The sequence below is a fragment of the Haloarcula sp. H-GB4 genome (assembly GCF_030848575.1).
In the GTDB taxonomy this organism is placed as follows: Archaea; Halobacteriota; Halobacteria; order Halobacteriales; family Haloarculaceae; genus Haloarcula.
This window is the reverse complement of the sequence record NZ_JAVDDX010000001.1, coordinates 1,060,440-1,169,647: the sequence shown is the minus strand read 5'-3', so window position 1 is coordinate 1,169,647 and position 109,208 is coordinate 1,060,440. Positions and strand designations below refer to the sequence as shown.

Here is a 109,208-nt window from a genome sequence, read left to right as displayed (position 1 = left end):
CGTCCGGTTCGAGGGGACAGAGGAGGAGCTAGTCGAGGAGGCGGCGGCGTGGTTCAGCGAACGCGTCGAGTCACCGACGGCAGAGTGACTACCGGTAGAGGTGGTTCAGCCAGAGAAACGTAAGCAGTAGGCCACCGAGCGTGATGGCCGCGCCGGACGCGTTGATAATCCCTGTCTGAACGCCGCTCTGGAGTACGACTGACATAGCTGTGCGTTCTGCGTGGGGTGGCTTGAAAGGCACGCTCCCGGGCCTCTTTTGCCGCGGGGTCGCGTAGCGACGGCGAATGCGACGAATTGGTGTCGTGGTCAACCCCATCGCCGGCATGGGCGGCCGCGTCGGCCTCAAGGGCACTGACGGGAAAGTCGGGGAGGCGCGCCGCCGCGGCGCGGAGCAACGCGCACCGGACCGCGCACGGACGGCGCTTGCATCACTCGCCGAAGTCGGGACGGACGTGGAACTGCTCACGTACGGCGACCCGATGGGGGACGGTATCGCTCGTGAGGCAGAGTTCGATCCGACGGTCGTTGGCACTCCGGGGAGTACTGACGAAACGACGAGCAAGGATACCCAAGATGCGGTTCGAGCGTTCGTTGAGGCGGATGTGGACGTGATCCTGTTTGTCGGTGGCGACGGCACGGCTGTCGACGTCGCAACGACGCTTGATGACCTGGACGCAGCTATCCCGATTCTGGGCGTCCCAGCCGGGGTCAAAGTGTATTCCTCCGTGTTTGGTGTGTCGCCGCGTGCGGCCGGGCGCATCGTCGCCCGCTTCTCTGAGACAGAGCGCGCGGAGGTGAACGATATCGACGAGGACGCGTTTAGAGGTGGGGAAGTAGTCACCGAACTCCGAGCCGTCGCGGAGGTCCCCGTAGCTGACCAGCGCCAGTCGGCCAAGCAACTGGGCGGCGGCAGTGTCGAATCGCTTGCCGAAAGCGTCGCCAATGCCGCTGACCCAGATGTTACCTACGTCCTTGGGCCAGGGAGTACCGTCGGCGCTATCAAAGAAGAACTGGGGTTCGACGGAACGACGCTTGGCGTGGACGTGTGGCGTGACGGGGAGGTGCTTGCCCGCGACGCCGCCGAGGCAGATATCCTCGACGCCCTCGGCGACCGGAACGTCATCGTCGTCTCGCCGATCGGCGGACAGGGGTTCGTGTTCGGTCGGGGGAACCAGCAGCTATCGCCGGCGGTCATCAGACAGTGTGACCTCGAAGTGGTCGCCTCACGGCGGAAACTGGACGGCGTTGGCACGTTGCGTGTCGACACAGGCGATCCGGAACTGGACGAGAAGCTTCGCGGCTGGTTGCGAGTCCGTGTCGGGCGGCACGAACGCAGACTTGTCGAGGTCGTCTGAAGCTTCTCCAGCCGAGCGAAATGAACCATGATATATCGGCTGCGGTATTTTATCATGTATAGTCAAGATTAAGGTATCTCACGCCCCACAAAGGACATATGGAAACCCGGAAAGTCCAGCGATTGGGGCCGTCGACGCTCGCGATGACGTTGCCGGCGGAGTGGGCCAGTGAGCACGACGTTGAGAAAGGCGACGAGGTGTCGCTACGAATGGGCGGCAAAGGCACGCTGACAGTCATGCCCGAGTCCGTCCAGACCGAGGAATCAGAAGCTATCATCCACGCGGAGAATCTCGACGCCGATTCCGTCGAACGGGCTATCGTCGCCCAGTACGTGCTCGGCCGGCGCGTCATCCACGTCGAAGCCCCAGAGGGCGAGACACTGGAATCCTCGCACATCAACGCCGTCTACAACGCCGAAACCCAGTTGATGGGCCTCGGCGTCATCGAGGAGACGCCCGACCGGATCGCGATTCGCTGCTCCGTCGACCCGGAGGACTTCACGCTTAACAACCTCCTCGAACGGCTGGAATCCACTGGCTCGACGATGCGAAATGAAGCGGTGAAATCTCTCGCCCACGGCAATCCCGACCTCGCCCAGCGGGCGCTCAACCGCGAGCGACAGGCCAACAAGATATTCGTCCTCCTACTCCGCCTCATCTTCACGGCCTACCAGAACCCTAATCTCGCGCGAGCTATCGGCCTCAACGACGGCTTCCCGCTCATCGGTTATCGATCGATTGCGAAGAACCTCGAACTGACGGCGGACAACGCCGAGGATATCGCCGAGATCGCGCTTGAGACCGACGACCACTCCCTCAACGTCGACAGTTCGACCATGCGTCGCATCCGTGAGTTCACCGATCAGGTCAACGACATTACCGAACTGGCGGTTCAGGCGGCCGTCGACCGCAACTACGACACCGCGATTCAGGTCCGAGAGCTGTACAAGGACATCGGCGACAAGGAACACGAGATCCTCGATGACCTGCCGGAGATGGACAACGAAGCGCTGCTAGAAGTGCGTGAAGTGCTTGTCAGCCTCCAGCAGACGGCTGAGTTTGCTGTCCGGAGCGCCGAGATCGCGACGAACCTCGCACTCAACGAAGAGTCCGAGCACACAACAATCGAGTAAGGCGGCTACCGCGGCCCGCGGTTGCGGTTTGCAGCAACAGTCCTGTTTTCGGACTCCACCATCTAATTTAGCAGGTTCACTGCCACGACAAACTGCGGTGAAAAACACTTGTGCCTTTCAGTGGGCATTGTGAACGGTCCAGTATGAAGCGGCCTGTCGGTCCACCGACACCCATTCATATCACTGTCAAAGAGACCATCGCGGCGCTTGAGGACTGTCACCCCACGCAACTCGGGAGCCTTGACATGGTTATCGACGGTGAGCGACTGGACGCAGTATCGGATATCCCACCGGGAGAGTTGCCGATGCTGTTCCAGTACTGCGGCTACACGATAACGATCGATGGCACGGGGACGCTCTATGTCGAGAACTGAGGGAGCGGATTACTAGTACTGACTACCCGAGGAGGCCGCCATCGTCTGTTTCGGTTTCAGTCGGCGTGGCCGTCTCCGTTGGGGTCGCTGTGGGTTTCTCGGTCGTCGTTTCAGTCGTGGCCTCCGTGTCCGTCTCTCCGCCGTCAAACAGGCCGTCATCCGTCTCTGAGTCCTCTTCGCCCAGTAGTCCGCCGTCTGTTTCGGTTTCCGTGGGTGTCGGCGTCGGGGTTGCAGTCATGCTGTCGCCTGTCGAACTATCGGACCCATCGCTGGGGCTGCCAGCAGTCCCATCGCCGGTCGGGTACTGCGTCTTGGTGCCGAAGATATCTGTCTCTATCTCCTGCTGGTAGTCGATGGAGTCCAGATCGACTCTGAACTGCTCGCCGCCGCCCTCAAGCACGAGGTAGAAATCGATGTAGAGATCCGTCTGCTGATTTCGCTGGAGATGGGTCACCCACCAGCGGTCAAGGTTCTCGTTCTGGATAGCGGTGTTCGCTTCGAGTGTCGTCTTCTCGCCTGGCCTGAGGACGTAGCCTCGATTCGTTTCGCCTTCGCCGACGGTCACGTCGTTCATCCGGATGGTGTAGCCGACTTTGGTGATTGTGTAGGGGTACGGCTTTGGGTTGTACACGTCGAAGGCGAGGTTCAGCGGCGTCTCGGACTGTGTGAGATTCGTCTGGTCCCACGCGCCGCGGGTCTCGTTGATGTAGAGGACGGGGTCCGAGACGAGCGGCTGGTCTGCCTCGACGGGCCGCGTCTCGGTGGAGTTGAACTGGCTGAGGAGGGCCGTCTCGATAGTTCGTTCTTGGCTAAACGACACTGACCGACCGCCGAGCGTCGAGGACGTGATGGTTGCGTCGATGCCCACTGTCGTCGTCTCGCCATTGTTGATGTGGGTGACCCACCACGGCGGAATACGGTCGTTTTGCATCTCGGTGGTGAACTGCAACGTCGAGTTGCCGGTACCGAGACCGACGCCCTGCCTGTCGCCCCGTGCCATCTCTACGCCGTTCATTGAGATAGTGTAATTGAGTCCGACGCCGCCCAGCTGGACGCCGACAGGGTTCGGATTAGTCACAGTCAGGTTCGTTCCCACCGTGGTCGTCTGGTTCGAGACATCCGAGAAGTGATTATCAACGGACGCGACGCTTGGCGTCCCCAGTACACCGAGCGCGACGCTGCCTCCTGCGACAGCGCCGATCGCGACGAGTAGCACACCAACTTGTTTCAACCGGCCCATGGTTGCTCTCCCATCTTCGACGGGTCGGTATATGTCCTGTGGCCCGAGCCCGAATGAACTAAGTGGGCAACACCGAAAGCGTGGTACATGAGTTCCAAGGCGTCCAAAAGCGACATGGGGATGGGCCTGGCCCTGCTGTTCGGGCTCGTCTCGGTCGGCGCGGCCCTGTTTACAGCAACCAACAGCTATAATTACGCGATTCTGCACGCACAGGAGCTTGAAACGGGGAACCTGCTCGTGACATCTGGCGGCGCGTTCGGGCTCGCGATGCTGGCCGCGGCCGTGGCCATCGTGGCGATTCACGCCTACGACGCCTGAGACTGGTATCAGCCACGAGACTGTGAAGGGAACCGTTAAAAACGCTGAGACCGTATCTTTAGTATGGCCGATTACAGCGAGGAAGACCGACGCATTCTCGAATATCTCCGGGACAGCGTCTCGCGTGGGGAGAGCTACTTCCGCGCGAAGAACATCGCTGAGCAGCTCGGCCTCTCGTCGAAGCAAGTGGGCGCGCGGCTCCCACGCTTAGCTGAGGAGGCCGACGAAGTCGAAATCGAGAAGTGGGGTCGAGCACGGTCGACAACGTGGCGCGTCACACCGACCGGATAGCCCCCGTCGGGTTTTACGCACTGTTACAATCGGTGGATTCATCGGCCAGTAGTCCTCAGTACCTTCCATGACTGTCCGGGTCGAACGAACGATGACTGTGCCGGCCACACCGGAACGTGTCTGGGAATTCATCACCGACCCGGATAAACGGGCCCGGCCGATCAGCGTCGTCACTGACTGGAAAGTCATCGACGACACACACGCGAACTGGTCGATCGAGCTCCCGATTCCGGTGGTCAGCCAGACGATGACGGTGAAAACCGAGGATGTCGAGCAGCGCCGTCCGGAGTATGCCCGCTTCATCGGTCGCTCAAAAGTGATGACCGTCCAGGGCGAACACGAACTCGAAGAGACGGCCGACGGCGGCACGAAACTGACCAACCGGTTCATCGTCGACGGCAAACTCCCGGGGGTTGAGCGCTTCTTCAAGCGGAACCTCGACGACGAGATGCAGAACCTCGAACAGGCTCTGCGTGACGACCTCGAAGTCGAAGCATGAGGCTCACGCTTGCCCAGATAGACGTGTCGTCGGGCTCGGTTGCCGAGAACGTCGGCCGCGCGACGACCGCCATCAGGGACGCGGCCGCAGACGGCGCGGACCTCGTTGTACTCCCAGAACTGTTCAACGTCGGCTACTTCGCTTTTGATCGCTACGCTCGGGACGCGGAGGGGCTGGACGGCGAGACGCTCAGCCAGATTCGAAGCGTCGCCGCGAACAACGAGGTGGCGGTGCTGGCCGGGAGCGTCGTTGAGGATTTATCGACGAGCGCCGACAGTGGGTTCGACGTGCCCGCAGATGAGGGGCTGGCGAACACCGCTGTGTTCTTCGACCGCGACGGGGAGCGACGGGCAGTGTACCGAAAGCACCACCTGTTTGGCTACGACTCCGCGGAATCCCAGTTGCTGGAGCCGGGTGAGACGGTTCCGACCGTCGACTTCGAGGGATTCACTGTGGGGGTCACGACCTGCTATGACCTCCGGTTCCCGGAACTGTACCGTCACCTCGTGGACGAAGGTGTGACGCTGACGCTCGTGCCCAGTGCGTGGCCGTATCCGCGCGTCGAGCACTGGAAACTGTTCGGTCGTGCCCGCGCCGTCGAGAACCAACTGTACGTCGCCGCGGTGAACGGCGTCGGACAGTTCGAGGACGCGGAACTGCTGGGTCGGTCGACGGTGTACGACCCGTGGGGGACGACGCTCGCCAGCGCCGACGACCACCCGGCGCTGGTGACCGCGACCCTCGACCCTACGCGCGTCGAACAGATCCGCGATGAGTTCCCGGCGCTTGCTGACCGCCGGACGGACTGGCCGTAACTGCAGTCGCTATTTGACAAAAAGCGGTTTTTGAGCGTTCGCTGTCGTTATACTGCTCTCAGAACGAGTACGTGCCGTATGGCTTCTCGAGTCAGGGTCCTCGCTGTTGTCGGTCTCCTCCTCCTTGCCGGCTGTACCGGCATGGGTGGGAGCGGCGATGCGGGCGAGGCACAGGGCGGCGGTGACGGCGCACAGATGTCCAGCGGCGACGGCGGGTCGAGCCAACCCGAAGCGGCTGATTCGGGCGCAAATGTGGGTGATAGCGAGAACATCCAGGCCGGCGACGCGGCGGCTGACCGGGCCATCATCCGCAACGGGCGGATGGTGGTCGAAGTGGAGAACTACTCCACGACAGCCGACGCAATCGCCGCCCGCGCTCGCACGTCCGGCGGATATGTTAGCGACTCGAACCGCGAACTCCACCGTGACGACGGCGAGACGTGGTACACCGGCTACATCGTCGTCAGAGTGCCAAGCGAGGAGTACGAACCGACGCAGTCGATGGTGGCCGAGCAGGGGACGGTCCGCTCCGAGGAGACAACGACAAAAGACGTGACCGACAAGCTCGTCGACCTCGAAGCACGGCTGACTAACCTCCGGGAGCGCCGCGACCGCCTGCGGACCTTCTACGAACAGGCCAACAGCACGGAGGAACTGCTCCGTATCGAGGAACAACTGTCGTCGGTCCAGAGCGATATCGAACGCCTCGAAGCACAGAAGCGCTCGCTCGAACAGCGGGTCGCCTATTCGACGCTGCGTGTCGAGATTCATGAACCGGCCCCGGAGCCGTCGGCTCAGCAAGTGCCGTACCACGAGCGGTCGCTTGTCGCTGCGTTCCTCTCGTCAGTGACCGACGTGTACGTGTTCACCCGTGGGCTGCTGGTGACCGTCGCGAGCCTCGCGCCGTGGCTTGTCGTCCTCGCCGTCCCAGTTGTCGGCGGCCGCCGACTCCTCCGCCGTCGGTCGCTCCCGCTGCTGGGCCGACGTGGCACGTCTGAATCAGCCACAGAAGACGGTGACGGCGGCGGTGACGGCCCTCAGAAGGAACCCACCGACGAACCGAATTCGTCGTCGTCCGATGGCGACACGTAGGCGGGCCTGACACCGGGCCTTTTTTGCGTGTGCACTCGCTACGAGTATCTGCCGGCAAGGCGCTTTTCACGTCGATGCCGGCGCTAACGCCCGTCTCGCTGCTCGGCCACTCGGCGTCGCTCGTCCGCCAAGGCTGTCCGGACAGCCTTTTCACTCCTCTCCCGGAGTCGACCCTTTCGCCTCTCCTCGCCTTTCGGATACTATCGACAGAATGCTCTCGCTCAGCAGATAGTACAACCAAGATGGATACCCTACGTCCACCGAGCTACCGCGTGCGCTCCCGCTCCAGCGCCTCGCCGAAGTGTTCTGGCGTGATCTCCACTTCCTCAGCGTTCTCGGTGGCTTCTTCAGGTCCGTAGGCGGACGCGACCTCCCGGATAGCCAGCATCGATGCTTCGCGGACGACGGCCTCCAGTTCTGCGCCCGAGAAGCCGTCGGTCTCTTCAGCAAGGTCCTCGATATCGGTGTCAGCAGCGAGCGGCTTCCCGGCGGTGTGGACGGAAAGAATCTCTTCGCGGGCGTCACGGTCGGGGTTCGGGACCTCGACGTGCTGTTCGAGGCGACCCGGTCGCAGTAGCGCATCGTCAATCATGTCCCGGCGGTTGGTCGCGGCCAAGACGACCAGATTGGGGTTCTCGGTGATGCCGTCCAGTTCGGCGAGTAGCTGGGAGACGACGCGCTCGGTGACCTCGTTGCCCTGACCGCGGTGGCTGGCGATGGCGTCGATCTCGTCGAGGAAGATGATGCTCGGTGCGGTCTGGCGGGCACGCTCGAACAGTTCCCGGACCGCTTCCTCGCTCTCGCCGACGTAGCGGTCCATGATTTCGGGGCCCGCGACGTGGATGAAGTTCACGTCGCTCTCACCGGCGACGGCCCGAGCGAGCAAGGTTTTGCCGGTTCCCGGAGGGCCATAGAGTAGAATACCGCTCGGCGGGTCGGTGTTCGTTGCGGTGAACAGTTCACCGTACGACAGCGGCCATTCGATGGTCTCAGTCAGCGTCTGCTTGACCTCGGCCAGCCCGCCCACGTCGTCGAAGGTCGCCGTTGGCGACTCGGCGACGTACTCCCGCATCGCGCTGGGGTCGACAGTGGCAAGCGCGGTTTCGAAGTCGTCCTGATGGACATCGCCGTTGTCGCGGTCGGCCCGGAGTGCGGCCATCGCGGCCTCGGTGGTCAGCGACGCGAGGTCAGCCCCGACGAAGCCGTGAGTCTGGGCGGCGATGCGGTCAAGATCCACGTCGTCGTGCAGCGGCATGTCCCGCGTGTGGACATCCATAATCTCGCGGCGGCCGTGCTCACCGGGAACGCCGATTTCGATTTCGCGGTCGAAGCGGCCGCCACGGCGCAGTGCCGGGTCGATGGCGTCGACGCGGTTCGTCGCCCCGATGACGACGACGCGACCTCGGTCTTCGAGGCCGTCCATCAGCGTGAGCAACTGGGCGACAACGCGGTTCTCCATGTCCGCGTCCTCGTCCCGAGAGCCAGCGATGGAGTCGATTTCGTCGACGAAGAGGATGGCCGGCGCGTTCGCCTCGGCTTTCTCGAAGGCCTCCCGGAGTCGTTCCTCGCTTTCGCCCTTATACTTCGAGACGATTTCGGGGCCGGAGATGGTGTCGAAGTAGGCGTCGACTTCGTTGGCGACGGCACGGGCGATGAGGGTTTTCCCTGTCCCGGGCGGGCCGTGGAGCAACACGCCGCTCGGTGGGTCGATACCCAGACGGCGGAACTCTTCGGGCTCCGAGAGAGGCATCTCGATCATCTCGCGGATACGGTCCAGTTCCTCGTCGAGGCCGCCGATGTCCTCGTAGCTCACCCCGGACTCCGTTTCGGCGGTCGGCGTGTTCGCTGTTGTTCCCTCCTCGGGTGACGACTGGCCCGCATCGCTGCCGCCGTCGAGCCCTGGCAGCACGGTCACCGCCGTCGCGTCGGTAACCCGGACTGGCCCCGACGGAGACGTTTTGCGGACGAGGAAGGTCCCCAATCCATCGATGTGGGTCCGCTCGTCAGCCTGAATAATTTGGTCGACGAGACGCTTCCGGACCAGACTCTCGTAGTCCTCGCTGCCCGGCATCGGTTCGACCGGCTGGACGGCAATTTCGGTAGCCTCTGAGACCGACCCGCTTGTCACTGTGACCGTGTCACCGATGTTGACACCGGCGTTCGCCCGGGTGTCCGAATCGATACGGACGAACGAGCCGTCGTCGTCAGCCGGCCAGACCTTCACGACAGTCATGTCATCCCCGTCGATGATGACGGGCGACCCGCTCAACACGCCCAGCTCAGTCCGTGCGGACTCCGGCAGTCGTGCGATACCGCGCCCGGCGTCGCGCTTGTTCGCACCCTCAACGGTGAGTTCGACACCGGCCTCAGTGGACCCGCTCATGCCGCCTTCTTGCAATCCGACTCCCTTGAGGGTTCCCGTTGTGTTGCGGGAAAATAATATACGGGCGGCAATTCGAGTCTCTGATATGGTTGTCCAAACCGAGAGAGACGAGGTCACGTGGTACAAGTGCGAGACGTGTGGCCTGATGTTCGACGACCAGAGCGACGCGCGCCAGCACGAGGAGAACTGCGACGACGAAGACCCGTCCTACATCCAGTAACGGTCCTCGCCCCGCAGTCGCGCCTGCCCCACTGCAGGGCTCACCCCTCGACGATTTCGAAGCTCCGCTCGCCGAGTTCGTCCTCCTCGAAGACGAACACCCGGCCGTTCGTCACGTCGTAGTCCACCTCAACTGCCGTCCGCATCTGATTGTCCCGGACCGTGACGCCCGGGAACAGTTCGTCCTCCTCGCCGTCGTCGAGGATGACCCGCCCGACGCCTGTCTCTTCGAGAATATCGTCATGTGTCCGGAGGTCGTTGACGTACACGAGGATACCTGATGTCTCCGTTTTGTCGGTTATCAGGACGTGTGTGTCTTTGCCCGGCGAAGTCTGGATACTCCCTTCGACCGCCGTTGGGACGCCGTGATAGAACGCCTGGCGGCCGTCGAGGTACTCCACGACGACGCCGTCCTCGGTCAACTCGACCGAGACGGTGTCCGGTGCGATGTCCGACCGGTTGCTCATACCAACTGTTCCGGCGGCGCGCTCAAAAGTGACGCGTTGTCAGTCTCAGCCGAGCGGACATTGTGCAACCCCATCGGACGGGGTGCGAAAGGGACTAGTGACTCCCCTGTCTCCGTCTCAACATGACGAAGACCCTCGTCGTCGGACTCGACGGCGCGAGCTGGGAACTGCTCGACCCGTGGATCGAGGCCGGCGAGCTCCCGAACCTGGCCGCGCTGCGGGACACCGGCACCTGGGCGGGGACGCAGAGCTGTCTGCCGCCAGTCACGTTCCCGAACTGGAAGTGTTACTCCTCGGGTAAGGACCCCGGCGGGTTCGGCGTCTTCTGGTTCGAGAACGTCGACCTCGCCGCGGGCGAGATCAACGTGATGAACGGCGGCGACTACCACACCGCCGAGCTGTGGGACTACCTCAACGACGATGGGCAGTCGGCCGGCGTCGTCAACATGCCGACGATGTACCCCCCGCGGGACATCGACGACCTCGTGGTTGCCGGCGGCCCAGACGCCGTTGAGGGGGAGTACCGCTCGATCAGTTCCGGCTACACCTCGCCGCCGGGACTGGCCGAGGAGCTAGAGTCCCGCTTCGATTACAGCGTCCACCCGGATCCGCTGCTGTCCTCGAATGACGAACGCGGCGCGGAGGTCGAGGCCATTCTGGACCTGCTAGAGAAGCGCTTCGAGGTGGCGACGACACTCATGGACGAGCGGGACCTCGATTTCGTCCACGTCACGCTGTTCTATCTCAACGTCCTGCATCACTTCTTCTGGGACGACGAGCCCAGTCTGCGCGCGTGGAAACTGGTCGACGAGTGGGTCGGTCGGCTCGACGACCGCGAGGACCTGAACCTCGTCCTGATGTCCGACCACGGCTGTGACGCGACCCAGACGGAGTTCTACATCAACGAATGGCTGGCCGAGAACGGCTATCAGGTCCGGGATACGAGCGTCGACGCCGTCCTCACACGAATCGGACTCGACCGTGAGAACCTGCTTGCGGTCGCAAAGCGGGCCGGACTGGTGGACACGCTTGCCCGCGTCGTCCCCGAGTCCATCCAGCAACTCGTCCCGCAGCGCGACGGCGTCAAACGGGACCGGAAGCTCGAAGCCGTCGACTTAGAGCAGACAAAGGTCGTCGCCAGCGGGCAGGGACCGGTGTACATCAACCCTCGCTTCGACGTGGAATTGGTCCGCGAGTCGCTGATGGCCGACCTCCGCGAGGTTGAAGACGAGCACGGGTCGCTGTTCACTGACGTGTACAGGGGCGAAGACGTGTACAACGGCCCCTACGTTGACGCGGGCCCCGACGTGGTCGTCGACCAGCGCCCGGGCGTCCACGTCAACGACGGCATCGGCGGCGGGACCATCCAGAGCGGCCCCGACCGCTGGGCGGCCGAGAATACACCCTATGGAATCTTCGCCGCCAGCGGCCCGGACTTCGAGCCACAGGGCGAACTCGACAGAATCAGCATCCTCGATATCGCGCCGACGGTGCTGGCCGCCCATGGCTGTGCTATCCCAACTGATATGCGCGGCGAAGTGCTCCCGGTGTTCTCTGAGGACCCCGCCGTCGGCGAGCGTGAACCGCTCGGTATCGATGACGCTCTCGGAAGCGATGAGGGCGACGCCGTCGAAGACCGCCTGAAACAACTGGGATACATGGAGTAGCCATCTCCGTGAGAGCGACTGGCGGTGAATGAGTGAACCCAATGGGATAAGTAGCCGCTCCCGATACACTCCGGTATGGTTAGCATCGATCTGAACAACAGCCAGCGAACGATGCTTACGACGCTGGTAAACAGGTATCAACAGACCGGTGAGGCAGTTACCGGCGAGACAATCGCGGAGGAGATCGACCGGAATCCAGGAACGGTACGGAACCAGATGCAGAGTCTGACCTCGCTGGGACTTGTCGAAGGAATTCCCGGCCCAACGGGTGGGTACAAGCCGACATCTGAGGCGTTCGACGCAATCGACCGCCAGCAGATAGACGAGGCCGAGAGCGTCGTCGTTGCCCACGACTACGATCGGGTCGACGTCACCGTCGAGGAAATCAACTTCACCAACGTTCACGACCCTGAGAAGTGTCGCGCCCGGTTCCACCTCCAGAGTTCGGTGCAGGGCTTCAGCGAGGGACAGGCCGTCATTCTCGGCCCGACGCCGATCTCGAAGCTCGTCGTCGCCGGGACGGTTGTCGCTGTCGACGAATCGAACAGCGAAATCCTCCTCGATGTCGCGAAAATAGAAGGACCTGTAGAAGAACCGGAGAAATAACCGTTCCGTGCGGCCACGGGGCGTGCTGTAGCGATTTCAGGGATCGACGCGGTCGATCCACAGCGTCGGCGTCTCTATCTCGTCTTCAGTTGGTAGTGTGTCCGGAGAGTCCCAGACACGCCCGGCCGCGGCAACGCCGCGGGCGTCTGCGACCGTGTCGAAGAACGCTTTCCCGCGTTCGTACTGTTGCCGTTTCATCCCGAGTCCGAGCAGTCGGCGCATGAGCGACGCGATGGGGCCACGTCCCTGTCGGCGCTCGTCGACTTTCCGCCGCAGGTCGTCGTACTCGTCATCGAAGGCACGGTCCATCAGCAGCTCCGCGTACCCCTCGACGGCGGTCATCGTCGTATCGAGTTCGCCAAGTGTTGTCCGGTCGATGTTGCCGTCGGTGAGGTTGTCGATGGCGTCCTCCATCGCCGTTTCGAGGTGGTCAGACAGCCACGGGGCCGCACCGAACTCTGCCGCGTGCGTGACTTCGTGGAAGGCGATCCAGCGGCGGAAGCGGTCCCGCTCGACGTTCAGCTGGCTGGCGACCCGGTTGATGTTGGGGCGCACGAAGTACAGCGCGTGGGCGTCGTTGTCCGCGAGCAAGACGGGGTCGTACTGGCCCAGAACGTTGTTCCCGAGAAACGACAGCGCAACGGCCATCGACCCGGTGTTGACGACGCGGGCGATGCCGGGCATATACTCGGCCTGCTGTTCTATCGGCTCCATCACACGGCTGAACGTGGCGACGTTGGCGTCGATCCAGTGATGTCGGTTCTGGATTTCGACGGTTTCGGGCAAATCAAAGGCGAGTTCGCCGACCTCCCGGACGCGATCTCGTGCGTCCCGAACGTCGGTCGCGTAGCCGTCGCGTTCGGGCGTCTCGACGGTGAGGTCTCCCGTGTCCGTGGCGCCCTTCGCGGCGTCTGCGACAGCACTCCAGTCGATGGGGCCGTCGCCGGTCGCGCCGGCGACAGCCTGAACGCTGTGGTATAATCCCATACGTCTGAAATGTGGCGGGAGAAAATAGGCCTTCTCCCTGTGAAAACGACTCCCCGCATCCGGTTCGGAAGCAGGACCTATCCGCTACAGGTCGACATCGCTGTCGTCAGCGCCTTCGGACCCACCGAAGTACAGGCGTAGAACGAGCGCGACAACTGTGACGACACCGAGCACCGCGAGCACGAGGCGACCGACGCTGAGGTCACCGCCGTCTTCTGCGTCTGTTTCGTCGCTCGATTCGTCTGTCCGGGACCGCGACCACCGCGATTTGCGCTCCGATTCGTCGTCATCGTCGGCAGCGCTGAACGGGGCGTTCGCAGTGAACTCCGCGCCGTCGAGATGCAGTTCGAGGAGGGTGAATTCTGCCATAGTGACAGTTCAGCGCCGCGACTCTTAGCCGTGGCGGTACCATGGCCACGCTGAGATGTCCCAGACCGTATGCCCTCCGTTGTTTTCATGACCACGGGGCAATTATCTCGTGTATGGACACACGACGACGAGAGTTCCTTGAATCGCTGCTGACAACGCCCGGCCCGTCTGGATACGAGGCCGACAGCCAGCGCGTGTGGCTCGACTACGTCAGCGAGTTCGCCGACGAGGTCCGAACGGACGACTACGGGAACGCTGTCGCAAAGGTCGAGGGCGGCGACACGACTGTTGCACTCGCCGGCCACGGCGACGAAATTGGATTCATCGTTCGGGACTTCACGGACGACGGGTTCATCAAACTGGGCCGTATCGGCGGCTCTGACAAGACCGTCTCGCGCGGACAACACGTCACCATTCACACGGCCGACGGTCCCGTCTCGGGTGTCGTGGGACAGACCGCGATTCACCTCCGGGACTCGGACGACGACTCCGTGCCGGAGATCGCTGAACAGCACGTCGACGTCGGGGCTGAGGACGGCGACGAGGTAGAATCGCTTGTCGACCGCGGCGACCCGGTGACGTTCGTCCAGACGCTGAGTGAACTGGAGAACGGCCGCCTCGCTGCACGGGCGATGGACAACCGTATCGGCATCTGGGCGGCCGCAGAGGGCCTCCGCCGCGCGGCAGAGTCAGACGCGGACGCGACGGTGTACGCTGTCTCGACAGTGCAGGAAGAGGTCGGCGTGCAAGGTGCGAAGATGGTTGGGTTCGACCTCGCGCCGGATGTCGCCATCGCGGCGGACGTAACACACGCAACGGACTCACCGGGCTCGCCTGGCAAAGCCGCGACGGGTGTGGAACTCGGCGGGGGACCGGTCGTTGCTCGCGGGAGCGCGAACCATCCGGTCGCTGTCGACGCCCTTCGCGAGACGAGCGACGCCGAGGACATCGACATTCAGTTGCAGGCGACCGGTATCCGGACCGGGACCGACGCGGACGCCTTCTACACTTCCCGCGGTGGGATTCCATCGGTCAACGTCGGCCTCCCGAACCGCTACATGCACACGCCGGTCGAAGTTATCGACCCGGACGATCTCGACGCGCTCGCGGACCTACTAGCTGGCTTCGCCGTCCGAGCGGCCGAGCGAGCGCCGTTTAGCGTCGACGTGTAAGATAGCGGAACGGTCTTGCGCGCCATCAGACAAACGGTACGTTTAAGCGGCCATCACTATCCAAACCGTACATGAGTGGACGACCGCTGGATGTACTCGAAGCGTCCCTCGGTGAGACAGTCACCGTACAGCTGAAGGGTGGCGAGCTGTTCGAGGGGGAACTCACCGGCTACGACCAACACATGAACCTCGTCGTTGAGGATGAAGACACAACGATTATACGCGGCGATAACGTCGTCTCAATTACTCCATGACTGGCGCAGGAACTCCGAGTCAGGGCAAGAAAAACACCACGACGCACACGAAGTGCCGACGGTGTGGTGAAAAGTCGTATCACACGAAAAAGAAGGTCTGCTCGTCGTGCGGTTTCGGCAAGTCGGCCAAGCGGCGTGACTACGAGTGGCAGTCGAAAGCAGGCGAATAACACACTCAACACAAATGCACGAGAAGTGCGGCGTTGTTGGCATCTCTTTGGAGGACCGTGACGCCGCCCGACCGCTTTACTACTCCTTGTACGCGCTCCAGCATCGCGGCCAGGAATCAGCGGGTATCGTCACCCACGACGGGTTCCAGCAGTACAGCCACGTCGAAATGGGACTCGTCGGTGACGCATTCGACCCCGGCGATCTGGAGGCGCTCAACGGCTCCAACGGTATCGGTCACGTCCGATACCCGACGGCCGGAAGCGTCAACGCCTGCTGTGCCCAGCCGTTCTCCGTCTCGTTCAAGTCGGGGTCGCTGGGACTGTCCCACAACGGGAACCTCGTCAACGCTGACGAAATCGGCGACGAACTGGCCGACCTTGGTCACGCCTTCACGTCCGACGGCGACACCGAGGTCATCGCCCACGACCTTGCGCGTAATCTTCTCGAGGAGGATCTGGTTCGGGCTGTCAAGCGGACGATGAACCGCATCCACGGGTCGTACTCTCTGACCATCATGCACGACGAGACAGTCCTCGGCGTGCGCGACCCGCAAGGGAACCGACCGCTGTGTATCGGCGAACTCGAGGACGGCTACGTCCTTGCTTCCGAATCAGCAGCTATCGACACGCTTGACGGCGAGCTGATCCGTGACGTCAAGCCCGGTGAACTCGTCGTCCTGCACGCCGACGGAACCGGCTACGATACCTATCAGCTCGTCGAACCAGAGAACACGGCCAATTGTTTCTTCGAGCACGTCTACTTCGCGCGACCGGACTCGACCATCGACGAAAATCTCGTCTACGAGGTCCGGCGCGAGCTTGGTCGGAAACTCTGGGAGGAGTCCGGCGTCGAATCAGACGTGGTGTTGCCGGTGCCAGACTCCGGGCGTGCGTTCGCCTCCGGGTACGCCGAGGCCGCACAGGACGACGGCTCGGACATCGAGTTCGCTGAAGGGCTGATGAAAAATCGCTACGTCGGCCGCACGTTCATCATGCCGACCCAAGACGAACGCGAGCGGGCCGTTCGGCTGAAGCTCAACCCCATCAAGTCAACAATCGAGGGCAAAAGCGTCACCATCATCGACGACTCTATCGTCCGCGGGACCACCTCGACGCAGCTGATCAAGTTGCTGAAAGACGCCGGTGCCGAGGAGGTCCACGTCCGCATCGGCGCACCGCCAATTGTTGCCCCGTGTTACATGGGAATCGACATGGCCTCCCGCGATGAACTCATCGCCGGGAACCAGTCTGTCGACGAGATCCGCGAGGAAATCGAGGCGGACTCGCTATCGTACCTCTCTATCGACGCCATCGCGGAGACGCTGGACAAGAGCCGGACTGACCTCTGTCTCGGCTGTGTCACCGGCGAGTATCCTTACGATATCGAGGGCGAGGCGACGGACCGTGACGTTGCCCGCCCGGATATCGGGACGCAGTCGAGGCCGGCTGACGACTAGCGTCGTCGGTGCTGCACAGCACTACATTTTTGCCCAGTCCGAGCGAGGCATCGTCCATGCCAGGACCGTCCTTCCTCGCGACCGACCGAACCGCCCTCCGGTCCCCGGAACGAGACGATCTCGACTGGATACAGCACGTCTTTCACGAGGAGCAGGTCTGGGGGCTGGGGACATATGCCCGCCCGCCGACTACCGACCAGATGGAGACCTATTACGAGGAGACTCTGTCCGACGAAGACTCGGTCCATCTACTGATCTGTATCGACCCGGCTGGGAATCCCGGTCCAGTCGAGGACCGGACCGAGCCGGTCGGACTCGTCGCCATGACGGACCACGACACGGAGCGGGGCACAGCCGAACTGGCCTACTGGCTCGACCCGGACGCCTGGGGCGAGGGGTACGCCACTGAGGCGGCGGGCAGGCTGGTCCAGTATGGCTTCGACCAGCGGGCGCTCCGGAAGTGGTCGGCAAAGATTGTGGGCGGAAACGACCGCTCTGTCGCGGTGATCGAACGGCTGGGATTCACGAAGGAACACACCGGGCGGAGTGGTTTCTCGACGGCGGGTGGCGCGATATGTTGTGGTTCGGCCTGCTTCGAGCGGATCGCGAGTAAGCTTACCAGACCAGATACAGCATCGCGTACACGATGATTCCCATCGAGAAGGAGATCAGCCACAGGCTTGCGGCCATTTTCCCGGCACGCGGGTGGTTCGTTGACGGCAGTTCTGAAACGGGGTACGTGTAGGCCAAGAGCAAGACGTAGTACACCGCTGGGATGGCGATGATGGCAAGCAGGATGTGGACGGCGAGAAACGGCAGGTAGAAGTAGGTCTCGACGACTGACGGGCCGGTGAAGTCCGTCGGTCCTTCGAGCGTTATCCGATAGAGGTACAGCACGAGAAACAGGGCGAACAGGCCAAACGAGGAGAGCATCAGCTTCCGGTGTCGGGCGACGTTGCCGCGGCGTATCGCTCGGATACCGCCAACGATTGTTCCGATAGCGAGGGCGCTGACCACGGCGTTGGCGTGGGGGATCGCCCCGAGAATGCTCGCGGGCGCAGCGGGGAGAGCCGACTGGGGAATCGCCCCGAGCACAGCCCCGAACACGAGCGCGAGCGACACGATCGTCAATAGGCCAGTGAGTGCTGGCACGCGATACCGAGCCTGAAGATCCATACCATAACTCCGGACTGGACCCAAAATACGGTTTCGAGTCACGTACGGCGAGACGGGGTAGCTACGTAGTTTTCGCTGACGGCTGCTCGACGCCGGTAACGTGCAGACGGACCTGTCCAGTCGGTTCGTTGGAAAGGGCGATTTCCCATCCGTGGCCGTGGGCGATTTCCCGGATCACGGCGAGGTGGAGCCCGACCCCTTCGTCACTGGTGGCGTAGTAGAGTTCAAACGGTCCCTCATTACCCGCCTCCAGCGGGGGGCCGTCGTGCTCGAGGGCGAACCCAGTGGCCGTGTCTGTGATTGTTATCTTCCCGGTATCGCCCTGCTCCGTGGCAAGCCGGAAGAAGTTTTCCGCAAGCTGACGCAGTCGGTTGCTATCGGCCAGTATCGTCTCGGTACAGTCGATTTCGATGGTCGACCCAGCGGTGTCGACCGTCGTCCAGGCGTCCGCCATCACGTTGGAGAGCGTGACTGGCTCGACGGTGTACTGTCGACTGCCCTGTCGGGCGATTTCCATGAGGTCATCGATAAGAAACGAAATACGGGTGTGGCTTCGCTGGATAGCATCAAACTCCTCGGCGGCGTGTTCAGCGGCTAGCAGTTCGACCCGCCCCATCGCTGCCTGAAGGGGATTCCGGAGTTCGTGTGAGATGATCCGTGCGAGCTCTCGGAGTCGCTCTTTCTGTCGTTCCAGTTCCGTCGTCCGCTGCTGGAGCGCGTCTTTCGTCTGGCTTGCATCGATAGCCAGCGCGATATTGTGGCCGACCTCCCGGAACGTATCTTGTTCTTCTGTGTCGAAGATATCGACACGGTCGGCGTATACTCCGAGGACGCCGTACGACACCCCATCGTACACCAGTGGGACAGCGAGAACTCGGGCACAGTCCGTCTCCAGTGCGTCCGCGTCATCCGCGAACGTTGCTGGGTCAATGTCTGCAACGACCAGTCGGTCTTCCGACTCGGCGCGGCGCAATGGCTCCGGCGCGGTGATAGAAACACGGTCACGCTGTGACCCCAGCGCTCGAACGACCGGCCTGTCGTGCTGACAGGTCACCGTACAGGCCTCGCTGTATCTGGCTGTGCCCGCCAGAACCGCCGTGACGTCGTGTTCGATATCCATCCGCGACTGTGAGCGGACGAGCGCCTGATTGACCAGCCGGACGGCCTCATTGAGCTGTTTTCGCTTATTCGCCCGCTGACGGGCCGGACTGGACGCGACGGCCGCGTCGACTTGCGCCAGAAGCCGCTGGTTGGCGTCGCCCACTGTGCCCGGAACGTAGCCAAACACGTCGCGGCTGTAGGCTTCACGGGCGATGTCCCCGTTTGTCACCTCAGCAAAGAGGACGACTGGGAGTTCGGGATGGCTTTCCCGCAGTCGGTCGATAACCGTCAGCCCACCGAGATACTGTGTTCCGTCCGGATTCGTGACTTCGCAGTTCGTGACGACGCAGTCAGTGTCGTAGTCGCCAAGCGCACACTCAAGATCACGAACACCGTCGAACTCGTGGACGGTGAGACCACTGTCCCGGAGCATCGAAATCGCGGCCCTGTCCTGGCTCGGACTACGGACGAACAGGACGGTGGGCTGTGACTTCATCACCTTTTCGAGGAGACACACGCATAAAGAAGTTACACCACGACCATATCTATTGATGACAGTTCCCTGTCTCAGCGACGGTAGCGCCCAATTCAGGGGACGATTTATACACGTGGCAGTGTATCCTCTGATGATGGCACAACCGGGGCTGGAAATCCATCGGACCCAGTCGGCAGTCATCGATGCAATACAATCGCTTATCGACAGTGCCGAGGGGAGCCTCACGATTGCGGTCCCGAAATTGTCTCTCTCAGAGTTTGTGCCGCAACTCAGCGCCGCTATCAAGCGGGATGTGCTGGTGTTGCTACTGGTCCATGGCGATGAGACAGGACCGACGCCCGCATACGAGGATATCGCAACGGCGGTCAGGACAATCGAGAGCGGCATCACCCCACTGCTCGTCACCGCCGATACCCAGCGTGGACTCACTGGTCATTCCGATATGCTGACTGATTCGATAGCAGACTATCAGGCGACTGAATTCGACAACAGGAATCTCGCACACGACGAATTCACGATGTTTCTCGGTAGTCACTGGCTGATGGGGACGGAACGCTATGTCGCCGACGTATGTGCGTTCCCGCGGACCTTTTCCGCGTTTCAGTTCGCAGTGCTCATGGCGGCGCTGGCGCTACGGGCAGGAACACCGATCACTGCCCGCGCTCGGGTACTCTCGACTCCGGACCGTACTGAAACGACGATATCTGGACCGGTGATAAACGCCCGGCAGAGTCTCGTCTATCCCGCATCGAGCAAGAACCCGGCTGAACGGTCACTCACCATCGAGACCGACGATGGACCAGTCACTGTCGGCGGGTCCGGTGCGACCAAGGAAGCCTACGAATGTCGCGAAATCACGCTTGACAGGGCTGACGATCAATAACGCAGCAGGAAACGTGCCTACAGTGCGGAAAAATCAGCGGTGGTGTGCCGACCGTCGCTACTGGAAGGTTCGGCTGGCCGTGCTTTCGTCGGTGACGCCGGGTTCTGCCCGGTCGAAGCGCTGTTCGATCTCGTCGTAGCGCTCGCGGGTCTCCTCGGTGACGCTGGGGCCGACTTCGGAGAGCGCATGCTCGAAGTGGTCCATCGTCACGCGGACGTTGCTGACACTGTCGCCGATCTCCTCGGGGTCCACGCTGTTGATGAACTCCCGGGTCGCGGCCATCGATGCCTCGCGGGCGACCGCTTCGATGTCTGCGCCGACGTAGCCGTCCGTTCGGCTGGCCAGTTCGTCGAGGTCGACGCCGTCTGCCAGCGGCTTGCTACGGGTGTGGACCTGGAAGATGGCGCGCCGGGCTTCCTCGTCCGGGACGGGCACGTGAACGTGCCTGTCGAGCCGCCCGGGGCGCAGGAGTGCATCGTCGATGAGGTCCGGCCGGTTCGTGGTCGCGACGACCACGACGTTCTCCATCTCCTCGATGCCGTCCAGTTCCGTCAGGAGCTGGGAGACGACGCGTTCGCCGACGCCGGAGTCGGTCGTGCCGCCGCCACGTTCGCCAGCAATGGAGTCGATCTCGTCGAAGAACACCACAGTCGGGGCGTTCTCGCGGGCCTTACTGAACACTTCGCGGACGCCCTTCTCGGACTCGCCCACGAACTTGTTCAGGAGTTCCGGTCCCTTCACAGAGATAAAGTTGGACTGGGCCTCGTTGGCGACGGCCTTCGCCAGCAGCGTCTTCCCAGTGCCGGGTGGGCCGTACATCAGCACGCCCTTTGCGGCTTCGAGGTCCATCGACTCGAATACGTCTTCGTACTCTAGGGGCCACTGGATGGTCTCCCGGAGCCGTTCCTTGGTGCCTTCGAGTCCGCCGACAGAGTCCCAGGTGACATCCGGGACTTCGACGAAGACCTCCCGGAGCGCGGAGGGCTCGATGCCCTTCATCGCCTCGCGGAAGTCCTTGTCGCTGATTTCCAGGCGTTCAAGCACCTCGGCGTCGATCTCGTCGGATTCGAGGTCGAGTTCGGGGCGGATACGGCGGAGTGCGTTCATCGCCCCTTCTTTCGTGAGAGAGGCGAGGTCAGCGCCGACGAAGCCGTGGGTGTTCTCGGCGTAGTTCTCGATGTTGATCGCCTCGGAGAGGGGCATCCCGCGGGTGTGGACCTGCAGGATCTCCTTGCGGCCCTCCTTGTCTGGGACACCGATCTCGATCTCGCGGTCAAAGCGGCCACCACGGCGCAGCGCCGGGTCGATGGCGTCGACGCGGTTCGTCGCGCCGATGACGATGACCTGCCCACGCTCTTCAAGCCCGTCCATCAGGCTGAGCAGCTGGGCGACGACGCGGCGTTCCACGTCGCCCTGCGTCTCGCCGCGCTTCGGGGCGATAGAGTCAATTTCGTCAATGAAGACGATCGCGGGGGAGTTCTCCGACGCCTCGTCGAAGACTTCGCGGAGTTGCTCCTCGCTTTCGCCGTAGTACTTCGACATGATCTCCGGCCCGGAGATCGTGGTGAAGTACGCGTCGATCTCGTTGGCGACGGCCTTCGCCATCAGTGTCTTGCCAGTGCCGGGCGGGCCGTGCAGGAGAACGCCTTTCGGCGGCTCGATACCGAGCTGCTGGAACAGTTCGGGGTGGCGCATCGGCAGCTCGATCATCTCACGGACCTGTTCAAGCTCGCGGTCGAGGCCGCCGATGTCCTCGTAGGTCACGTCAGGCGTGTCGCGAGCTTCGGGTGCGCCCTCGCCGCTGTGGACCTGTTCGGCGGGCATCTCGCTGACCTGGATGTCTGTGGAGTCAGTCACGACGACCGTGCCGGAGGGTTCTGTCTCGGCGATCTTCAGCGGAATCTTCTGGCCGGACATCGAGGAAAGCGGTCCGAGGCCGAAGCTCACCGGAACTGTCTGCCCTTGCGTGACGGCCTGGCCGCTGAGGTTGTTGCGAATCATCGGCCCGACGTTGCCCCGAACCCGGAGGTTCTGGGGCAGCGCGACGGTGACCGAGGTCGCGGGGTTGACATCGGCCTTTTCGATATTGACCGGGTCATCGATACCGACGTTGGCCTCCTGTCGAAGTTGCCCGTCGATACGAACGATGCCTTTCCCCTCGTCTTCGGGGTAACCGGGCCAGACCCGGGCGACTGCGCGGCTGTCCTGTTTCCCTTCGAGAACGATGTAGTCGCCGTTCTCGAGTTCGAGTTCGTCCATCGCGGCGCGGTCGATAGCCGCGAGGCCTCGGCCGGCGTCTTTCTGTTTGAGTGGTTTAACAGTGAGTCTCATCAGTAATCTCCCTCGCTCTCTGACAGTTCGATAGTGAGAACCCCGTGGTTGATAAACGCTCGTGCGTCGCCAGCGGGGATTTCTTGTTCGTACTGGTGGCCGTCAGCGACGACGATGACGGTCCCGTCGACCACATCGACACTCGCATCGGCGGCAGGTCCCACGTCCGCCGCGAACACGACACTGTCGTCGTACTCGAATCGGCGGAGGGGCGTCTCGTCGAACAACTGCTGTTCTGAAGTCATGCTAACTCAAAGTAAGCGATACAAGTATATAAACCCATCGCCAAAATACGCCATACGGCGGAAAAATAAGTGGAGTTGCTTGAATGCGGTTCACACTCTCTTTGAGCGCGCCAACGTTTTATCCACACCGCTTCCGAACGGTGTCGCATGGAACGGGTCAGTCACAACGGGCGAGTCACAGCGTACAGACAGACGCAGTCTACTGCCACCGGACCAACAGCGCTGTATGTCCACGGCAGCGGGGCGACACACCGCGTGTGGGGCCGCCAGTACGCCCCGTCCGGACCGACCCATCCTGCCGTCGCGCTGGACTTGTCAGGCCATGGAGACTCCGATGACGTCGATAGCGAGGCCGGCACCACGACACTCGACGCCTACGCGGACGATGTGGTCGCTGTGGGGCGGGAGACAGATGCGGACGTGCTGATCGGTAATTCACTGGGCGGGGCCGTTGCCCAGTGGGTCGTACTTGAGCGAGACTGGATGCCCGAAGCGGTGGTTCTACTTGGAACTGGCCCTGAACTCCCGGTGTTCGAAGGACTGCAGGAGTGGCTTGCAACCGACTGGGACCGTGCTGTCGAGTTCTTACACGAACGGGACCGCCTGTTCCACGACACGGATCACGAGGCCCTCGCCCGCTCCCGCGAGCAGATGGCGGCGGTCGGGCAGGCCGTGACCCGGCGCGATTTCATGACCTGTCACGAGTTCGATGTGCGCGACAGACTCGGCGAGATTGATGTCCCTGTGCTGGCCATCTGTGGCGAGCACGACAAACTGACCCCGCGTGCGTATCACGAGACGCTGGCCCGTGAGACACCTCACGGGGAGGTATCGTTTGTCCCCGATGCCGCCCACTTAGCGATGGTCGAACAAGCTGAGGCGTTCAATGACAGTATGGCGTCGTTTATCGAGGATGCGGTCTGAGTGATTCGGCGTCTACTGAATCGGCGCTGTTGAGATTCACACCTGCTGACAGCGTACAAGAGCCAGAAAGGCAATCCGTTGGCTGTCTACCGTCTGTGACTACTTCTGAGGTGGGCGCACAGAGAATGTGTTTGCCACCCGATTGTCCCTTGCATATTTCAGGGTACCAATGACAGGTGCCGGCAATAGCAGGCATCACGGCTGCGGCTGTGCTGCTGAAGCAGGTGGCAGGCGAATCGTGATGACCGAGCCCCGTGGCGTATTCTCGGTAAACGTGATCGCTCCCCCGGAGTTGGTGATCGTCCAGTAGGCGATCCAGAGACCCAGTCCACTGCTGTGCTTGAGTGCCGTTTCTGTCCCCGTTTCGATCACCTCCTGTTCCCGGTCAGGGAGCCCAGGACCGTTGTCGGCAATCTCGATTATGACGTCCCCGTGTCCATCAGTGTCCCTCCTAACCGTCACCGCTACCTCCGGGACCGCCTGATCATTGTGTTCGGCCGCGTTTTCCAGAACGTTTCGCAGCGCGGAGTCAACCAAATCAATAGCGGACACCGCCGCCGTTTCGGGTCGCTCGACGTGAAATTCCGCGTCTGGATACGTTTGTTCGAGGTCAGCAACTACGTCTGCAATGACAGCACTGATATCAACAGTCGTCGTTTCGGCTGTCCCGTTCCCGACAAACCGTTCAAGATCGCGGGCCTTCTCGCTTAATGTAATAATGTCCTCGCCTTTCCGTTTGATTCGCTTCACTTGTGGCTGGTCTTGCTGTGACATGAGAAGGTTCTCAGCGGTCCCCAGAATAACCTGCATATCGTTACGGATGTCGTGACGAAGGACACGGTTGACGACCTCCAGTCGCTGGCGCTGGCGATCAATGCGCTGTTCGCGCTCTTTGCGCTCGGTTACGTCAGTGAGTGTGAGTAGCTGTCCGGTGACTGTACCGTAGCCACGGTATAGCGGCGTCAACCGGACTTCGTATGCTCGGTCTTCGCCATCTACAGAGATGGTAAGTTCGGCTCGGTCCGGGGGGTCGTCGGTTGGTGCGTCACGGAGAGCTGCCAGACTGGGGAGCAAATCCTTGAGAGGTTGGCCAATACATTCCGAGCGTGAGGCGCTCATAATGTCTTTTGCCTGTGGATTGAGATCGACTATGGTCCCCTGTTCGTCGACGACGATGACGGCCTCCGCCATTGAGGCGACGATCTCATCTCGGGCAATCTCTCGGGCTGCAGGAATGACTTGCAGCAATTGCCGGCGAAAAATAGCACCCCCCAGAAGGACCCCACTGAATACGAATCCTATCTTGGTCAGGTCAAACACGCTTGAAACGCCAGTCAGATAGAGAATGTTCCCCGTCCACGGGAGGAGTGCTGCTAAGCTGAGTCCGATGGCCTGGCTACGGTAGACACGTCCTGAGAACAGCGCCAACTTCAACATGAGACCGGTCCCGACAGCCATCACGACATACGCGTAGGCGGTCCATACCCAGAACGCGGGCCCTCGCTCTGTCGCCAGAACGACAAGTGATCCCTGAAACGTCAGCTCCATCGAGGACCAGAACAGCCCGTGGTATTGGTTCGTCCATGCGAGCAGAACCATCAGGGCAGGCCCAAGGAGTATGCCTCCCAGTACCTTGCGAGTCGGAAGGCGGGTCTGGCCCGTGTACTGGATGGCAAACAGGAGCCACACGACAGGAACGACGCCAATTGCCGGATACATGAGCTTGAGTGCAAGGCGCTTGGTTGCAAGGTCAGTCGACCCGAGTTCAATCAGAGAGATTACTGACCACCATGCGATTGCAAGCATCAAAAAAGCGAGCGAGCGAGAACCCGTGCACTCGCGGTAATGCACGCCAACGCCAGCGATGAGAAGCGAAACTACAGCGGATAGAAGCGGGATATACAGGTACCAAGAGAACTGGAAGTCCATTCCTACTGTTGAGCTCCGTACTCCACGTGTATGCGGTTAACAGACTTTAAACCACCAGACATAGTGCGGAAGATGGTGGTGTGGCGAGTATGACGGAAAACGAACGGCTTCTGTTGCAGGTAGCTCAGTCTCCGAGATAGAACCACGGGCTGAGCGCGAAAAACAGCAAAGCGATGACAAGCATCACTCGCGGTCCAGCACGGAATAACGCCGTTGGCGCGACGACGGCGACCGCTTGCACAACACCCATCGGAATGGCGTGTTTCGGCCCCGGCTTGGGGTAGTCGAAGGGTGCAATCATCGCCAGCGAGAGGGCGAGCGCGCCGACACTCAAGACGAGCGGATTCGTGATGCCGCTCAAATACGCCGTTGCGATGATGATACTCCCGAGCGTGTTCGGCATTCCCGGCCGCTCGTCAGGTGCATCGAAATACGTCGAGTAGAACGCTGTTCTGACGATGGAGCACACGACGTACGCAGAGGCGAGCAACGCGAGGCCGACGAACACGGCAGGATGGGCGGATTCGATACCGCCGTACGCCTCTGTCAACAGTACGTACAGGAAGAGGCTCGGTGTCGCGCCAAAGGAGACCACGTCAGTCACAGAGTCAAGCAGCGGGCCGACCGCCGAGCTATCGCCGTTCCGGGCGACGATTCCGTCGATAGCGTCGGCGATAACCGCCAGCAGAATGAGCCGAGCGGCCAGATGCGGGTCAGTGAAGGCGATGGCTCCGGCAACGAACCCGACGACGGCGTTGAACAACGTCACCGTGTCGGCGACACTGAGTCGTCGGCGTACCTCGAAGCCCATGCTTCCCCGGTTGGCCACGGCGTATATGAAGGACTCGAAAGCGAACGGTCCGCAGTGCCGACCGGCGGTCCATCACTCGTCCGGGAGGTCGTGGCCGATGCGAAGACGAGCAGCGGTGGCGAGCGTCCCGACGACGAGGACGACCAGTTCCCAGCCGCTCCGGGCGATTGGGAACACGCGGTCGACGGCCTCAGGTTCCGACTGGCCTGGATTGGGGTCGATGCCGGTACTCATTTGCACCTCGTTGGAGTTACCCATCGACTGCGTGGTCGAGCCGCCGCTTGCCCCGCCCGTACCAGTGCCGCCGGACGTCTGAGCGGGCGGCTCAGGCAGCTCGATGAACGTCTGGACAATCCCACGCTGGCTCGACAGCTCTAGGTGGCCGTTGAGCTGATAGAACTGGTCGTACAGTGGCCAGAAGAGGTTCGCACCGCCCGTAATCAGGTCCAGCAGGACGTGCCCTACCACATACACCACGACACAGAACCAGCTGACTCGAACACCGTACGCCCCCCAGCGGCCCTTGATATACGATTCCTCACGCACGTACAGGTCGACTCCAATGAGGAGCGCCAGCACTGCCGGGATGACGAGATTCGTCGTCGCAGCCCGGTGGCCGGCCTGCCAGTAGAGGCCGAGGAACGCGTCTACATCGGGGAACGTGACGACGAGTATCGACAGGAGCAGCGACCGCTTATCGAAGGCAGCACCCAGCAGCGTTGCAGCGAGTAACCCAACAAAAGCGTAGTGAACCACCAGCGAAGGCATATAGCTATCACTACCACCACAGAAATGAGCGTTGTGGTGGGCTCTATCAGAATTAGAAACTACCCCACCTGATTAATATGGCCACAGTAAATACATTGTTAGTGGGGAATCGGTGGGGTGGAGCGGCACCCACTATCACTTCTGTAGACAGGCTCGACACGTCGGGTTACAACAGCGAAAACGAGAACTGCTCAGTCTGCCGTGATTTCTTGCTGCGTCGTGGCCGCCTCGTCCTTCATTGGGGCGACGAGCCTGTAGACCCCGTACAGGGCCAGGACCAAGAGGCCGGCCAAGACCAGCCCGGTCCGGAGCGTCGGATCGATCATCGGGGTCGCGATGATCTCGCCCGCGTCGTTCGTCAGCGGTGCCGCGCTGTAGGGCTTACCCGCCAGTATCTCCACGATGCCGAGGACGACGACGCCCAGCAGCATCAGTCCGCCGCTGAGTGCCATCGCCGCTTTGTCGATGACGGTGGTGTGTTGTTGCATTGGTGGTCACTTCCTTAACCGAGCAGGTACCTGAGTTTCGGGTGTCGTTTGACCAGTTTGGTCTTCTCGATGATCGCGTCGAGGCCGTAGTAGCGACCGGTGGCCAGCACGATCATCGTCACGAACAGTAGTATGCCCATGAAGTCGCTGTTGACCAGCCCATGGCCGAACTCCGCGTTGCCGATCCAGAACAGGGACATGAAGAAGACCCCGAACACGGAGGCGAGTCGGACCAGTGCGCCGACCATCAGTCCGAGCCCGATGAGCGTCTCTCCGAGCGGGACCATCGCCTGAATGAGCCAGCCCAGGTGTTCGCCCATCAGCACGGGGATCGGACCGAGTGCCGTGCCAGTCATCTGCTTGAGATACATCGGCCCGTAGCTGTAGGCCAGTCCGTCTTCGATGAGCTTCGTTACGCCTGAGTGGAAGAACCACCAGCCGGTTACGACACGCAGGAACGCTAGCCAGTACGCGGTCCAAGCCCCGCCGAGCTCGAGTTCGAAGTCGTCTGCCAGGGGGTTCGCCGCTTGATAGGACATCTGTGTCACCTCACATATGGAGTTCCGCACCGCGGTGACATATAAGGGAGAGGGTGTTCCCACAGAGTGAAAACCCATCTCAGCGGCTGAGAAGGCACATTTCAGTGGCTGCGTGTCTCGGACCCTGTTCGGCTGTGGGTTTTTAGGAGCTTTCGCCGGGATGAGAGCCACCCACGGGCCACCGTGAGGTTCAAACCCTCCATGCAACTACGGTACGACACCAATGGTACTCGAACTGACGGGCGAACACACCACAGCACGGGTGATGGTCGACGACGAATCGCTCGTCGAGAGCGGGTGTCGGGAGCAGATCGAGACACTCATCGACCATCCGGCGTTCACCGAGCCGGTCCGAATCATGCCTGACACGCACTGGGGGGCTGGTGCTCCCATCGGCTTCACGATGCCGCTGAGCGAGCGCGTTGTACCGAACATCGTTGGCGTCGACGTGGGGTGTGGGATGGCCGCGACGAACCTCGGGCCGGAACTCCCGCTGGAGGACGCCGAGCGCGAGCGCCGCGTCCGCGAGGCGGTCCCGATGGGGCGGAATGTCCACGACTACGACGATGCGGTCCACTTCGTCGAGGAGTTCCCGTTTGAGCGGGCGAACCGCATCTTTGAGCAGTTCGACGCGGCCTACGCCGAGCGGTTCGGCGAGCACATCGACCCCGTCGAGTTCGAATTCGACGGCTACGGTGAGGACTACTTCGAGTCGTTGTGTGACCGCGTGCTGGCGGATCAGCGCCAGGGGATGGGGTACATCATCAAGAGCGCGGGGACGCTGGGCGGCGGGAACCACTTCGTCGAGTTCGGCCAGGCCCGTGAGTCGGATGACTACTGGCTGGTCATCCACAGCGGGTCCCGCTACCTCGGGAAGTCTGTCGCCGAGTACTGGCAGTCGACGGCGACGGACCGCCGAACAATCGGCGAGATCCGCGACCAGATTCCCGAGGAGTACGTCGAGTACCTGAAGTTCAACCCTGATACAGTCGAATCCCGCGACCTCTACGCCTGGGTCACTGGCGGCATGGGCGAGTCCTATATCCGGAAGGACCGCCTCCGCCGCGAACTGGACGGCAAGGAAATCGAGAACGCCTTCGACGCGCTGGGACAGGTACAGGATGCCATCCACAGCAGCGACGACGAGGACCGCAACACGGACCTTGACTGGCTTGAAGGCCGCGAGGCCCACGGCTACCTCGTCGACATGCTGTTCGCCCAGCAGTACGCCCGCTGGAACCGCGAACTGATGAGCGACGCCGTCTGTGACGCGCTGGGAGTCGACCCTGTTGACCGCTTCCAGTCGATTCACAACTACATCGACTTCCGCGACCTGACCATCCGCAAGGGGGCAACCCCCGCCCGCGACGGACAGCGGTTGCTGGTTCCGTTCAACATGGCTGACGGGTCGATTATCGCACGCGGGAAGGGCAACGACGAGTACCACCAGACAGCACCACACGGCGCGGGCCGCGTGATGAGTCGCCGGCGGGCTCACAGCGAGGTCGATATGGACGAGTTCGCCGAAGCGATGGACGGCATCTACTCGGAGTCCGTCATCGAAGGTGTCCGGGACGAAGCGCCGATGGCGTACAAGGACGCCGATGCGATTCTCTCGGCCATCCAGCCGACGGCCGAGGTCGTCGAGTACGTCGACGCCGTCCATAACCTGAAGGCAACCGAGTGAGCAAACCTGTTGGTCTGGCAGAAAGTGATTAGAACACGAAGGCCCTGTCTCCTGTATGACCATTCTTGTGGCTATCGCCAACGATTCGGTCTCTCCAGCAGTCATTGACACGGCGGTTCGACTCGCTGACGGGCTTGAGGAGGAACTGTACGTCGTCCACCTCGTCGACGAGAACACCGCTGATGGCACAGCCATGCAACTCCGGGACGAGATGCGTGACCGGTTCCGCGACGCCACCGTCGTGGCGACGGTCGCTATCGAACACGTCGGCCGCTCTGCGATGCGCTCGGGCACGCGGATCGGCAACGAACTGCTCGAACTCGCGGCTGACGTGGATGTCCATCACATCGTCATGGGCCACGAGCCGAAGGGGCTGGCCGGCAGACTTCGGGAGGGCGACGCCGCAGTCGCCGTCATCGACGCCGCCGACGTACCTGTTACTATTGTCCCAGAAAGTCCCGCCGACGTGTGACTGCCGTACGGCGTATCACAACCCCAGTTCCCGGCCGAGCACCATTCGCTGTATCTCGCTTGTTCCCTCGCCGATTTCCATGAGCTTCGCGTCCCGGTAGAACCGTTGTGGGGCAAAATCCGTCGTGTATCCGTAGCCCCCAAGCACCTGAACGGCGTCTTCAGCGACCTCGCGACAGATTTCGCTGGCGTCGAGCTTCGCCAGTGACGAGAGCCGGGTCACGTCCTCCCCTTGGTCGTACATTGTCGCCGCCTTGTGAGTCAGCAGGCGGGCGCGCTCGACCTTACGGTCCATCTCGACGACCTTGTCCCGGACGGCGTCGAACTTTGAGATGGGACGGTCGAACTGCTCGCGCTCGGTGGCGTAAGACTTCGCGGCCTCGAACGCCCCCTGTGCGAGCCCAGTCGAAAGTGCGGCGATTGAGATGCGTCCACCGTTGAGCGTCTTCAGGGTCTGTTCCCAGCCGTCACCTTCCTCGCCAAGCAGTCGGTCCGTGGGAATCCGGCAGTCGTCGAACTGGAGTTCACAGGTCGGCGAAGCGTTCAGCCCCATCTTCTCCCACTCGGTCGTCACCTCCCAGCCGTCGTCCTCCGGGGCGACGATGAACGTCGAGATACCGTCGTAGCCGGCCTCGGGATCAGTGACAGCCTTGACCAGCACTGACCCGGCGACAGACGCGTTCGTGATGAACTGTTTGGTGCCATTGATCACATACTCGTCGCCGTCCCGCTCGGCCACGGTGTCCATGTCGCTGGCGTCGCTCCCGCTGCCCGGCTCTGTGAGCGCCCAGCCGCCGAGTTGCTCGCCGGAGGCGAGCGGTGTGAGCCAGCGCTCTTTCTGGGCGTCCGTGCCGAACAGCTCTATCGGCTTACTCCCGAGCGAGGTATGGGCCACGTACGAGAGGCCGATGCTTCCGGAAACGCGACCGAGTTCCTCGGCGACGAGCGCGTACATCAGCGTATCGCCGCCCAGCCCGCCCCACTCCTCGCTGATCGGCACCCCCATCACGTCCAGTTCGCCGAGTGCCTCGAATATCTCTGCTGGAAACCGGTGCTCGTCCTCGATGTCCTGCGCTATCGGCTGGATCTCGTTTTCACAGAACTTGCGGACCGAATCCCGTATCATCCGGTGTTCGCTGGGAACGTCGAACTCCATACCGGGCCTATGTATTGTGTTATTAAATACCACACGGGGACAGACACAAGCCATTTGACCGCCCACGGCGTTCCCTATAGGGAATGGCGTTCCGGCGACTCCTCCGTGGGACGGTCCCTTGGGAGCAACTCGAAGGCGTGGTACGGGCTGTAATAGAGCGGTACGACGAGCCCGCGGCCCACGTGGCGTTTCTGGAGGCAGACAACTGGCTCTCGACCCCGCTGGTCGTCAACGACCAGTGGTTCGTGAAAGTCATCACGGGGCAGAACTCGCTGGTCCACACGCTGCTGACTGCTGGCCGCAACATCGGCGCGTTCTCGTCGGGCACCGAGGGCTTTTTCGAGCACTTCGGGACGCCTTACGAGATGGCGGAACACGAACTAGCGGCGACTCAGCGGATGCGGGAGATAGGGGTTAACGCTCCCGAACCCATCGAGGCTTTCGAGTACGACGGGATGGGGGTACTGGTGCTGGAGTATATCCCCGACTTCGAGCCGCTGGATGCCCCCCCGCCAGAAACCGTCGAGCGACACAGCCCAACAGTGTTTGACTTCCTCCACCGGATGCACAAGGACGGTCTAGCCCACGGCGATTTCCGCTGTGAGAACGTGCTCGTGGCCCATGACGACCTGTACTTCATCGACGCCACGAGCGTCCGCGAGGCAGCTATCAGGGACGCTCGCGCTTATGACGTGGCCTGTGCGCTGGGCGCACTGGAGCCGCTTATCGGTGCACCGGCCGCCGTCTCCGCCGCCGCACTCCACTACGATACGTCTGAGTTGCTGGCCGCGGAGGAGTTCCTCGATTTCGTCAATATCCGCCCGGACCACGACTTCGCCGCCGCCGAAATCCGTGGCGCCGTAGAAAAACACGCGTAGGCCGACCCGGAACGACCTCAGTCCGCCGGCGCTGCTCCGACCGCTCGGCTTCTAGCAACAACGCCGATGCCGACGAGCACGATGGCCCCGCCAGCAACGGTCGCCGGACCGGGTATCTCCGCAAGCAACAGCAGCGCCAGCAGCGCGCTCCCGACTGGTTCACCCAGCAGCGAGACGCTAACCATACTGGATTCGACGTGTGCCAGCGCCCAGTTGAGGACGGTGTGGCCGAACACGCCGGGGCCAACAGCCATCGCGAAAAACAATGCCCATTCCTGCGGCGGGTAGCCGGTCACAGGGTGGCCCGACGCGACGACGAAGCCGAGGAGGCATATCGCGGCGACGCCGTAGACGACGGTTACGTAGGGAATGAGCGGAAACCGCTGGCGGAGCGACCGCCCGGCGAGCACGTAGCCGGCAGCCATGACGCCGCCGATAAGAGCTAGTGCGTTGCCGTACAGCGGACGCGGGCCGATGGTTCCGCTCCCGAGGAGTTCGCCGACGGACATCACGATGATACCACCGATAGCGACCAGAATACCAGCCGTCGTGCCGCGCGTGACGCGCTCGTCCAGCAGCGCCCACGCGCCGACGGCGACGAACAGCGGCTGGCACTGGACCAGCGTGACCGACGCCGCGACGCTCGTCCACGCTAGGCTCTCGAACCACGCGGCGAAGTGAACTGCGAGCGCGACGCCAGTCGCCGCCGCCGCCAGTACGTCCCGTCGAGAGAGGCGCCCGAACGCCGACCGGTGCCGACCTAGCGCCAGCGGCGCTAGCAGTACGGTCGTCAACAGGACACGATAGAACGCTGCCACCGACGCCGCGGCATCGCTCCAGCGGACGAGAATCGCGCTCGTACTGACTGCGAGGACAGCGACGACCAGCCCGATTCGCGGGTCGATTCGCGGCTCGGTCACATCCATTCTGCTCCGTTGTGGCGCGGAGACAGCACAGCCCCATCAGTTCCCGCGACGACACGTCTACTCATCCCGTGGCAGTATCCGGTATAGGGATAAAGAAACACCGGATACCATAGTCGGGGCCGTGCCGTCGCGGGCAGGCCATGTTACCCTTCGAGTAGTTCCTTCGTCTGCTGATGGCGATACCGGAACATCGGTTCCATTCCGAGACAGCCGAAGGGACCGAGCGCCTGGCCGAGCGGTCCGCCGGGCAGTTCGAACTCGACGTGGTCATGGACGAGCGTTTCTCTGTCACTCAATGCACGGAAGGTGTGTGTATGTTCCCAGTGGGGAAACGGCCCTTCCGCCATCACGTCGCGGAACATCGCTTCGTCCTCGCCTTCTTCGCGGGCAACGATGTTCGAGACCCACTGCTGGCGCGGCGGCACGCTAAAGGGCTTGATCGAGGATTCGACGACCGACCCGGCGGTCAGTTCGTCGGGGTTCCGCTCACCATCTGGTCCCCGCTCTTCCTCGATGCGGATGTTCATCCAGTCGGGGGTCAGCGCGACCAGCCCGTCGCCTGTCGCGTGGAATTTCCAGACTTCTGCTAGCGGGGCTTCGACGCGAACCTGCCGCTCGTAAACGTCCATACACATAGTAGGGGAAGCGCCGGCAAAACACCCGCGGTAGCCGCGACTGATTCCGGAACGAGATCAGGGCCAGATGCCGCCTTCCTCGGCCGCAGCGACGACACGCTGGATGGCGACGACGTACATTGCCGTCCGGAAGTTCGGCGCGCCGGTCTCCTCGTAGGTCTCGACGAGGTCGTCAAACGCGTTCGTGATGATGGTCTCCAGTTCGTCGTTGACCCGCTCTTCGGACCAGTAGAACCGCTGGCGGTTCTGGACCCACTCGAAATACGACACCGTGACACCGCCGGCGTTGGCGAGGATGTCAGGGAACACAGCCACGTCGCGCTCCGTGAGCACGTCGTCTGCGTTCGGTGTCAGCGGACCGTTCGCCGCTTCCACGACGATGTCAGCCTGTACATCCCGAGCGAGGTCGCCGTCGATGGCATTTTCGAGCGCCGCCGGAACGAGCAGGTCCACGTCCATCGTCAGCAGCTCTTCGTTCGTCAACTCCTCCGTCGCCCCCTCGTAGCCGGCCAACGACCCAGTCTCACTCTTGAACGCCTTTGCGTCGCGTGCGTCCAGCCCGTCGGGGTTGTAGACGGCACCCGAGGAGTCCGATACGGCGACGATGTTCGCGCCCAAGTCCTCAATGAGTTTCGCTGCCACGGAGCCAGCGTTCCCGTAGCCCTGCACGGCCACCGTCGCATCCGTCATGTCCTTCCCGAGATAGTCGAACGCTTCGCGTGCGGTGAGCATCACGGAGCGCCCGGTCGCTTCGACGCGGCCCGCACTGCCACCCGACTCCGGAGCCTTGCCGGTGATGACGCCGGGCTCAGTGGTGTTTTCCAGCGTCTCGTAAGTGTCTTTGATCCAGTTCATCTCCCGCTGGCCGGTGTTGACATCGGGCGCAGGGATGTCCCGGTCCTCGCCGATGATTAGCCGGAGTTCTTCCGCGAACGATCGCGTTATTCGCTCGATTTCGCTGGCCGAGTACTGGCGCGGGTCGATCTCGATACCGCCTTTGCCGCCGCCGTAGGGGATGTTTACCGCAGCGCACTTGTACACCATCCAGCCAGACAGCGCCTTGACCTCGTCGCGTGTGACCTGTGGATGATAGCGGATCCCGCCCTTGTACGGCCCCCTGTCACCGTTGAACTGTGACCGGTAGGCACGAAACACTTCGACGGAGCCGTCGTCCATCTCCACGGAGAGGTTCGTCTCCAGTACTCGCTCGGGGTGTTTCAGCCGTTCGAGCACGTCGGTCGAATATTCGAGATAGTCCGACGCGTCGTCGATCTGCTCCTGTAAACTCTCAAACGGGTTTACCTCAGGCGACATACGGGCAATATCTCAGACTGTGGGGAAAAGGGTACCGCCGTCCATGGGATTTTCCAGATGACGACTACCCACAACGGAATTATCGGTCAGGCGGAATGTCTGCGCCTGAATCGTCCATGACGACACGATACATGCAGGATAGTGGTCCAGCGAGCGAACGGGTAAAGCCCGGGACAGCGCAATCCCAGGGCGGCTACAGGCTAATCAAGAGGGCCGCGTTGATCACGACGGCCGCCACCCACGGGAGCGCCAGCCCGAGCGGCACAACGACGCCACGTTGGTCGCTCAGTAGCTGGCGGGTCAGCCCTGCCAGCCCGAGAACGCCGATCTTCGTCAGGCCGAGAACAGCAATTCCAAACGTCTCTATCGCGGCCCGCATCACGGGGTTTCCCTCGTGTAGGCCGTGCTGGAGGCCGACGTGTGTCAACCACACGTCGACGATGAGCGTCACGGCGACGACCAGCCATAGTTCTCGCTCGACGGCTGCGAGTTCGTCGAGCAGGGCGCTACACCACCCGTCAATGGTCCCTATCGGGACCGTTCGGTCTGTTGTGAACACGTCACCCTCCGCAACCACGCCCCCACGTGGTCTGTTATCCCGTTTTCACCCACCGTATTAAATACACACTGTTTACTACTGAAACTGAGGGAGTAGGGAGTACATACTCCGGGGAAACACGATGCCAACGGGTTGACTATCAACGGCGCGTTCAATGCTCCGGTGCGTGTGATGTAGTCGCTACCGCGCACGCGATTATCACGTCTCATAATGGTGGCGCACCATTGATATCGGGTGCCGGACTACTCATGCACTATGAGTGCCACCGGTCACGCCCGAGAGACGCCGCCGTCGGCCGGGCGTCGTCGCTGGTGGCTCCCGCTTCTCGCCGCACTCCTTTTGCTCCCGCTGCTTATTGCAGTCGCTTCCGGCACGGCCGCGGCCGAAGACACCGAGCCGCCGGAGTGGGGCAATGCGACGCGGGGTAACGCCACGACTATCGAGGTGTCCCTGTACGACGACGGCGGATCGCTTGACACGGGTACGATTCAGGCAGCGGATTTCGAGCTAACTGCGGGCCGAGTGGAGAACGTCTCAGTTGCATCGATCAACGCTTCCGGAGCAAACAGGACCGGAGTACGCGTCTCGCTGCTGCTGGACAAAAAGCTGGACACAGATAACGTCACCGTCAGTCTCAGTGACACCGGGAGTATCACAGATCAAGCGGGGAACGAACTGCCCCGGGAGTCAGTTACTGCCACCCGGATGGACTCCGTCGTTCCGAAGTATCAGTCGTTCGAGGTCAGCCGTATCAATAGCTCCACCGCCCGCATCTCTGTCGGGATTCACGAACCGATACAGCAGCTCCGAGTCTCTGTCGGTGGCCCGTCGATAGACACACTCAACATCTCGGGGTTCACCGAGCGCACTAGTAACTCGATCACGTATACACGAACGTACACGTTCCCGGAGGAAGGCGAGTACTCGCTGCTGCTGATGTCGGTGACCGATAAGAACGGAAACGGGAACTCCTTTAGCCGACAGCAGACGTTCGTCTATGACGACTCCGCACCGAACGTCACCGTCACCGGACCAGAGAACACGACGGTCGGTGAGTCGGTGACCTTCTCGGCGGCGGAGACAACAGACGACCAGGGCGTCGAGTCGGTCCGGTGGCAGGTGGGGAGCAACACGATTCTGACCGGCGAGAACATTACCGTGGCCTTCGCCTCACCCGGCAGCCACGAAGTCACGATGACGGCCGCTGATTCACTCGGAAACACGGCGACAGTAACCAGAATTGTTTCTGTGATGGGCAATGGAACCAATGGGAACATAACCGTACGGCAGTTGAACGCAACGACAGCGAGCGTGTCGGTGAACGGGACTGGCCAGACACAGCGAATTCAGCCCCCGCAGGGGGCACTCGTTACCGGTCAGAACGGCACGCTGGAGCGGCTTGCCGTGTCGTTTCCGCGTAACGAATCCACGACACTCACCATCAATTCCCGTCGGCCCGGACCGGCGTTCGCTGCTGCAACTGGTCACACCGGCGTCAGCCAGTTCGACGTTGACCATGGCTCCGCCCAGGCTAAGGACGCGACGGTTACATTTACTGTGGACCGTGACGCGCTGGCGGCGGTCGGTGCAGAACCCGATGCCGTGGCACTGTACCGGAACAACGACGGGTGGACGCCGCTGGCGACTGACATCGCCGGCCGGAGCGAGTCACACATCGTCTATCGGGCTGACTCTCCGGGGCTCTCGACGTTTGTCGTCGGCGTCGATCAGACGATAGTGACAGACATGGATGCAGAGGCGGCGACAACCGACTCGGAAACATCGCCGTTCGAACCAGAAACGACCGAGCCACCGATAGAAGACCCCGGGCAGCCGGATATCGTGGTCACGAATACCACGGCTGCTCCATCGACGCTCGGCCCTGGCGACCCGACCGTTATCACTGTCGAGTTGGAAAACCGAGGCACTGCGAGCGGCGACCACAACGTGATCGTTGCGCTCAACACCTCGATACTGACAACACGGACGGTCACCGTCCCTGCTGGCGAGATGCGAACGACGGAGTTCGCCCGCTCCGTTCCGGAAAACAGGACCGGCGAGCTGACGGTCGACGGGCAGCGCGTCGGGAACGTGACTGGTGATAGCGGTGGCCTCCCGATTCCAGCGCTCCCCTCGATCGGCGTTCCGAACCCGCTCTCGCTGTGGCCTGACGGCATCGTCGGAACCGTTCTCGGCGGGCTCTTGGGCGTCGCTGTCGGGCTGTACGGCGTTCTCAAAGCGCTGGCGATCTATCTCGGCTACTGAATGACAAAGTCGGGCGTATCAGTCGATGCTCGCTTCGAGTCGGTCGATCAGGTCGTCGTTCCCGAGATACAGCGGCGTCCGCTCGTGTAGTTCGCCGGGTTCTATCTCAAGCAGTGACTGGTCGCCGTCGGAGGACCGACCGCCGGCCGACTCAAGGATGTAGGCCATCGGATGTCCCTCGAACTGGACCCGAAGTTTCCCCTTGGGGTGTGACTCTAGTGCGGGGTACGAGAAGATGCCACCGTAGGTGAGTACCTGATTGATGTCCGCGACCATTGCCCCGCCGTAGCGGAGTTTCAGTTCGTGACGGACTTCCTCGGCATAGGATTCGAACTCGTCGGTCCAGGAGTCGACGCCGCCGCCGAACCCGAACACTGTGGGGTCTTCAGGGACCGTCACCTCGTCGTCGACGACCCGCTTGTCGCCGTCTTCGAGGATATACTCACGGACGCTGCCGTTCCGGGCAACGACCATCGAGGTGATCGGGCCGTAGATGACGAACCCGGCGGCGAGGAGATTGGTACCGACAGTCGGCGGCTGCTCGCTGTACACGCCGAAAATTGTCCCCATCCCGCTGTTGGGTTCGAGGTTGCTCGACCCGTCGAGGGGGTCCATCGCGACGTGGAGACGGCCGTCTGTGGTTTTCACCTCTGCACGTTCTTCGCTGGCGTAGGAGGCAACGCCGTCGATGCCCAGCACCCGCTGTTCGAACAGTTCGTCGGCGCGCAGGTCAGCCGCGAGCTGGTCGTCGCCGGTGGGGTTGACGGAGTTGCTCTGGCCACGGTAATCGGCAACAGCGCGGCGGACGTCCGGTGTCGTCGCGACGATGGTGTCGATGACTTCCGTGACTGTCTGCTCGGCTTCGGTGGTCGAGATGTCGAGTGACTTACTCATTTGTCAGATGTAGGGGCAGAGACTGGCCATTCAGTGACCAGTCGAATCTTTCTCCGAGCCTGCTGCCCGCAGGGTTTCTCATCATCAGTTGGTTCTCCGGCACACCATAAGTATCTTTTTGCTGACATTTACTACATTTCGAGTGAATATTCAGCCGCGGGGCAGTGCTTGCCGCTAAGCCTGTGACAGATTCTCTCGGTAGAATTTCAGCCCCGTGATGCTCCGATACCGTCGGCAGACTTACACAACCACCCGACGAAGACGCGGGTATGCATCTCGAAACAGTCGACACCGTTGGCGTCGTCGGGGCTGGAACGATGGGTAATGGCATCGCCCAGGTCGCAGCGACGGCCGGCTACGATGTCGTCATGCGTGATGTGACGGAAGAACTGGTTGCCGCCGGGTTCGAGGAGATTCAGTCGAGCTTTGAAACACTCGTTGCGCGCGACACAGTGACAGAACAGGAGGCGGAAGCGGCAACAGCCCGTATCACCGGAACCACCGAGATGAACGACCTTGCGGATGCCGACCTCGTTGTCGAGGCCGTAACAGAAAACATGGACATCAAGCAGTCTGTGTTCGAGGACCTCGACGCAGTCTGCGGGCCGGACACGGTGCTAGCCAGCAACACGAGCACCCTCTCGATTACGACAATCGCTAGTGTCACTGAGCGACCGGAACAGGTCCTCGGACTGCACTTCATGAACCCCGTACCGGTCATGAAAGGCGTCGAACTCGTCGTCGGTGAGAAAACCAGCGACGGGACAGTGACGCTGGGCCGGGAGTTCGCCCACGACATCGGCAAAGAGACGTGGGAGGCCGACGACAAGCCCGGCTTCGTCGTGAACCGTGTCTTGATGCCCTGGATCAACGAAGGCATTCGTGCGTACGACGAGGGTGTCGCCGACAAGGCTGACATCGACCGCGGGCTGACCCTCGGGACGAACGTCCCGATGGGGCCACTCGAACTGGCCGACCACATCGGCCTTGATGTGGTTCTCGACGCCTCTGAAACGCTGTATGAAGAGCTGGGTGACCGCTACAAGCCCGCATACCTTCTCAAACGGAAAGTCGCGGCCGGCGACCTCGGGAAAAAATCCGGGCAGGGCTTCTACGACTACGACTGACAGAGCGGCGGTGACGAACGCCGACAGTAGCGGGCCGAGTACGATACCCGGCAACGGGCCGCGCGTTGGCCAACAGTAAAGACCCAACCCGCGTTAGGATTTATCATGGACTTTAGCCCCACACAGGAACAACGCCAGATACAGGACATGGTCTCGGAGTTCGTCGACGACGAAGTCAAGCCGCGAGCAGCGGAGATTGACGAAACTGACGAATTCCCGTGGGACCTTGTCGACGAAATGGCCGAGCTCGGCCTGATGGGAATGCCGATTCCGGAGCAGTACGGCGGGGCCGAACTGGACTATCACAGCTACGCCATGGCCCTCGAAGAGATTTCGCGGGGAAGCGGCGGACTCGGCACAATCGTCGCCGCACACATCTCGCTGGCCTGTAACATGATCTACGAGTTCGGCAACGAGGCCCAGAAAGAGACCTACCTTACGCCGCTGGCAGCGGGTGAGGAAATCGGCGCGTTCGCCCTCTCCGAAGCGGGCGCGGGCAGTGACGTGCCAGCGATGGACACCACCGCCGAACCGGTCGACGGCGGTGACGCCTATTTGGTCAACGGCGGCAAGCTCTGGATTTCCAACGGGTCCGTCGCCGACACTGTCGTCCTGTTCGCGAAGACCGACCCTGAGGCCGGCAACAAGGGCATCTCCTCGTTCATCGTCCGCCCCGAGGAGGACGACGGCTTCATCGTTGAAGGGACCGAGCACAAACTCGGCGACAAGGGCTGTCCAACCGCCGAACTCCGGTTCGACGAGATGCGCATCCCTGCCGACCGTATGCTCGGTGAGGAGGGCCGTGGGTTCGTCCACGCGCTCAAAACGCTCAACGGCGGACGCATCACTATCGCGGCCCGCGGTGTCGGCATCGCCCAAGCCGCGCTGGACGAGGCACTGAAATACGCCCAGGACCGCGAGCAGTTCGACCAGCCAATTAGCGATTTCCAGGCTATCCAGCACAAACTCGCCGACATGGACACGAAGACGCAGGCGGCCCGCCTACTGATGCACCAGGCCGCCGATAAGAAGATGGCCGGCGAGTCGTTCGTCAAGGAGGCCGCACAGGCCAAACTGTACGCCTCAGAGGTGTCCCGAGAAGTGGCGAACGAGGGCATTCAGGTCCACGGCGGCTACGGCTACACGAAGGACTTCCCGGCTGAGCGATTCTACCGCGACGCCAAACTCAACGAGATTTACGAAGGCACCAGCGAGGTCCTTCGGAATACGATTGCCAGCGAGCTTCTCGATTAGGGAAGCGAGAGGAGTCCTTCGACGACGACCGCACGCGTGAAGTAGAATGATTTTCCGTCGGCACGGTACCGGTTCGCGCTGATGGTTCCCAGCGCGAGGAGCACGGCCACGCCGACTGTTGCGGCGGGCATGCCGACAACTGCTGACGGCTGGATAGCTGTGCGTGCGAAGACATACGTTGCGACGCTGGCGAGCGCCGCAAACGGGAGGGCGTCCAGGCCTGCCAGGAGGAGCGAGCGGGACAGGGACATACCTGTGTTCTGTGGGACCGCTCACAAAAGAATATCCCATCAATCAGTGCCGGCGAAACGAAATTCGGCAGGAGCCGTCGAGCAGCAGCGTCAGCCGTCCTCGCCAAGCGCCTCCCGCATCCATTTGAACTGGGCTCGAAGCCGTCGCTCGCCGGCGCCGGTCAGGGAGTACTTGTCGGCGATGCCGTCCTCACGGTGTTCGACGAACCCAGCCGACTCCAGCGCATCAAGCGCGCCGTAGAAACTCTTCGGTTCGATCCGCGTGTCGTACCGGCGTTCGAGCCGCGTCTTTAGCCGCTGGCCGGAGAGTTCCCCGTCTTCGGCGGCGGCCAGCAGAACACACATATCACGTCGGCGACCACTCTGGAGCCACTTCGCCATGGGCGTTCGTGGCGGTCCGTCCGCTTCGCGTTTATGATTTCGATCGGACCGTCAGGTTCGCATTCCCTCGGTTCATAGTCCCGCCGATGACCGATTCCGAACTCCCCGTCGAGGCGTCGGCCGACGGTATCACGGCCACCTACCGAGAGACCGACGAGGAACGGCTACTGATATTCGAGAGTAACGGCGGGAGCGCCGCGGTCGCACAGAATATCGAGGGGTACGCAATGCTGAAGGTCCGACCGACAGCTGACGGCGACGAACTGGAACGATACTACGGCTTCGATATGGCACTCGATCACGCGGCAGAACTGCTTGGCGTGTCCCCGAACACGCTTCCAGTCCCCGACCCGGCCGCCGACATGGGGATGTAACACCGCGTCACGGTGACTGCTCGTTCGACTTGTGATGTGACATAGGGCGGGTTCGCACTGTGTTGACTATCCGACTCGCCCACTGGTAAGTAGGTGATGACCGATCGATTCATCAGAGGATGTTATCGGAGTCAGTCAGCACGTATTCTGTAAAAATAGCAGTATTTGTGATATGTCCTATAGGTTAGGAGTACGGTGAGAACTGATCTCATAAGAGCGCTCTGAATACATCATACAAATATTATAAACTTGCTTTAATAATCACTGCTACCCCTCACTCGCATGGTCGATTTCACTCGACGGCAGGTACTTTCACAGTCGGTGGCTGCTGCACTTGGGGCCAGCGTCATCGGCGTGGCAAGTGGGGAAGAGGTCGAAGAGACAGACACACCCGGGGCACCGAGTGTTGCCGGTAGTCTCAAACGGTTCTCGACGACGGCGTTCGGCGCGGAGGTGACGGGACCGTTCGTCTTTGAGGACGGGTCACTGCTGTACAGCCTCCAGCACCCGGAGGGAGAAAACCCCGAACCGTTCGGACGGGCCGCGGTGGGCTATTTCAGCGGCTTCCAGTTCGAGTTCGACGGGAGTAACGACGATTTCTCCGAGGTGGGGATTCCGGACACCGAGGAGAAACAGCGTCAGGTCCGGTCCGAAGCTGGTAACTACGAGGTCCTTATTCAGGGCCGCGAAGAGATTCAGGGCGGCGAGGAACGCCTCGGTGTCCCACAGACACCTGACGGTGTCGACCTTACTGCGCTCAATGGAAGCAGTGGTGGCTATGGGCAAAATCCAGACTGCAACCAGTTCGTCGCAACAGACGACGAGGGCACTGAAGGGTATCTATTCACAAACTGGGAGAACTACCCGGGGTGCATCTCGCGGGTCCCGATAAGCCGGGACGAGAGCGGCGAGTGGAGTGCCGACGTCGGTTCGGACATGACGCTCAACGTCGTCAATACCGAGGCGTTCCGCAATCTTGGCGGGACGTGGGTCAACTGCTATGGTGACCTCAGCCCGTGGGAAACGATGATCTCGGCCGAGGAGAACTACAGCCACCCGCGCGTCTCATATACGTACACAGTGGGCGACATCGTGGAGTCTGGAACCGGTGTCGGCAAAATCGGTGGCTGTCAGTTCTGGAACCGTCCGAACCCGTCGGAAATCGGGGAGGCACTGGGTGACTACGTTGAGGCCGGTGACATTGCGGAGGAGTTCACCATTCAGGGCTACTGGTCCCAGGCCGGTGTCGAGAAGGCGGCGTACTACCTCGGTGCGGACACGGTCGACCAGACCGAGGACGGGAACGATATGACGCTCATCGATGACGTCTACCCGAACCCGTACCGCTACGGGTACTTCGTCGACATCCGGGAACCGGCTGCCGAAACGCCGAGTCCGATGAAGTACTATGTCATGGGTCGGGCCGCCTGGGAAGCACCTGATATTCAGGGCGACCAGAAGACGGTCTACGGCTGTTCGGACGGCGATAGCAAGGGTATCTACAAGTTCGTCGCCGACGAGCCAATTCCGGAGTACGACAACACCGACGACATCGCAGGCACGCTGTACGCGCCACAGATTACCAACGACGCGGCCAACGCCGCCGAATCCGACGGGCGGAACTCCCCGGCACAGACACCACTTGAGATCGAATGGATGAAGCTCGGTCACGCCACGAACGGCGAGGCTGCTGAGTGGATCGCGGAGTACGACGACGTCACGCAGGCCGACTACATCACGGAGCACACCGAATACAGTGTGGACGAAATCGGAACGGATGTCTCGGTGTCGGACGCAGTCAGGGAAGCCGACCTTACAGTCCTCCAGAGCGCAAGCGGCAATCAGAGTTACATCACGAACGAGGAAATCGTCGAGTGGGCCGAACAGTACGAAGCAAACGGCCCGGACGGCGTCGACGAGGAACTCCGTCGCGTCCCGTTCCTTGAGACCCGCGCAGCCGCCAAGGAAATCGGTGCGTCCATCGAGTTCAACAAGGCCGAGGGCGTCGACACCGTGGATGACTCCCAGCCCGGCGACTTCATCTACTTCGGCATCTCGGAGTTCAACGACGCACTCGCAGACGACGAAGGCGATATCCAACTCGACCGCGTCGACGGCGGCGTCGTCTACCGCGGTGTGCTGGAAGCGGACTACAACGTTTCGAGGCTCGAACCAGTCATCACCGGCCCCGACTTCACCGATTCGCCGGAAGACGCAAACGACGCGCTCCGGAACGTCGACAACGTCTATACGATGCGCGATGGTCGCGTTCTCTGCTGTGAGGACGGCTTCGGTGGCCCTGCGCGCTCGTACCCGAACGACGGTCTCTATGTCTACCAGCCCACCGTCACAGTCAGCGCCAATTCCGCCGCGGTCGGAAGTGGATCGACGGGCAGCGTCTCGCTGACCGCCTCATCGCTCCCTGCTGGCTTCTCCGGCGCTCGACTCACCGTCAGCGTCTCCAACCCCGAGATCGCGTCTATCACCGGTGTCTCCTTCCCCGACGCGCTCGGTCTCACCGAGAGTTCGATCAGCGACGACGGCTCGTCGGCGACAATCCGTGTTGCCGATGTCAATACGAACGTCCAGTCCGGCGCGATGGACGCGTCACTCGCAACGCTCGATGTCCGCGCTAACGGCGGCGGCACGACCGACCTGACTGTCTCCATCGAACAAATGGACGACGAGAACGGGAACGCCATCGAGGCAGAAGCCCGAAACGGTATCGTTGTGGGTGGCCCGCAGACGGTCGTCGGTGACACCGCGCCGACCGATCCCGACGGCGACGGTCATTTCGAGGACCTCAACGGCAACGGCCGTCTCGACTACGAGGACGTACAGGTGTTGTTCTCGAACATGGACTCCGACAGCGTCCAGCTGAACACCGGCGCGTATGACTTCAACGAGAACGGTAAACTCGACTTCGCGGACGTGACGGCACTCTACGAAGAAGTCAACTGACGACCCCGACCGAGTACCTCTCATCTTTCCATACAGGAACACAATGACAGACGACACTCACCTTTCGATACGCGGCTACGTCCGAAGCGCTCGCCTCCCCCTCGCGCTCGTCGCACTCATCCTCCTCGCGGGGACAGTCCCCGCGCTCGCTGCAGGGCAGAGCACGCCAGCAATCAACATCGAGACCAGCTCCGTCGCTGCTGGTGAAACGATGGCTGTGCCGGTCATCCTCACCAGCGCACCGGACGGACTGGCCGGCTACCAACTCGAACTCGTCGTCGATGACCCCGCTGTCGCCCGATTCGAGAACGCGAGCTACCCCGACCGCCTCGGCCTCACGACTGACCCTGTCATTAGTTCAGACGGCGGGACAGTCACGCTCGAGGCGGCCGACCTTGACGGACAGATCGAACCTGGAGCGAGCGATGTGACGCTCGCGACGGTCCAGCTTGCCGGCGTCGATGGCGGCGAGACAGAGGTGACCGTCGCGTCGAGCCAGGTCGACGCGGACGGCGGCGGAGTGGTCGAGCCTGCGACCGAGTCGACAGCGGTCGCGGTTTCGGCGAGTGCGACGACGGAGACAGTAGCCGCCGCGACCGAAGCATCTTCACCTGCCAGCGAGTCCGTCGCCGAGTCAGCGGGCACCGAGGCCGCCGCAGATACCTCAGATGACGAGGCCGCGGATGGTGACGACCAGTCGACGACCGGCGCGAACGGGTCACTCCCGATAGCGCTGGCCATTGCCGCACTCGCCGCGGTGGCAGCATTCGCAGCCAGAACGAGCCGACAATCATAACACCAGCCCAACTATCCATGCCACAATCAGACACCACTGCTGTACCGATGGACTGTTCGACCTATCGTGAGTACATCCTCGACATACGCATCACCGAACGACCGACAGACGAGGGCGACACACGCTACCGATTCGAGGCCCCAGACCACGAGGGCATCGAGTTCGATGACCCCGAGATGGCGACACTATACGCTGATGTGTACTTCGACGTGAACGGCTTCCAAGAAGCTGGGACCGGCGAGCGCGGTGTCCCGCCGACGGTCATCCAAGCGGGCCGCGATACGCTTGTCGCCTACTTCCTCACACAGGACGGCGTCGATGTCCACTGGGCCGCGTCGTTCTACGGTGAGAAACCAGAGAAAATCGAACGGTACGTCTCACGCGTCCGCAAGCGGTCGAAGAAAATCCGCGAGGGGGCGAAGGAACAGGGTCACGCCTGAATCGCCATTTCAGCGTCTCCAGCAGTTTCTACGGCAAAACTCACATCGGACGACGCGACTGCATACGCATTCGGTGCGCTGCCAGAACGGAACAGCGACCGCATCGAACCGACACTGTGCACGGGTAGATTCGCCGGAAACGGCGCTACTGGAACGCGAGGCTTTTTCATATCGGGGGTGTGAGCGTCACTTAATGGTCGGTGATCAGTGATGTCGGTTCGCGTCGACTGGCGACAGAGTGTCGCTCTGACCGGCACTGTAAGCAAGTATCTCGCCGTCGCAATGCTGGTCCCGCTTGGGATCGGGTTGCTGTACGGAGAAGATACTGTTGTCTTCCTGATCTCTATCGCAATCGCCATCACGCTGGGCGTAGCGCTGGAGCAGGTCAGCGACAGTCACGAACTCGGGCCACGCGAAGCGCTGCTGTTCGTCGGGCTCTCGTGGGGGGCTGTCGCAGTTATCGGTGCAGTCCCTTACGTTATCGCCGGGTACGGGACCGAATCAGCGCTCGGTGAGCCTGTGAACGCACTGTTCGAGTCGATGTCCGGGTTTACGACCACTGGCGCGACCGTCACCAATGAAATATCGTTTGCTCGCCACTCCCACGCGCTGCTGATGTGGCGACAGCTCACCCAGTGGCTCGGCGGGATGGGTATTATTGTTCTGATGGTCGCCATTCTTCCAGAGGCAGCCGTCAACGGGGCACAGTTGATCGAATCGGAGGCACCAGGCCCCGAACTGCAGAAACTGACGCCGAAGATAGCCGAGACTGCCCGACTCCTCTGGCTGTTCTATCTGGGCTTTACCGTGCTGTATATCCTCATTCTGCTTGGCCTCCATTACACAGGCTATGCACCGAATATGGACGCCTACAACGCCGTTGCCCACGCGTTCACGACCCTGCCGACCGGCGGCTTCTCCCCACAGGCTGAGAGCATCGCCTACTTCTCACCGGCCGTCCAGTGGGCCGTCATTCCGTTCATGCTCATCGCCGGGATGAACTTCGCGCTGTTTTACCTCCTGTTGCAGGACGAGTACGCCGCCTTCCTCCAGGACCGTGAACTGCAGGCGTACCTCGGTGCAAACGCCGGCGTGGCCGTCATCCTCTGGGGTCTGCTCTTTACCGGGTCCGCGCCGCCGCTTGAACTCGGAGGCATTACACAGGGGGCACTGGAGAACTCGCTCCGGCAAGCCACGTTTCAGGTCGCCTCGTTGCTGAACTCGACCGGGTACGCGACGAGCGACTTCGCCCAGTGGGGCAACACCGCACAGGGAGTCCTGTTGTTCGCGATGTTCATCGGCGGCTCCGCGGGGTCAACCGGTGGCGGCGTCAAAATCGTCCGATGGCTCGTCGTGCTCAAGAGCATCCGACGCCAACTGTTCACGACAGCCCATCCCAGCGCCGTCAAACCAGTTCGGCTCGGCGGGCAGGTCATTGACGAGGACGTTATCAACGCGATATACGGGTTCACGCTGCTGTACCTGCTCACGTTCGGTATCGCGACGGTGTTTCTCCTCCTCGATGCCGGCCGTGTCGGGCTTGAGCTGACTGTCTTCGAAGCCATCAGCGCAAGCTTGGCGACCATCGGGAACATCGGTCCCGGGTTCGGGTTTCTGGGGCCGTTCGGGACCTATGAACTCTTCCCGGAGACCAGCAAACTGCTGATGATCTTCTTGATGTGGATCGGCCGATTAGAGATCATTCCAGTGTTCGTGATATTTACCGGAGCGTTCTGGAACGAGTGAGTCCGGGAGACTCGTTCCGTCGCTATCTGTAGCTGCCAGTTCAGTTATGTATCTCCCACATGGAGATGTCAGTATGTCCAGTCCTAAAACGAACCGACACTAACTGAGGGGGTCCCGGATAAAGTGACAGCGGAACTGCCACAGTTGACGCCTGATGAACTCCACAATACGGTCATCCATGCGCAGGAGCTGTTGCAATTCCACGATGAGACAGCCTCATCGGTGGAGCCGGACCCCAATGAGGAAATCCTTCGCGCGACCAAACGCGACGGCTACACCGAGGTAGTGAAGTGGACTACTGTGCTGAAGAATGAGATGACTGCCCACACGGACCGTATCTCTACCACGTCAAAGAGGAGACTAGACCCGAAGGTGGCACGAAAGTCCGCTGGATGTTTCTTGGCGAAGTGTACCCTGACGAAGAGTGAGAGGTGGACTAAAGGGACGTTTGACGGCTTACGGGTCTAGCCCGTACAGTCCGGCGCGGATGAACACGAGTATCGGGATAATCTCCAGCCGGCCGACCCACATGTTCAACACGAACATCCCCTCCGCGAGTGGGGACATCGACGGCCCGGTGATGCCCGAGGAAAGGCCGACGTTCCCTTGCGCGCTGGCGACTTCAAACAGGGCATCGGCGTAGCCGAACCCCGGTCCCGCGACGTTGGTGAGGACGACGCTGCTGGTGACGAGAATGATGAGCCACAGCAGTGTCACGATGGCCGCTTCGCTGAACTCCCGCTCCATCGATTCACGGTCCAGCGTCCGGTCGCCGATGCGGGCCGTAATCACCGCGTTTGTCGGGAGGAACACCCGCGAGAACTGCCAGATGATGCCGCGAACGATGGTGTACCCCCGGATGATTTTGATGCCCCCGACAGTGGACCCCGCGGCGCCGCCAAGTACCATCGCGCCGGCCACAAGCACCTTGCCGCCGGCGAGCCAGCGACCGATCGGTGCCGACTGGAAGCCAGTACAGCTGAGTGCGCTGACCCACTGGAACGTCGAGTCCCGGACCGCATCGATCTGTGCGGCGTCAAGCATCGGTACCGAAAAGGGCAGGAACGACTGGGTGGCAAACGCCTCAGTCGTCGCGGGAACGGACCACGCATTTTGTACTGAGAGGCCGAAGACGCCGAGCGCGAGCAGAATGAACAGCCAGCGGGTCTGCAGGTCCGATACTAGTTCGCGAATCTGCCTGTCGTGCAGGACAACATAATGGACCGGGAACGCAATCGCACCGAGAATCATAATCGGCAACAGCACGGTCTCGACGAGCGGCGAGTTATACGTCGCAATCGAGTTGTCCGTGACCGAGAACCCACCGGTCGTGAGCCCAGTCATGGCGTGATTGAGCGCCTGCCAAGCGGCCTCCCACAGCGGCAGCGACTCCGCGTACTCGCTGTCGCTGGCGAGGATAGCACCGAACAGCAGCGCGAACGAGAGAACCGTGTAGCCGGCGACGAGTTTCCAGACCGTTCGGACGGTGGAGACGACGCTCGGGTGGATCTTCTCCTCGCGGGCCTCACTCTGGTAGAGCGCGTAACTGCCGCTGCCAGGCCGTGACAGGATAGACACGGTCAGGACAATGACGCCGACGCCGCCGACGTACTGGATGAACGACCGCCACCACTGGACTGCGCGCGGGAGCGAGGGCTCGTGAATCGCCATCGTCAGGCCGCTCCCGGTCCACCCGCTCATGCTCTCGAAGAAGGCATGGAGCGGGTTCCGGAAGTACGCCAGGCTGGAGAGCGTCGTCGTTCCGCCGACTTTGATCGGCTCCCACGTACTCGTGTCCGTCCCGACCGGAACGAACGTATCCATGACCGCAGGGGGCGTGAACCACGCGGTCAACAGGAACGGCAACGAGCCGAACGTAGCAACCAGCAGCCACCCGCCGGCGGCGATGACCATGCCGTGTTTCATCTCTGGGGCCGGGGCATCGGTGAACCCGCGGTTTGCGATGCCGCCGACAGCGGCTGTTATCCCAGCCGCAGTAAAGAACCCGAACGCGGCGTAGAACTCCCGAAAGCCCAGCGCAATCACGGCCGTAATCGTCATCAGCCCGGCCTCCATCAGCAGGAGGGACCCGATATCGCGGGCGATTGTTTTCAGGTCCGTCGGGAACAGCCCGCTGTTCCGTCGCGGCATATCAGTTGTGGTCCTCGGAGTGACCGAAGATATCGGTCACCTCCGGCGTCGCACCCTCTCCCGAGTAGACCGTGAGGAGGTCGTCTGCCTCGATACGCGTATCGCCGCGGGGCGTTATTGGGTCACCATCGCCATTACGCTCGATAGCTACGATAAGCGTCTGGCCGCCGATGAGGCTCTCCGAATTGGCTTCCTGTAGCGTCTTGCCAGCAATCGGAGCACCTGGCGTGACCGTTATCTCGAATACTTCCGCGTGATCGCCAATGCGCATGAAGTCAACGATAGACGGCCGCTTGACGGCCCGATAGAGATACTCGGCGATGAGCCGCTGTGGGTTCTGCATCGTGTTGACGCCGATCTGGCGGAACACGTTCATGTGCTCAGGATTGTGGACGACTGAGACGATGTCCGGCACTTCCAGTTCCTGTGCCAGCAGACAGACCATGATGTTGGTCGCGTCCTGATCGGTTGTCGAGATGAGCGCGTCAGCACGGTCCGCCCCGGCGTCCTCCAGCGTGTCCTTTGACGTCGCATCGTCGTGAATGACGAGACAGTCGTACTGTCTCGACGCACGTTCCGCCCGCTCCTTGTCGCGTTCGATGACGACGACCTCGTTCCCCCCCGCTGTCGCAATCTCAAGCAACGGCGACCCGATATCGCCGGCACCGACGATGACAATATACATTTTTGCCAGTGTACTGAACCGATAGTTGAAAGCTTACCGTTCCCAGTCGCAACGAGCCCATTGCGGTCGTTCGGGGCCGTGCCGCTCCCAAACCACTATACTGTCTCCGATTGAACTCCACGGTATGGCAACTCTCACCGAACAGTTTGAGCATCCGGCGTGGCTGACAGCCGCCGGGACGCTGGCTGGCTACGGCATCATTCTCCTATTCATGTTCCTGTTGCTGTTTATTCTGCCGTATCTCCTGTTCCCAGCCTGAGACGGGGTACTGCAGTCGGACGCCGGTGTATCGAATAACTAGACAGAACCACGTCGGCCGCTGCGGTCAATATGGCCGCTACAGGGGTATCGCAGTTAGTAAATAGGTCCGTGCGGGAGTACACGTCGATGGAAGGGAAGGCAGCAGCGCCCGCAGCAGGGACGGTCCTTAACGCGCTTGCGACCGGCCGCGGCGCGGCGTTTGCTATCGACGAGTACACGACAGCGACCGTCACGCTCTCGACCGAGACCGATGGCGTCACCGGCGAGGTGGACGGTGCGCCGGACGCCGACACGCGGCTTATCGAACGCTGTGTCGAGTACGTCATCGACGCCCACGGCGGCCCACAGAACGTGGGTGTCCCGGCGGTCTCCGGCGGGACCGTCCGCACCGAAAGTGAGGTCCCGATGGCGTCGGGGCTCAAAAGCTCCAGTGCGGCCGCAAACGCGACCGTCATGGCGACGCTCGACGCGCTCGACGCGACCGAGCGGATGAGCCGCGAGGACATGGCCCGTCTCGGCGTCATGGCCGCACGCGACGTGGGCGTCACCGTCACCGGGGCTTTCGACGACGCGTCGGCGTCGATGCTCGGCGGCGTCACCGTCACCGACAACGAGGACGACGCGCTCCTGACCCGCGAGGAAATCGACTGGGACGTGCTCGTCTGGACGCCGCCGGAACAGTCCTTTAGTGCTGACGCGGATGTCGAGCGGTGCCGGCAAATCGCGCCGATGGCCCGCCTCGTCGAGGACCTCGCGCTTGATGGTGACTACCAGCGGGCGATGACCGTCAACGGTCTCGCGTTCTCGGCCGCGCTGGATTTCGAGACGGACCCGGTTCTCGACGCGCTCCAGCACGTTGAGGGCGTCTCTCTGTCTGGGACGGGGCCGTCATTTACTGCCGTCGGCGAGCGGGCGGCACTCGAAGCCGTCCGAGACGCCTGGGACAAGCGACCCGGAGAGACATGGCTGACGACGACACAAACAGAGGGGACACACATAGTATGACCACGAATCCAAACCCAGAGGACATGTCGCTGGACGAACTGCGCGACGAAATCCGGACGATCGACCGTGAAATCGTTGAGAAGATCGCTCAGCGAACCTACGTTGCCGACACCATCGCACAGGTCAAAGACGAGAAAGGGCTGCCGACGACCGACGAGCAACAGGAGCAGGCCGTCATGGACCGTGCTGGCGACAATGCGGAGCAGTTCGACGTCGACGAAAACCTCGTGAAAGCGATCTTCCGGCTCCTGATCGAACTGAACAAGGTCGAACAGCGAGAGAACAGGTAGCAAGAATCTGTTGTGATGGAGTCGGTCTAGTCCGAGAGTTAGTTTCACCGTTCTGTCCACCGCTTCCAGCGTCCCGTTAGTACTCCCAGAGGCGGTTGATCCGTGAGTCGATATCGGGATGGGCTGCCCGGAGCGCGTCGATATCGGTTTCACCGTGGACATTGATGACGTGGACTTCACCCCGTCGGCCGCCGTACACGTCCTGAAAGTCGTAGACGACGCCGACCACGTCGACAGCGTCGGGAACGTCGTCACTGTTTCGAAGAAACTCGACTTGCCTGTCGACGTTGTACTCGACGAGTCGGTTGATGGCCGCCGCTCGCTCAATATCCTCGGGGAGATGTTCCAGCGCAGGCTCGAGATGGGGCTTGAGAACACTGAGACAGTGGTCAATGCCGGCCGGCTCATCAAGGCCGTCCGTCAGGTCGTCATAGGTCGCCGTCACCGCTCCACAGCCGGTGTGGCCGACGACGACAGCCGTTTCGGTCATCGTGTGCTCGATAGGGTACAACACGTCACCAGATACCGCCTCGCCGGAGGCGGTCCGCTGGATGACTCGGTTCCCGATGTTGCTACAAGTAAAGAGATGCCCCGGCTCGCTGTTGCCCCACATATGGTCCTGAAGTACCCGCGAGTCGGAGCAACAGACCGTGACAGCATCTGGAGTTTGTGAGTTCTGAACACTGTCGAACCGGTCCCGGAACTCCGCCGCGTGGTCGGCGTTTCCGACAAGTAAATCACGTAATAACTGACTCATGCGTGGGCAGATAGCCGCCATGCAGTAAACTCATTGGACTTGGGCAGTGTTGGCGTCCCCAACTTGGCACTGATTACATGAATCCGTGCTTCCGGAATGCCTTGGCTTCGCTGAGATCGGGTTTTTGAAGACAGATCTGTATTATTTAGCTGTACTACTATGTAAAATCCGGCTGAAAGATTGGTCTGGAAGGGTAACAGTATGGGGTCGGAGGGATTTGAACCCCCGATCGGCTGATATCTCCGTCCTGCGCCTCGGAACTCCAGAGGGTCATCGTCGCGAACCGGTGATCAGCCGGCCGCTCAGTATATCAGCCCTTGGAGTGTCGTCCCAGGCGCGTGGCCTCTGGAGTCAGCCGCCTTCCCGGACTAGGCCACGACCCCGCACTCCGGCGTAAGCCGACTCGCATTAAAGGGATTTCGATTGGCAGACGGCGCTTAGTCGCGGTCGGTGTCCGACCAGTCGCATTCCTGGCACTTGTACCCAGTAACAAATTCCAGTGCAGAAGGCATGTACCCCACGGAGATGACGTTTTCGCCACACTCCGGGCAGTCGTCATCGGCGTCTTCGATCGGCTCTGCGTCCATGACACCCTCTCCTTCGATGAGTTCGGCCAGGCTCTCGGGGGTCTGCATCCGACCCTGGACCACGCGATTGTCGCTCATACCGGACAGCCGAGCCTGAGAGGCCTAAAAGTTCTCCCTCGTCACAGCCACGGGGCGCGCTCTTGATCCGGCTCGTACTCGACTGCGGCCCCTTCGTCGGTCTGTTCGTCGGCGGCGACGCCTTGGGACGCGCCGCCGTCAGCGAAGGCGGCAGTGAGGTCCACGGCGTCGGGTCGGTATTCCGTGTGACGCGTGCGGGCGTTCTCCGGGTCGAATGACAGCAGCGCCGTGACAGCAAGCACGGCTAGCGCCACTGGCGCGTCGGTCGGCATCACGCCGAGGACCGAGAGAGCGAGGACGCCGAGCGCGACAGCGCTACCGAAGCGGAAGCGGTCGATGTCGACGGCGTTACGCAGCCACGGGCTCGCCAGTGCGACGGCGAGGGCGAAGCCGATACCGACGCCCGTGGTGGCGGCCGCGCGGAGCAAGACACCGGGTTCGATAGCGGTGACCAGCTTTGCACCGGCGGGGTCGAGGCTCGCCAGCAGGCCGAGGACGACGATGATGGCCGGCCGCGGCAGGTACTCACCGATTCGGGCGCTCGCGGTCTGTGCGGCGATTGCGAGGATGACGAGGCCGGCGAAGCGTTCGAGGGTCCCCAGTTTGACGATCCCCGCAATCGTCGGCGCAAGGGCTGCTTCGGTGAGCGCAATCGGCATCAACACGGCTCCGATGATGAGGACAGAGCGCGCTTGCTGCCGGGGACCGCCTTCGAGTTCGGCTAACACGACAGCAACGGTGGCTGACCCACCGAAGACGAGCAAGCCCACTTCGAGGACGCCCATCCAGGTTGAAAGTGCCCCCGCGAGGACGAGTACCGGGAAGATGCCGTCGACGAGCGGAAGGCCCATCACGGTCGCTAAGAGCCGACCACCGCGGCCGACCTGCTGCTCGATGTCGAGTGCAATCGGGTGTCTGGAGCTACTCATGTCGTGTTACGGTCGAGCATAACCCAACTCTCGTTGGGAGGTTCTCACTCGGTCCTGACGAACACGACAGAGTTGCCAGAATTTCTTACCGAACCACGTGAACGTTGTGTTGCCCGACGCTGTGGACGTCATCTGGCGGGCAGTACCGTTCCGTGCGGGTTCGGTGAGTCGCATGTTTTTAATTATCCTTCATTCGCACATAACCGTTGCGTGAGAACTGCGCACATACGCCACCGCTTTTCCGGAATGCCCCGATGTTTGTGGACGAATGTCTCACCTTCGGGACCAGGGCGTGACAAATGAGAGATCGATGGCGGATTTCTGGAAGGGGCTGCCGGAGACACGTGTGGCATCGAACCCCACGTAGCGCCGAGTCTCGCAACGTTTTTGCCGGGCCGTCGTGGACGATTTACATGGCGAACGATTCCGAGCCTTTCTCAGAGAAGCTCCGAGTGCCGGAGGCGCTGACGTTCGACGACGTACTCCTCAGACCCAAGGAGTCCCGCGTCGAACCAGACGAAGCAGATACCACAACGCGGGTCTCGAAGTCGGTCGAACTGACCGTCCCTGTTGTCTCCGCGGCGATGGACACCGTCACCGAGAGCGATATGGCGATCGCGATGGCACGCCAGGGCGGTATCGGCGTCCTCCATCGTAACATGAACGCCGATCAGATGGCGACCGAGATCGAGCGGGTCAAACGCGCCGACGAACTCATTATCCGGGATGTCGTGACGGCCAGCCCGAACCAGACCGTCCGCGAGGTCGACGATATGATGGAACACGAGGGCGTTTCCGGCGCGCCGGTCGTCGACGACGACAGTGGCGAAGTGCTGGGCATCATCTCCGGGACGGACATCCGCCCGTATCTGGAGGTCGGTGAGGACGACGCCGTCACGGATGCGATGACCGACGAAGTCGTCACCGCACCCGAGAACGTGACCCCCCGCGAAGCGCTAGAACTGATGTACGACCACAAAATCGAGCGCGTCCCTATTGTCGACGACGAGAACCGACTCGTCGGGCTGGTCACGATGCAGGGCATCCTCCAGCGTCGCGAGTACGACCAGGCCGCCCGCGCGGACGACGGCTCGCTCCGCTGTGGTGCCGCCGTCGGCCCCTTCGAGATGGACCGAGCACAGGTCGCCGACGAGGCCGGCGCTGACATCCTGTTCATCGACTGTGCGCACGCCCACAACGCGAACGTCATCGAGAGCGCTCGCGAGATCAAGGCCGAAGTAGACGCCGATGTGGTTGTCGGTAACATCGGGACCCGGGAAGCCGCTGAAGCCGTCGTTGACTTCGCCGACGGTGTTAAGGTGGGTATCGGCCCCGGTTCTATCTGTACGACTCGTGTGGTCACCGGTTCGGGGATGCCACAGATCACCGCCGTTGCGCAGGTCGCCGACGTGGCGAGCCAGCACGACGTGCCGGTCATCGCCGACGGCGGCATCCGGTACTCCGGCGACGCTATCAAGGCCATCGCCGCCGGTGCGGACGCGGTGATGCTCGGTTCGTACTTCGCCGGAACCGATGAGGCCCCAGGCCGCGTCATCACGATGAACGGCAAGAAGTACAAGCAGTACCGCGGGATGGGTAGCGTCGGTGCGATGAACGAGGGCGGCGGCGAGCGCTACCTCAAGGACGACGAGGAGGGCGAGGAGTTCGTCCCTGAAGGCGTCGAGGCCGCGACGCCGTACAAGGGCTCGCTGGCCTCCGAACTCCACCAGCTCGTCGGCGGGATGCAGTCCGGAATGGGCTATGTCGGAGCCGAAACGATTCCCGAGTTCAAGCAGCGCGCCGAGTTTGTGCGTGTCTCCGCCGCGGGACAGCAAGAGAGCCACCCCCACGACGTGATGATTACGGACGAAGCGCCCAACTACAGCCCCGACAGCTAAACGCTGCCGACCGAAGGAACGCAAAAAAGCCGAAGCTGATTATAAGTCGGTTTCGCAGGCCGGACTACACGCTTCTTTCTGTGCCGCATTCGCGTCGGGATACGCTTTGAACGACGCACCACAGCTCGAACACTCGAACGTGCCGAAGTCTGACATAGCGGCCCAGTGTACTCGCGCCGCGGAAAAAATTATTTCGGGATCTTCGGTCAGTCGTAGTAGTCTTCGTCCAGCGGTAGTTCCGTTCCGGACGACGTGACTTTGTCGACGGTCGACTCCAGACGAAGTGTCTCACTGCACTCGGGGCAGATGACCGCCACGTCGACCTGTAGAGATTCATCGGCGTCGTAGATTCCCAGAACCTCCGCATCAGAGGCGTACAGATACTCCGCCGACAGTTCGTGCTCGTGATCACGAGCGTAGTCGTACGTCATACGTGCCCGCTTCACCCGCATCTGTGTTGATGGTTTCGGCGATTCTCAGTGACAGCACATACAGGGGACCCGCTCGAAACCGCGGGCATGAACCACTTGGAAGTCGATGTCGGCACCTGGGATGCGTTCCGAGACGCAGCAACGGCCGTTCGAAAAGCAGTGTTCGTTGAGGAACAGGGCGTCTCCGAGGATGAGGAACTCGATGGAAACGACTCGGACGCCGTTCAGTTTCTGGCCCGTGACGACGAGTATCCCGTTGGGACTGCTCGGCTCCGGTTCCCCAAGCCCACGGTCGGCAAGGTTGAGCGAGTCGCGGTCCGTGAGTCCTACCGAGGGGATGGTGTCGGCGCAGCGCTGATGCGGGCCGTCGAAGATGCCGCTCGTGACGATGGCGCAACTGAACTCAAACTCCACGCACAGACTCACGTCGAGCCGTTTTACCAGCACCTCGGCTATGAGACGGTCAGCGACGTATTCGAGGAAGCCGGCATCCCACACGTCAAGATGCGAAAACAGCTGGACGGCTGAACGGGGTGTCCAGTGACTTACGGGCCGAGTGCGCCATGAGAGAAGAATATGGTATCGCTGGGGATCAGTCGTAGCTGTCTCGTGATCTCGGCTGTCGAAGCACAAACATGTTTCCCTGCTTCCGCTGTTTTCGGAGTATGGCGCGACGAGCCGAGTGGATCGCAACGGCGAAGACAGTCGCCGGTATCGCGTACGAGAGCGATATCAGGTACATCGCCACATCGCTGGCGTACTACGCGTTCATCTCGCTCATGCCGGTGCTGTTGCTCGTGTTCATCATCTTCGGCCGGCAACTGGCTGGCGTGGTTTCAGTCACGGGAGCGCAGTTCCTCACTCCCGATACACAGCAACTGTTATACGAGGGATTGACGGCGGCGACGGGCCGGACAACAGCGACAGTCCTCTCCGTGGTCGTGCTGGCATGGAGCGGTGCCAATGTTGCGGTCGGCTTCCTGACCGTTGTCGAGCGGATCGAGCCGGTGGCGGAGCAGCCACTCTCAAAGCAGGTGTCCGACGCTGTAGTTGTCCTCGGGACGCTTACTGCTGCAGTTCTCGTAATCCTCGTCCAGAGCGTGTTTCTGGCTCTCTTTGCCACCGGTCTGCTGCGCGTGCTCGTCGGATTCGCTGTTCTGTTCGTCGCTCTGACTGTGACGCTGCTGCCCCTGTATTTTGTCCCGTCACGTGTCGCCGGCTCGCTTACCGCATCGCTCCCGGGCGCGATAACGACCGCACTGGGCTGGACTGTCCTCCATGCGGCGATCCAGTTCTTTGCTGCCAACGCCGGACAGTACGCCATCTACGGCGTTCTCAGTGGACTCATACTCATCCTCACAAGCACGTATGTGGCCGCGATTGTCCTGATGCTCGGTGTCGTTGTCAACGCAGTACTCGCCACTGATGCTGGCGACCTGTATGTCTAAGTGGCTAAGTCTAGTCTGTGACCGTGGCTTCATCCATCATTCAAACCTCTTCTCATCGAAGTCGCACCGCTCACGGTTTTCGTTTGCGGCGCAAGAATACGGGCCGGAAGGGATTTGAACCCTCGACCGACGGCTTAAGAGGCCGTCGCTCTGCCAGACTGAGCTACCGGCCCAGTGCATTCAATTCTCTGGACGGCCCGGTAAAATAGGTTTTCATTCGGACGCCTTGTGTCGGTCGGTCCCACGTTTCTTGCACACAACAGTCGACTAGCGGCGATTGACTATCATAGGAGTCAGGCGGGGCTCGACTGTATCCGTGCTGGACGACGTTTGAGGGCCTCTCGGACCGGTTCTTCAGGAGGCCGTTCCCAGTTGTTGGAGAAATAGCTGGCATTAAAGAGGCTTGACGCCAAGCGATACAGACACTAATGAGTACAGCCAGCGGCATCACGATGGCCTCTATGTCGACCTACGCCATCCTCGGGTGTGGGAGTGTTGGCCACGCCGTGGCGGAAGAACTCGTCGGGGAGGGGAAAGACGTCCTCATCCTTGACGCGGACGAGGGGCGAGTGGAGGCGCTCCGCGATCAGGACCTCAACGCACAGCAGGCGGACATCTGCGAAACCGACGTCGCCCAGACGGTGGCCGACCGCGACGTGGTTCTCATCATGTCTCCGGATGTGAACGCCAACGCCGAAGCGGTGCAGAACATCCGTGAGTCCGGCGGGGAGCAGTTCATCGTCGCTCGCGCCGACGACCCGGTGTCCGCCGACGACCTCACCGAACTCGGTGCGGACGTGGTCATCAATCCCTCTGCGGTCATCGCGGACTCGGCGCTTCGAGCACTGGAAACGGGTGAACTGGAGTACAAGGCTTCCCAGCTTGGGGATGTCATCGATGGGACCGAGGACCGCATGGCGATACTCATCCACCGGTCGCCGGACCCGGACTCCATCGCCTCGGCGGCGGCGCTGCGGGCCATCGCCGCGAGCCGCGACGTGGACGCCGACATTATCTACGAGGGCGAGATCGGGCATCAGGAAAACCGTGCGTTCGTCAATCTCCTCGGCATCGAACTGACCTCGAACGAGGATGTCGACCTCGATGAGTACGATACGTTCGCGCTAGTGGACGTTGCCAAGGGTGGCGAACCGGCTATTGAGTCGGTCGATATCGTTGTCGACCACTACGAACACGAGCATGAACTGGAACACGACGCCGCTTTCTCCGATATCCGGCCGAACATCTCGGCCACGTCGACGATTCTGACGAAGTACATTCAGGAACTGGATCTCAACCTCGACCAGAGCGTCGCCACGGCGCTGCTGTACGGCATTCGCGCCGAGACGCTGGACTTCAAACGGGATACGACACCGGCGGACCTGACCGCTGCGGCGTATCTGTATCCATTCGCCGACCACGACACGCTCGAACAGGTCGAATCGCCGTCGATGAGTCCGGAAACGCTTGACGTGCTCGCTGAAGCGATCCGGAACCGCGAGGTCCAGGGGAGCCACCTCGTCTCCAACGCCGGGTTCATCCGGGATCGCGACGCGCTAGCGCAGGCAGCCCAGCACCTCCTCAATCTGGAAGGCATCACGACCACAGCGGTATTCGCTATCGCCGATGACACTATCTATCTCGCCGCCCGGTCCAAGGACATCCGGATGAACATCGGCAAGGTGCTGTCGGACGCGTTCGGCGAGATGGGCGAGACAGCGGGCCACTCCACCGATGCCAGCGTCGAGATACCGCTTGGTATCTTCACCGGCCTCGATACGAGCGACGACAACAGAGATACACTGCTGGAACTCACTGAAGAAGCGGTCAAGCGGAAACTGTTCGAAGCGATGGGCGTCGACAGTTCCAGCAGCGAGAGTTCGAACGGTAACTAGGCGGGGACTTCTTCTTCTTCGTCGCCGGCCTCGGGCTGGCGAAGCCGTTCGACGATATCGCTGACGATGACGACATCGCCGACAGCCTGAACCCACCGGTACGGGATGATGACGCCTCGCGATGCGTTCACTTCTTCGTCAAACAGTTCTGTGTTAAGCTGGTGGAGTGCCAGCCCTGTCACTTCCTTGCGGTCGAGTTCCAGCCGAAGGTCTTCGACTTCGCCGACGAACACGCCGTTTTTCGAATACACCTCACGACCCACGAGGGCTGTAATCTCCTGTGGCAGATTCTCCATTCCCATACGACGGTGGTCGGTCGGACGGCTTATAAAGCTTCTTTGCGACTGAAACGTCTGCGGTGCAGGGACTCAATACCACACAGCACTCCCGGAAACCGAGCGCCGAGCTGATTCCGTCTCGCCGGTAGCACTGCCGCCACACAGGTACCAGACGCCTGTTCGGGCCGCGGGACTTTTATCCCACTTTCCCGTTCGCTCGGTATGCTCTCCGCTGGTGATCCCGCCCCGGATTTCGACCTGCAAGGGACCGCGGACGGCGGTACTGGTGCCTATCGGCTGTCGGCTGCGACGAACCGCGCGCCGGTGGTCGTGGCGTTCGTTCCCGGCGACGACCCCGAGTCGCGGACTGTCCTCAATGCGCTAGCCGACGCAGACTGGGCGAGCGTATCAGATGCCGTGGCTGTCTTTGGCGTTCTCCCAACAAATATCGGCAACTGCCGGTCGCTCGCAGCGGCGCTGTCGCTTCCATACCCGTTGCTGGCCGACACCCACGGCGTCGCGACGCAGTTCGGCATCAGAAAACAGGATGAGAGTATCCAACAAGCGGCGTTCGTCGTCGACCAGCGATGTCGTGTTCAGGTGGCAACTGTGTTCGACGACACCGACGGGACCATGCCGGCCCTCGACACGGTTCTGCGTGGCCTTGCCGAGTTGTAGCTACTCACCGTGGTCCAGTTCGCCCTCTAACAGACCGTAGATGTACACGTCTTCGTAGCGACCATCGCGGAACCAGTGGTCCCGCAGCGTCCCCTCTCGCTGGAACCCCGTCTTTTCGAGCACGCGCTGGGAGCCTTCGTTGCCGGCGAAGACCTTCGCGTACACACGATGGAACCGGCGCTCCTGAAAGGTGTACTCGGTGAGCGTCCGGGCGGCGTCGGTCGCGTAGCCGTTGCCCCATGCGTCCGGTGTGAGCCAGTAGCCGAGTTCGGCCATCCCTATCCGGTCCGTGACGTCGTTCAGCCCGATGATGCCGACTGCTTCGCCGTCGACACAGACGAGCAGATGCACGTCACCGGTCTCGCCGCTGGCGACGGACTCGACCCACTCACGCTCAGCCTGTTCGGAGATCGGCTCTGTGGCCGAGAGCCCGTGTCTGACATCCGGGTTGTTGATCGTCTCTTGCAGGAACTCGACGTCTTCGACTTCGACCGTTCGGAGCGTTACCGTCTCGCCCCGGAGGAATGCTGGTCCGGGCATACACAAGCCGACGAGGGGGTACTGAAAGAAGCTTCGGAAGGTGTGTGAAAGAGATTCATGGATTCCACTCGTCAGCCAGCAGGCCGTACTCCAGTAGATCGACGTACTCGCCGTCAACGAAGGCGTGGTCCCGGCGTCGCCCCTCCTGCTGGAATCCGACTTTTTCCAGCACACGTGCGGAGGCCGGGTTGGTGGCGTAGCAGTCCGCGCCGAGTTTGTTCAGTCGCAGTTCCTGAAACGCATACCGTGCGAGACAAGCCACAGCATCGGTCGCGTAGCCGTTGCCCCAGTGATCCGGGCATATCGAGTACCCGAGCACACCAAATCCCCACGGGTGGTGGTCTTCGTGGAGCATACACGTCCCGACCGGCTCATCGTCCACACAGACGACAAAGTGCGTGTCGGCATCGCGGTTATCAAGGTCTTCGGCGGCAGGCTCGGAAAGTGGCTCGTTGAAGCCGATATTATGCCGGACTTGTGGCTCGTTTAATAGCTGCTGTAGCAGGTCGCTATCGGTTGCTTGCTGCGGGTGGAGCGTCACCCGCTCGCCGTGGATGAACACTGGTCCTGGCACGCATGAAATAACCCATAGTTGACACAAGGGTGTTGCCATAGGTTGTGTAGTGGTAACATGTAATCAGCAGGCAGTGGAGAACGACACGCCAAAGGGAACACAGTACTGCCGTGAGATATGGGAACGCCGCTGGAGTCACGCAAGGAACAGGCAACGGAGGTCGTCGACCGACTGCACGAGGAATACCCCGATTCGGCGATTTCACTGAACTACAGCAGCCGTCTGGAACTGCTGATTGCCGTCGTCCTCTCCGCACAGTGTACTGACGAACGAGTCAACGAGGTCACAGCAGACCTGTTCGAGAAGTACCAGAGTGCTGAGGACTATGCTGCGGCCTCCGAGGAGCAACTCGCCGAGGACATCTACGGCATCACGTTCCACAACAACAAGGGCGGCTATCTTCAGGGAATCGGTGAAATCCTGGCCGAAGAACACGACGGCGAGGTCCCTGATACGATGTCCGCTCTCACTGATCTCCCAGGTGTCGGCCGTAAGACGGCGAACGTTGTCCTCCAGCATGGCCACGATGTCGTCGAGGGCATCGTCGTCGACACGCACGTCCAGCGGCTCTCGCGGCGGCTGGGGCTCACCGAAGAAGAGCGCCCGGAAGCTATCGAGCAGGACCTGCTCGACGTGGTGCCCGAAACCGAGTGGCAACAATTTACGCACCTGCTCATCGACCACGGGCGAGCCGTGTGTGGTGCGCGCTCGGCCGACTGTGAGGCGTGCGTGCTCGCGGACATCTGTCCCTCGGAAAAGGGCGACAGCGAGGGCGACCTCGCCAGCGGCGAGGCGTGGTAGCCTCGCGCTGGGCGACTTAGTTTTCGTCGTCACTGAGGCGCGCAGTGAGCACTGGCACGTCGGACGTGCGAACGACCTTTTCGGCGACGCTACCGAGCAGATACCGTTCAATACCCGTCCGACCGTGGGTGCCCATGACGATGAGGTCGATATCGTTCTCGTCGGCATAGTCGAGGATTGCCCTGTGCGGCGGACCGCGTTCGATGGCGGTGACGGTATCGACTGTGTCGACTTCGTCCGCCGCCGCCTCGACAATGGCCTGTGACCGATCCTGCAGTGACGAGTCGATGTTATGCTTTTCGCCGACCATGCCCGGCTCCGACTCGTCGTGTTCCTCAGCAATCATGCCGGTCGTCGCGCCCTCCGGGCCCGCGGAGGTCATTCCGATGTGCGGCGACGACGTATCGAGCACGGTCATGATGTGTAACGTCGCGTCGTGCGTTTCGGCAAGATTGCGTGCATGTTCCAGCGCGGCTGCTGCTCCGTCACTACCGTCGGTTGGAAAGAGGATGTGTTCATACATTGGAACCACAGCTAGCGATGGACATGCAAGGCTAATGAAACATATAGTCCATTCGCAGAAGCCGAGAATCAGACCGGCTGTCAGCGACACTCACGCCACATACCGGAGGGCGTACCGAGCGATACCGACCAGATACGCCAGCAGCCAGAAGATTACGTAGCCGAACACCCCGATACGGAGCCGAGAACGCCAGTGGCTGAACGTCTCGTCGCCGATTTCGTCCAGTAATAGGTCTTCATCATACTCGTTGTAGAGGTCGTGTTTCCGCTTCGCGCGGAAGATACGGACAATACCCGTCCCGCCGAAGGCAAGCAGCGCGTATGCCTGCAGACCGAGCATCGCGTGGACAGCGGATAGGCCTCCAAGTTGGTCCGGGAGCCGTGGGATCATCCAAAACACCATCGGAACGGTGGTCAGCACCAGCCCCGTCGTGACGAACTTCAGGTGATGCACAAGCACGTCCCAGGTGACCGGCTCCGTCTCGATGATGTAGTACGCGCCATACAGGAAACAGGGGAGGCTGAGACTCACCGACAGTAACACGACTGTGGCCACGAGGCCGTCCGACACCATGGGCCGACCTAGGGACAGTGCTCGCTAAAGACTGCCGGATGCAGAAGGTCAGAACTTGTAAGCCATCGCGGTCCGTACACCCGAGCAATGGCCGACCCGGACTCGACGTCTCCAACGGAGGACGAGCGCGGGAATACCCCTGCGGACGCGGTAACTGCCGAAACCGAGCCCGGTGAACACGGGGCTGAAGGCGACGGCGGTGAGACGGGCGAAGACGGCGAGTCGGGCGAGGAACTCGACACGGAGGCACTCCGGAAACAGGTTGAAGAGAAGTACGACTTCGACAACTTCGGCCCGGCAGACATGGCCGAGATGACTGCTGAAGAGTGGGACGTTGCCTTCGATGAGGAGTCCTGGATCATCGGCGACGAACTCCTCGACCGGGTCACGCGGGACCTGCGAAACCGCGTCGCAAGCCGTGACGTGTTCGCCCGTATCGAACACCATCAGGATCCGCCGCGGGTGCTTGCGTACTCCGACGAAGGCTACGCTGTCGTCTATCCCGATGGAAGCCTCGAAGGTGAGGGGACCGTCATGCGCGACGTGAAGCCCACGGTCGCATTGTGTTCGATGGATTCCTATGACGTGCCCGAGAGTGTCCCCGACAGGCCCCTCCCCAAGCCGGAGGAGGTCCCCGAAGGTGGCGGCGAACTCGGGAACTGGATGTTACAGGCGATTGCCGGGGCACAGTTCCTTGCCGGGATTGCCCTGCTGGGAGGTGCAGCACTGGCGACCGCTGGCGTCATCGGCAACAGGGGGACCAGCATCGCGCTGCTAGTCGTGGCTGGCGTTGCCTTCATCGGCGTGTCGCTCGTCCTCTTTTTCACCGTCGCAAACGCGAGGCTCTCGGACACGTTCCGCTCTGAGGAGTACCGAGACAGACTGCGGGCCATCGGACTCGAGGACGGCGAACGACCGGAGTTCGTTCCGGAGCTGAGCCCGCAGAATTCGGGGTCTGAAGAAGGGGCTGGCGAAACTGACGAAGCCGGGTAATGACGGTTCCTGCGGGTGGTATTCGGTGGGTTTATACAAACTCAGTCCTGATTCCACAGTGTATATGAACAGACGGGAGTTCGTCCGGACAGCAGGGGGGGCCGCCGGTGCCGCGGCGACCCTCAGTGCCACCGGCGCAGCCGCCGCACAGGAGGAAGGCGGTGGCGGTGGCGAAACCGTCCCGGACTACGGCGGTTTCCTGGACCAGGTCGGGAACTTCGACGGGTCGACCGTTGACGCGACCGGACAGGATACAGTAACTGTCGAGGTCGGCGTGCAGGCCAACGGCGGCGCGTACGGGTTCGGTCCGCCAGCCGTCCACGTGGACAACGGCGCGACTGTCCAGTGGGAATGGACAGGCAACGGTGGCGGGCACAACGTCGTCTCGGACGGCGATGGTCCGCTGGACTCCGGCAGTACGGCCTCCAGTGCCGGCGTCAACTACGAACACACCTTCGAAGAGGACGGCATTTACCCGTACCTCTGTGTCCCCCACGAGGGACTCAACATGAAGGGGGCTATCGTTGTCGGTGAGGAGTATGCGACACAGACAATCGGTGGTGGCGGCCCCGTCGAGGTCGCCCCCCACGAGGCCGGCGTCCCCATACAGCCACACTACGTCGGGTTCGGTGCTGGACTTGCAGTCATCATCCCACTGATTTACACGTTCTTCCAGCTGAAGTACGGCGAGTCGCCCCACACTAGCGGAGGGAACAACTGATGGCATCCGAAGGCTCCACCTACGGCGATATTCACCGATACGAACCGCCACGCGAGAGCACAGCAGCGGCTGTCGGCATCGTGCTCCTGACCATTATTCAGGTTGGCCTGGTCGGGCTCTTCACCTACGGCATGATTGCCGGGTGGGCGTCCGGCATCGGCGCGTCGCTGACGGTCCGACTCATCGAGGCAAATATGTTCCTCGGTGGCGTGCTGACGGCAATTTTCATCGATCTCTCGTTCATCATGCTGCTGTACCGCAAGGAGTTCCTCCCTGACGTGATGATCGTCAAGAAACGCCGTCGTAAGTGGGAGGACCTCTACATCCGTCAGGAAGACGTCGACGGCACGACGGTGGCGGACGGCGACGAGCTTGCAGAGACGTTCAAACGCGCAGTGTACCCATACTACAAGAAATAACATGCCACTTGATGAAGACAAATACCCGGCCGAAACAGGCCGTCGTCGCTTTGTAAAGGGCGTCGTCGGAAGCGCTGCACTCTCGGGCGTTGGCGTCGGTGGCGCGGCAGCCGTCGACGCGACGACAGACTCCGCCGGCGAAGGCGGCGGGACAACCCCGTTCGTCGCCGTCGAGAACACCGGTGGACCGGCCCCGCGGGGGATGCCGATCATCCCAATCGAAATCGACGGTGGCGAGATCAGTGGGCTTTGGCCAGAGTACGACGAGAACGCCGGTGCGGCCGTTGCACCGGACTTCGGCGGGAGCGGTATCGACTACTCCTCGCAGTGGTTCCAGTACTGTGGTATCCAGAGCACTGCCGCTATCTACCCCCAGTCTGACCGGAACAGCACGTTTCTCAACGACACCGGGACCTTCTCTTGGCAGGGAGAGTACGAGTCCGGCAAACCACTCACGGTCGATATGTTCGAGGACTACCAGGACTGGGGCAACGGAATCGGCGACCCCGGCGTCGGGAAGCCTGCGAGCGTCGTCTGGCGGACCAACAGCGACGGAAAGAACGGCGCTCCGGTGCAAATAATCCGGTCAGCCGAGGTCGAGAAGATGGCCAACGGCGAGGGCAAGTACGCGGACCTTCCCGGAAGCGTCCAGTCATTCGTCTCCGAGGCAACTGACCAAGGCTTTATTGCCTGGCTGAACAAATGCACGCACTTCTGCTGTGTACCCGGGTTCAAAACGCAGACCGGGAGCGCTAACTTCGGCGCGGCCAACAATATCTATTGTCAGTGCCACCAGTCCGTGTATGACCCGTTCAGCCCCGTGCAAGCGACGTTCGTGGCGCTGCCACGCCCACCACAGACGGAGTAACCAATGAGTCTCGAACGCAAAGACGAACACGATCACAAAGGCTGGATGGAATCGCGCGAGTTGACGCCGATCGAATCGGTGTACCTGACCGTGCTTGTCTGGCTCGACCGACGGCTGCGCGTCGTTGACTACCTAGAGATCCTCGAAGATCTCTACTACAAGGTCAACATGCAAATGCCGAAGAGCCACACGGAACAGTACAACCTCGACAACAAATTCTGGTACTGGTACCCACTGTACGCACTCGGGTCGTTCTCAACAGTTGCGTACATCGTTGCCGCGATATCAGGCGCGCTGCTGGGCTTCTACTATGCTCCAGCCGCCGCGGCTGCCGACGGGTCGCCGACGGTTGCGTACGACTCAGTGATGCTCATCATGGGCCAGCTCAACCTCGGCTACTTCCTGCGTTCGGTTCACCGCTGGGCCGCGCAGATTATGGTCGCCGCGGTGTTCCTCCACATGCTCCGTGTGTACTTCACCGGGGCATACAAGGAACCGCGCGAGCTGAACTGGCTCATCGGCATCGTCCTGATTTCGCTAACCCTGGTGTTCGGATACACCGGCTATCTGCTGCCGTGGAGCCAGCTCTCGTTCTGGGCCGGCCAGATCGGAGTCGAGATGTCCCTCTCAATCCCGCTCATCGGTGAGTGGGTTGCACAGCTGATGTTCGGCGGGTTCACGCTCTCGCAGGCCACGCTACAACGGATGTACATCCTGCACGTGTTCTTCCTGCCGTTCATCACGACTGCCATCATCGCGGTCCACATCGGCATCGTCTGGATGCAGGGGATCGCTGAACCACACTAATACTATGAGCGACAACGACACAGACGACGTTCGCACGGACGGTTCCGGCACCGGTATCGTCTCGCCGGACGATGAGACCCCAGCGTGGTCCGAACGCAAAGAGCGGACCCAGGGGCTCTCCCGGCTGACGTACGAGTACTTCGAGCGGGCGCGCCGCGAGGACCAGGACCTTCGCCAGCAGTCGGACTACGTCGAGCGTGACGTGCTCGCGTTCCCGGCCTGGCCCCACGAGATGATGCGCAACATCGCGCTGACGTCTTTCTTCGTGGGCATGATCCTGTTCGTCTCGGCGACGCTGCCCCCGGAGATGCCGAATCCGGCCAACTCCAGCGTGACGCCAGCGATTATCCTGCCGGACTGGTATCTCTACTGGTCTTTCGGCCTGCTCAAGCTTGGCCCGCTGAACCCCGATCTGAGCATCCTCGGCGGCTCAAAGCTCATGGCCGACCGAACCTACGGTGTGCTGGCAAACGTCGTGGTCGTCGGCTTCGTCGCCATCGTCCCCTTCCTGAACAAGGGGTCGGCCCGCCGACCAGTCGAGCAGCCGTTCTGGGCTGCGGTCGGGATGTCCGGCGTCATCTTCAGCCTAACCATTGCCGCACTGTCCATCAAGAACCTCGCCCCGATAGCACCACATCTGCTGTTCGACCTGACGTTCCTCGTCCCCATCGTCAGCGCGACGATCACCTACGCAGTGCTCAAGACGATGCGCGAGGGCTACATGTTCGACCTCAACCGTCGGTACTACCGGCTACGACCGCCGAAGTAACCCCGGTCGGTCGGTTCCTCCGTCATTTCTTTTCACCCACAGCTCGTTTCCACCGCAAGCATTGCGGCCCCGTCTCGCCGCAGTAAAGTGGCTCCCGTCCTTACTAGTACCGATGACAGAGGACCAGTCAGCGGGGACTGAAGACGGTTCAGAGCGGCGGGACGTTGTGGTGCCGCTTCGTGTGTACAAAGCCGTGACAGTGTTTTCAACGCTGTTTGCGATCGTCAGTGTCGTCGCCGGATTCATCCTCGTCGACGTGGCAACACAGCGGGCGTCAGCGCCTGCCTCGGAGATCGATGTTCCGGTCGGCATCGCCGGAATCGCGTGTATCCTCGCTGGCACAGTCGTCTATGCGTTTTCGACACGGTTCCGTACCGAGGAAATGGGAAAGTCTAAAGACGACGCTACCTAACGTTCGGATAATGGCTGACGAGTTCATGAAGGGGTTCGCGTGCCTCATGGTCGGCGGACTGGGTTGGATGACCGTCAAGGGCTGGTACAACACGCCGAGTTTCGAAGGGGCACAGCTCATCGGCGAACTTACCATCGAAGAACCGACCACGTTCGACCAGATTGCCCTGTTCATGGGCGACGCGCTCTTCTGGTTCGCAGTGCTGGGCGCGCTGACCTTCTGGGTCGTGCTTCCACTGATCAGTGAATTCCAGACGTACCTGAACGAGCGGTCGGCGTAACAGTACGCAGTAGCTTTTTTCGGGACCGACGCCCCCCTCAGTTTGCAGTCCGATTGACCGGTGGGCTGTCTTCGTCACGTACCTGAATCCCGCGGGAACGAAGCGCCGCGGCGAACTTTGTCGGTGACACCCCGCTGTACGTCGCCGCTTCTTCTAGTGTGAGTGTTTCCCCGCGGTACAGTGTCAGCGCCGTAGTGAGGGACCTGTGTGACATTTTCGTCTACATAGACACAACTACATCGATAGTATTAAACAATTTCGCCTGATTCTAGGCCATTCTGTCGGCCAGAACACTCAAAATTAAGTAAACATGCACTTATTTACTACTTGAATGTACATTCGCAAAGTAATTGGTGTGATGTGATTGCCGGCCGCATACGCGGGGCTATCGATAGGCACGGCTAGCAAAGTACAGGTGCTTGATGACGGCAAAACGGGGGCGGTGTTCAGACGATGGAGCTCCAGGGACCCTTGATGACCCAGAACAAGCTCTGGTAGCCCGCGTACATGAACATCACGAGAGCAGCGACGATGGCCCCTTTCGGCCGTTCCAGCGGGATGTCACGGCGGGCTTCGACTTTTCGGGACTCGAACTCGAAGAAGTCAGTGATGACCGCACCGAGTACGAGCACGGACAAGACCATCCCGCCATGGTGGTGGAGCGTCATGTAGAAAAACGACAGCACGACCAGTGCGATGTTGGTGAACGTGTGTGCCGGGTGGCGGCTGATCGCGTCCGCGCCATCGTTTTCGTACTGTTTGACGTGGCTTCTATGGGCGAGTTGCCGCGTGAGGAAGTTTACAATTACCACTCCGAAGATGATGTACTCGATGAGGAACGAACCGCCGACTGTGGGGTTCCCCAGAATGGTATCCAGTGGCCCAAAGAGCGTTACGGATGGCTGCATATGCAAAGCTCTGTCCACCGTCCATTAGTGTCTTTCCAATCTCACTCGAATCTGGACCGGCTTTCGTCGACAACAGCGGTCCGGACGGGCGACCCGACCGAGATTGTGATACGCTCCTGATAGCTGACGGGGCGGGATATGCGGTCATCGACGAGCAACTCGACAGTCGCCTCGTCGCGCTCAATCGAAGCACTGAGTCCGTCGACAGGCAACACCCAGTGATCCGGGTCGGTTGCAAACGGTGCGATCGGTGCCACCACTGCCTGGTCCGACGGTGCCAGAATCGGACCGCCGACGCGGTGGGCATAGCCCGGTGAGCCGGCAGCCGTCGCGATTACGACACCGTCGGCCCGGAACTGTCCGATGCGGTCGGCTGTCGACGCGATAGTGAACTCAGAGATGCGAGCGGCGTCGGCGGTGACGAGAGTCACGTCCCAGAATGCCTGTTCGACCGTCCCGTCAGGCATTGTCACGTGGAGAACTGGATGCGTCTCAATCCGGGCATCAGCAAGTCCCGACACAGCGGCGACGGCGTCGTCGCGTGGCACTGACCGGACGCCGCGACCCGCTGCGACCGGTAACACGAGCGGGTCACCCTCGGCCCGTGCCACGGCAGCGACGGCGTCCTCACCAGCAGCGACGACTCGGTCGGTCTTCGGAACAGCGCCATCACGACCCCGTTCAACAGCCACGCCGGCGTCTCGAAGCACATCTGCCAGGGCGTCGTCACCGACTACACCAACGGGGGTTTCCATCATCTGAAACTCCGGGCCGGCGGAAAAAAACCTGCCGCACTTCGTGCAGCCGCGTCAAATATCGAGGCGACGGCGCGCGTATTCGACGAGAATCGGCATGTCAGAGAGGTGGGTTAGCTTCGCGATCGCCCGACGGTCGCCGCCGTTGATCTGCCTGAGGGTGTCCTGTCCGGTACTCCGGAGGTCATCCATCAGCTGGTCATACCGTTCGTTCGGGGCGAGATACAGCAGTTCCGTCATCATCAGGCGCGCGTTGTGTTTCGGGGCCACCTCGCTGTGCCAGAGCTGGTCGTAGACGGAGAGGTTCTCCGCCGACGTGTCGGGTTCGTCTGGCTTGAGCGCTGAGTCAGCCGTCGCGGCGGCAGCGCGGGCCGACTTCATCCCTTTGTGGATTCCCTCGCCCCATAGCGGGTCAACAGTCGGGACAGTGTCGCCGATAGCCATGAAGTTGTCCGTGCTCATCGAATCGGGTGGCTGGATGTGGGCCGACCCGCGGTGAGCTTGCGTGCCCTCGATCCGCTCGGCGTCGTCGAACCGGGGGTCCGAATCGAGCCAGTACTCCAGATAGTCGTCGATCCCCATCCCGTCTTTCGCGTACTTCTGGTGGGAGCCGTTCTGGATGTAACAAAGGCCCACTTTCGCCGTGTCTTCACCAGTGTGGAAAATCCAAGAGTAGCCACCTGGAGCGAGGTCGTGATCCAGACGGAGCATCATCGCGTCACGGAGGTCGGCGTAGTCGTCGTGGTCGACTTCGACGCCCTCAAACTCGTATTCGACGCCGATAGCCTGATGATTCCGCTGGAGGTTACACACGTCTAGTTCCTTCGCCAGCGGCGCGGCAGGGCCAGTGGCGTCGATGACGATGTCCGCGTACACCTCTTCGTCGCCGTCGTAGCGGACACCGACGATTTCCCCGTTCTCCATGATGGGGGCCGAAACGCGGGAGTCAAAGCGGTAGGTCGCGCCCTTGTCCCGCCCCTCCGAGACAAGCCACTGTTTGAACTCCGCGAACTCAAGAACGGCTCCGGTCTGGTTGCGGACGTAGTGGTCGTTAGGGGACTCAAGGACGACGTTGTCCGTGTAGTTCATTACCACGTCATCGGGAATCGCAAAGCCCGTCATCGCTGACATGAACGTCCCGGCGGTGGACTTGTTGCTCTGACGCGGGAACCCGTCTTCGGACTCGGTCTCGAGAACGAGCACCTCGTAGTTTCGCTCCGCTAGATCACGGGCACACTGCGCCCCAGCAGGCCCGGCTCCGGCTATTACCACGTCAAAGCGCTCGCGCATGGTTGTGGGTATTCCCTGTCGGTAATCAGTCTTTCCGAATACACCGAGGGCAGTCTCGAAAGGGTAAAGACGGCCCCACTACCATGACGGGAACACCCGGGGCGACATACAATGGTTCTCAAGACAGGCGCGGGCGTGCTCGCTGACAGGCGGCGACTGCCAACGGCGCTACGGGCGGTGCTGGGATACTATGCGGACACCGGCGTGTTCGACGCCGGCAGTCTCTCGCTGAAATCTGAGATCGACGACCGCACCGAGGCGATGGTCGACGACGTAACCGACCGCATCGAGGACGCCCTCGAAGACGAGTTCGGCTGGCCGGTCGAGTTCTCCTACGACACGAAGCTTATCCTGCCAGCACAGCTGACGCTGGGCTACATCTACCGCAATGCCCGTCAGCAGGCACCCGGCGATCCTGTCATCGATGCTATCGCCGACGGCGTGCCGACCGTCGACGAGACGGCGCTGGAACAGGGGCCAGCACAGGACCTTGCGCCCCGCGAGATGGTCGTCCGCGCGGAGCAGATGACTCGCCTCTCCATCGAGGCACTCATCGATGGCGACATGCGCGACGCGATCAACGACGACGAGTTCGAGGATTTCGAGGTTGACTTTGACGCGAGTGAAGCCGACCGCCGCCGCGTCGCCGAGGTCGCCCAGTCCGCGCTACAGTCCCACCTCGACGGCCTGTTGGAAGATATGCCGCCTGTTGTCGAGAACGCGTACCAGTGGGCCGTCGACTACAGCGAAGCGCACCAGAACCGCGACGACTACTTCCGGGAGCTGATGACTGCAGCCGAGGACGGTGATGCCGATGCCCTGACTGATATCCGCGAAGCATACAAATTTGCTGAGTACGACGAGGAGCCAGCGACCCTCACCGAGACAGAGAAGGGACTCCCCTACAGCAAGACCCAGTACGCTCGCGTGGGCGTCCTCTACGACGGGATGCTTGACCTCTATCGGCTCGCCGGCCTCGATATCGACGATGAGTTCGCGAAGGCCATCGTCCTCGCCATCATCGGCGCGCAGGTGTGGCTCGACGACGTGGACGACTACGACGACGACCGCGCTGAGGGGCAACTGACGCCTGTCACCGCCGAGTACCTGCTCGCGCCCGACGACGAAGCCGCCTATCGACGCGTCGTCGATGTGACCGAACAGTACCTTGATCTCGCGAAGTCGTATGCGACGGCCGCCGACTCGCCGCTGACCGGCGTCGCTGTCGAGTACATCTACCGCTCCGGCGACCCGGATGTCCTGCCTGGCAAGCCTGAGTAGGCACACGGGCGACATCGACACCAAGCACCAGAGTTTATATCCCGCCGCCCGCACCGAGATTTGAATGCTCCATTCGTGGGTGGGTAGGGTCGTCGCTATCTGTGGACTGCTGGCTGTGCTGTTTGCACTCATGGTCGGACTGGGGGCGACCACGCCCACTCCGGCACTGGGTGACTACCCCGATGGAAATGCGATGGCCCAGCATCCCGACACTCACGTTGGCGAATCTGTTCAGGTGACTGGCGCGGTGACTGGGACCGAGCCGGTCGAGATCGCCGTCGAGTACGAGTACGCTGCCAATGGTGAGTACCACAGCGGCACGCTCACGGTTACGGTCCAGAACATCGACAGAGCTGTCGCCGAAGGCGAATCGCTGCAGGTGTACGGGACGCTCGGCTCAGACCGGACCATCACCGCGGAGAACAGCGTGAGCGTGCCCGCGACAAATTACACTGCGATGTACCTCGTCTCTGCCATCGCCGGCCTGTGGACCCTCGGACGGCTAGTCTGTGGCTGGCGGCTGAACTGGCAAACGGGGGCACTGTGCCGGCGTGAGGAACCACTCCGGCCGATACAGACGCTCCGCACACGGGTGCAGGAGGTGCGTACCTGATGCCGGACCTGCTTTCGCACGCTTTCATCGCGTTCACCATCTGTACCCTCCTGTCGCTACGGTACGACTGGCTCACTGGGGAGTATGTCACTGTGGGTATGGCGGGCGCGTTCATTCCGGATATGGCGAAGATCATGATTCTTGTAGATGCTGCGGCCGTCGAGGCGGTGCTGGACACCCCGTTTGACTGGATGGGCGTCCACACGCTCGGTGGCGCGTTCGTCGCCGTCCTCGTAGGGGTAGTGGTCGTGAACCGCGCCGACCGACGGCGCGTGTTCGGTCTGCTGTCGCTCGGAGCGGCCAGTCACCTGTTTGCCGATTCGCTTCTGCTGAAGGCCTCTGGGCGGTCGTACGAAGTGCTGTGGCCCCTGACACAGTACCACCCGCCCACGCCGGGGCTCTATCTGAGTACGGACATCTGGCTCACCGGCGTCACTGGGGCTGTCGCGGTGGCAGCGTGGCTGTTCGCGGCCCGCTCGTGACTATACGGATCGGTCCACTTGCCAGTCCTGTGGCCATACTTCCCGGGATGACAACTGTATTAGTATTATATTCCTAACTAGTTTGTATGGCACTCAGTGCCCGGAACAATCTCAACAGAACGATTCGTTCAGTAACGATGGATGAAGTAATGGCTGAGGTTGTCATCGAACTGGACGGTGGCGAGACAGTCACGTCGACGATTACACGGGGGTCAGCCGACCGGCTCAACCTCGCCGAAGGCGACGAGGTGTCGGCGGTAATCAAGGCCAGCGAAGTGATGGTCAACAAGGACTGAAAACGGCGTCGGCGACGCGCTCGACCCGCTTACCGCTTCCCAAGCGCCGTCTCGAACACGCGCTGTGCTCGCTCGTAGGCGGCGTTCCGGTCGACGATTGGGTGGTAGTAGTCCGGGGCCAGTTCCTTGCGTTCGCCGTCTGAGAGCGTCGGCCAGTCGACGATCTTGTCCGCCGGAACGTCACGAAGTTCCGGCACGTACTCCGTAACGTAGTCCGCCCCACTGTCGTACTTGCTCATCTGTGCGACTGGGTCGAAGATCCGCACGTCCACTGAGTCTGTCCCGGTCGAGGCCGTCCATTGCCAGCTGGCGGCGTTGTTAGCTGGGTCGTGGTCGATCAGTCGCTTCCGGAAATGCCGCGCCCCCTCGCGCCAGTCGACGAGGAGATGCTTCGTGAGGAAGGACGCAACGTTCTGGCGCGGCCGGTTGTGGATGTATCCCTCCTGTTCGAGCTGGCGCATACCGGCGTCAACGAGCGGATACCCCGTCTCGCCGCGCTTCCAGGCCTCGAAGTTGTCTTCGTCGTTTTCCCACTGAATGTGGTTTGGGAACGACTTGTAGTTCTCCGACAGCAGTGTCGGGTTGTGGTACAGCAGGTGGTAGCTCTGTTCGCGCCACGAAAGCTCGTAGCGGTACTTCTGGATGTTCCGCTGGGCGTCGCCGGTGGCTTCGGTATGTCGGTCGGACGCATCGCGCCACATCTCGCGGATGCCGATCATCCCCGCCGCGAGGTACGGGGACATCCGTGAGATGGCGCTGGTCGGCCGCTCGACGGCGGCCCGCATATCATCCCGGGTGTCGTTGTACGTCTCGATGCCGCCGGTGAGGAAGTCGTCGTACCGCTGCCGTGCGCCCTCGTAGCCGGGCGTGGGTAAGTCGATATCTGTCTCAATGGTCGGCGCTGTCGTCGGGTCCGACACGTCGACGAGTGAATCCGAGTCCGGACTGCCGACCGGCGGTAGCTTGTGGTGAGCCTGCCAGTCGTCATAGAAGCAGCTGTGGTTCTCGTACTGACTATCGAGCCCTGCCGGGTCAACGAGCACGAGGTCAGTCAGCGATTTCGTCGGGAGCGCTTTGTCGACCCGCCGCTGGCGGTTCCGCCGCACGGGCCGGTAATGCTTGTTGTAGTACACCCGGTCGGCGTCGTACTCCTCGACGACGTCTGAGAGCACCTCAACGGCGCTCCCCTTCCTGACGAGCAGGTCCCCGCCGTGGTCCCGATACGCCTGTTTCAGCGCTCGGACACCGGCCAGCAGGAATGCTCGTTGCCGCTTCCCAACGTTTGCCAGCAGGTCCGTGTCGAGAACGTACACCGACAGTACTTCGTCGTCTGCGGCGGCAGCAGTCAGCCCCCGGTTGTCCGGTATCCGAAGGTCCCGCTGGTGCCAGAAAACATGCATACTATCTGTTAGGGATACCGGCATATGGGTCCAAACCCGATTCTATTGTGTGTGCGAACGAGAGTCACGATACCGGGCGCTTTGTCTCCCACATATTGCCAACCTACCGCGGCGAAGGTTTGCGAACAAGATAGCAGTACTGTGTGAAACTGAAAAACGTCTCTCCGGCGACCTCCTGCTCCCGTAGGTCGTCCGCCCAGGCCTGTGCCGCCATCCGCCCGATGGCTCCATGGCCAGCTGCATAGTCCTCGATGAACTGCATGAGATGATACGCGAACGTCCCCGCTTCGAGCCGACTGTTGACGATGGTGTTCGGTTCGACCCGGTCGACTGTCAGCCCAGCCTCACGGAGAACCGGGGCCAGACGGGAGCCGAGCCGTGGCTGCGGGCAGTGGTCGTCAAACGCCTTGAGGACGCGGGCCATTCGCTCGGGATCTGGACTGCGCCAGACAAGCGACGAAAAGTCCGCGTCACAGACGACAGCGGACCCGCCGGGTCGCAGGACACGGGCCAGTTCTGCAACTGCCGACGCAGGTGTTTCGAGGTACTCGAACACCTGCACCGCAACGGCCGCGTCGACCGATTCGTCAGCCACTGGAAGGTTGCCAGCGCCTCCCAGTGACACGGTCACCTGCGGGAGCGGGGCACAGCGTTCCCGGGCGAGTTCAAGCATCGACTTGCTCCGGTCGATACCGTGGACGTGTCCCGCATTGCCGACCGCCCAGCCGATCTCCGCCGGCTCGAAGCCCGGTCCACAGCCAATAGAAAGAACGGTGTCGCCTGGGTCAGGTGCGAGCAGGTCCCGGACTCGCTCCCGACGCGCCGCTGCGGCCGGTGTTCTGTATATCGCTTCCTCCTGCCGGGCTTCCGCCTCGTCGTAGTTGAGCGTGTCACCCATCTTCGTACAGTCCTCAGTCAGCTGTCATAAATAAAACCATTCAGCAGAGTTACATTCGCCACAACTCGCTGCCGGGATTCATTACTAAAAACGGCCCGTCCGGGCAGTCAATAGAAGCGCAGGTAGTATACGGCGACCGCAGGCCGCCGTTTCACCGGAATCGAGGCTGCAGCCTCGATTCCGGCCTTTTTACCGTAGATTTTTGCGCCGAGTGGTGCGCGAAGCGTACCCGAGGCGCAAAAAGGTACTTAGTAGAACTCGCGGACGAGGTCCATCGCGCCCTCGGGCGCGCCGTCCGGAATCTCGGCCATCGAGCCCTCGACGCCCTCACGCTCCTCGAAGGGAACGGAGTCCTCGTCCTGATATAGGACGCCCATGTACTCTTTCTCGCTTTCGAGGATCTTGTCCTTGGCCTGGTCGCGGTCCGACGGGTCGTGGTCGGACTCGTCGAGGTCCACGATGGCATCGCGGAAGTAATCGTAGGTGTCCACGTCGTTGAACGTCACACACGGCGAGTAGACGTTCACGAAGCCGAAGCCGTCGTGTTCGACGGCCTTCTGGACGATTTCGGCGTGTCGCTGTGCGTTCGAGGAGAACGACTGCGCGATGAACGTCGCACCGGAGGCCAGCGCCAGCGCCTTCGGATTGACCGGCGGCTGGTTCGGCCCGTCAGGCGAGGTCGAGGTTTCGAAGTCCTCGCGCGAGGTCGGCGAGGCCTGCCCCTTCGTCAGCCCGTAAATACGGTTGTCCATCACGACGTAGCTCATGTCGACGTTGCGTCGCACTGCGTGGATGAAGTGGCCGGCACCGATGGAGTACCCGTCACCGTCACCGCCCGAGACCATCACTTCGAGGTCCGGGTTGGCCATCTTCACGCCGATGCCCACCGGCAGGGCGCGGCCGTGGACGCCGTGGAGCGCGTAGCTGTGCATGTACGTCCCGATCTTACCGGAACAGCCGATACCGGCGACGATGAAGGTATTGTCGGGGTCGTTGCCCGTCTCTGCCAGTGCCTTCATCATGCCGTTCATCGTCCCGAAGTCACCGCAGCCGGGACACCAGGTCGGTTGCTTGTCGGATTTGAAGTCTGTGAAGCGAACGTCGGAGCTCATTGTGTTGCCTCCCGAGGTGTGGCAAGCGTTTGCTTGATCTCGGTTGCCAGTTCGTCTGCTTTGAACCGCACGCCGTTGTACTTGTTGATGCGCTGTACCCGTTCGAGGACGTCGTGTTCGATGACGTCCGCGAACTGGCCGGTGGCGTTACACTCGACGACGATGACGTCTTCTGCGGCTTCGATCTCTTCGGAGAGGTCCGGACGCGGGAAGATGTACGGCACCGAGAGGAACCGAACGTCGTAGCCGTCCTCTTCCAGCAGCGTCAGCCCCTCGCGCAGGGCGCCTTCGTTGGAGCCCCAGGAGATGACGAGCGTGTCGGCGTCGGGGTCGCCGAATTCGCGGTAGTCGAAGTCCTCCTGCTCGCGGGCGGTCTCGACTTTCCGCTGGCGCTTGTCGACCTGCTCGATACGCACGTCCGTGTCCTCGGTCCGGCGACCGAGTTCGTCGTGTTCGAGGCCGGTCGTCATGTGCGCGCCGTCGGTCGTGCCGGGGAACGCACGCGGTGAGACGCCGTCTGCGGCCGCGAAGTGGGCCTGGAAGCGGCCCTTCTCGTCCAGCCAGGCGTCAATCTCGTTCTCGTCGACGACTTTCCCGCGGTCGATTTCGACCTCATCCATATCGAAGGTCTCGGGCGAGAAGGTCTGTTCCGTCACGGCCATTGCGAGGTCCGAGACGAGGAAGACCGGCGTCTGGTACTTTTCGGCGAGGTTGAACGCCTCGACAGTCTTCCAGAAACACTCCGAGACGGTCGTCGGGGCGACGACGAACCGCGGAATCTCGCCGTGGCCGCCGTACAGCGTCATGTTGAGGTCGCCCTGCTCCTGTTTGGTCGGCATCCCGGTCGACGGACCGGAGCGCATCACGTCACAGATGACCAGCGGCGTCTCGCTGGTGGCGACAAGCCCGAACGTCTCGGTCATCAGGTCGATACCCGGACCGGATGTGGCGGTCATGGCTCGGGCCCCCGCGCGCGCCGCACCGAGAGCCATGTTGATGGCCGACAGTTCGTCCTCGGCCTGGACGACCTTCCCGCCGAACTGATCGACGCGGCCGGTCATGTACTCCATCACGTCCGTCGCCGGTGTGATGGGGTAGCCGGCGTAGAAGCGACAGCCGGCGGCGATAGCGCCCATGCCGATGGCCTCGTCGCCGTTGAGGAGCACGTAGTCCTCGTCCGTGGTCTCCATGTTGTAGTCGAACTCGCCGAACTCCTCTTGGACGTAGTGCTGCCCCTTCCGGGCGGCTTCCTTGTTGTTCTCGACGATGGCCTCGCCCTTGTCGCCGAAGCGCTTTTCGAGGCTTTCGTCGAGATTCTCGATTGGGAAGCCGGTGACCTCACACGCCGCACCGAGGGCGACGACGTTAAGCATGATGGCCCCACCCGCGTCCTCTGCGAGCCGTTTCAGCGGTACTTCGAGTGCCGTCGCGTCGCCGGGAACTTCCACGTCCTGCATCGTCGAGCGCTCGCCGTCGTAGATGATGACGGAATCCTCGTGGAGTTCGTCCTCGTTCTCGTGGATGGTGCGCTCTGTGAGTGCGATCAGGATGTCGAGGCGGTCGACGACACTCTCGACGCGGTCGACTGACGTCCGTACCTTGTAGGCAGTGTACCCGCCACGGATGCGGGAGGCGAAGTCCTTTGAGGTGAAAACGTGTCGACCAGCCCGAGAGAGTGCCTGCGCGAAAATCTTCCCGGTGGAGTCGATTCCATCGCCGGCTTCGCCGCCGATGGCCCAGTTCAGGTCCTCTGGCATTATATCCCTCGGGTAGCCAGCGTGGTAGGAAAAGCCTTCCGTAACCGCCCGCGCGCGCACTACTCGTCTTCGAGTGAATACCGGGGTAGTTTCGAGTGAAAAGCGGCATAATCACCCGTATGTTAGAAAATAGCGGCAATAAGATCTGCCGGACGGGAAACTCCGCGACCGTAACCCCCTTGCCCAGTCACGGCAACTCTCAGGTATGGATGAACAAGTCCTCGACGTGGTTGCCGTCCGAGATGTCGGGCCGGACACCGTGGCGATCGACTTCGAGACACCGGACACCTTCGACGCACAGCCCGGTCAGTTTGTCAAGCTGACGCTGGGCGTCGACGGGGAGGATATCTCGCGGTTCTACACAATCTCCTCGCCGACGGTCGATGAAGCGTTGGAGATTACCGTCGGTATCGACCCCGACGGCGAGCTAGCCCCCCAGCTCGGCGCGCTCGAAGCGGGCGACGGTGTCCGCATCGCCGGGCCGTTCGGGTCGGATTATTACGAAGGCGAAAGTCGCGCTGTCGTCCTCGCCGGTGGTCCCGGTGTCGGTCCAGCCGTGGGTATCGCCGAGCGCGCGCTGGACGACGGCAACGAGGCCGCAGTCGTGTATCAGGACGATGCACCGGTCCACGAGGAGCGGCTGGACGCGCTCGCCGATGCCGGGGCGCTCGTCGCGGTCATCGGCAGCGAGGAGTCCCTGACCGAGCCAGTCGCCGACGCCGTCGAGGACGGCGGGCAGGTGTTCATTTACGGCTTCGCGGACTTCCTCGACGCCGCCACGGAAGCGCTGGAAGCTGCTGGGGTCAACACTGACGACGCGAAGGTCGAAAACTTCGGATAGGTCAGTCGAGTGCCGTTCGGGCGCTGTCTTATCGGCTGGCTCCCTACGATAGACCGCTAGTAGCGGTATTATTGCTCCTCACCGGCGTCCGACGCTCGAACGGTCATCACCGGGACCGGCGAGGTTCGGACCAGTTTTTCGGCAACGCTGCCCAGTAGGTAGCGGTCGATGCCGGTGCGGCCGTGAGTTCCGATGACGACGAGGTCGGCATCAGCTTCCTCAATAGCGTCGAGGATGGCCCGATACGGGACGCCCTGTGTGATTGCTGTCTCAACGGTTTCGACTCCCAGCTTCGAGAGTCGGTCAGATGCATCCTCGACAGCATCCGTCGCGACCGACTCCAGTTCGTCAACGATAACGCTTGACCCGACATCGACACCGAGCGACCGCGTGTCCACGACCGAAACGAGACGAACAGTGGCATCGGTTGCGCTTGCGAGTGTGCCCGTCGGTTCGATAGCTGCCTCCGCGCCGCTACTGCCATCAGTTGGGAGCAGAATGTCGTCGAATGAGACGGTTCCCGGCTCCGCGTCGGCTTTGACAGAAAGGACTGGCACGTCGGCGAGGCGGACGACCTTTTCCGTAACGCTACCGAGGAGGAACCGCCGGACGCCGGTTCGGCCGTGCGTTCCCATGACAATGAGATCGATACCGGTCTCGTCGGCGTAGTCGAGAATCGCGTCATGAACGACTCCTTCGCGGACGGCGGGGGTAACAGACAGATCCTCGGTGTCGACGTGGTCGGCCTGGGACTCGATGAAGGCTTCCGCCGGGGAGTCGCCGTCGTAGTCCCAGTCGTCCGTCGGTCCGTGCTCATCAACGACAGAGAGGACGTGGACAGTGGCGTCGTGAGTGCTTGCAAGCGTCGCGGCGGCCTCAAACGCGCGCTCGGAACCGGGACTTCCGTCGGTCGGCACGAGGATACTATCGAACATCGGTTGGTGTCGCTGTTCACCGCCGCCGGTGATAAAGTATCGTGGCGGATGGAGGAACTGGCCGGGAGACGGCGACGGTGGTGCCACAAGAACAGAACAAAGCCTATAACAATCGGATGCCAACTTCTCCCATGCGCGAGGCAAGTCGGACGACGCGCCAGCGCATCGCTGACCAACTACGCGACGAAGCGATGGCCGCCGGGACAATCGCGAACGAGTTCGAAATACAGACCAGCGACGCGCTCACGCACGTAGAGCATATCTCGAAATCTCTGGAATCGACCGACGAACAGCTCCTCGTTGCTCCACCCGAGTGCGAGGAGTGCGGCTTCACGGACTTTGATGACCTGACGAACCGACCGAGTCGATGCCCAGAGTGCAAATGCGAGGCCGTCTCGGAGCCGGCGTACCGGATCAGCTGACAGGAGAACGACTCCCAGCGGCATCGGTTCTGTGCGCTCAGTTCCCGGAGAAGCCGATGCGACCGCGCGACGAGAGGTCGTGGTCGCCGGACGGCCCCTGATTTTCGAACTCATAGCGCTCGTCGGTCAGGTAGACGTCACCGTCCTCGGTAGTGATAGCGACTTCCTCCAGCACCGCCCCCTCGCAGGGGCCGTAGTTACACAGCCCCGAATCGGATTCGAACGTCGCCCCGTGTTTCTCACACACGAGTTGCCCATTGCGAACCGTCGCCCCACTGCCTTTGTCCAGTCGGACATCTGTCCAGTGTGGACAGTAGTTCTCGAACGCGACGACCGCGTCGGACAACTCGACAATAATCGCTTCCTTCGTGTCGAACCCGTCGCGAACAGTGAACAGAAACGTTCCGTCATCAGGTACCTCTTCCAGCGCGACGATACGGCTGTCCTCGTCCATACTACACACAGGTAAGGAAGTAAGGCGTTTCAAACCGCCGGTCCCGGCCCTATTCTCGTATCGAAGGGACGACGCTAGGACCGAGTCGGCCTCAGTAGTGTCGCTCCTCGATTCGCTCGTCGAACAGCCGCTGGAGGAGCTTTGTCATCGGTCCGCTTCCCACGGAGATGCCGTCGACGGTCGCAATGGGGCGGATCTCCCACGTCGAGTTCGTGAGAAACGCCTCATCGGCGTCGCGCAGGGCATCGAGCGAGTAGTGGCCGGTTTCGACGGGGAAATCCTCGCCTCGGGCGATGTCCATCACCACGTCGCGGGTAACGCCCGGTAGCAGGTCGAGGTCCGTACTCGGTGTCCGGAGACCGTTGTCCGTGACGAAAAAGAGGTTGCTCGTCGCTCCTTCGGCCAGATTCCCATCCGTGTCCCGGATGAGACACTCGTCGGCTGGTTCGCCGCCGGCGGCGGCTTTCCGGAGTTCCAGCCGCCCGAGAATCCCGTTGAGATAGTTGTGCGTCTTCGCGTCCGCCGGGACGGCCTCGCTGGGAATCCGCCGGGTCCTGATCGTCTGGACCGACGCCGGTTCGTCCCAGACACGCTCGCCGTCAAGGCCGCCCCGTGGCAGTCCCTTACAAATGACGACGACTGTGGGGTCAACGTCGCTCCCTGGCGTCAGCTTTCCGGGCTGGACGCCCCGCGTGACAGATAGCCGGACGTACGCCTCCTCCAGATCGTTAGCCGTGAGCGTCTCGTCAACGCGCTCCCGGAGGTCACCGGGCACGGCGTCGGCGAAGCCCAGCGTCTCGGCCGTCCGCCGGAGGCGGTCGCGGTGGGCGTCCCACCGGAACGGCTCGCCGCCGTAGGCCCGAAGCGTCTCGAACGCCGCGTCGCCGTACATGAACCCGCGGTCGCGCACCGATACCGTCGCCTCGTCCTCGGGGACGAGCGTTCCGTTTACGTGGTATTGCATAGCAGGCAGAAGTTCTCGATCATGGTCTTTCCGTGGTCGGTCAGGATGCTTTCGGGATGGAACTGGACGCCGATATGCGGGCGGTCGTTGTGGCGGACGCCCATGACGACCTGCGACTCGTCAGTGCCGTCGGCAGTGGCAGCGTCGGCTGACTCCGGTACCGTAGCGGCTCCAGCGTCCTCGTCACTGACGGTGTACGCTGTCTCGGTCAGCACGTCGGGGAGGTGCTCGCGGTCGACCGCCAGCGAGTGGTAGCGACCGACGTCGAACGAGTCCGGAATATCTTCGAACACACCAGTACCGTCGTGGGTAACCGACGAAGATTTGCCGTGGACGACCGCCTCGGCGTGGCCGACTGGTGCACCATTGGCCGCACACAGCGCCTGGTGGCCGAGACAGACTCCCAGCGTCGGGTACTCCAACTCTTCGAATGTCGGCATCGAGACGCCCGCCTCCTCGGGCGTCCCCGGCCCCGGCGAGACGACGATGCCGTCGGGGTCCATCTCCTGGATACCTTCGACATCAATGGCGTCGTTGCGCCGGACGATGACATCGTCCTCAGTCCCGCCGAGGCGGAGGACCACCTCGCCGACGTACTGGACGAGGTTGTACGCGAAGGAATCGTAGTTGTCGATGACCAGCACGGTCGGAGCCAGCGAGTCCGCCGGGCCACTCCCATCGCCGGTGTTGCCGGCATGGGGACCACTCATTGCTGTTCCTCCATCGCTAGGTCGACGCGCCGCCCCAGCGCCTCGTCAACGGCGTTGACGAGCGCGCGGCCCTTGTCCAGCGTCTCCTGATACTCGCTGTCGGGGTCCGAATCGTGGACCACGCCGGCACCGACGCGGAGGTGGTACTCCTCAGCGTACCGAACCAGCGTTCTGATAACGATGTTCAGCGTCGCCCGGCCGTCGAAGCCGAACAGGCCGATAGAGCCGGTGTACGGTCCCCGTCGCGTGGCCTCGACCTCGTCGATAATCTCCATCGTCCGGGGTTTGGGCGCACCCGTGATGGTGCCGCCGGGGAACACCGCGGCAATGGCGTCCTGCAGCGACGCGCCGTCACGGAGTCGGCCTTCGACGACAGAAACGAGGTGCATCACCTCTGAGTAGCGGTCGACGCGGCGGTAGTCCGACACCTCGACGCTCCCGAATTTGCTCACTTTCCCGAGGTCGTTGCGTTCCAGGTCGACGAGCATCGCGTGCTCGGCCCGTTCCTTCTCGTCGTCGAGCAGGTCCCCCTCCAGTCGGTCGTCGGCCTCAGGCGTCTCGCCACGCGGCCTGGTACCGGCGATGGGTTCGGTCTCGATCCGGTCGCCGTCACGGTGCAAGAGGAGTTCTGGACTGGCACTGACGAGGTCGACGCCGGGGAACTCAAGCAGTGCGGAGTACGGTGCAGGGTTCACAGTTCGAAGTGCGTCGAAGGCCTCGACCGGGTGGACTGCGGCGGGTGCGCGGAGGCGTTGTGAGACGTTCGCCTGGAACGTGTCGCCCTCGCGGATGGACTGCTTGACTGTTTGGACCCGATTAGCAAACGACTCGCGCGTGCAGTCACTCTCGAAGGTCGCTTCGTCGGCCTCAACCGGCGGGTCCTCGACGGCAGGGTCGCCCTGCACGGCCGCCCGTGCGAGGTCAAGGGCATGTTGCTTGCCGAACTCGTAGGCTAGTTCGGGTGTCTCGAAATCACCGACCCGCGGACAGGCTGTCACGCGCAGCGTCACCGACTCACCGCGGGGTTCCTCCCAGGCGGCGAAGCGGTCGTATCGAGCTATCTGTAAGTTCGGGAGCGCACGGTCGGCGTCGGCACTGTCGGGCAGGGACTCCAGTTCCCGTGCCACGTCGTATGAGAGCCACCCGACGGCCCCGCAGGGATACGGTATGTCGCAGTCACCGCGAACCAGCTGTTCGCCGTCGAGAAACTCAGTCAGTGCGGCGAGGGTGTCACCCGCTCTCGGGTCGACTTCGCGGAAGTCCGCCGGAGCGGTCCCGAAGTAGCCCCACCCAGACTGGCCGCCGGTGGTCGCCAGATACACGCCGCCGGTCTCATCGCGCGCCCGGCGGTAGGCGAGAAACGGGTCATCAACGTCCACTCGAACCTCGACAGGGACGCGCGCCTCTGCGGGCGCGTCGGCTGCGAGGTCGGTGAACGTAGTCCGGTCGGTTTCGACCGTTGGCATTACCGAACGAAAACAGTGCGGCGACTAATTCCCTTGCGGTTCGGCGCAAAAAGATGGACCGCCAGTGGTCTTAGAAGTCTTCGGCCCGCTCGATCCAGCCCGAAACACGGCTCTCTGAGAGGTCGGTGTCCGCGGCGATGTCTGCTGCATCCGCAGCGGCCAGTTCGCCCACTGTCTCGATACCAATATCCGCGAGTCGGTCGGCGTAGGCGGGGCCGATTCCCTTGATGTCCGTGACGGGGGCAGTACTTCCCTCGTCCTCGGTCCCGGCTGCGTCTTCGTCGTCAGCCTCGGCCGGGTCCTCGTCAGCGGTGGCCGCCGAGTCGCTGGCTTCGTCGTTGGCCGCCGTTTCTGGCTCGGTGTCTGTGGAGGAATTATCGGTCGCAGATGCCGATTCGTCGTCGGTGGTGGCCGGTGACGCGGCAGTTTCCGATTCGTCTGTCTGAGCAGGTGTCGCACTCCCATCCCCTGATTCAGTACCGTCCCCAGCCGCGGTATCAGATGTGTGGGTCTCGGTAGTCGTCGCGGTGTTCGTCCCTTTCACAGCGTCTTCGTCTTCAGTAGAGGGCTCTCGCTCGACGGTCACGTCCACGTCGCGATTGGTTCCCGACGTGGATGACCCAGTCCCGTCAAGCCCGAGGGCGGATTTCAATTTCTGAAGCAGACCCATACGTGAACGTATTTATCCCCCACACAAATCTCTTGCTGGTGACCGCTCCGCTACAGGTGTTCGCGCAACTGGTCGTTCATCCTGCCCACGGGCGCGTCCTCGCCAGTCCAACGTTCAAACGCCTCAACCCCCTGATACAGGAGCATCCACGCGCCGTCAACAGTCGTCGCGCCAGCGGCCGCCGCGTCCTGTAGCAGGCGGGTCTCGATCGGCGTGTACACCGCATCGAGCACCGCGAGGCCGCTGTGTAGCGCGTCGGTGGGAACCGGCGTCTCGTCTTCCTCCATCCCAACGCTGGTACAGTTGACGAGGATGTCGGCGTCCGCAAGCAGGCCGGAGAGCGATTCGAGCCCATGGCCGGACGCGTCCGGGACCTCGTCGGCGAGTGCGTCGGCTTTTGACTCGGTACGGTTTGCGACCCGCACCGACAGTCCCTCATCGGCGAGGCCGAACGCGACCGCTCGCCCCGCACCGCCGGCCCCGACGACGACCGCCGTGCCCGACAGCGACACGTCGTGGTGGTCCAGCGCTCGGACTGCACCGATCGCGTCGGTGTTGTAGCCCGTCGGTGTCCCGCCGTCAAAGGCGACAGTGTTGACCGCACCAATGCGCTCGGCGAGCGGCGCGGGGTTAACGGCGTCTAGCACGTCCTGCTTGAACGGAATCGTGACGTTGAGGCCGTCGACTCCGAGCGTCTCTGCCGCTTCGATGGCTTTGGTACCAGAGTCCGCTGGTGGTTCGAACGTGACGTAGCGTGCAGCAAGTCCCAGTGCCTCGTAGCCTGCCTCGTGCATCGGCGGCGATAGCGAGTGCCCGACCGGGTTGCCGATGAGTCCGTAAACGTCCATATCAACGCCAGCGCGCCCCGGTCGTATCAACGCCACGCTCTGTGGGAAGCACGGCCTCGGGCCGACACTTTCGCAAGCTTTTCAGCCGAACCCAGCCACACTTCCGACAGTGAGTCGTTTTCGCCATCCACTGATGCAAGTCGCAGTCGCGCTGGCCCTGACTGTCGGCTGGATTTACTTATTCATTTCCGGCATCGAGGTCGGGAACGTGACCACCGTCGCAGTCAGTGGGCTCGCCGTCCTCGGGGCGTCGTTCCTCCTGGCCTGGGGCGCTGAAACCGCCGAGAAAGACGTACCGAGGGCGTTCGCTATCGCTGTTCTCGCTATCCTCGCCGTGGCTCCCGAGTACGCCGTCGACGCGCTGTACGCCTGGAACGCCGGGGCTGGTGGTGCGACAACGGAAGCCTGTCGCCAGTTCACGGCGGCAGAAATCGAGTCCGCGACCGGGGGGCTTGCTCGCGCCTGTCACGACGCAAACCTCGCGATTGCGAACATGACCGGCGCGAACCGCATCCTCATCGGCATCGGCTGGGCGGGCATCGCTGTGTTCACCGTCTGGCGCGCCGCAAAGACGCGGGACCCCGCAGTCACGAAACGCGATGGCTTCCTGAAAGACGCCGTCCAGCTTGACACCGACATCGCAACCGAGATTTCTTTCCTCTTTCTGGCGACGCTGTGGGCGTTTCTCGTCCCTCTTGGCGGCGGTATCGGTATCCTCGATACGCTGTTCCTGGTCGGCCTCTACGTCGCGTACATCGGCCTCGTGCTCAAGTCCGACATCGAACACAGCGAGCACACTGTGGGCGTGCCAAAGTACTTCCAGGAGTGGTCGCTGCCGTGGCGGCCGCTCGTCGTCCTAGTGCTGTTTGGCTACTCTGGCGCGATGATATTCACTGCAGTCGAGCCGTTCGCCCACGGCCTCGAAGAGATCGGCGTCGCGAACGGCATCCCCGAGTTCTTCATGATCCAGTGGGTTGCTCCGCTGGCCAGTGAGTCACCCGAACTCATCGTCGTCGCCGTGCTGGTCAACAAAGCCCGGTCGACCGCCGGGTTCAACGCCCTCATCTCCTCGAAACTCAATCAGTGGACGCTGCTCATCGGGACCATCGCGGTGGTGTACTCAATCGCGCTCGGCGGGTACGGTGTCCTGCCGTTCGACGCCAGACAGGGCGCGGAGATCTGGATTACAGCGGCCCAGTCCTTCTTCGCGCTCGCCATTCTGGTCAACTTCGAGATCAGTATCCGCGAAGCAGTCGGACTGTTCGCGCTGTTCATATCACAGGTGGTCCTAGAGTTCGTCATCATCAGGGACCTCATCGCTGTGCCGATATCGAGTCACGACCTCCTGCTGGCGTATACGGGCCTCTACGTCGCCCTCGGTGTGGGACTGTTCGTCCAGCGCCGCAAGGCGCTGAAACATCTATTCGGACTGGCCGGTGACGCTGTCCGGTCCGCGATGGGCCGTGAACCAGTCCATCTGGAGAACGCCGATTGATGCTTGGAATCGTTGTCTCACATGCCGACGCGGCGTCGACTCACATCGGGGAGCACCTTCGCACCCTGCGGGGCTGGGAGCCAAGCGTCGACGAGACGCGACCCGCTTCCGAGGGCGGCGGCACGGTGTACCGAACAGACAGCGTCGAACTCCGCGAGTTCGAGGCGTTACATTTGGACATCGAAAACGTCGCGGCGGCGTTTGACGATCTAGACCTGCTGGTGTTCGCTTCAAAACACGCCGGCGAGACGGACGAACTCCTGACGGCTCACCACACTGGGAACTTCGGCGTCGCGGAGTACGGCGGCGAAGACGGGCAGTTCGCCCGCGCCTGTCCCGGTGCTCACAAGGCCGTGGTGTCAGCGCTCCAGCGCCACGCCCCGCCGGACTACGAGGTTGGGATGGAGTGTACGCACCACGGCCCGACAGACGTCGGCGTCCCGTCGATGTTCGTCGAAGTCGGCAGCGCGGAGCCACAGTGGGAGGACCCTGACGCCGCCGAAGCCGCCGCCAGAGCGATACTGGACCTCGCCGACGAACCGGCTGACAGGCCACGTGAGAACGGGACGCGCCGCCACCTCCTCGGCGTCGGCGGCGGCCACTACGCCCCGCGGTTCGAGCGGGTCGTCCGTGAGACGGACTGGGCGGTCGGCCACCTTGCCGCCAACTGGTCGTTAGACGCGCTGGCGGAGTGGGCCGACAGCGACGAGGAGCACGACACCGTTCTCGACCGCGCCTTCCGGGCCAGCGCGGCCGACTACGCCCTCATGGAGGGCGACCGGCCGGACCTCACGGCTGCCATCGAGTCGCTGGGCTACCGCGTCGTCAGCGAGACGTTCGTTCAGGAGACGACCGGTGTCGACCTTGGCCTCGTCGAGACGCTGGAAGACGCTGTCCGGCCGGTCGACGACGGGCTCAGGTTCGGGGAGCTCGCACCCGGATACGATGGCGAGTGGACCGTACTCGACCTCCCGGACGAACTGATCTCGGACGTGCGCGGCATCGATAGTGCGGCATTGCGTGAGACTATCGACCGCCAGTCTATCGCGTACGCGACCGAGCAAAACGGCACCGTGCTCACCGGACCGATTGTCTGTCCAGCGATGACGGAGCTAGAAGCGGTCGTCGACCCGCTCGTCGAAATTCTCGAACGGCGCTTCGACAGCGTCGAGCGAAACGCGGACGAACTCATTGCCCGCGAGACAGCGTTCGATCCGGACCTCGCGCGAACTGCTGATATCCCTGAAGGACCGAAGTTCGGGAAACTCGCCTCGGGCGAATCGGTCGAAATCGATGGCGAAGAGATCAACCCGAAGCGGTTCCAGCGCGAGCGTATACGTCGATATACGTTGTGAACACTGGCGCGTTAGCCGCCGAAGCTGGCACTCAATACGTCAGACGAGCGTCAGACACAGGGGGAAAACTAATAACTATTCGTCTGCAAGGACGCTTTAAATTATGGATTCGATAATTGACGACGCTATCGACGAGGCAGAACAAGACGGGGAGGACGCGGCTGGTGGAACCGTCGACGAAACGACATCGACGCCGTCCCAAGACATGTCCACATCGGGGACGATGTCCGACGAGGAACTGGCAAGCGTCGTCAAAGATCTGGAGACGAAGATTACGGTCGTCGGCTGTGGTGGCGCTGGCGGGAACACGGTCACCCGGATGATGGAGGAGGGCATCCACGGGGCCAAACTCGTCGCCGCAAACACCGACGCACAGCACCTTGCCGACGAGGTGGCCGCCGACACCAAGATTCTCATCGGCCGCAAGCGTACCGGTGGCCGCGGCGCGGGCTCCGTTCCGAAAATCGGCGAGGAGGCCGCACAGGAAGATATTGAGGACATCCAGCAGTCTATCGACGGTTCAGATATGGTGTTCGTCACCGCCGGCCTCGGCGGCGGAACCGGGACTGGCGCGGCCCCGGTCGTCGCACAGGCCGCGCAGGAAGCTGGCGCACTCACCATTTCTATCGTCACGATTCCCTTCACCGCGGAGGGTGAGCGCCGCCGTGCGAACGCCGACGCTGGCCTCGAACGACTCCGTTCGGTCTCCGATACGGTCATTGTCGTACCGAATGACCGCCTGCTTGACTACGCGCCGTCGATGCCGCTGCAGGATGCGTTCAAAATCTGTGACCGCGTGCTGATGCGCTCGGTCAAGGGCATGACCGAACTGATTACCAAACCCGGCCTCGTTAACGTGGACTTCGCCGACGTTCGGACCATCATGGAGAACGGCGGTGTCGCGATGATCGGGCTCGGCGAATCAGACTCCGAGAATAAGGCACAGGACTCTATCCGCTCGGCACTCCGCTCCCCGCTGCTGGACGTGGAGTTCGACGGCGCGAACTCGGCGCTCGTCAACGTCGTCGGTGGCCCCGACATGAGCATCGAAGAAGCAGAGGGTGTCGTCGAGGAGATCTACGACCGTATCGACCCTGACGCTCGTATCATCTGGGGTGCGTCGGTCAACAACGAGTTCGAGGGCAAGATGGAGACGATGATCGTCGTCACTGGTGTCGAGAGCCCACAAATCTACGGCCAGAGTGAGGCCGAACAGGAGAAGGCCGCACAGCAACTCGGCGAAGACATCGACTACGTCGACTAAACTGCCTCGTCGTCTCAGTTCTTTGTTTCTCCGTAACTACCGTTATATACCGCTCTACCTACATTTTACTATCATAAATGATATTCTCGCCGAAAAGCGTTTATCCGGAAATTCAGACTGTTTGTCTATGTACTCAGATTCGAGGCGTGGCGTTCTCAAAAAATGTATCGCAGCTGGGAGCTTGGGCCTCTCGTCTGGCTGCCTTGGGACTCTGAGCGGGAGCGGGGGCACTGTGCAGTTTGGTGCGCTCCTTCCGCTCAGTGGTGCGCTCGCTCCGCTCGGGCAACACGGCAAGCGCATGGTTGAGCAGGCAGTGAGCGACGTCAACGCGGCCGGTGGTATCGGCGGTACCGACGTTGAAGTGACCATCCTCGATACCGAAGCCAGCGCTGAAATCGCTGTCGAGCAGTACCGGACGCTTGTCGACCGTGGTGTCATCGGCTTCGTCGGTGGCCTCGTCAGTGACGCGTCACTCGCTCTCGCACCGGAGGCGGCCAACGACGAGATCATGGAGGTCAGCCCCGCCAGTACTGCCCCACAGCTATCGACGGCCGGCCAAGCCAACGGGCGGAAGTACTTCGGCAGAACGGTGCCAAGCGACGGGACGCAAGCAGTCGTGATGGCGAAGGCCGTCGACGACTCGCTGTACATCGACGCGGACTCCGTCGCGTTACTGAGTATCGACAATTCGTTCGGTGCTGGACTGGCAGACGCACAGCGTGAGGCACTGGACGCTGAGATCGTCGCCGACGTTCGGTACGACCCGGCGTCGGAATCGTTCGGCGACACGATCGGGGACGTGTTCCAGAACGACCCTGATGCCGTCAGCTTCACTAGCGTCTCCGGCCAGGAGCGCGGTATCCTTGATGCGTACAGCCAGTCGGAGTACGACGTTCCATGGGTGCTGTCTGCGGGGATGTTCGGTGGCGACCTCCCGTCGTACTACGATGGGTTCTACAGCGCGTCACTGTCCTCTGCGCGAACGCAGGCGTACTTCGAACTCGTCCGCCGACTCCCGGATATCGACCAGCCCAGAGCGTACTCGGTCAACGCCTACGACGCGCTGTTTTTGATGGCGTGTGCCGCCGAACAGGCCGGTGAAGCCAGCGGTCCGGCAATCGCCGAGACCATTCAGTCGGTCTCCGGCGGGTCTGGACACACTGTTTCAGTCGGTGACTTCGGTCGTGTTCGGTCACTCACTGACGCAGGCCGAGCAGTGAATTACCAGGGCGCATCCGGTGGCGTCGACCTGACAGCGAACCTCGAACCGCTGAGTTCGTACCTGATCGAACGGGTCAATAATGGGTCAGTCGAGTCGCTGGAGCTATTGCAGTCACGGTTCTTCGAATCGGGAGGGAATCAATGAGTTCGCTCCCGAATCGGATGATGCAGGCGACGGAACGTGCGCTCCCTGACGTTATTCGGCGGCGGTACGCGGCGAAGTTCGGCGTCCTGTTGCTCGGTGTGGTCGTCGTGCTCGCACTGGGCGGCGCGGCCATCCACCTCGACACGGGGTCGCTGGTCGAGTCACAGACCGAGGAGCAGATTCTCGGTGTCGCAGAGTCCCAGTCGAGTTCCGTCTCGAGTTGGGTCTCGAACAAGCAATCTACGACGTCGTTCCTTGCGTCGTCTATCGGTGACCGGTCCGAATCAACCTCGGATACAGACCACCAGCGGTGGCTCGAACAGAAGCTCATCGGGCTCCCGGGAGATGTCCGGGCGCTTCATTACGTCGACGCTGCTGACGGCACAGTCACCGCCAGCACCGACGACGAACTGAACGGTGTCGCACTGAGCGACGTTGACGACCCGTGGACCGACGCGAGCGGGGCAGTCATCTCATCAGGACCAACGGGCACGTCCGAAGCGTACCAGAGCGGGAACGAATCGGTTATCGCGTTCGTCCAGCCCGTCTCCGGCAGCGAGGAATACGTTGTGCTGACGGCATCGCTTGAGGCGCGCTCCCACGAGTTCACGTCACCGTTTGCGACCGGCGACGTGAAGGTCGTCGGGTCAAACGGGCAGATCATCCTCGACAACCGGAAAAGCTCGATTCTCGAAGAGTACGCGGCAACCGGGGACGCGACCGACACGAGTGTCGACGCGGCACTGAACGGCGAAACCGGCTACAAGTCCGTCTCCGCCAGAACGGGGATGGAAGACGGGCAGTACGTGATGGCGTACACGCCGGTGACCGGCACTGAGTGGGCGTTGCTGTATCACGTTCCCCAGGACCGCGCGTTCGCACTGCAGTCGGCTGTCTCACAGAATATCGCGCTCCTGGTGGCGCTTGCCGTCGGGGCACTGTTCGTCGTCGGTGTGACAATCGGGCGCGGAACCGCAAACGCACTCTCCCGCGTGGCCGAAAGCGCCGAGGACATCGCCGCCGGTGATATCAATAGCACCCTCCCGGAGACTACGCGCGTCGACGAGATGGGACAGTTGTACGACTCATTCGCGTCGATGCAGGCGTACCTGACGACCGCCGCTGACCAGGCTGACGCGCTCGCGGAAAAGCGGTTCGACGACCCGGCGCTCGACGAAAGCATCCCCGGGGAGTTCGGCGCGGCGCTGGAAGAGATGGGCGAAGACATCCAGACGTTGATTACCGACGTCGAGGCCGCCAGAGACGAGGCGGAGGCGGCGAAAGAAGACGCGGAGTCGATGGCGTCTGCTCTCGAAGCGAAGGCAGCCGAGTTCAGCAACGTGATGGACAAGTCGGCGGCCGGGGATCTCACCCAGCGGATGGCCACCGACAGCGACTACGACGCGATGGTCGATATCGCGGAGAGTTTCAACGAGATGATCGCGGAACTCGAACGGACGGTCAACCGCATCGAAGGGTTCGCCGGCACTGTCGACAGCTCGACAGAGACGATTTCCGCGAGCGCACAGGAAGTGCGGTCGGCCAGCGAGTCGGTGAGCGAGTCGGTGCAACAGATCGCTGAGGGCGCTGACGAGCAAAACCGGAACATCCAGCAGGTGAGCGACGAGATGACCGATCTGTCGGCGACTGTTGAGGAAATCACCTCATCCACCGACGAAGTCGCCTCGAAGTCCCAACAGGCCGTCAACGACGGCGAATCCGGCCGCGAATACGCCGAGCAGGCCGCCGCCGAAATCGAGGCGCTCGAACGGAAGTCCACCGAGGCAATCGAACAGGTGGAGTCCCTTGCGGAGGAGATGGAGCGCATCGGCGAGGTCACGACGCTCATCGACGAAATCGCGGAACAGACGAACATGCTCGCGCTCAACGCGAACATCGAAGCCGCGCGAGCTGGTGAGGCGGGCGAAGGGTTCGCTGTCGTGGCCCGCGAAATCAAGACGCTCGCCGAGGAGACGCAGGAAGCAACGACCGATATCGAGTCGATGATCGGCGATATCCGGTCCCGGACGGACTCCACCGTCGAGGACATGCGAGACATGGGCGAGAGCGTCGATGCCGGCAAAGAGACGGTCGAAAACGCGACCGATGCGCTGACCAGTATCGTCCAGCAGGTCAACGAAGCCAACGACGGCGTGCAGGCTATCAGCGACGCGACCGACGAGCAGGCGGCCTCGATGGAAGAGGTCGTCTCGATGTCCGAGGAAGTCGGCTCGATCAGCGAGGAGACATCTGCCGAGGCCGAGAACGTTGCCGCGTCCGCCGAGGAACAGACGGCGTCGATCACGGAGGTCACCGAGAAGATACAGTCGCTCTCCAGTCAGGCGACCGACCTCAAGGATCTCATCGACCAGTTCGAAACCAGCGATGCCGATGGCAGTAGTGAACTGGGGTCACACGGGTCGGACGGAACCGCGCTGACCGACGACTGACTGAACGGGTTCAGAACGCCCGTTCCGATTATCGATCCGTTCTGTCGGCTGATTTTTTATCGGAGGCTATACCCAGCGCACTCTGTGAGGGGTGCGGACTCGTCGCCGCGCACCACAATATAGAAAAGCCACCAGTGGGTACGACCCGCTATGGACGTTCCATACGATCTCACCTCCTACATCCGCGTACTCAAACTGGCGAGTACGCCGTCGTGGGAGGAGTTCTCCCAGATCGCGAAAATCGCCGGCGCGGGCATCGCGCTGGTCGGACTGCTCGGGTTCATCATCTTCGCCGTGATGACCTTCATCCCTGGCAGCAAGCCGGTGTAAACTGATGGGGATCTACGCAGTCAAAACCACGGCCAGTCAAGAGCGCACCGTCGCAGACATGATTATCTCCCGAGAAGAAGACGAGATCCACGCCGCGCTCGCGCCGGACTCGCTCACGAGCTACGTCATGGTCGAAGCGGACGATCACAACGTGTTCGACCGTATTCTCGACGAGATTCCCCACGCCAACGGTGTCGTGCAAGGGGAATCCTCGATGGCGGAAGTCGAGCACTTCCTCTCGCCGAAACCAGACGTGGAAGGCATCGCGGAGGGCGATATCGTCGAACTCATCGCCGGCCCGTTCAAGGGCGAGAAGGCGCAGGTCCAGCGTATCGACGAAGGCAAGGATCAGGTCACCGTCGAACTGTACGAGGCGACGGTCCCGATTCCGGTTACCGTGCGTGGTGACCAGATCCGCGTTCTCGACTCCGAAGAGCGGTAGACGAAGCGCTCCTCGTTTAATTCGAAGTGGGAGCGGAGCGATCCGCAAGAGAGCGGTCAATTAGCGGTTTCAAGTTAGTTGACAGTTACTGCTGAGCAAGGTCAAGTACCGTGGTAAAACACCGGCAGTCGCTATGCTTCGCCGCCTTCCAGTCGGTCGATGACCTCGCTCATGTTCGCGGCGGCCTCGACGGACTCCTTGATCTGTTCACGGCGGCGGACCTCGGCGGCGGAGGCGTCGTAGGCGCGAACGTACTCCGCGCGGGAGTGTTCGTCGAACGCGTGCTTGATAGCGAAGTAGCCGTCGGGGACGACGGCACCACAGACCTTGCACTCGATACGGTCGTGTTCGACTGACTGGTGGATAATAAGCTCTTCAACGCGGTCGAACTGTCTCTCGTCCCCTTTGATGTCGCACTCCCAGCGTGGCATTTGCTCAGTCGCAGGCGACGCGGGGTTAAAAACGTTGGCTGCCATCTGTCAGAAGTCTGTCCCTCAGATTGCCAAAACGGAAACCCCTAATGGCAGTACGGAGTTAGCGTTGACCGTGCAACCCGAGGGGTACGCCGTTGATCTCCACGTGAAAGTGCTCGATGACGGGGTTGTCGAGCGCGCGAAGGCACGTGGCCTCGACGCGCTGGTGTATGCGCCGCATTTCACGCGGCTGTCGGAGATACGGCGGCAAGCAGAGGCGTTTTCTGACGAAGAGCTGACTGTGTTTCCAGCCAGAGAGATATTTACTGGCACCTGGCAACAGCGCCGGCACGTGCTGGCGATCGGCCTCGAAGAGCCTGTTCCGGATTTCATTACCTTCGATGGCGCGATGCGAGAACTGGACCGCCAGGACGCGGCCGTGCTCGTCCCGCATCCCGGCTTTCTCAATGTCAGTCTTGGACTGGACGACATCGAAGCGTACGACGACATCATCGACGCGCTAGAGGTGTACAACCCCAAGCAGCTATCCCACCATCGAGACCGCGCGCAGTCGTTCACGTCGGAAACCGGCCACGAGCCGTTCGCCTCGTCGTATGCCCACGTTCGCGGCACCGTTGGCGAGGCGTACGTAACGTTCACCGAGGCGTTCGAGAGCGTGGCAGCGCTCAGTGCGGCGCTGCAAAACAATGTGGAGCGGTCGCTGTTCCATCGCGATGGTCCCTCACACGACCTCCGACGGGCGGCCGAGTGGGCGCATCTGGGGCTAGAAAACACGTGGGGCAAGTTCGACCGACTGATGTTACAAGGGACCGAGCCGACACACCCTGATCACGTCGCGTACGACGGTCGATTCAACGACGTGAAAGTGTACTAAACCAGAAACGCGCTGTTCTCGACGACGAAGGTCCTGACCGTTGGCGGCAGATACTGTGGGAGCACGTGGACGAGCAGGGCAACCGCGAGCAGTTCGAAGGCGGTAATCACGACGGTAACAGCTTCGGCGCGATCGCTTGACGTTGTCACGCCCGTCGGCGAGCCGTACTCTGTGTCCGAGAACGGGTAAAACAGCGCAATGCCTCGGCGAGACCCGAAGTAGTCAAGCACGTAGTGCGTAAGGACGCCGAGCCACACCCACTGGAGATTGCCGCCGTGATACAGCGGATGGGCCAAGAATATGATGAGGACGGGGATATTGTGCAGGGTCTTGCGGTGCTTGCCAAAGGCGGTGTCGACATCGGGAAACAGTGCGCCCAGAACGATGGGAAGGAACACCTCCGCGATTGTCGCAAAGGTCGTTACGTCGCCCGAGGGGTCGAGAACGTACCCCAGTCCGATGCTCAGGAGGACGGCGTTCAGGACGTGCCCACGTTTGTTCATCTACCTGACCGTCCGTGTCCCAACTGAAAGAGCTTACTACTCCTGTAAGGCGGTTTCCAGGTCTTGGAGCGCCTGTGTCGCGATGGCCGACTTAACCTCGCGACGAGTGCCGTCGAACTCGTAGCGGGACACTGTCACGCCAGACTCGTTGGTTCCCCACGGGGCAGCCTCGGCAACGGCGATGTACACCGTCCCGACGGGCGTCTCCGGCGAGCCGCCGCTCGGCCCAGCGACGCCGGTCGTGGCGACGCCCCAGTCGGTCCGGGCGGTATCGCGAACGCCCCGAGCCATTTCGATAGCAACCGGCTCTGAGACCGCGCCGTGGGCGTCCAGCGATTCCCGCGAGACGGCAAGCAATTCCTGCTTGGCCTCGTAGGAGTAGGTGACCAGCGAGCGGTCGAAGTAATCGCTCGATCCGGGGATATCCGTTATTTTCGACCCGACAAGGCCGCCGGTACAGGACTCCGCGGTGGCGACCGTGGCAGTAGCCTCTCGGAGACGCTTGCCGACGCGCTTCTCGACTGGGTCCGCAGTGTCGTCTGCCATTGGGCGTAGTTGTCGTGATAGGCGAATAAACGTTCAGGACAGGCCGATATATTTCAGCTTGGAGACACAACTGTATGTATGAGCTATCAGACGACGCTTGGCTGGTCACTCATTATGTCGGGCCTCGTAACGCTGTTCCTCTGGGTTCTGCCGGGGTCGGACCTCCTCTGGGGGTTGTTGTTGCTCGTCCTCGGCGGACTGACGCTGTATATCCGCCAGTAGACAGAAAAGCAGACGGGGCCGGCGGTCGGAGTGTGAATATGGACTACACGGAACCCCAGTTCTTCCGGGTCATGCAGTACGCGGCCCGGGCCGACCGGGACGTGGTGGACATGGTGTCGGGCAATCCCGACTGGGACCCGCCCGAGGGGCTTCGGGACGGCCTCAGAGACTATGCTGAGGCCCCGGCCGACGACTACCAGTATCCGCCAAGCGTGGGCCTCACGCCGCTCCGCGATGAAATCGCCGCTCGGCGCGGTGTGGACCGGAACCGCGTACTCATCACGAACGGCGCTGGCGAGGCGAACCACCTCGCGATGACCGGCGGACTCCACCATTTCGACGGCAACGAAATCCTCCTGACGGACCCCGTCTACCCCTACTATGCCGGCCGGGCGAACTTCATCGGCGCGGATATTTCCTTCGTCCCGGTCGACGAGCGCAACCGACTGGCCCCCGCGGACGTTCGGGCGGCTGCGAGCGAGGAGACGGCCGTCATCGTCGTCAACTCGCCGAACAACCCCACCGGCGCAGTGTACGACGCCGACGCGATGGCCGAGTTCGCAGCCATCGCCGAGGAGTACGATGCCCTGCTACTCAGCGACGAGGTGTACGACCACTTCGACTACGCCGGTCGGTTCAGTTCGGCACTGCACGCCGACTCAGATCACGTCGTCGCCACCAACTCCTTCTCGAAAACGATGGCGATAACAGGGCTCAGGGTCGGCTATGCGATTTTTCCGCCGGAAGACGGGCCTACTGGTGCGCTTCTTGAGCGCGCTCGCACTCAGCACATGCTCACGAACGTCACTGGGAGCCGACCAGCGCAGTACGCCGTCTTGCGGGCGCTGAAGACGACGAGTCCGGACTACTACGCCGCCTGCCGACGGCGGCTCGAAGAACGCGTCGACGACTTCTGTGCCGCGCTTGCGGAGGCCGGTGCCGAGTACAACCGCCCTGACGGCGGCTTCTACGTGATGGCGCGGTTCCCCGATTTCCCCGGGTCGTTCGAGAACGTGTACGAACTGATCGACGAGGCTGGCGTCGCCGGGATGCCCGGCGAGGCCTTCGGCGAGTCCCGTAGCGATTGGATACGGTTCGCGCTCGTGACGTCACGGGTCGACGAGGCAGCCGAACGGCTGGCGCACTACTTCGAATAAAAAGCGGTCGCCGGCTTAGCCGAAGATCAGTTCCACGTCTCTCGTCCGCGCCAGCAGGTCATCGTCGTAGTATTCCTCGGTCTGGGCAGGGTGGGTTTCGTCGATGGCTCGAACAGTTTTCACGGTGTTGGCGAAGTTCTTGTAGGTCGCTTCGTCGACCATCTGGCCGTCGACGACGACCGCGCCAGTGCCCTCGCGTTTGGCCTCGTTGAACGACTCGATTTTGTGGAGGTCCCGCTCCATTTCTTCCACTGTCGGCATGTGGATGCGGTTCGCCTGTTCGGTCTGCTTGGGGTGCAGCGACCACGAGCCGTTGATGCCGATGGTCGCCTCGTACTCCACCTGATCGGCGTACCCCTCGGCGTTGTAGTAGGTGACGCCGGCGCGCTCGTGGAACAACTGGTCGAAGGGGCCGCCGATGGCGACGATATCGGCCGCGCTCGTCTCGTTGGAGAGCGCTTCGAGCAGGCCGTCCCAGCGGGGCCGCTCGCCGTCGAGCGTGCGACCGCCGAGTTCCGCCGTGTAGTCCACCGGCCCGAACACGAGCCCGGAGAGCCGGGAGTCTGTTGCGTACTGGCAAATCTCGCGGAGGTCCGAGCGGCCGGGAGCCGTCTCCAGAATGATCGCCATCTCCAGCGTCCCCTCGGGAAGCCCGGCGTCGCGCTCCGCGTCGGCGATGACACCTGCGGCGTCGCGCACGTCGTCAAGGCGGCCGGTTTTCGGGAAGACGAAGCCATCGAGTTCTTCGCCGACCTCCTCGGCCAGGCGAGTCACCTGCTCGATGCCGCGCTCGCGGGCGTTGGCGTCGTCGTAGGCCCATTCGACCCGCGGGAGGATGTCCCCGGCGAACTCGTCGGCGTGGTCCGGGATGTGCTCAACGATGTTGTCGACGGCCTCGTCTTTCATTGACGGCGCGGTGCCGTCCTCGATATCGGGGACGAGCCAATCGGGGGCCTGAAACCCCTCGCTGGTGAGTCCTGAGACGAGGAACTTCGCGCTGTTGTCGTTCGGTATCGCGGCCGGTGCGGTCTGGAATGTGCGACAGAGTCGTGTCATGTATCTCGCTGAATGAGTGCGGTTCGCCGGCCCGAGTAGACCGGGGTCTGGTCCTGATTGAACGCGACGTGCTCGAACGTGACCGCGCCGGCCTGCTCCGGTCCGGCGTCGGGGTCACAGTTGAGGACGCGAGTGAAGCCGTAGATAGTGTCGCCCAGCGTGACGAAGTCGTGGAACCGCTCGTCGGCGAAGCGACGCTCGCGGTAGGTCGCCTCATCGGAGCGGGCGTGGGCCAGCGCAATCGAGCGTGTTACGTCACCATACGCGACGATGTCGCCCGACGGCGAGTCGGCCATCTCGTCGCGGTTGTGGTGCTGGCGAGCGGTGTTGAGCGTCGCCAGCGGGAGGCCGGCGACCAGTTGGTCGTCCATCGTCCGCCCGCGTTCGTGGCGGTAGGCGACGGCGGCGTTCTCCGCGTCGGCACGGTCGAGTGCCGTCTGGAAGCTCTCGAAGCGCTCCCCGTCGGGCGAGATCAGGGTGTCAGGAAGCGTCGGCCCGCTCTCGTCCTGTTCCCCGACGGCACCGCCGTCAGTGGCTGTCGGCTCACGGCGCGGTATCATGTTCGTTCGCTGGTAGGTGACCAGCGTCTCACCGGTCTCGCGGTCCCGGCCCTCCGTCTCCCAGGTGACGATGCCGTATTGGGGTCTGGAGGACGATGTCGTGGTGTCGACGACAGTCGAAGTGACCGATAGCGGCGTCCCGGCTGTCACCGGCTGATGGAACGTCACGTCGTCGCGGCCGAGGAAGTAGCCACCCTTCTCCGAGAGGTCTTCGACGGTGATGCCCATCACGCACGCCAGCAGGTAATCCGGGTGGACCGGGCGCTCGTCGAAGCCGCGTTCGCGGGCGGTGTCGGCCCGCCAGTACGCCGGGTCGTGGTTGAGCGTCTGGCCCATCCACTGCTCGCTGCCGTGGTGGGTGAGTCTGAGCCCGGGGTCGTGAGCGAGTTCGTCGCCCTCAGCGAAGAACTCGAAGAAGTGCCCCTTCTCTCGGGTGGCAGCCCGGTCGACCATCGAGTCGAACGTCTCGCTGTCCGAGAGGTCCAGCGCGTCGGGGTCGGTCCAGTCAGTCATCAGCCGGCACCCCCCGGGCGGCATCGCGTCTGGCAAGCGCCCGTCGCATCTCGTTCGTGACAACCATGAACCCCTCGTCGAAGCCCATGCCTGGTTTCGCGAGCACTTGCGCGGCATCAGTCGCCAGCGCGACGTGGGCACAGGCTCGCGCGGATGTCACGGTCTCGTTGCAGGTCCCGCCGACGTAGGCGCGGGTGTCCGTGCCGTCGCAGTACAGCACCGCTTCGGCTGAACGCTGGATGCCGCCCAGGTCCGGTGTCTTGATCTGGACGAGGTCGGCCGCTTCTGCGTCGACAAACGCCTGCACATCCTCGAAGGTGTTGCACCATTCGTCGGCAACGATGTCCACGTCGACGCCCGCATCAGCCAGTCCTTCTCGGAGTTCGGCCATCTCGGTTATCTGTGCCTGCCGGCCGCCAGCGTCCATCGGCCCCTCGACCTGAAGGGGGTACGGCGCGGCGGCCTCCTGCAGCGTCTCGAAGTAATCGGTCACTTCGGTCCGGTCGTACGGCGGGCCGAACACCTTCCCGAGGATACCGTACACGTCGACGTGGAAGCGCGGCGAGTACGGCTCCGGTCCGAGCGCCGTCGCCCGGTCCGAGAGCCAGGCGAGGTAGTCACGTAGTCCTTCGCCGTTCTCGCCGACCTTTTCGACGCTGTTGAACAGGCCGTGGGGCAACACCGGCACGCCCTTGATGAGCATCTTCTCGGCGTTGATACGGCGCTCGTCGCCCGATTGCCCGAACACCGGGACCGGCGAAGTTGCTGGGTCGGTGTTGTAGGTGTCGGCGAGCACGTCCGTCGGCGTCATGCCCTTCGCTTGCGCAGCGGCGTTCAGCAGTGCCTGCGACACGCCGTAGCGGACCGCGGTGTGGAGCTGGTCGCCGCCCGAGCGCTGGGCGTTCATCTCCTCCAGCATCGTCGCGTTGGCCCCGAACTGGGTTGCGTCCTGCCCGCGGAGCGCGTCGGCAACGGGACCCTCGACGACAGGGCGGTACTTCTCGGCCCGGAACAACGGGTCGCGGCCGCCGGCCCCGGAGTACTGGACCGCGGCGCAGTCGCCGGTCGCGATGGAGCCGTCAACGAGTTCGATTTCGACGATGAGGGCTTCGCCGGCCTCGCGAATGCGGTCGAACCCATCCGTGACCGGCTGGCCGTCGTAGGCAAACCCGGTCTGTGTCGCCCCGTCTTTGATGGCCTGCTGGTCGTCAAAAAAGAACCCTGAGAGGCCCGGAACCGTTCGAACGTCCTCAATCCGCATCGCTTGCACCCCCCGCAGGGCTGTTGTCGCCGGCTGGGCGCCCGATGAGCTTCCCGTCGCTGATGGCGTCCACGTCGTCGGCGACCATCCGGAACGACTGATCGCGGCCCTCGGTCTCGGCCCGCTCACCGAGCCGCGCGGCGTGAATCTCCTTGATGCTGTCCGGGAGCGCGAGGTGCGCGAATTCGAAGATGCGGACCCGGCCGTCGTCGTCTCTGGCCGGCAGCACCGCGCCCTTGGCGGCGTCGCTGGGTGCAAAGGGCACGTCCAGCGCACCGCTGTCGAAGGCGTTGATAACCCCTTTTGCAACGTCGCCGTCGCCGGCCTCGTAGATAGCGTCCATCAGCGCCCGCGTCTCTCGCTCGATGAGCGCCTGTTCCTCCTCAATACCCCCGAGGTCGATATCCTGTTCGATCATCATATCGATAAGCTGTCTCGTCGTTCGCAGTCCGGCCGCGTTGGCCTCCTTCGTCGGCACACCTTGGAACTCCTGAGCGGATTTCGTGATGACCTTGTCCGGCTGGGCGACGGCCGCCGTCGCGCCGCCGAGACTGATGACGCCGTTTGCCCGGGCCTCATCGGGCGGGAAGCCTCCCATCCACTCGTGGAAGACGGTCGTGACAGTCACCTCGTCGCGGAGGTATTCGTTGCCGAGCTTCCGCAACGCTCGCAGCGCCGCCACGTCCTGCACGAGGTTTCCGACCTGTCCGTACCCCAGCGTCAGCGACCGGACACCCTGTGTCGCGGCGAGTTCGCCCTCGACAAGCATCACCGCGATGGCGATGCTCGGCGGGACGAGCGTGCCGGTCAGCGGACCGAAGGGCTCGCGGTTGATCGTCACGCCACGCTCGGTGTAGGCCCCACAGAGCCGGTCGACGAACTGCCAGTGTTCGATGGTCGTCGCGAGATCGTGCCGTTTCGTGTACGGAATGTTGTAGGAAATCGGCCCGCCCTCGAAGCTCTGGAAGCCGCCAGCGAGCGTGACCATCGCCAGTAGTCGGGCGTCGGGCGTTCCGTGACGGACCTCAACTGGGGCGTCGAGCGCCCGGATGAGTCGCCGGCAGTCTTCGACACCGTGGTTCACCGCGGGGAAGCCGTTCAGTTCGTTCTCGTCGCTGCCACGGGAGGCGGCCAGTCCCTCTTCGGCCTTCTCGTACTCGTTGTCACGCGTGTACGAGTCGATGGTCGTTGGCAGGAGGTCCGCACCGCCCTCGTCCTGTAGATACCGGAGCAGGTCGATCTGTTCTTCGAGGCAGGGAACGCCCGCTCGCGGCTGGAGGAGCGGCTGGTCAGCCGACTCCAGCACGGTGGCGAACTGCTTCGAGGCCGGCAGCGACTCGTGGAAGGCGATGGCCTCCTCGAAGTCGACTTCGCGGCCCGTGTGCCAGTTGTCTCTGAGATCGTTTGCGATGCGCTGTAGCTGGTCGTCGCTGAGTCGCTCGTCAGTTGGCATAGTCACCCGTCAACCCTGATCTGCTCCGCCTCTGTTGTTGTCAGTTGCAGGTCTTCGCGGAGCATTTCGATTGCCTCCTCCGGGTCCGTTTCCGCGTCGAAGACGCGGTCGAAACCCATCTGCCGGAAGGTTGCCTGCGTCTCCTCGAAGTCGGACTGTCCGACGGCGAGGTTCCCACCGACGTATGTGAGCACGTCGAGCCCAGCGTCGTCGAGCTCGTCGTGCAGCCCCTCGCAGTCCTGGCGGGCGTGCCCGTACAGCGAGGATACCAGTACTGCCTCGGCGTCATGAGATTTCGCGGCGGAGACGAACTCGTCCTGTGCGGTCTGGACACCGAGGTTGATGACCTCGAAGCCAGCGGCCGAGAGCGCCTGCTCTAGAATCGTGATGCCGACGACGTGCGCGTCGGAGCCAATCACGCCGAGGATAACGGTCCGGGGCATGTACTACCCCGTCGTTGGCGGGTAGTGATAAACCTAATGGTCTTTCATGATAATATGGCCTTAAGGAATTTATAACGGACGTTCAAGAAGGTTTATGCGGCCGCCCCGTTGTGGTTTTTGCATGGGTGCGCTTGACGACTTGCGTGTGCTCGACCTGACACAGGTCCTCGCTGGACCGTACTGTACGATGTTGCTCGCAGACATGGGCGCGGACGTGGTAAAGGTCGAACGCCCCGGCGGCGACCTCATCAGGTCGAACCCGCCGTTCGTGAGCGACGGCGACGAAGAAGCCTACGGTGGCTACTTCCAGAGCGTTAACCGTGGGAAACGCTCGCTCGAACTCGACCTAGGGACCGATGAGGACCGTGAGGCGTTCCTTTCGCTCGTCGAGCGCGCAGACGTCGTGGTCGAGAACTTCAAGGCCGGCACGATGGAGAAGTTCGACTGCGGCTACGAAACGTTGCGAGAACACAATCCGGACCTCATCTACTCGTCCATCCGGGGCTTTGGCGACCCGCGAACGGGTGAAACCCACCGACAGGGCCAGCCGTCGTTCGACCTCATTGCACAGGCGCTGGGTGGGGTCATGGAAATCACCGGCCAGTCGGATGGCCCCCCGACGAAGGTCGGCCCCGGCGTCGGCGACCTTTTCACCGCTGTACTGAACGCCGTCGGCATCCTCGCGGCCGTGCATCACCGCGAACGCACGGGCGAGGGCCAGTACGTCGATACGGCGATGTACGACTCGATGGTGTCGCTATGCGAGCGGACGGTGTACCAGTACTCTTGTGACGGCGAACCGCCGACCCGACAGGGGAACTCTCATCCGACGCTGTTCCCCTACGACTCCTTCGAAGCTGCCGACGGTCACGTCGTCATCGCGGCGTTCGCTGACGGGCACTGGGAGGCACTGTGTGAGGCGATGGAGCGCCCGGATCTCGCCGCGGAGTACCCCGACGCCGGCAGCCGGATCGCGAACCGCGAGTCCCTACACCACGAAATTGCCGACTGGACCACCACCATCGACTCCGACACGCTCCTTGACCTGCTCGAAGGGCGCGTGCCGGCCGCGCCGGTCCAGAACACCGCCGATATCTTCGATGACCCGCACGTCCGCGACCGTGAGATGCTCGCCGAGGTGGACCAACCGGGCGCGGATGACCGGATGACCATCGCCGGTAGTCCCATAAAAATGACCGAGACGATGCCCTCGCCCGGTGGTCGTGCACCGCTGCTAGACGAGCACAGGGCAGAACTACTTGATGAGGCTGGAGTCGACACGGGGACCAATCGGGTCGAAAGCGACGACTAATCGGCAACTGCCGGCAATTTTCACCACATCAGGGCAGGACCATTATCTATCATGAGCCGTAGAATAGGCTATGGTCGAAGTTCCAGATGCACTCAGTACATTGTTCAGTGCGCAAATAGAGACGGACGGGGACCGATATATTGTTGAAATTCCGAAAAGTGAAGTATCACATGGCGCGGTCTCGCAGGGCGAGACCTACCGGGTAGGTCTGCTCTCGCAGGTCGACGCCAGCACGTCGGTAACAGCCCAGCCGCAGATGCCCAAACAGAATACCGAGTCGGAGCGGGCTGACACCGGTGTCCCGCAACCGCCAGTCGACGAGGGCGAAATCCGAAACGTGACTATCGAATCGCTCGGCGATCAGGGCGATGGTATCGCCAAGGTCGAACGCGGATACGTCGTCATCGTCCCCGACGGCGAACCGGGCGACTCGCCAACCGTCGAGATCGAGACCGTACAGGAAAACGTCGCGTTCGCGAGCGTCGTCGACAACGACAGTCGGACAGTATAGCAGTACAGTCGCGTTTTCAGCGGCCTAGCGGCTGCCGGGCTGGCAGTCCTTCTAGGTCCGGGATCAACGGTCATAGCGGGTCGCTCAGCGACAGACACCTACTTGAATGGAATCTGTCGGACGTGGTAGAGGTCGAAGAACGACTAGTAATCACAGCATCACAAACGTTTATATGATTTAAATCCGGTATTTAAAACACTATATGGTCGACCCAAAAGAGAGCATTGACATCGAAAATGTCGTTGCTTCGACCGGTATCGGACAAGAACTCGACCTTGAGAGCGTCGCAATGGACCTCGAGGGAGCCGACTACGACCCCGAGCAGTTCCCGGGCCTTGTCTATCGGACACAGGACCCCAAATCCGCCGCGCTCATCTTCCGGTCGGGCAAGATCGTCTGCACGGGTGCGAAATCGACAGACGATGTCCACCAGAGTCTGCGCATCGTCTTCGACAAGCTCCGTGACCTGAACATCCAAGTCGACGACGACCCCGAAATAGTCGTCCAGAACATCGTCAGTTCCGCTGACCTCGGGAGCTCGCTCAACCTCAACGCCATCGCCATCGGCCTCGGGCTCGAGAACATCGAGTACGAACCGGAGCAGTTCCCGGGCCTCGTCTACCGACTCGACGAACCCGACGTAGTCGCGCTGCTATTCGGTTCGGGGAAGCTCGTTGTCACCGGCGGCAAGCGTAAAGAGGACGCCGAAGAAGCTGTCGACACCATCGTCGAGCGGCTGAGCGACCTCGGCCTGCTGGACTAACGGCTCAGAGCCAGTGACTGGGCGGCGACCAGTCACAGCCCGTTTTTCGGTTCACTGCGGTCCCAACGCTACGCGCACAGAGCGATTGCGACGGACGGGAACCCCGCGGTTCAAATACCGGGACGACTAACCCCGTTTCGATGGGAGACTCCGCCTCGACGGGCACAGAGTCCTGGCGCGCGTATTTCGGCTTCGACGAGCCCTACGAGAATCAGGCCGACGCCGTCGAACGAGCCATCGAGGCGGGCAAGGCACGCGGTTTTCTCGCGATGGAAGGCCCATGCGGGACGGGCAAGACGATGGCTGCGCTCACCGCCGGCGCGACGCTGGTCCGTGATACGGATCTGTATGAGCGAATGGTCGTCGTCACGCCGGTCAAACAGCAACTCCAGCAGTTCGTCGATGACCTGCGAGCGCTCAACGCCGGTATCGACGAGCCGTTCGACGGCATCTCGCTGGTCGGCAAGCGCG

The 109,208-nt window shown here is 62.1% G+C and carries 122 protein-coding genes, 2 tRNA genes and 1 pseudogene (2 of these 125 cut by a window edge); 67 read left to right on the top strand and 58 right to left on the bottom strand.

Features of this window, described 5'->3' with window-relative positions; all coding sequences use genetic code 11:
• The 4 genes from RBH20_RS06125 to RBH20_RS06110 all read left to right on the top strand — a co-directional run.
• On the top strand, positions 1–88 hold the final stretch of the coding sequence (locus RBH20_RS06125) for a molybdopterin-binding protein (protein ID WP_306706559.1). Its footprint begins 608 nt before the window's first position; 88 of the gene's 696 nt are visible here — the last part of the coding sequence; its start codon lies off the left edge, out of view; it ends in the stop codon at positions 86–88.
• Between the two features lie 196 nt (positions 89–284).
• Complete coding sequence (locus tag RBH20_RS06120) at positions 285–1,355, top strand: ATP-NAD kinase family protein (RefSeq protein ID WP_306706558.1); 1,071 nt, start codon at positions 285–287, stop codon at positions 1,353–1,355.
• A 98-nt stretch (positions 1,356–1,453) separates the two neighbouring features.
• The gene (locus tag RBH20_RS06115) at positions 1,454–2,488 is read left to right on the top strand and encodes a phosphate uptake regulator PhoU (RefSeq protein ID WP_005534477.1); all 1,035 of its coding nucleotides are present in this window, start codon (positions 1,454–1,456) and stop codon (positions 2,486–2,488) included.
• Positions 2,489–2,631: 143 nt separating this feature from the next.
• The gene (locus RBH20_RS06110) at positions 2,632–2,862 is read left to right on the top strand and encodes a HalOD1 output domain-containing protein (RefSeq protein WP_306706554.1); all 231 of its coding nucleotides are present in this window, start codon (positions 2,632–2,634) and stop codon (positions 2,860–2,862) included.
• 22 nt (positions 2,863–2,884) lie between these two features.
• Here RBH20_RS06110 and RBH20_RS06105 read toward each other — a convergent pair whose 3' ends face one another.
• Positions 2,885–4,102: an LEA type 2 family protein gene (locus tag RBH20_RS06105; RefSeq protein WP_373567949.1), complete on the bottom strand. Its 1,218-nt coding sequence runs from the start codon at positions 4,100–4,102 to the stop codon at positions 2,885–2,887.
• Between the two features lie 120 nt (positions 4,103–4,222).
• On the opposite strand from RBH20_RS06105, the gene RBH20_RS06100 reads away from it, so the two are divergent.
• The 5 genes from RBH20_RS06100 (at position 4,223) to RBH20_RS06080 (ending at position 7,117) form a co-directional block, all read left to right on the top strand.
• Positions 4,223–4,420 carry a hypothetical protein gene (locus tag RBH20_RS06100; protein WP_005534482.1) on the top strand — a complete coding sequence of 66 codons (198 nt, stop codon included), beginning with the start codon at positions 4,223–4,225 and terminating at the stop codon, positions 4,418–4,420.
• Positions 4,421–4,483: 63 nt separating this feature from the next.
• On the top strand, positions 4,484–4,711 hold the full coding sequence (locus tag RBH20_RS06095) for a hypothetical protein (protein WP_004592831.1): 228 nt from the start codon (positions 4,484–4,486) through the stop codon (positions 4,709–4,711).
• A 67-nt stretch (positions 4,712–4,778) separates the two neighbouring features.
• Positions 4,779–5,210, top strand: a complete 432-nt coding sequence (locus RBH20_RS06090; RefSeq protein WP_306706550.1) for an SRPBCC family protein — start codon at positions 4,779–4,781, stop codon at positions 5,208–5,210.
• Complete coding sequence (locus tag RBH20_RS06085) at positions 5,207–6,025, top strand: carbon-nitrogen family hydrolase (RefSeq protein ID WP_306706548.1); 819 nt, start codon at positions 5,207–5,209, stop codon at positions 6,023–6,025. Before RBH20_RS06090 ends, RBH20_RS06085 begins: the two co-directional genes overlap by 4 nt.
• Before the next feature lie 78 nt (positions 6,026–6,103).
• Positions 6,104–7,117 (top strand): DUF4349 domain-containing protein, encoded by a 1,014-nt coding sequence (locus tag RBH20_RS06080; protein ID WP_306706546.1) that lies wholly within the window; start codon positions 6,104–6,106, stop codon positions 7,115–7,117.
• Positions 7,118–7,382: 265 nt separating this feature from the next.
• Here RBH20_RS06080 and RBH20_RS06075 read toward each other — a convergent pair whose 3' ends face one another.
• Positions 7,383–9,500 carry a CDC48 family AAA ATPase gene (locus RBH20_RS06075; protein ID WP_306706544.1) on the bottom strand — a complete coding sequence of 706 codons (2,118 nt, stop codon included), beginning with the start codon at positions 9,498–9,500 and terminating at the stop codon, positions 7,383–7,385.
• 85 nt (positions 9,501–9,585) lie between these two features.
• On the opposite strand from RBH20_RS06075, the gene RBH20_RS06070 reads away from it, so the two are divergent.
• Entirely contained in the window at positions 9,586–9,720 is a 135-nt protein-coding gene (locus RBH20_RS06070; protein ID WP_004517924.1) for a hypothetical protein, read from the top strand.
• A 40-nt stretch (positions 9,721–9,760) separates the two neighbouring features.
• Here the strand turns inward: RBH20_RS06070 and RBH20_RS06065 are convergent, their stop codons facing one another.
• On the bottom strand, positions 9,761–10,186 hold the full coding sequence (locus tag RBH20_RS06065) for a DUF5796 family protein (RefSeq protein ID WP_306706540.1): 426 nt from the start codon (positions 10,184–10,186) through the stop codon (positions 9,761–9,763).
• Positions 10,187–10,308: 122 nt separating this feature from the next.
• Between RBH20_RS06065 and RBH20_RS06060 the strand changes: the two genes are divergently transcribed.
• Positions 10,309–11,853 carry an alkaline phosphatase family protein gene (locus RBH20_RS06060; protein ID WP_306706538.1) on the top strand — a complete coding sequence of 515 codons (1,545 nt, stop codon included), beginning with the start codon at positions 10,309–10,311 and terminating at the stop codon, positions 11,851–11,853.
• 75 nt (positions 11,854–11,928) lie between these two features.
• Complete coding sequence (locus RBH20_RS06055; protein ID WP_306706536.1) at positions 11,929–12,459, top strand: Rrf2 family transcriptional regulator; 531 nt, start codon at positions 11,929–11,931, stop codon at positions 12,457–12,459.
• Positions 12,460–12,495: 36 nt separating this feature from the next.
• Here the strand turns inward: RBH20_RS06055 and RBH20_RS06050 are convergent, their stop codons facing one another.
• On the bottom strand, positions 12,496–13,446 hold the full coding sequence (locus RBH20_RS06050; RefSeq protein ID WP_306706534.1) for a zinc-dependent metalloprotease: 951 nt from the start codon (positions 13,444–13,446) through the stop codon (positions 12,496–12,498).
• 84 nt (positions 13,447–13,530) lie between these two features.
• Positions 13,531–13,815: a hypothetical protein gene (locus RBH20_RS06045; RefSeq protein ID WP_306706532.1), complete on the bottom strand. Its 285-nt coding sequence runs from the start codon at positions 13,813–13,815 to the stop codon at positions 13,531–13,533.
• A gap of 113 nt (positions 13,816–13,928) precedes the next feature.
• On the opposite strand from RBH20_RS06045, the gene RBH20_RS06040 reads away from it, so the two are divergent.
• The 5 genes and pseudogenes from RBH20_RS06040 (at position 13,929) to RBH20_RS06020 (ending at position 17,481) form a co-directional block, all read left to right on the top strand.
• Positions 13,929–14,987 carry a M20/M25/M40 family metallo-hydrolase gene (locus RBH20_RS06040; protein ID WP_306706530.1) on the top strand — a complete coding sequence of 353 codons (1,059 nt, stop codon included), beginning with the start codon at positions 13,929–13,931 and terminating at the stop codon, positions 14,985–14,987.
• Between the two features lie 71 nt (positions 14,988–15,058).
• The gene (locus RBH20_RS06035) at positions 15,059–15,241 is read left to right on the top strand and encodes an LSM domain-containing protein (protein WP_004517917.1); all 183 of its coding nucleotides are present in this window, start codon (positions 15,059–15,061) and stop codon (positions 15,239–15,241) included.
• Complete coding sequence (locus RBH20_RS06030) at positions 15,238–15,411, top strand: 50S ribosomal protein L37e (RefSeq protein ID WP_004517916.1); 174 nt, start codon at positions 15,238–15,240, stop codon at positions 15,409–15,411. Before RBH20_RS06035 ends, RBH20_RS06030 begins: the two co-directional genes overlap by 4 nt.
• Before the next feature lie 14 nt (positions 15,412–15,425).
• Entirely contained in the window at positions 15,426–16,868 is a 1,443-nt protein-coding gene (gene purF / locus RBH20_RS06025) for an amidophosphoribosyltransferase (RefSeq protein ID WP_306706527.1), read from the top strand.
• A gap of 56 nt (positions 16,869–16,924) precedes the next feature.
• Positions 16,925–17,481: pseudogene (locus tag RBH20_RS06020) on the top strand (GNAT family N-acetyltransferase).
• A 2-nt stretch (positions 17,482–17,483) separates the two neighbouring features.
• Here RBH20_RS06020 and RBH20_RS06015 read toward each other — a convergent pair.
• Together RBH20_RS06015 and RBH20_RS06010 are read right to left on the bottom strand one after the other, a co-directional pair.
• On the bottom strand, positions 17,484–18,044 hold the full coding sequence (locus RBH20_RS06015) for a DUF420 domain-containing protein (RefSeq protein WP_306706525.1): 561 nt from the start codon (positions 18,042–18,044) through the stop codon (positions 17,484–17,486).
• A 61-nt stretch (positions 18,045–18,105) separates the two neighbouring features.
• Positions 18,106–19,641, bottom strand: coding sequence for a histidine kinase dimerization/phospho-acceptor domain-containing protein (locus RBH20_RS06010; protein WP_306706523.1), 1,536 nt, complete (start codon positions 19,639–19,641; stop codon positions 18,106–18,108).
• 130 nt (positions 19,642–19,771) lie between these two features.
• On the opposite strand from RBH20_RS06010, the gene RBH20_RS06005 reads away from it, so the two are divergent.
• Entirely contained in the window at positions 19,772–20,524 is a 753-nt protein-coding gene (locus tag RBH20_RS06005) for a TrmB family transcriptional regulator sugar-binding domain-containing protein (RefSeq protein WP_306706521.1), read from the top strand.
• Between the two features lie 57 nt (positions 20,525–20,581).
• On the opposite strand, the gene RBH20_RS06000 is transcribed toward RBH20_RS06005, so the two are convergent.
• Positions 20,582–22,855, bottom strand: a complete 2,274-nt coding sequence (locus RBH20_RS06000; protein ID WP_306706519.1) for a CDC48 family AAA ATPase — start codon at positions 22,853–22,855, stop codon at positions 20,582–20,584.
• On the bottom strand, positions 22,855–23,100 hold the full coding sequence (locus RBH20_RS05995; RefSeq protein WP_058996004.1) for a hypothetical protein: 246 nt from the start codon (positions 23,098–23,100) through the stop codon (positions 22,855–22,857). The genes RBH20_RS06000 and RBH20_RS05995 overlap by 1 nt, the downstream gene beginning before the upstream one ends.
• 147 nt (positions 23,101–23,247) lie before the next feature.
• Here RBH20_RS05995 and RBH20_RS05990 point away from each other — a divergent pair, with 147 nt between their 5' ends.
• Entirely contained in the window at positions 23,248–24,024 is a 777-nt protein-coding gene (locus tag RBH20_RS05990; protein ID WP_306706515.1) for an alpha/beta fold hydrolase, read from the top strand.
• Positions 24,025–24,219: 195 nt separating this feature from the next.
• Here the strand turns inward: RBH20_RS05990 and RBH20_RS05985 are convergent, their stop codons facing one another.
• The 5 genes from RBH20_RS05985 to RBH20_RS05965 form a co-directional block, all read right to left on the bottom strand.
• The gene (locus tag RBH20_RS05985) at positions 24,220–25,953 is read right to left on the bottom strand and encodes a histidine kinase N-terminal 7TM domain-containing protein (RefSeq protein ID WP_306706513.1); all 1,734 of its coding nucleotides are present in this window, start codon (positions 25,951–25,953) and stop codon (positions 24,220–24,222) included.
• Between the two features lie 124 nt (positions 25,954–26,077).
• A complete protein-coding gene (locus RBH20_RS05980) occupies positions 26,078–26,764 on the bottom strand; it encodes a protein sorting system archaetidylserine synthase (RefSeq protein ID WP_306706511.1) in 687 nt (228 codons plus the stop codon).
• A 72-nt stretch (positions 26,765–26,836) separates the two neighbouring features.
• On the bottom strand, positions 26,837–27,532 hold the full coding sequence (locus tag RBH20_RS05975) for a metal-dependent hydrolase (protein ID WP_306706508.1): 696 nt from the start codon (positions 27,530–27,532) through the stop codon (positions 26,837–26,839).
• A gap of 191 nt (positions 27,533–27,723) precedes the next feature.
• Positions 27,724–28,020 carry a hypothetical protein gene (locus RBH20_RS05970; protein ID WP_306706506.1) on the bottom strand — a complete coding sequence of 99 codons (297 nt, stop codon included), beginning with the start codon at positions 28,018–28,020 and terminating at the stop codon, positions 27,724–27,726.
• 14 nt (positions 28,021–28,034) lie between these two features.
• On the bottom strand, positions 28,035–28,559 hold the full coding sequence (locus tag RBH20_RS05965) for a DoxX family membrane protein (RefSeq protein ID WP_306706503.1): 525 nt from the start codon (positions 28,557–28,559) through the stop codon (positions 28,035–28,037).
• A 223-nt stretch (positions 28,560–28,782) separates the two neighbouring features.
• On the opposite strand from RBH20_RS05965, the gene RBH20_RS05960 reads away from it, so the two are divergent.
• A complete protein-coding gene (locus tag RBH20_RS05960; protein WP_306706501.1) occupies positions 28,783–30,246 on the top strand; it encodes an RtcB family protein in 1,464 nt (487 codons plus the stop codon).
• A 55-nt stretch (positions 30,247–30,301) separates the two neighbouring features.
• Entirely contained in the window at positions 30,302–30,718 is a 417-nt protein-coding gene (locus RBH20_RS05955) for a universal stress protein (RefSeq protein WP_306706499.1), read from the top strand.
• Between the two features lie 15 nt (positions 30,719–30,733).
• Here RBH20_RS05955 and RBH20_RS05950 read toward each other — a convergent pair whose 3' ends face one another.
• A complete protein-coding gene (locus RBH20_RS05950) occupies positions 30,734–31,873 on the bottom strand; it encodes an acyl-CoA dehydrogenase family protein (protein ID WP_306706497.1) in 1,140 nt (379 codons plus the stop codon).
• Between the two features lie 83 nt (positions 31,874–31,956).
• Between RBH20_RS05950 and RBH20_RS05945 the strand changes: the two genes are divergently transcribed.
• A complete protein-coding gene (locus RBH20_RS05945) occupies positions 31,957–32,751 on the top strand; it encodes an RIO1 family regulatory kinase/ATPase (protein ID WP_306706495.1) in 795 nt (264 codons plus the stop codon).
• 17 nt (positions 32,752–32,768) lie between these two features.
• On the opposite strand, the gene RBH20_RS05940 is transcribed toward RBH20_RS05945, so the two are convergent.
• The 4 genes from RBH20_RS05940 to RBH20_RS05925 all read right to left on the bottom strand — a co-directional run bounded on the left by RBH20_RS05940 (position 32,769) and on the right by RBH20_RS05925 (position 36,203).
• A complete protein-coding gene (locus tag RBH20_RS05940) occupies positions 32,769–33,677 on the bottom strand; it encodes a DMT family transporter (protein ID WP_306706492.1) in 909 nt (302 codons plus the stop codon).
• A gap of 143 nt (positions 33,678–33,820) precedes the next feature.
• Positions 33,821–34,306: an SRPBCC family protein gene (locus RBH20_RS05935; protein ID WP_306706489.1), complete on the bottom strand. Its 486-nt coding sequence runs from the start codon at positions 34,304–34,306 to the stop codon at positions 33,821–33,823.
• A 63-nt stretch (positions 34,307–34,369) separates the two neighbouring features.
• Entirely contained in the window at positions 34,370–35,626 is a 1,257-nt protein-coding gene (locus RBH20_RS05930; RefSeq protein WP_306706487.1) for a Glu/Leu/Phe/Val dehydrogenase, read from the bottom strand.
• A gap of 193 nt (positions 35,627–35,819) precedes the next feature.
• On the bottom strand, positions 35,820–36,203 hold the full coding sequence (locus RBH20_RS05925; RefSeq protein WP_306706484.1) for a DUF5658 family protein: 384 nt from the start codon (positions 36,201–36,203) through the stop codon (positions 35,820–35,822).
• Positions 36,204–36,440: 237 nt separating this feature from the next.
• Here RBH20_RS05925 and RBH20_RS05920 point away from each other — a divergent pair, with 237 nt between their 5' ends.
• A complete protein-coding gene (locus RBH20_RS05920; RefSeq protein WP_306706482.1) occupies positions 36,441–38,450 on the top strand; it encodes a PKD domain-containing protein in 2,010 nt (669 codons plus the stop codon).
• A gap of 18 nt (positions 38,451–38,468) precedes the next feature.
• Here the strand turns inward: RBH20_RS05920 and RBH20_RS05915 are convergent, their stop codons facing one another.
• Positions 38,469–39,344, bottom strand: a complete 876-nt coding sequence (locus RBH20_RS05915) for a class 1 fructose-bisphosphatase (protein WP_306706480.1) — start codon at positions 39,342–39,344, stop codon at positions 38,469–38,471.
• A 269-nt stretch (positions 39,345–39,613) separates the two neighbouring features.
• On the opposite strand from RBH20_RS05915, the gene RBH20_RS05910 reads away from it, so the two are divergent.
• Together RBH20_RS05910 and RBH20_RS05905 are read left to right on the top strand one after the other, a co-directional pair.
• A complete protein-coding gene (locus RBH20_RS05910; protein WP_306706478.1) occupies positions 39,614–40,471 on the top strand; it encodes a 3-hydroxyacyl-CoA dehydrogenase family protein in 858 nt (285 codons plus the stop codon).
• 105 nt (positions 40,472–40,576) lie between these two features.
• Positions 40,577–41,725 (top strand): acyl-CoA dehydrogenase, encoded by a 1,149-nt coding sequence (locus RBH20_RS05905; protein WP_306706476.1) that lies wholly within the window; start codon positions 40,577–40,579, stop codon positions 41,723–41,725.
• On the opposite strand, the gene RBH20_RS05900 is transcribed toward RBH20_RS05905, so the two are convergent.
• Both RBH20_RS05900 and RBH20_RS05895 read right to left on the bottom strand, forming a co-directional pair.
• Positions 41,722–41,976, bottom strand: a complete 255-nt coding sequence (locus tag RBH20_RS05900; protein ID WP_306706474.1) for a hypothetical protein — start codon at positions 41,974–41,976, stop codon at positions 41,722–41,724. The two genes, RBH20_RS05905 and RBH20_RS05900, sit on opposite strands and share 4 nt — an antisense overlap.
• 90 nt (positions 41,977–42,066) lie before the next feature.
• The gene (locus tag RBH20_RS05895; RefSeq protein WP_306706473.1) at positions 42,067–42,357 is read right to left on the bottom strand and encodes a helix-turn-helix transcriptional regulator; all 291 of its coding nucleotides are present in this window, start codon (positions 42,355–42,357) and stop codon (positions 42,067–42,069) included.
• Between the two features lie 86 nt (positions 42,358–42,443).
• On the opposite strand from RBH20_RS05895, the gene RBH20_RS05890 reads away from it, so the two are divergent.
• The 5 genes from RBH20_RS05890 (at position 42,444) to RBH20_RS05870 (ending at position 48,674) form a co-directional block, all read left to right on the top strand.
• Positions 42,444–42,731 carry a hypothetical protein gene (locus tag RBH20_RS05890; RefSeq protein ID WP_306706471.1) on the top strand — a complete coding sequence of 96 codons (288 nt, stop codon included), beginning with the start codon at positions 42,444–42,446 and terminating at the stop codon, positions 42,729–42,731.
• 282 nt (positions 42,732–43,013) lie between these two features.
• Positions 43,014–45,692 (top strand): alkaline phosphatase PhoX, encoded by a 2,679-nt coding sequence (locus tag RBH20_RS05885; protein ID WP_306706469.1) that lies wholly within the window; start codon positions 43,014–43,016, stop codon positions 45,690–45,692.
• Between the two features lie 43 nt (positions 45,693–45,735).
• Positions 45,736–46,488 (top strand): cell surface protein, encoded by a 753-nt coding sequence (locus RBH20_RS05880; protein ID WP_306706467.1) that lies wholly within the window; start codon positions 45,736–45,738, stop codon positions 46,486–46,488.
• Positions 46,489–46,505: 17 nt separating this feature from the next.
• On the top strand, positions 46,506–46,928 hold the full coding sequence (locus RBH20_RS05875; protein WP_306706465.1) for a hypothetical protein: 423 nt from the start codon (positions 46,506–46,508) through the stop codon (positions 46,926–46,928).
• Positions 46,929–47,138: 210 nt separating this feature from the next.
• Positions 47,139–48,674, top strand: coding sequence for a TrkH family potassium uptake protein (locus tag RBH20_RS05870; protein ID WP_306706464.1), 1,536 nt, complete (start codon positions 47,139–47,141; stop codon positions 48,672–48,674).
• 456 nt (positions 48,675–49,130) lie between these two features.
• Here the strand turns inward: RBH20_RS05870 and RBH20_RS05865 are convergent, their stop codons facing one another.
• Together RBH20_RS05865 and RBH20_RS05860 are read right to left on the bottom strand one after the other, a co-directional pair.
• Positions 49,131–50,825 carry a potassium transporter TrkG gene (locus RBH20_RS05865; RefSeq protein ID WP_306706463.1) on the bottom strand — a complete coding sequence of 565 codons (1,695 nt, stop codon included), beginning with the start codon at positions 50,823–50,825 and terminating at the stop codon, positions 49,131–49,133.
• 1 nt (position 50,826) lies between these two features.
• Positions 50,827–51,510 (bottom strand): TrkA family potassium uptake protein, encoded by a 684-nt coding sequence (locus RBH20_RS05860; protein WP_306706462.1) that lies wholly within the window; start codon positions 51,508–51,510, stop codon positions 50,827–50,829.
• A gap of 124 nt (positions 51,511–51,634) precedes the next feature.
• Here RBH20_RS05860 and RBH20_RS05855 point away from each other — a divergent pair, with 124 nt between their 5' ends.
• The 3 genes from RBH20_RS05855 to RBH20_RS05845 all read left to right on the top strand — a co-directional run bounded on the left by RBH20_RS05855 (position 51,635) and on the right by RBH20_RS05845 (position 53,066).
• Entirely contained in the window at positions 51,635–51,769 is a 135-nt protein-coding gene (locus tag RBH20_RS05855) for a hypothetical protein (RefSeq protein ID WP_306706461.1), read from the top strand.
• Between the two features lie 128 nt (positions 51,770–51,897).
• Positions 51,898–52,776: a shikimate kinase gene (locus RBH20_RS05850; protein WP_306707489.1), complete on the top strand. Its 879-nt coding sequence runs from the start codon at positions 51,898–51,900 to the stop codon at positions 52,774–52,776.
• Positions 52,773–53,066, top strand: a complete 294-nt coding sequence (locus tag RBH20_RS05845) for a chorismate mutase (RefSeq protein WP_306706460.1) — start codon at positions 52,773–52,775, stop codon at positions 53,064–53,066. Before RBH20_RS05850 ends, RBH20_RS05845 begins: the two co-directional genes overlap by 4 nt.
• 76 nt (positions 53,067–53,142) lie before the next feature.
• Here the strand turns inward: RBH20_RS05845 and RBH20_RS05840 are convergent, their stop codons facing one another.
• The 4 genes from RBH20_RS05840 to RBH20_RS05825 form a co-directional block, all read right to left on the bottom strand.
• Complete coding sequence (locus tag RBH20_RS05840) at positions 53,143–53,823, bottom strand: carbonic anhydrase (protein ID WP_306706459.1); 681 nt, start codon at positions 53,821–53,823, stop codon at positions 53,143–53,145.
• A 202-nt stretch (positions 53,824–54,025) separates the two neighbouring features.
• Positions 54,026–54,206, bottom strand: a tRNA-Trp gene (locus tag RBH20_RS05835).
• 54 nt (positions 54,207–54,260) lie between these two features.
• A complete protein-coding gene (locus tag RBH20_RS05830) occupies positions 54,261–54,488 on the bottom strand; it encodes a DUF5795 family protein (RefSeq protein ID WP_170096013.1) in 228 nt (75 codons plus the stop codon).
• Between the two features lie 41 nt (positions 54,489–54,529).
• Positions 54,530–55,417 (bottom strand): DUF5794 domain-containing protein, encoded by an 888-nt coding sequence (locus tag RBH20_RS05825; protein ID WP_306706458.1) that lies wholly within the window; start codon positions 55,415–55,417, stop codon positions 54,530–54,532.
• 413 nt (positions 55,418–55,830) lie between these two features.
• Between RBH20_RS05825 and guaB the strand changes: the two genes are divergently transcribed.
• Entirely contained in the window at positions 55,831–57,315 is a 1,485-nt protein-coding gene (gene guaB, locus RBH20_RS05820; protein WP_306706457.1) for an IMP dehydrogenase, read from the top strand.
• Positions 57,316–57,521: 206 nt separating this feature from the next.
• On the opposite strand, the gene RBH20_RS05815 is transcribed toward guaB, so the two are convergent.
• Entirely contained in the window at positions 57,522–57,746 is a 225-nt protein-coding gene (locus RBH20_RS05815) for a hypothetical protein (RefSeq protein WP_306706455.1), read from the bottom strand.
• A gap of 87 nt (positions 57,747–57,833) precedes the next feature.
• Between RBH20_RS05815 and RBH20_RS05810 the strand changes: the two genes are divergently transcribed.
• Positions 57,834–58,274, top strand: coding sequence for a GNAT family N-acetyltransferase (locus tag RBH20_RS05810; protein WP_306707487.1), 441 nt, complete (start codon positions 57,834–57,836; stop codon positions 58,272–58,274).
• Between the two features lie 137 nt (positions 58,275–58,411).
• Complete coding sequence (locus tag RBH20_RS05805; protein ID WP_306706453.1) at positions 58,412–59,194, top strand: YihY/virulence factor BrkB family protein; 783 nt, start codon at positions 58,412–58,414, stop codon at positions 59,192–59,194.
• A 99-nt stretch (positions 59,195–59,293) separates the two neighbouring features.
• Here RBH20_RS05805 and RBH20_RS05800 read toward each other — a convergent pair.
• Positions 59,294–59,367 (bottom strand) — tRNA-Lys (locus tag RBH20_RS05800).
• Between the two features lie 255 nt (positions 59,368–59,622).
• Here RBH20_RS05800 and RBH20_RS05795 point away from each other — a divergent pair.
• Entirely contained in the window at positions 59,623–61,089 is a 1,467-nt protein-coding gene (locus RBH20_RS05795; RefSeq protein ID WP_306706451.1) for a DHH family phosphoesterase, read from the top strand.
• Here the strand turns inward: RBH20_RS05795 and RBH20_RS05790 are convergent.
• Positions 61,086–61,385, bottom strand: a complete 300-nt coding sequence (locus RBH20_RS05790) for a PRC-barrel domain-containing protein (protein ID WP_004961709.1) — start codon at positions 61,383–61,385, stop codon at positions 61,086–61,088. The two genes, RBH20_RS05795 and RBH20_RS05790, sit on opposite strands and share 4 nt — an antisense overlap.
• A 204-nt stretch (positions 61,386–61,589) precedes the next feature.
• Here RBH20_RS05790 and RBH20_RS05785 point away from each other — a divergent pair, with 204 nt between their 5' ends.
• The gene (locus tag RBH20_RS05785; protein WP_306706449.1) at positions 61,590–62,045 is read left to right on the top strand and encodes a redoxin domain-containing protein; all 456 of its coding nucleotides are present in this window, start codon (positions 61,590–61,592) and stop codon (positions 62,043–62,045) included.
• On the opposite strand, the gene RBH20_RS05780 is transcribed toward RBH20_RS05785, so the two are convergent.
• Positions 62,046–62,585 (bottom strand): GNAT family N-acetyltransferase, encoded by a 540-nt coding sequence (locus RBH20_RS05780; protein WP_306706447.1) that lies wholly within the window; start codon positions 62,583–62,585, stop codon positions 62,046–62,048. It lies immediately after the preceding gene.
• A 55-nt stretch (positions 62,586–62,640) separates the two neighbouring features.
• Positions 62,641–63,159 (bottom strand): GNAT family N-acetyltransferase, encoded by a 519-nt coding sequence (locus RBH20_RS05775; protein WP_306706445.1) that lies wholly within the window; start codon positions 63,157–63,159, stop codon positions 62,641–62,643.
• A gap of 117 nt (positions 63,160–63,276) precedes the next feature.
• On the opposite strand from RBH20_RS05775, the gene nth reads away from it, so the two are divergent.
• Positions 63,277–63,960, top strand: coding sequence for an endonuclease III (nth, locus tag RBH20_RS05770; RefSeq protein WP_306706443.1), 684 nt, complete (start codon positions 63,277–63,279; stop codon positions 63,958–63,960).
• 16 nt (positions 63,961–63,976) lie between these two features.
• Here nth and RBH20_RS05765 read toward each other — a convergent pair whose 3' ends face one another.
• Together RBH20_RS05765 and RBH20_RS05760 are read right to left on the bottom strand one after the other, a co-directional pair.
• Entirely contained in the window at positions 63,977–64,483 is a 507-nt protein-coding gene (locus tag RBH20_RS05765) for a universal stress protein (protein WP_306706441.1), read from the bottom strand.
• Positions 64,484–64,573: 90 nt separating this feature from the next.
• Positions 64,574–65,056, bottom strand: a complete 483-nt coding sequence (locus RBH20_RS05760) for a hypothetical protein (protein ID WP_306706439.1) — start codon at positions 65,054–65,056, stop codon at positions 64,574–64,576.
• Positions 65,057–65,143: 87 nt separating this feature from the next.
• Here RBH20_RS05760 and RBH20_RS05755 point away from each other — a divergent pair, with 87 nt between their 5' ends.
• The 8 genes from RBH20_RS05755 (at position 65,144) to RBH20_RS05720 (ending at position 70,325) form a co-directional block, all read left to right on the top strand.
• Complete coding sequence (locus RBH20_RS05755) at positions 65,144–66,049, top strand: hypothetical protein (protein WP_306706437.1); 906 nt, start codon at positions 65,144–65,146, stop codon at positions 66,047–66,049.
• Between the two features lie 64 nt (positions 66,050–66,113).
• On the top strand, positions 66,114–66,770 hold the full coding sequence (locus tag RBH20_RS05750; protein WP_306706435.1) for a halocyanin domain-containing protein: 657 nt from the start codon (positions 66,114–66,116) through the stop codon (positions 66,768–66,770).
• The gene (locus RBH20_RS05745; RefSeq protein WP_306706433.1) at positions 66,770–67,189 is read left to right on the top strand and encodes a hypothetical protein; all 420 of its coding nucleotides are present in this window, start codon (positions 66,770–66,772) and stop codon (positions 67,187–67,189) included. Before RBH20_RS05750 ends, RBH20_RS05745 begins: the two co-directional genes overlap by 1 nt.
• Position 67,190: 1 nt before the next feature.
• Entirely contained in the window at positions 67,191–68,057 is an 867-nt protein-coding gene (locus RBH20_RS05740; protein ID WP_306706431.1) for a Rieske 2Fe-2S domain-containing protein, read from the top strand.
• 3 nt (positions 68,058–68,060) lie between these two features.
• Entirely contained in the window at positions 68,061–68,864 is an 804-nt protein-coding gene (locus RBH20_RS05735; RefSeq protein WP_306706428.1) for a cytochrome bc complex cytochrome b subunit, read from the top strand.
• A gap of 4 nt (positions 68,865–68,868) precedes the next feature.
• Complete coding sequence (locus RBH20_RS05730; protein ID WP_306706426.1) at positions 68,869–69,633, top strand: cytochrome bc complex cytochrome b subunit; 765 nt, start codon at positions 68,869–68,871, stop codon at positions 69,631–69,633.
• A gap of 112 nt (positions 69,634–69,745) precedes the next feature.
• Positions 69,746–70,045 (top strand): hypothetical protein, encoded by a 300-nt coding sequence (locus tag RBH20_RS05725; protein ID WP_306706424.1) that lies wholly within the window; start codon positions 69,746–69,748, stop codon positions 70,043–70,045.
• Between the two features lie 10 nt (positions 70,046–70,055).
• The gene (locus RBH20_RS05720) at positions 70,056–70,325 is read left to right on the top strand and encodes a hypothetical protein (RefSeq protein ID WP_306706421.1); all 270 of its coding nucleotides are present in this window, start codon (positions 70,056–70,058) and stop codon (positions 70,323–70,325) included.
• A 37-nt stretch (positions 70,326–70,362) separates the two neighbouring features.
• On the opposite strand, the gene RBH20_RS05715 is transcribed toward RBH20_RS05720, so the two are convergent.
• From RBH20_RS05715 to RBH20_RS05700, 4 genes are all read right to left on the bottom strand, one after another.
• The gene (locus RBH20_RS05715; RefSeq protein ID WP_306706418.1) at positions 70,363–70,539 is read right to left on the bottom strand and encodes a UPF0175 family protein; all 177 of its coding nucleotides are present in this window, start codon (positions 70,537–70,539) and stop codon (positions 70,363–70,365) included.
• Positions 70,540–70,771: 232 nt separating this feature from the next.
• Positions 70,772–71,233 carry a hypothetical protein gene (locus tag RBH20_RS05710; protein ID WP_306706416.1) on the bottom strand — a complete coding sequence of 154 codons (462 nt, stop codon included), beginning with the start codon at positions 71,231–71,233 and terminating at the stop codon, positions 70,772–70,774.
• Positions 71,234–71,274: 41 nt separating this feature from the next.
• A complete protein-coding gene (locus tag RBH20_RS05705) occupies positions 71,275–71,988 on the bottom strand; it encodes an ATP-NAD kinase (RefSeq protein ID WP_306706414.1) in 714 nt (237 codons plus the stop codon).
• Positions 71,989–72,042: 54 nt separating this feature from the next.
• Positions 72,043–73,278, bottom strand: coding sequence for a digeranylgeranylglycerophospholipid reductase (locus tag RBH20_RS05700; protein WP_306706412.1), 1,236 nt, complete (start codon positions 73,276–73,278; stop codon positions 72,043–72,045).
• Between the two features lie 111 nt (positions 73,279–73,389).
• Here RBH20_RS05700 and RBH20_RS05695 point away from each other — a divergent pair, with 111 nt between their 5' ends.
• From RBH20_RS05695 to RBH20_RS05680, 4 genes are all read left to right on the top strand, one after another.
• Positions 73,390–74,559 (top strand): hypothetical protein, encoded by a 1,170-nt coding sequence (locus tag RBH20_RS05695; RefSeq protein WP_306706410.1) that lies wholly within the window; start codon positions 73,390–73,392, stop codon positions 74,557–74,559.
• Between the two features lie 64 nt (positions 74,560–74,623).
• The gene (locus tag RBH20_RS05690) at positions 74,624–75,172 is read left to right on the top strand and encodes a hypothetical protein (protein ID WP_306706407.1); all 549 of its coding nucleotides are present in this window, start codon (positions 74,624–74,626) and stop codon (positions 75,170–75,172) included.
• Positions 75,172–75,654, top strand: coding sequence for a metal-dependent hydrolase (locus RBH20_RS05685; RefSeq protein WP_306706405.1), 483 nt, complete (start codon positions 75,172–75,174; stop codon positions 75,652–75,654). The genes RBH20_RS05690 and RBH20_RS05685 overlap by 1 nt, the downstream gene beginning before the upstream one ends.
• A gap of 86 nt (positions 75,655–75,740) precedes the next feature.
• Positions 75,741–75,950 carry a molybdopterin-binding protein gene (locus tag RBH20_RS05680; RefSeq protein ID WP_306706403.1) on the top strand — a complete coding sequence of 70 codons (210 nt, stop codon included), beginning with the start codon at positions 75,741–75,743 and terminating at the stop codon, positions 75,948–75,950.
• Positions 75,951–75,979: 29 nt separating this feature from the next.
• Here RBH20_RS05680 and RBH20_RS05675 read toward each other — a convergent pair whose 3' ends face one another.
• The 4 genes from RBH20_RS05675 to RBH20_RS05660 all read right to left on the bottom strand — a co-directional run bounded on the left by RBH20_RS05675 (position 75,980) and on the right by RBH20_RS05660 (position 81,117).
• Entirely contained in the window at positions 75,980–77,350 is a 1,371-nt protein-coding gene (locus tag RBH20_RS05675; RefSeq protein ID WP_306706401.1) for a deoxyribodipyrimidine photo-lyase, read from the bottom strand.
• A 103-nt stretch (positions 77,351–77,453) separates the two neighbouring features.
• Entirely contained in the window at positions 77,454–78,248 is a 795-nt protein-coding gene (locus RBH20_RS05670; RefSeq protein WP_306706399.1) for a class I SAM-dependent methyltransferase, read from the bottom strand.
• Between the two features lie 248 nt (positions 78,249–78,496).
• Positions 78,497–79,360 (bottom strand): 2-oxoacid:ferredoxin oxidoreductase subunit beta, encoded by an 864-nt coding sequence (locus tag RBH20_RS05665; RefSeq protein ID WP_306706397.1) that lies wholly within the window; start codon positions 79,358–79,360, stop codon positions 78,497–78,499.
• Entirely contained in the window at positions 79,357–81,117 is a 1,761-nt protein-coding gene (locus RBH20_RS05660) for a 2-oxoacid:acceptor oxidoreductase subunit alpha (protein ID WP_306706395.1), read from the bottom strand. The genes RBH20_RS05665 and RBH20_RS05660 overlap by 4 nt, the downstream gene beginning before the upstream one ends.
• 205 nt (positions 81,118–81,322) lie before the next feature.
• Between RBH20_RS05660 and RBH20_RS05655 the strand changes: the two genes are divergently transcribed.
• A complete protein-coding gene (locus RBH20_RS05655; RefSeq protein WP_306706393.1) occupies positions 81,323–81,958 on the top strand; it encodes an FAD-dependent oxidoreductase in 636 nt (211 codons plus the stop codon).
• Positions 81,959–82,026: 68 nt separating this feature from the next.
• Here RBH20_RS05655 and RBH20_RS05650 read toward each other — a convergent pair whose 3' ends face one another.
• Complete coding sequence (locus tag RBH20_RS05650) at positions 82,027–82,893, bottom strand: universal stress protein (RefSeq protein WP_306706390.1); 867 nt, start codon at positions 82,891–82,893, stop codon at positions 82,027–82,029.
• Positions 82,894–83,024: 131 nt separating this feature from the next.
• Between RBH20_RS05650 and RBH20_RS05645 the strand changes: the two genes are divergently transcribed.
• Entirely contained in the window at positions 83,025–83,315 is a 291-nt protein-coding gene (locus tag RBH20_RS05645) for a transcriptional regulator (RefSeq protein WP_004592932.1), read from the top strand.
• Between the two features lie 37 nt (positions 83,316–83,352).
• Here the strand turns inward: RBH20_RS05645 and RBH20_RS05640 are convergent, their stop codons facing one another.
• The 6 genes from RBH20_RS05640 to RBH20_RS05615 form a co-directional block, all read right to left on the bottom strand.
• Positions 83,353–83,769 carry a Rieske 2Fe-2S domain-containing protein gene (locus RBH20_RS05640; RefSeq protein WP_306706386.1) on the bottom strand — a complete coding sequence of 139 codons (417 nt, stop codon included), beginning with the start codon at positions 83,767–83,769 and terminating at the stop codon, positions 83,353–83,355.
• Between the two features lie 91 nt (positions 83,770–83,860).
• Complete coding sequence (locus RBH20_RS05635) at positions 83,861–84,733, bottom strand: aminotransferase class IV (protein WP_306706383.1); 873 nt, start codon at positions 84,731–84,733, stop codon at positions 83,861–83,863.
• A complete protein-coding gene (locus tag RBH20_RS05630) occupies positions 84,718–85,443 on the bottom strand; it encodes an aminodeoxychorismate/anthranilate synthase component II (RefSeq protein WP_306706381.1) in 726 nt (241 codons plus the stop codon). Before RBH20_RS05630 ends, RBH20_RS05635 begins: the two co-directional genes overlap by 16 nt.
• Positions 85,440–86,909: an aminodeoxychorismate synthase, component I gene (gene pabB / locus RBH20_RS05625; protein ID WP_306706378.1), complete on the bottom strand. Its 1,470-nt coding sequence runs from the start codon at positions 86,907–86,909 to the stop codon at positions 85,440–85,442. Before pabB ends, RBH20_RS05630 begins: the two co-directional genes overlap by 4 nt.
• 70 nt (positions 86,910–86,979) lie before the next feature.
• Positions 86,980–87,579: a helix-hairpin-helix domain-containing protein gene (locus RBH20_RS05620; RefSeq protein ID WP_306706376.1), complete on the bottom strand. Its 600-nt coding sequence runs from the start codon at positions 87,577–87,579 to the stop codon at positions 86,980–86,982.
• A 50-nt stretch (positions 87,580–87,629) separates the two neighbouring features.
• Positions 87,630–88,427 carry a shikimate dehydrogenase gene (locus RBH20_RS05615; protein ID WP_306706374.1) on the bottom strand — a complete coding sequence of 266 codons (798 nt, stop codon included), beginning with the start codon at positions 88,425–88,427 and terminating at the stop codon, positions 87,630–87,632.
• A 133-nt stretch (positions 88,428–88,560) separates the two neighbouring features.
• Here RBH20_RS05615 and RBH20_RS05610 point away from each other — a divergent pair, with 133 nt between their 5' ends.
• The 7 genes from RBH20_RS05610 to RBH20_RS05580 all read left to right on the top strand — a co-directional run bounded on the left by RBH20_RS05610 (position 88,561) and on the right by RBH20_RS05580 (position 97,129).
• A complete protein-coding gene (locus RBH20_RS05610; protein ID WP_306707485.1) occupies positions 88,561–89,922 on the top strand; it encodes a sodium:calcium antiporter in 1,362 nt (453 codons plus the stop codon).
• Positions 89,922–91,277 (top strand): D-aminoacyl-tRNA deacylase, encoded by a 1,356-nt coding sequence (locus RBH20_RS05605; protein WP_306706372.1) that lies wholly within the window; start codon positions 89,922–89,924, stop codon positions 91,275–91,277. Before RBH20_RS05610 ends, RBH20_RS05605 begins: the two co-directional genes overlap by 1 nt.
• Positions 91,278–91,380: 103 nt before the next feature.
• Positions 91,381–92,541, top strand: a complete 1,161-nt coding sequence (gene ftsZ, locus RBH20_RS05600) for a cell division protein FtsZ (protein ID WP_004592941.1) — start codon at positions 91,381–91,383, stop codon at positions 92,539–92,541.
• A 127-nt stretch (positions 92,542–92,668) separates the two neighbouring features.
• Positions 92,669–93,907: an ABC transporter substrate-binding protein gene (locus RBH20_RS05595; RefSeq protein WP_306706369.1), complete on the top strand. Its 1,239-nt coding sequence runs from the start codon at positions 92,669–92,671 to the stop codon at positions 93,905–93,907.
• A complete protein-coding gene (locus RBH20_RS05590; protein ID WP_306706367.1) occupies positions 93,904–96,357 on the top strand; it encodes a methyl-accepting chemotaxis protein in 2,454 nt (817 codons plus the stop codon). Before RBH20_RS05595 ends, RBH20_RS05590 begins: the two co-directional genes overlap by 4 nt.
• A gap of 150 nt (positions 96,358–96,507) precedes the next feature.
• Positions 96,508–96,687 (top strand): protein translocase SEC61 complex subunit gamma, encoded by a 180-nt coding sequence (locus RBH20_RS05585; RefSeq protein WP_004592944.1) that lies wholly within the window; start codon positions 96,508–96,510, stop codon positions 96,685–96,687.
• A 4-nt stretch (positions 96,688–96,691) separates the two neighbouring features.
• Positions 96,692–97,129 carry a transcription elongation factor Spt5 gene (locus RBH20_RS05580; RefSeq protein ID WP_004516836.1) on the top strand — a complete coding sequence of 146 codons (438 nt, stop codon included), beginning with the start codon at positions 96,692–96,694 and terminating at the stop codon, positions 97,127–97,129.
• A 131-nt stretch (positions 97,130–97,260) separates the two neighbouring features.
• Here RBH20_RS05580 and RBH20_RS05575 read toward each other — a convergent pair whose 3' ends face one another.
• On the bottom strand, positions 97,261–97,560 hold the full coding sequence (locus RBH20_RS05575) for a hypothetical protein (RefSeq protein WP_058996139.1): 300 nt from the start codon (positions 97,558–97,560) through the stop codon (positions 97,261–97,263).
• A gap of 115 nt (positions 97,561–97,675) precedes the next feature.
• On the opposite strand from RBH20_RS05575, the gene RBH20_RS05570 reads away from it, so the two are divergent.
• Complete coding sequence (locus tag RBH20_RS05570; protein ID WP_306706364.1) at positions 97,676–98,437, top strand: PHP-associated domain-containing protein; 762 nt, start codon at positions 97,676–97,678, stop codon at positions 98,435–98,437.
• Here the strand turns inward: RBH20_RS05570 and RBH20_RS05565 are convergent.
• On the bottom strand, positions 98,434–98,940 hold the full coding sequence (locus tag RBH20_RS05565) for a metal-dependent hydrolase (protein WP_306706362.1): 507 nt from the start codon (positions 98,938–98,940) through the stop codon (positions 98,434–98,436). The genes RBH20_RS05570 and RBH20_RS05565 overlap by 4 nt on opposite strands.
• A 36-nt stretch (positions 98,941–98,976) precedes the next feature.
• Entirely contained in the window at positions 98,977–99,486 is a 510-nt protein-coding gene (locus RBH20_RS05560) for a CinA family protein (RefSeq protein WP_306706360.1), read from the bottom strand.
• 78 nt (positions 99,487–99,564) lie between these two features.
• Between RBH20_RS05560 and RBH20_RS05555 the strand changes: the two genes are divergently transcribed.
• Positions 99,565–99,708: a hypothetical protein gene (locus tag RBH20_RS05555; protein ID WP_306706358.1), complete on the top strand. Its 144-nt coding sequence runs from the start codon at positions 99,565–99,567 to the stop codon at positions 99,706–99,708.
• 38 nt (positions 99,709–99,746) lie between these two features.
• Positions 99,747–100,865, top strand: a complete 1,119-nt coding sequence (locus RBH20_RS05550) for a pyridoxal phosphate-dependent aminotransferase (protein WP_306706356.1) — start codon at positions 99,747–99,749, stop codon at positions 100,863–100,865.
• A 15-nt stretch (positions 100,866–100,880) separates the two neighbouring features.
• Here the strand turns inward: RBH20_RS05550 and citE are convergent, their stop codons facing one another.
• Genes citE through glmS form a run of 5 tightly spaced genes read right to left on the bottom strand, consistent with a single transcriptional unit; the run spans position 100,881 to position 106,151 of the window.
• Complete coding sequence (gene citE / locus RBH20_RS05545; RefSeq protein WP_306706355.1) at positions 100,881–101,921, bottom strand: L-malyl-CoA/beta-methylmalyl-CoA lyase; 1,041 nt, start codon at positions 101,919–101,921, stop codon at positions 100,881–100,883.
• The gene (gene mch, locus RBH20_RS05540; RefSeq protein WP_306706353.1) at positions 101,918–102,994 is read right to left on the bottom strand and encodes a 2-methylfumaryl-CoA hydratase; all 1,077 of its coding nucleotides are present in this window, start codon (positions 102,992–102,994) and stop codon (positions 101,918–101,920) included. The genes citE and mch overlap by 4 nt, the downstream gene beginning before the upstream one ends.
• Positions 102,987–104,255 (bottom strand): methylaspartate ammonia-lyase, encoded by a 1,269-nt coding sequence (locus RBH20_RS05535; protein ID WP_306706351.1) that lies wholly within the window; start codon positions 104,253–104,255, stop codon positions 102,987–102,989. Before RBH20_RS05535 ends, mch begins: the two co-directional genes overlap by 8 nt.
• Positions 104,245–105,708: a methylaspartate mutase subunit E gene (locus RBH20_RS05530; protein WP_306706349.1), complete on the bottom strand. Its 1,464-nt coding sequence runs from the start codon at positions 105,706–105,708 to the stop codon at positions 104,245–104,247. Before RBH20_RS05530 ends, RBH20_RS05535 begins: the two co-directional genes overlap by 11 nt.
• A gap of 2 nt (positions 105,709–105,710) precedes the next feature.
• Complete coding sequence (glmS, locus tag RBH20_RS05525; protein ID WP_004592954.1) at positions 105,711–106,151, bottom strand: methylaspartate mutase subunit S; 441 nt, start codon at positions 106,149–106,151, stop codon at positions 105,711–105,713.
• A 121-nt stretch (positions 106,152–106,272) separates the two neighbouring features.
• Between glmS and mct the strand changes: the two genes are divergently transcribed.
• The 4 genes from mct to RBH20_RS05505 form a co-directional block, all read left to right on the top strand.
• On the top strand, positions 106,273–107,463 hold the full coding sequence (gene mct / locus RBH20_RS05520) for a succinyl-CoA:mesaconate CoA-transferase (RefSeq protein WP_306706347.1): 1,191 nt from the start codon (positions 106,273–106,275) through the stop codon (positions 107,461–107,463).
• 70 nt (positions 107,464–107,533) lie between these two features.
• On the top strand, positions 107,534–107,974 hold the full coding sequence (locus tag RBH20_RS05515; protein WP_306706345.1) for a TRAM domain-containing protein: 441 nt from the start codon (positions 107,534–107,536) through the stop codon (positions 107,972–107,974).
• Positions 107,975–108,176: 202 nt separating this feature from the next.
• Positions 108,177–108,737 (top strand): TATA-box-binding protein, encoded by a 561-nt coding sequence (locus tag RBH20_RS05510; RefSeq protein ID WP_004516850.1) that lies wholly within the window; start codon positions 108,177–108,179, stop codon positions 108,735–108,737.
• A gap of 140 nt (positions 108,738–108,877) precedes the next feature.
• Positions 108,878–109,208: the 5' portion of an ATP-dependent DNA helicase gene (locus RBH20_RS05505; RefSeq protein ID WP_306706342.1), read on the top strand. It continues 2,120 nt past the right edge of the window; the window shows 331 of its 2,451 coding nt (coding positions 1–331); the start codon lies at positions 108,878–108,880; its stop codon lies off the right edge, out of view.

Bases quoted from the DNA above. Each gene is read 5' to 3' on its own strand.
- RBH20_RS06100 (WP_005534482.1), top strand. From the start codon at position 4,223: ATGGGCCTGGCCCTGCTGTTCGGGCTCGTCTCGGTCGGCGCGGCCCTG.
- RBH20_RS05950 (WP_306706497.1), bottom strand. From the start codon at position 31,873: ATGGAGTTCGACGTTCCCAGCGAACACCGGATGATACGGGATTCGGTC.
- RBH20_RS05935 (WP_306706489.1), bottom strand. From the start codon at position 34,306: ATGGACGTTTACGAGCGGCAGGTTCGCGTCGAAGCCCCGCTAGCAGAA.
- RBH20_RS06115 (WP_005534477.1), top strand. From the start codon at position 1,454: ATGGAAACCCGGAAAGTCCAGCGATTGGGGCCGTCGACGCTCGCGATG.
- RBH20_RS05790 (WP_004961709.1), bottom strand. From the start codon at position 61,385: ATGGAGAATCTGCCACAGGAGATTACAGCCCTCGTGGGTCGTGAGGTG.
- RBH20_RS05985 (WP_306706513.1), bottom strand. From the start codon at position 25,953: ATGGACTTCCAGTTCTCTTGGTACCTGTATATCCCGCTTCTATCCGCT.
- RBH20_RS05735 (WP_306706428.1), top strand. From the start codon at position 68,061: ATGAGTCTCGAACGCAAAGACGAACACGATCACAAAGGCTGGATGGAA.
- RBH20_RS05715 (WP_306706418.1), bottom strand. From the start codon at position 70,539: ATGTCACACAGGTCCCTCACTACGGCGCTGACACTGTACCGCGGGGAA.
- RBH20_RS05565 (WP_306706362.1), bottom strand. From the start codon at position 98,940: ATGAACAAACGTGGGCACGTCCTGAACGCCGTCCTCCTGAGCATCGGA.
- RBH20_RS05575 (WP_058996139.1), bottom strand. From the start codon at position 97,560: ATGCCACGCTGGGAGTGCGACATCAAAGGGGACGAGAGACAGTTCGAC.
- RBH20_RS05815 (WP_306706455.1), bottom strand. From the start codon at position 57,746: ATGACGTACGACTACGCTCGTGATCACGAGCACGAACTGTCGGCGGAG.
- RBH20_RS05910 (WP_306706478.1), top strand. From the start codon at position 39,614: ATGCATCTCGAAACAGTCGACACCGTTGGCGTCGTCGGGGCTGGAACG.
- RBH20_RS05555 (WP_306706358.1), top strand. From the start codon at position 99,565: ATGAGCTATCAGACGACGCTTGGCTGGTCACTCATTATGTCGGGCCTC.
- RBH20_RS06030 (WP_004517916.1), top strand. From the start codon at position 15,238: ATGACTGGCGCAGGAACTCCGAGTCAGGGCAAGAAAAACACCACGACG.
- RBH20_RS05675 (WP_306706401.1), bottom strand. From the start codon at position 77,350: ATGCATGTTTTCTGGCACCAGCGGGACCTTCGGATACCGGACAACCGG.
- RBH20_RS05830 (WP_170096013.1), bottom strand. From the start codon at position 54,488: ATGAGCGACAATCGCGTGGTCCAGGGTCGGATGCAGACCCCCGAGAGC.
- RBH20_RS05515 (WP_306706345.1), top strand. From the start codon at position 107,534: ATGGTCGAAGTTCCAGATGCACTCAGTACATTGTTCAGTGCGCAAATA.
- RBH20_RS05780 (WP_306706447.1), bottom strand. From the start codon at position 62,585: ATGCCCGGACCAGCATTCCTCCGGGGCGAGACGGTAACGCTCCGAACG.
- RBH20_RS05785 (WP_306706449.1), top strand. From the start codon at position 61,590: ATGCTCTCCGCTGGTGATCCCGCCCCGGATTTCGACCTGCAAGGGACC.
- RBH20_RS05875 (WP_306706465.1), top strand. From the start codon at position 46,506: ATGCCACAATCAGACACCACTGCTGTACCGATGGACTGTTCGACCTAT.
- RBH20_RS05940 (WP_306706492.1), bottom strand. From the start codon at position 33,677: ATGGATGTGACCGAGCCGCGAATCGACCCGCGAATCGGGCTGGTCGTC.
- RBH20_RS05895 (WP_306706473.1), bottom strand. From the start codon at position 42,357: ATGGCGAAGTGGCTCCAGAGTGGTCGCCGACGTGATATGTGTGTTCTG.
- RBH20_RS05560 (WP_306706360.1), bottom strand. From the start codon at position 99,486: ATGGCAGACGACACTGCGGACCCAGTCGAGAAGCGCGTCGGCAAGCGT.
- RBH20_RS05665 (WP_306706397.1), bottom strand. From the start codon at position 79,360: ATGAGCTCCGACGTTCGCTTCACAGACTTCAAATCCGACAAGCAACCG.
- RBH20_RS05730 (WP_306706426.1), top strand. From the start codon at position 68,869: ATGAGCGACAACGACACAGACGACGTTCGCACGGACGGTTCCGGCACC.
- RBH20_RS05920 (WP_306706482.1), top strand. From the start codon at position 36,441: ATGAGTGCCACCGGTCACGCCCGAGAGACGCCGCCGTCGGCCGGGCGT.
- RBH20_RS05655 (WP_306706393.1), top strand. From the start codon at position 81,323: ATGGATGAACAAGTCCTCGACGTGGTTGCCGTCCGAGATGTCGGGCCG.
- RBH20_RS06060 (WP_306706538.1), top strand. From the start codon at position 10,309: ATGACGAAGACCCTCGTCGTCGGACTCGACGGCGCGAGCTGGGAACTG.
- RBH20_RS05595 (WP_306706369.1), top strand. From the start codon at position 92,669: ATGTACTCAGATTCGAGGCGTGGCGTTCTCAAAAAATGTATCGCAGCT.
- RBH20_RS05930 (WP_306706487.1), bottom strand. From the start codon at position 35,626: ATGTCGCCTGAGGTAAACCCGTTTGAGAGTTTACAGGAGCAGATCGAC.
- RBH20_RS05975 (WP_306706508.1), bottom strand. From the start codon at position 27,532: ATGCCTTCGCTGGTGGTTCACTACGCTTTTGTTGGGTTACTCGCTGCA.
- glmS (WP_004592954.1), bottom strand. From the start codon at position 106,151: ATGCCCCGGACCGTTATCCTCGGCGTGATTGGCTCCGACGCGCACGTC.
- RBH20_RS05890 (WP_306706471.1), top strand. From the start codon at position 42,444: ATGACCGATTCCGAACTCCCCGTCGAGGCGTCGGCCGACGGTATCACG.
- RBH20_RS06090 (WP_306706550.1), top strand. From the start codon at position 4,779: ATGACTGTCCGGGTCGAACGAACGATGACTGTGCCGGCCACACCGGAA.
- RBH20_RS05825 (WP_306706458.1), bottom strand. From the start codon at position 55,417: ATGAGTAGCTCCAGACACCCGATTGCACTCGACATCGAGCAGCAGGTC.
- RBH20_RS05705 (WP_306706414.1), bottom strand. From the start codon at position 71,988: ATGGAAACCCCCGTTGGTGTAGTCGGTGACGACGCCCTGGCAGATGTG.
- RBH20_RS05915 (WP_306706480.1), bottom strand. From the start codon at position 39,344: ATGAGTAAGTCACTCGACATCTCGACCACCGAAGCCGAGCAGACAGTC.
- RBH20_RS05765 (WP_306706441.1), bottom strand. From the start codon at position 64,483: ATGTATGAACACATCCTCTTTCCAACCGACGGTAGTGACGGAGCAGCA.
- RBH20_RS06110 (WP_306706554.1), top strand. From the start codon at position 2,632: ATGAAGCGGCCTGTCGGTCCACCGACACCCATTCATATCACTGTCAAA.
- RBH20_RS05660 (WP_306706395.1), bottom strand. From the start codon at position 81,117: ATGCCAGAGGACCTGAACTGGGCCATCGGCGGCGAAGCCGGCGATGGA.
- RBH20_RS05750 (WP_306706435.1), top strand. From the start codon at position 66,114: ATGAACAGACGGGAGTTCGTCCGGACAGCAGGGGGGGCCGCCGGTGCC.
- mct (WP_306706347.1), top strand. From the start codon at position 106,273: ATGGGTGCGCTTGACGACTTGCGTGTGCTCGACCTGACACAGGTCCTC.
- RBH20_RS05710 (WP_306706416.1), bottom strand. From the start codon at position 71,233: ATGCAGCCATCCGTAACGCTCTTTGGGCCACTGGATACCATTCTGGGG.
- RBH20_RS05845 (WP_306706460.1), top strand. From the start codon at position 52,773: ATGACCACGAATCCAAACCCAGAGGACATGTCGCTGGACGAACTGCGC.
- RBH20_RS05695 (WP_306706410.1), top strand. From the start codon at position 73,390: ATGGTTCTCAAGACAGGCGCGGGCGTGCTCGCTGACAGGCGGCGACTG.
- RBH20_RS05955 (WP_306706499.1), top strand. From the start codon at position 30,302: ATGACCATTCTTGTGGCTATCGCCAACGATTCGGTCTCTCCAGCAGTC.
- RBH20_RS06105 (WP_373567949.1), bottom strand. From the start codon at position 4,102: ATGGGCCGGTTGAAACAAGTTGGTGTGCTACTCGTCGCGATCGGCGCT.
- RBH20_RS05970 (WP_306706506.1), bottom strand. From the start codon at position 28,020: ATGCAACAACACACCACCGTCATCGACAAAGCGGCGATGGCACTCAGC.
- RBH20_RS06005 (WP_306706521.1), top strand. From the start codon at position 19,772: ATGATGGCACAACCGGGGCTGGAAATCCATCGGACCCAGTCGGCAGTC.
- RBH20_RS05740 (WP_306706431.1), top strand. From the start codon at position 67,191: ATGCCACTTGATGAAGACAAATACCCGGCCGAAACAGGCCGTCGTCGC.
- RBH20_RS05580 (WP_004516836.1), top strand. From the start codon at position 96,692: ATGGGGATCTACGCAGTCAAAACCACGGCCAGTCAAGAGCGCACCGTC.
- RBH20_RS05760 (WP_306706439.1), bottom strand. From the start codon at position 65,056: ATGGTGTCGGACGGCCTCGTGGCCACAGTCGTGTTACTGTCGGTGAGT.
- RBH20_RS05725 (WP_306706424.1), top strand. From the start codon at position 69,746: ATGACAGAGGACCAGTCAGCGGGGACTGAAGACGGTTCAGAGCGGCGG.
- RBH20_RS05585 (WP_004592944.1), top strand. From the start codon at position 96,508: ATGGACGTTCCATACGATCTCACCTCCTACATCCGCGTACTCAAACTG.
- RBH20_RS06015 (WP_306706525.1), bottom strand. From the start codon at position 18,044: ATGGATCTTCAGGCTCGGTATCGCGTGCCAGCACTCACTGGCCTATTG.
- RBH20_RS05635 (WP_306706383.1), bottom strand. From the start codon at position 84,733: ATGCAATACCACGTAAACGGAACGCTCGTCCCCGAGGACGAGGCGACG.
- RBH20_RS05980 (WP_306706511.1), bottom strand. From the start codon at position 26,764: ATGGGCTTCGAGGTACGCCGACGACTCAGTGTCGCCGACACGGTGACG.
- RBH20_RS05885 (WP_306706469.1), top strand. From the start codon at position 43,014: ATGGTCGATTTCACTCGACGGCAGGTACTTTCACAGTCGGTGGCTGCT.
- RBH20_RS06085 (WP_306706548.1), top strand. From the start codon at position 5,207: ATGAGGCTCACGCTTGCCCAGATAGACGTGTCGTCGGGCTCGGTTGCC.
- RBH20_RS05755 (WP_306706437.1), top strand. From the start codon at position 65,144: ATGGCCGACCCGGACTCGACGTCTCCAACGGAGGACGAGCGCGGGAAT.
- RBH20_RS05965 (WP_306706503.1), bottom strand. From the start codon at position 28,559: ATGTCCTATCAAGCGGCGAACCCCCTGGCAGACGACTTCGAACTCGAG.
- RBH20_RS06065 (WP_306706540.1), bottom strand. From the start codon at position 10,186: ATGAGCAACCGGTCGGACATCGCACCGGACACCGTCTCGGTCGAGTTG.
- RBH20_RS06070 (WP_004517924.1), top strand. From the start codon at position 9,586: ATGGTTGTCCAAACCGAGAGAGACGAGGTCACGTGGTACAAGTGCGAG.
- RBH20_RS06095 (WP_004592831.1), top strand. From the start codon at position 4,484: ATGGCCGATTACAGCGAGGAAGACCGACGCATTCTCGAATATCTCCGG.
- RBH20_RS05700 (WP_306706412.1), bottom strand. From the start codon at position 73,278: ATGCGCGAGCGCTTTGACGTGGTAATAGCCGGAGCCGGGCCTGCTGGG.
- RBH20_RS05855 (WP_306706461.1), top strand. From the start codon at position 51,635: ATGGCAACTCTCACCGAACAGTTTGAGCATCCGGCGTGGCTGACAGCC.
- RBH20_RS05645 (WP_004592932.1), top strand. From the start codon at position 83,025: ATGCGCGAGGCAAGTCGGACGACGCGCCAGCGCATCGCTGACCAACTA.
- RBH20_RS05535 (WP_306706351.1), bottom strand. From the start codon at position 104,255: ATGCGGATTGAGGACGTTCGAACGGTTCCGGGCCTCTCAGGGTTCTTT.
- RBH20_RS05610 (WP_306707485.1), top strand. From the start codon at position 88,561: ATGCAAGTCGCAGTCGCGCTGGCCCTGACTGTCGGCTGGATTTACTTA.
- RBH20_RS05960 (WP_306706501.1), top strand. From the start codon at position 28,783: ATGGTACTCGAACTGACGGGCGAACACACCACAGCACGGGTGATGGTC.
- RBH20_RS05530 (WP_306706349.1), bottom strand. From the start codon at position 105,708: ATGCCAACTGACGAGCGACTCAGCGACGACCAGCTACAGCGCATCGCA.
- RBH20_RS05680 (WP_306706403.1), top strand. From the start codon at position 75,741: ATGGCACTCAGTGCCCGGAACAATCTCAACAGAACGATTCGTTCAGTA.
- RBH20_RS05510 (WP_004516850.1), top strand. From the start codon at position 108,177: ATGGTCGACCCAAAAGAGAGCATTGACATCGAAAATGTCGTTGCTTCG.
- RBH20_RS05990 (WP_306706515.1), top strand. From the start codon at position 23,248: ATGGAACGGGTCAGTCACAACGGGCGAGTCACAGCGTACAGACAGACG.
- mch (WP_306706353.1), bottom strand. From the start codon at position 102,994: ATGACTGACTGGACCGACCCCGACGCGCTGGACCTCTCGGACAGCGAG.
- RBH20_RS05860 (WP_306706462.1), bottom strand. From the start codon at position 51,510: ATGTATATTGTCATCGTCGGTGCCGGCGATATCGGGTCGCCGTTGCTT.
- RBH20_RS05865 (WP_306706463.1), bottom strand. From the start codon at position 50,825: ATGCCGCGACGGAACAGCGGGCTGTTCCCGACGGACCTGAAAACAATC.
- RBH20_RS06045 (WP_306706532.1), bottom strand. From the start codon at position 13,815: ATGGCAGAATTCACCCTCCTCGAACTGCATCTCGACGGCGCGGAGTTC.
- RBH20_RS06050 (WP_306706534.1), bottom strand. From the start codon at position 13,446: ATGGGATTATACCACAGCGTTCAGGCTGTCGCCGGCGCGACCGGCGAC.
- RBH20_RS05805 (WP_306706453.1), top strand. From the start codon at position 58,412: ATGGCGCGACGAGCCGAGTGGATCGCAACGGCGAAGACAGTCGCCGGT.
- RBH20_RS05850 (WP_306707489.1), top strand. From the start codon at position 51,898: ATGGAAGGGAAGGCAGCAGCGCCCGCAGCAGGGACGGTCCTTAACGCG.
- pabB (WP_306706378.1), bottom strand. From the start codon at position 86,909: ATGCCAACGGTCGAAACCGACCGGACTACGTTCACCGACCTCGCAGCC.
- RBH20_RS06035 (WP_004517917.1), top strand. From the start codon at position 15,059: ATGAGTGGACGACCGCTGGATGTACTCGAAGCGTCCCTCGGTGAGACA.
- RBH20_RS05795 (WP_306706451.1), top strand. From the start codon at position 59,623: ATGAGTACAGCCAGCGGCATCACGATGGCCTCTATGTCGACCTACGCC.
- nth (WP_306706443.1), top strand. From the start codon at position 63,277: ATGGGAACGCCGCTGGAGTCACGCAAGGAACAGGCAACGGAGGTCGTC.
- RBH20_RS05905 (WP_306706476.1), top strand. From the start codon at position 40,577: ATGGACTTTAGCCCCACACAGGAACAACGCCAGATACAGGACATGGTC.
- RBH20_RS05670 (WP_306706399.1), bottom strand. From the start codon at position 78,248: ATGGGTGACACGCTCAACTACGACGAGGCGGAAGCCCGGCAGGAGGAA.
- RBH20_RS06055 (WP_306706536.1), top strand. From the start codon at position 11,929: ATGGTTAGCATCGATCTGAACAACAGCCAGCGAACGATGCTTACGACG.
- RBH20_RS05870 (WP_306706464.1), top strand. From the start codon at position 47,139: ATGTCGGTTCGCGTCGACTGGCGACAGAGTGTCGCTCTGACCGGCACT.
- RBH20_RS05995 (WP_058996004.1), bottom strand. From the start codon at position 23,100: ATGACTTCAGAACAGCAGTTGTTCGACGAGACGCCCCTCCGCCGATTC.
- RBH20_RS05745 (WP_306706433.1), top strand. From the start codon at position 66,770: ATGGCATCCGAAGGCTCCACCTACGGCGATATTCACCGATACGAACCG.
- RBH20_RS05590 (WP_306706367.1), top strand. From the start codon at position 93,904: ATGAGTTCGCTCCCGAATCGGATGATGCAGGCGACGGAACGTGCGCTC.
- RBH20_RS06120 (WP_306706558.1), top strand. From the start codon at position 285: ATGCGACGAATTGGTGTCGTGGTCAACCCCATCGCCGGCATGGGCGGC.
- citE (WP_306706355.1), bottom strand. From the start codon at position 101,921: ATGACACGACTCTGTCGCACATTCCAGACCGCACCGGCCGCGATACCG.
- RBH20_RS05720 (WP_306706421.1), top strand. From the start codon at position 70,056: ATGGCTGACGAGTTCATGAAGGGGTTCGCGTGCCTCATGGTCGGCGGA.
- RBH20_RS06075 (WP_306706544.1), bottom strand. From the start codon at position 9,500: ATGAGCGGGTCCACTGAGGCCGGTGTCGAACTCACCGTTGAGGGTGCG.
- RBH20_RS06000 (WP_306706519.1), bottom strand. From the start codon at position 22,855: ATGAGACTCACTGTTAAACCACTCAAACAGAAAGACGCCGGCCGAGGC.
- RBH20_RS05640 (WP_306706386.1), bottom strand. From the start codon at position 83,769: ATGGACGAGGACAGCCGTATCGTCGCGCTGGAAGAGGTACCTGATGAC.
- guaB (WP_306706457.1), top strand. From the start codon at position 55,831: ATGGCGAACGATTCCGAGCCTTTCTCAGAGAAGCTCCGAGTGCCGGAG.
- RBH20_RS05945 (WP_306706495.1), top strand. From the start codon at position 31,957: ATGGCGTTCCGGCGACTCCTCCGTGGGACGGTCCCTTGGGAGCAACTC.
- RBH20_RS05650 (WP_306706390.1), bottom strand. From the start codon at position 82,893: ATGTTCGATAGTATCCTCGTGCCGACCGACGGAAGTCCCGGTTCCGAG.
- ftsZ (WP_004592941.1), top strand. From the start codon at position 91,381: ATGGATTCGATAATTGACGACGCTATCGACGAGGCAGAACAAGACGGG.
- RBH20_RS05900 (WP_306706474.1), bottom strand. From the start codon at position 41,976: ATGTCCCTGTCCCGCTCGCTCCTCCTGGCAGGCCTGGACGCCCTCCCG.
- RBH20_RS05690 (WP_306706407.1), top strand. From the start codon at position 74,624: ATGCTCCATTCGTGGGTGGGTAGGGTCGTCGCTATCTGTGGACTGCTG.
- purF (WP_306706527.1), top strand. From the start codon at position 15,426: ATGCACGAGAAGTGCGGCGTTGTTGGCATCTCTTTGGAGGACCGTGAC.
- RBH20_RS06010 (WP_306706523.1), bottom strand. From the start codon at position 19,641: ATGAAGTCACAGCCCACCGTCCTGTTCGTCCGTAGTCCGAGCCAGGAC.
- RBH20_RS05620 (WP_306706376.1), bottom strand. From the start codon at position 87,579: ATGGGTCTGCTTCAGAAATTGAAATCCGCCCTCGGGCTTGACGGGACT.
- RBH20_RS05550 (WP_306706356.1), top strand. From the start codon at position 99,747: ATGGACTACACGGAACCCCAGTTCTTCCGGGTCATGCAGTACGCGGCC.
- RBH20_RS05615 (WP_306706374.1), bottom strand. From the start codon at position 88,427: ATGGACGTTTACGGACTCATCGGCAACCCGGTCGGGCACTCGCTATCG.
- RBH20_RS05880 (WP_306706467.1), top strand. From the start codon at position 45,736: ATGACAGACGACACTCACCTTTCGATACGCGGCTACGTCCGAAGCGCT.
- RBH20_RS05840 (WP_306706459.1), bottom strand. From the start codon at position 53,823: ATGAGTCAGTTATTACGTGATTTACTTGTCGGAAACGCCGACCACGCG.
- RBH20_RS05605 (WP_306706372.1), top strand. From the start codon at position 89,922: ATGCTTGGAATCGTTGTCTCACATGCCGACGCGGCGTCGACTCACATC.
- RBH20_RS05685 (WP_306706405.1), top strand. From the start codon at position 75,172: ATGCCGGACCTGCTTTCGCACGCTTTCATCGCGTTCACCATCTGTACC.
- RBH20_RS06040 (WP_306706530.1), top strand. From the start codon at position 13,929: ATGGACACACGACGACGAGAGTTCCTTGAATCGCTGCTGACAACGCCC.
- RBH20_RS06080 (WP_306706546.1), top strand. From the start codon at position 6,104: ATGGCTTCTCGAGTCAGGGTCCTCGCTGTTGTCGGTCTCCTCCTCCTT.
- RBH20_RS05630 (WP_306706381.1), bottom strand. From the start codon at position 85,443: ATGAGTGGTCCCCATGCCGGCAACACCGGCGATGGGAGTGGCCCGGCG.
- RBH20_RS05810 (WP_306707487.1), top strand. From the start codon at position 57,834: ATGAACCACTTGGAAGTCGATGTCGGCACCTGGGATGCGTTCCGAGAC.